We start from the raw sequence: 91,570 nt of genomic DNA on the forward strand, positions 1-91,570 counted from the left end.
ATTACTGCCGCATATGGTGTTTCTTACTGGTACATCAACCGCTTATGGCAGCTATCGCGCCACAATCTGCAGATGGCGAACTTCCTTGGCGGAACCGGCATGTGCTTTGAGACAGCCCTGCTTAAAGAAATGGGCTGGGGAGCGACAAGCCTGGTGGAGGATTTGGAATTTACCATGCGCAGTGCCTCCAAAGGCGTTTACCCGAAATTCAACTATGATGCCAAGGTATTCGATGAGAAGCCGCTCACTTTCAAGGCGTCGTCCAGACAGCGTCTGCGCTGGATGCAGGGACATTTCACAGTGGCCCGCCGTTATTTCTTCCCTCTGCTGTGGCAGAGTATTAAAGAACGCAGCCTGACGAAGTTTGACCTCGCACTGTATGGAGCGAATGTATATATCGTTCTGCTGACGTTTCTGATGACCGCGGTTATGTGGATTGACACTTCCGTGTTTGACGGCCCGCATATCGCGAACATCTATGGTCATCTGCCGATTTGGCTCAGCTATTTTGCAGTCGGTGCGAACATTCTGACCTTCCTGCTTGCGATGGCGCTCGAGAAGGTGAAGTTCAAGAAGGTATATCTGTACCTGCTGGTCTTCCCAATCTACCTGCTCTCGTGGTATCCAATCACGTTCTATGCGTTCTTCACACAGAACAACAAGCAGTGGAGCCATACCAAACATACGCGGGTCGTGCGGCTTGAGGAAGTACAGAGCAAGCAGGTCTAATCAGCCAAATGTATTTCGTACAATTCTGTTGGAAAAATGGTTGACAACAGCTTATGCTGTGGTGTATATTATTCAAGTATGCAAAACATAGGGATTGCAAGCAGAAGCACCGGCTTCTCACCTGACTGGTAATATGCCAGCTGGTTTTGATCTCAATGCTTTATGAATGTTATAATTCATGAACGTTGATCAAACACGGGGTGTCGGGAGTTACCGGCACCCCTTTTTTATGGAGAACCGCAAGTACATTGCCTAAGAAGATCCGGAGGTGGAGAGTTATCAGTAAGGAACATATGATCAATGATGAAATTCGGGCCAAAGAGGTTCGGTTGGTTGGAGCGGAAGGCGAGCAAATCGGAATTAAGCCGATCCGCGAAGCGTTGCAGATGGCGATTGATCTTAATCTGGATTTAGTCAACGTAGCACCGCAGGCGAAACCGCCGGTATGCCGCATCATGGATTACGGCAAGTTCCGTTATGAAACGCAGAAGAAAGAGAAGGAAGCACGCAAAAACCAGAAGATCGTGGACATCAAGGAAGTCTGGTTCCGTGCTAACATTGAGGAACATGATTATCAAACCAAGTTCCGTAATGTCATCAAGTTCCTGGGCGAAGGCGACAAAGTGAAGTGCTCTGTCCGTTTCCGCGGACGTGAGATTACCCACGCTAGCATCGGCCAGAAGATCCTGGAACGTGTTAAGACCGAAGTGGAAGATATATCTGTTGTTGAGCGCCAGCCTAAGCTGGAAGGCCGCAGCATGATTATGATTTTGGCTCCTAAAGCCCAATAATTTGGAGTCACTTGCACAGCAATTTGGCGCCGCATAATATTCAAGGAGGAAACACCATGCCTAAAATGAAAACACACAGCAGCCTGAAAGGCCGCTTCAAAATTACCGGATCTGGTAAAGTACTGCGTTATAAAGCTCACAAGAACCACTTGCTGTCCCACAAATCGAAACGCGCAAAACGCGTATTGAACGGCAATCCAGTAATGGCCCCTGGGGATGTAAGACGTTTGAAACAAGGACTAGCTAACTTGAAATAGTTTATCACACATTTTTGGGAGGTTTATTAATATGGCAAGAGTTAAAGGCGGATTTGTAGTTCGTCGTAGACATAAGAAAGTATTGAAATTGGCAAAAGGTTACTTCGGTTCCAAGCACCGCATTTTCAAAACAGCTAACGAGCAAGTAATGAAATCGATGGTTTACGCTTACCGTGACCGTCGTCAGACTAAACGTAACTTCCGCAGACTGTGGATCGTTCGTATTAACGCAGCAGCTCGTTTGAACGGCCTGTCCTACAGCAAGCTTGTATTCGGCCTGAAATTGGCTGGAGTAGAAGTGAACCGTAAAATGCTGGCTGATCTGGCAGTAAACGATCTTAACGCATTCAACTCCCTGGCTGTTGTAGCCAAAGAGAAGATCAACGCGTAAGTGTTATAATTAACCGAAAAGCACCGCCTGCGGGGGAACCCGTGTGACGGTGCTTTTTTTGTGCGGCTTTGTCCGGCAGCTTCTGTCTGGTCTATTCCCAGTATTTGCTGGTATTCAGCAGTGAGGCGAGTTTTTTGCTGCTGGCCCGTCTGATCTTGCGTAATTCAGAACGTTCATTGGCGGATTCGCTGATGAGCTTCTCTTCGTCGGTTTCCGGAATGATGGCCGGGACAGGGGCTGGAGTACCGTCTTCCTCGACGGCTACAAAGGTGAGGAAGGAAGTAGCGGCAACGATTCGCTCACCGGTATATAGGTTCTCAGAGATGACCTTGACGAATACCTCTATGCTTGTGCGGCCTGTCCAAGAGACGAAGGATTCGAAGCAGACGGAGTCTGTAGGACGTATAGGCTGTAGGAAGTCGACGGAGTCCGTGGATGCCGTGACGACATTTTTACGGCAATGGCGCATTGCGGAGATGGAGGCAACTTCATCAATGGTGCTCATCAGCTTGCCGCCGAACAGAGTCTTATGATTATTGACATCATTCGGGAAAACACGGCCGGTTTTGAAGACGCGGGATTCCCGGCTATATTTGAAGGACGGCGTTTCTTGAAGAGAATTTTGTTCATTCATGGTTTCAGTACTCCCTTTTCTTACAATATGTAAGCATTTATGATAATAGAATTTCTATCTGTGTGCAATAATATTATAGTCTACAGTGCGCTTCTTCAACCAATTCGGAACTTTTCTAACATATTATGACCGTAAAGGTTACGTACAGTGTTAGAGGAAGCGTTTTCTTGTGAAAAAATGCAAATTATTATTGACCTGAGGTCATTTATAGACTGGATTTTAGGTTTTTTTACAGTTATAATTTGATCTAATGGTATGTCCAAGCAGAAGACAGAAGACATCCAATTTCATAAGGGGGATCACAATCGATGAAAAAGTTTTTGAAATCGTCGCTCGTTTTGTTGACGGCTTGCACTGTCGTTCTGGCAGGATGCGGAAACAACAATAACGCAAATTCAGGAAATGCAGCAAATGGAGACAAAGGCACTAACGCTGGAACGGCAACTAATGCACCAGCTGAAGCTCCTAAGTCCGATGTAAAGATCGGCCTCGTTACAGACGTAGGCGGAGTAAATGACAAATCGTTTAACCAATCCGCTTGGGAAGCACTGCAGGCTCTTGAAAAAGAATCCGGTGCTCAAATTAAATATCTGCAAAGTAAATCCAATGCCGATTATGAGCCTAACCTTAACCAATTCGTAAAAGGCGGCTACAACCTGACTTGGGGTATCGGTTTTGACCTTGGTGACGCACTGCTTAAAGTAGCTAAAGAAAATCCGGATGCCAACCTGGCCATCATCGACAGTGTAGTTGATGCTCCTAACGTTGAATCCGTAACTTTCGCTGAAAATGAAGGTTCCTTCCTGGTTGGTGTAGTTGCTGGTCTGACTACTAAAACTAACAAAGTAGGCTTCATCGGCGGTATGGAAAGCCCGGTTATCAAACGTTTCGAAGTTGGCTTCAAAGCCGGCGTAGAAGCTGTTAACCCTAACGCAACAGTAACTATTACTTATGCAGGTGCATATGACAAGCCTGATACTGGTAAATCCCTGGCTGCAACTTTGTATGATGCTGGCAACGACATCATCTTCCCTGCTGCCGGTGCAACTGGTAACGGCGTATTTAACGAAGCCAAATCCCGCAACGATGCAGGCGGTACTAAAGTATGGGTTATCGGCGTAGACAAAGACCAATCCCTGGAATTTGGCGATGACGTAACTCTGACTTCCATGATCAAACGTGTTGATGAAGCAGTTAAGAAAGTTTCTCAGCAAGTGGTTGACGGAACATTCAAAGGCGGCACTACAACCGTGCTGAGCCTGAAAGACAACGGTGTAGGCCTTCCAGAAACATCTAAGGCTAACGTTTCTGCTGAAATCCTGGCTAAAGTTGACGAGTACAAACAACAAATCATTGACGGAAAGATTACTGTTCCATCCGAGTAAACTGATTTGATTTAATGTCATTCACGTCACCATATTACAAGAAACAAGGCCGGTTCTTAAGCTGGCCTTGTTCCCTGTTACAAAAGCGGTTAATCTAAACACAGCTTGCCGCCCTGCGAGGGGTGGCATGGCCGTGTCTATAAGGCAATGATATATATTCTGTGATGAGGGTGATTCCATGAGTGCTGCGGCTCCTGTCGTAGAGTTGAAGCAAATCACAAAACGCTTTCCCGGTATTGTCGCGAACGACGCTATTAGTCTGACGCTGGAAAAAGGGGAGATTCACGCACTGCTTGGGGAGAATGGGGCAGGCAAATCAACCTTAATGAATATCGTATTCGGACTATACCAGCCCGATGAAGGCAGCATCGAAATCGACGGGAAACCGGTTATTATCGATAACCCCAATAAAGCTATTGAGCTTGGCATTGGTATGGTTCATCAGCATTTCAAGCTTGTTGATCCTTTTACGGTAACTGAGAACATTGTTCTTGGCATGGAACCCAAAAAAGGACTTAAAATCGACTATAAATCCGCCGCGGAGCAGGTTCGTAAGCTATCTGAACAGTACGGACTCCAAGTAAATCCGAACGCAAAAATTCATGATATTTCGGTCGGTATGCAGCAACGGGTAGAAATTATGAAGACCCTGTACCGCGGAGCGGATATACTTATATTCGACGAGCCTACCGCTGTACTGACGCCGCAGGAAATTACGGAACTGATGGCGATAATGAAGCGGCTCGTTGCAGAGGGCAAGTCCATCATACTTATTACACATAAGTTGAAAGAAATCATGCAAATTTCTGACCGCGTTACCATTATCCGCCGGGGTAAGGTGATTGATACCGTAAAAACTGCGAATACTAATCCGAACGAACTGGCTGAAAAAATGGTCGGACGTGATGTAACATTCAAGGTGGACAAGCGTCCTGCGCAGGTGGGAACCAGCGTATTGAAAATGACGAATGTCCACAGCAAGAACAAAGATGGTGTTTCTGTGCTTAACGGACTCAACTTTGAAGTGAAAGCCGGTGAGATTCTCGGTATTGCGGGAGTCGACGGCAACGGACAAAGCGAGCTGATTCAGGCGATTACAGGACTCCGCAAGATTGATTCCGGTTCAATCACTGTTTCAGGCAAAGAGATTGCCAATCTTTCTCCGCGTAAAATTTCTGAGATGAATGTGTCCCATATTCCGGAGGACCGCCATAAACACGGGCTGGTGCTTGATTTTACCGTCAGTGAGAACATGGTTCTGGAGACGTATTATAAGAGTCCCTATAACCAGAGCGGATTCCTGAAGCAGGATGTCATTGATAAGCACGCTGAAGATTTGATTAAGCAATTTGACGTGCGTACGCCATCCATTGAGAATAAAGCCCGTTCGTTATCAGGCGGTAATCAGCAAAAAGCGATTATTGCGCGGGAAATAGACAAAAATCCGACACTCCTGATTGCGGCTCAGCCTACGCGTGGTCTTGATGTGGGAGCGATTGAATTCGTGCAGAAACAATTGATTGCCCAGCGTGATCAAGGCAAGGCTGTACTGCTGATATCTTTTGAGCTCGATGAAATTATGAACGTATCCGACAGAATTGCCGTTATTTATGAGGGCCAGATTGTCGGCGAAGTATTCCCGCAGGATACGAATGACCAGGAACTGGGTCTGATGATGGCGGGCAGCTTGAAACAGGGAGGAAAAGCGGGTGCATAGACTTAAAAAAATCTTCGCGACAGACAGCTATATTGTGCCTATTGTCGCGATCATTATGGGCTTCCTGGTTGGAGCTGTCGTAATGCTGATCGGCGGGTATGATCCTATCGCCGCCTACTCCGCACTGTTCAAACGCGTATTTGGCAGCCCTTATGACTTCGGTGAAGCGGTACGCGAGATGACACCGCTGATGTTTACTGGTCTTGCCGTAGCCTTTGCCTTCCGCTCAGGGATGTTTAACATCGGTGCGGACGGACAGGTGCTGATCGGAATGACAGCAGCTTCGGTTGTCGGCATTAAGCTTGCAGGAACACCTTCATTCCTGCTGGTGCCGCTTGCTGTTATTGCCGCCGGTCTTTGCGGCGGAATTTGGGCAGGGATTGCCGGATATCTAAAGGCAAAGCGCGGCATTAATGAAGTTATCACCACCATCATGCTTAACTGGATCGCACTGTATTTGTCCAATTATATTGTTAAACATTTTCTGCTGCTTAAAGGGCAGAACCGTTCGGTGGACAATCCGGCTTCGCTATCCATGACATTCTTGAATTCGCTGTTCGATAATGCCCGTGTACACTGGGGCACGGCTCTTGCGCTTTGTGCCGCGTTGTTCTTCTATGTTTTCTTGTGGAAGACCAAGCAAGGGTATGAGATGCGTGCGGTTGGACTTAACCCGCATGCGGCAGAATATGCAGGCATGAACGTCGGACGCAACGTAGTGAAGGCCATGTTTATCAGTGGTGCTTTTGCGGGTCTGGCAGGGGCAGGAGAGGTGCTTGGTGTATTCCATTACCAGTCCATCTTTGCGGCGTCACCTGGCTACGGCTTTGACGGCATTGCAGTAGCACTGCTGGGTCTGACGCATCCGCTGGGTGTAATTCTGGCTGCAATTCTGTACGGCATGCTGACTTACGGTTCAGCGGGTATGAGCTTTGGTGCCGATGTTCCGCCGGAACTGATTCGTATCGTTATTGGCTCCATCATATTCTTTATTGCAGCACAAGGAATTGTACGCTGGGTGCTTAAACCGTTCTACTTCAAGCGCAAGAAAGAGAAGGTGTTATAGATGGATTTGCAGACGTTAGGACAGCTGCTCAATACAACGCTTGTGTTTTCCACAGCGCTCATTTTTGCCGCACTTGGCGGCATCTTCTCTGAACGCTCCGGTGTAGTTAACATCGGTCTTGAAGGGTTAATGATGTTTGGTGCGTTTGCCGCTGCAGTGGGAGGGTATTATGCCCAGGATGCAGGTATGGGAGCATGGGCTCCATGGGTTGGAGTGGTTTGCGCGATGGCCGTTGGTGTTATTGGCTCACTGATTCATGCGGTAGCTTCAATAACGTTCAAGGCGGACCAGACTATCAGTGGTACGGTCATCAACTTCCTGGCTGCGGGCAGCACGCTTTATATGGTTAAACTGTTTTTTGAGGGAGCCGGAGAAACTCCATTGCTGGAAGGGTTCAAAAAAGTTCCTGTTCCAGGGCTGTCCAAGATTCCGGTTATCGGCGAGGGGATTTTTAATTCCTATCCGACTACGTATTTAGCAATTGTGCTCGTTATCGTTATTTACTTTGTATTGTTTAAGACTCCGTTCGGACTTCGTCTGCGGGCTGTCGGCGAACATCCGAGTGCTGCCGACACTTTAGGCGTCAATGTCAACAAGATGAGATACATCGGTGTAATGCTCAGCGGTCTGCTTGCCGGAATTGGGGGCGCAACGATCACCTTGACGACTACGGGGACCTTTGCGCACAATACGATTTCCGGTCAAGGTTTTATCGCGATTGCTGCCATGATCTTCGGGAAATGGAATCCGCTCGGTGCCTTCGGGGCTGCAGTATTCTTCGGATTCTCCCAAGCGATCCGCAACTATGTACAGCTGTTTGAATGGTCTAAGAGCATTCCGCAGGAATTCATTTTCATGATTCCTTATGTTCTGACGATTATTGTTCTAGTGAGTGCTGTAGGACGGTCTGCAGCGCCAAAAGCACTAGGTGAGCCATACGATCCTGGTAAGCGGTAATCTGAATCTCAGCTGGTATCAAAATAAGTACAGAAGCGCATGTCCAATTGGACATGCGCTTTTTTTATGTTTTTGAGCGGATATGGATATGTTAACCTGCTACACCCTTGAAGCAGGGACAGGTGTACAGGCGAACTGCTGCTTCGCCGAATAGACTGAGTTGAACCTTAAGCGAATACGCAGGAATTCAAAACTGAGTATATGCTTCTGAAGCCAGTTTTGCACGATAGGAATCAGGAAAGCTCAGCTCACAAAACTAAGTTTATGCTTCCGAAGTCAGTTTTGTACGAAGTGAATTAAGGAAGCTCAGCTCACAAAACTTTTAGGAGGGATTTTATGGCACATCCGGTTACTAAGAAACAGGTTATGAAGCTGGTCGGCAAAAATATTGTTGCAGTAAAAAAAGACGGCTCCAAGGTAATGGGTAAGCTACTGCGCGTTTCGGGAAACCGTCTTATTCTCCAACGTGTCAGCGGTAAAAAAGTGCAAACCAAAGCATTGATTCCGCTGGTGCTGTTTGATTTGCTTGCTGTCGGTACAGCTCCGTATGCCTACAGTCCTTATGGCTATGGCGGGGGCGGGCCTTACGGAGGCTATGGACCAGGACCCGGCTATGGCGGTTATGGACCAGGCCCGGGTTACGGCGGAGTTCCGTATCCTCCGATCGGATTCTTTTAAAGAAATCGGTTAAACTGCTTTTCGAACTCATAACAATAGTTCTGGGGCTGATAACGGGCTACGCTGTAGCCCATTTTTTCATAAAAAGAAATTCCTGCCGCATTTCCTGTATCCACAGCTACCTTTGCCCGTTTACAGCCGCGTGATAATGCAAATCGCTCTGCCCGGTCCATCAGCATATTCCCCCAGCGTTTGCGGCGCGCTGACGGGGCTATGGCAAGCATATCAATATAGAGCAAATCACCATGCAGCATGAAATGGACAAACCCCAGCGGATCGCTCTCATAGTCGGGACAAGCTACAAGAGTAACTCCTTGGCCTAAGCGCCGGGGCAGATCTTTTCTGACCTGGCTGATTACGGTTTGCGGCAGATGCGACAACGGAACTAGCTGCTTTTCAATTAAGTCCATAATGACGCTGTCGTCCTGCTTGGGTCTGCGGTAACGAATCATAGAGCGCCCCCTTTCCACGCATTGTCGTACATCATATGCCTGAGTCGGTGTGGGCGTTACGGAAACCGTAGAACAACGTTTTGTGACAGTTTATGAAATAAGGGTATTGACTAACCGTGTGAGGAATCATATAATGTGTCTAAACATTTTAACGAATATACTTACATCGGCAATGATGAGGACGAAGTTTTAGGGGCTCTTTTGCTCAGAGAGTGAGAGGATATGCTGCAACCTCCACCAGAATCCCTTATATACGAGCTCACCTCGGAGCTGTTTCCCTGAAAGGTTCACCGGCAAGAGTGGTGAAATTATTAGGGGGAATCGTTTAGTCCGCGTTACGGACTTCAGGTTACAGAGATTTGGGCCCTGCCTACATCGATGGATTTTTGTATCCTGATAAGGCGTTACATCGTGAGATGTAATGCAAACATGGGTGGTACCACGGAAGATCAACCTTTCGTCCCTCACGCGCTTCTTCTTTGGCGCGTGGGAGGCGGGAGGTTTTTTTGTTGTCAGCCCCTTACTGTTGTATAAAAGACGGTCCGTCATTTGCATAATGAATGTTAACTATTGAAGGGAGGAATACTGATGAGCGCGCAAACACCGGAAGTGCGGTCTACAGAAGAATTACGTGAGAAGTGGAAGAATCCTGAGGTGATTACGGGTTCCGAAGTCCTGCTGCGCAGTCTGGTTTTGGAAGGTGTAGACACTGTATTCGGATACCCGGGCGGAGCGGTACTGTATATTTACGATGCGCTTCACGGATTCGATGATTTCAAACATATTCTGACCCGTCATGAGCAGGGTGCGATTCATGCAGCAGACGGTTATGCCAGAGCAAGCGGTAAAGCGGGCGTATGTATCGCAACCTCCGGTCCCGGAGCAACCAATCTTGTTACAGGAATCGCTACAGCTTTTATGGACTCGGTTCCGCTTGTGGTGATTACCGGGAATGTCTTTTCCAGCCTGATTGGAACGGACGCATTCCAGGAAGCGGATATCACCGGTATAACGATGCCAATAACGAAACATAGCTATCTGGTGCGGGATGTTGAAGATCTTCCGCGTATTATCCACGAAGCGTTCCATATTGCGAATACCGGACGCAAGGGTCCGGTGCTGATCGACATTCCGAAGGATGTATCGGCTGCAAAAACGTTATTTACACCAGTGCAGCATCAGGGAGTGAACCTCCGCGGTTATAACCCGCGAACCACGCCTAACAAGCTTCAGCTGGATAAGCTGATTCGTGCGATTTCTGCAGCTGAACGTCCAATTATTATTGCAGGCGGAGGAGTTATCTACTCCGGGGCGCATGAAGCGATGTATGAATTTGTTAAAAGGACAGAAATCCCGATTACAACCACCTTGCTCGGCCTTGGCTGCTTCCCGAGTGCAGATGACCTCTGGATGGGAATGCCTGGTATGCACGGTACCTATACCGCCAATAATGCCATACAGCAATGTGATTTGCTGATAAATATCGGCGCACGGTTTGATGACCGCGTGACAGGCAAGCTGGACGGCTTTGCACCAAAAGCGAAGATTGTCCACATCGACATTGATCCTGCGGAAATCGGCAAAAACGTTACACCTGATATTCCGATCGTCGGTGATGTAAAGACGGTTCTTGAAATGCTCATTCCAGATGTGACGCGTGCAGCAAATGCGGATGCCTGGAGAACACAGATTGCCCAGTGGAAGCTGGACCAGCCGCTTCGCTACAATGATTCTGATACGGAGCTCAAACCGCAATGGGTAATTGAAATGATCAATGACACCACAAAAGGCGAGGCTATCGTAACTACAGATGTAGGACAGCATCAGATGTGGGCAGCACAGTACTACAAATTTAACCATCCGCGCTCATGGATTACTTCCGGCGGTCTTGGAACAATGGGCTTCGGCTTCCCGTCAGCCATCGGAGCGCAAATGGCGCATCCGGAACGTCTGGTAGTATCCATTAACGGAGACGGCGGCATGCAGATGTGTTCCCAGGAACTGGCCATTTGTGCAATCAATAATATACCGGTCAAGATTGTAGTTATTAACAATCAGGTTCTGGGTATGGTACGGCAATGGCAGAATCTTATTTATGAGAAACGTTACAGCTATACCGATCTTGGCGGCAGCCCGGATTTCGTAAAACTGGCTGAAGCTTATGGTGTTAAAGGACTGCGGGCAACGAACAAAGAAGAAGCAGGCGCAGCGTGGAAGGAAGCACTGGAAACGCCGGGACCCGTTCTGGTAGAATTCGTTGTTCCCAAAGACGAAAATGTCTACCCGATGGTAACTCAAGGGTCAACCATTGATCAAATGCTGATGGGGGATGAATGACAGTGATGAAACACACGATTTCTGTGCTTGTGAATGACCAGCCGGGTGTGCTCCAGCGGGTGTCTGGCTTGTTCGGACGCAGGGGCTTTAATATTGAGAGTATTACCGTTGGACAGTCTGAAGAGATTGGGCTGTCCCGGATGGTCATCGTTACACTCGGTGACCAGCATACGCTAGAGCAGATTGAGAAGCAGCTTTACAAGCTGATTGATGTTATCAAGGTCGTGGATCTTGGCTCTAAGCCGATGGTTGCCCGTGAGCTGGCACTGATTAAAGTCAAAGCCGAACCGGCTGAGCGTCCGGAAATTATGGGAGTAGTTGAAACCTTCCGCGCTTCTGTTGTTGATATTGGAGCAACAAGCCTGCTCGTTCAGGTCGTTGGTGATACGCAAAAGATTGATGCAATGATTGAACTAATGAAGCCTTACGGCATTAAGGAACTGTCCCGCACAGGAGTGACCGCCATGATTCGCGGGAATGCCTAGTCGGTATAATTTACGGCTTTAACGAATTACTGCTTGTTTGCATTAATTTGATAAGATCATAATGAACTTCCCGCGAAAGAGCGGGAACTTGAGGAGCGCAGAGGCTGAAAGCCTGGTCTCCAGCGCTCTTGAAGTACCCGCTCTTTACGATGGGTCCCAATTTAAAGGAGGATATTGACAATGGCAGTGACAACGTACTATGAACAGGATGCAGAACTCAGCGTTTTAAAAGGGAAGACAATTGCAGTAATCGGGTACGGCAGCCAAGGGCATGCCCAAGCGCAGAACCTGCGCGACAGTGGTCTTCAGGTTGTCATCGGCCTGCGTGAAGGTAAATCTTTCGAAACCGCCAAGAATGACGGATTTGAAGTATTGCCAGTAGCAGAAGCAGTATCCCGTGCAGATGTAGTACAAATTCTGATGCCGGACGAAACACAGGCATCCGTATATAAAAATGAAATTGAGCCAAACCTCAAAAACGGCGCGGCACTGATGTTCTCCCACGGCTTTAACGTGCACTTCGGCCAAATCGTTGCTCCTAAGGATGCAGACGTGCTGCTGGTAGCACCTAAATCCCCGGGCCACATGGTTCGCCGTACTTATGTTGAAGGCTTCGGGGTTCCAGGATTGATTGCCATCGAACAGGATGCAACCGGAAATGCCAAAGCAATCGGACTTGCCTATGCCAAAGGTATCGGCTGTACTCGTGCAGGAGTTATCGAAACTTCCTTCCGTGAAGAAACCGAAACGGACTTGTTCGGTGAGCAGGCAGTGCTTTGCGGCGGTGTATCCGCACTGATCAAAGCTGGTTTCGAAACTCTGACAGAAGCAGGATATGCTCCTGAAATGGCTTACTTCGAGTGTCTGCATGAGCTGAAGCTGATCGTTGACCTGGTGTATGAAGGAGGACTTGCCACTATGCGCGATTCCATCTCCAACACTGCCGAATACGGTGATTATGTAACTGGACCACGCATTGTTACAGATGAAACCAAAAAAGCAATGAAAGCTGTTCTGACTGATATTCAACAAGGTAAGTTTGCCCGCGACTTTATCCTTGAGAACCAGTCCGGCCGTGCCTTCCTGACAGCAACCCGCCGCAATGAAGCTGCTCATCCGGTTGAAGTTGTCGGCAGCCAGCTGCGTGAAATGATGCACTGGATTAATAAATAGGCTCATATACTTAATTTAGTAAGATAAACAATAGTGTAATCCTCAGATGCGGCCGTATTTTTTGCGGGCCGCATTTGAGGGTTTTAGCACAATCTTCAGGAGGTGCTCAGCTTGCGGAAAATCTATGTGTTCGACACGACACTGCGTGACGGAGAGCAGTCTCCGGGTGTGAACCTGAATACGCGTGAGAAGGTGGAAATCGCCTACCAGTTAGAGAAGCTTGGAATTGACCGGATGGAAGCGGGTTTCCCCGCAGCATCACCGGGTGATTTGGCAGCGGTAAACGCGGTAGCCCGGGCGGTGAAGAATGTTACACTGATTGGATTGTCACGCTCCAGAGAGTCTGATATTGACGCGGTAAGAGAAGCACTGCAGGGAGCACAAGACCCTTGTATTCATATTTTCCTGGCTACTTCACCGATTCACCGGCAGCATAAGCTTCGGATGGATAAAGCCCAGGTGCTCGAAACCGCGCAATCGGCAATCCGTTATGCAAAGAAATATTTCTCCAAGCTGGAATTTTCTTTGGAGGATGCAGGACGTACCGAGCGTGATTTCATGGCTGAGATGGTAGCCATGGCCGTTCGCGAAGGAGCAAATGTGGTAAACATTCCTGATACAGTGGGCTACCTGAATCCTTCAGAATATGGTGCGATTTTCAAATTCCTGAAGGACACGGTGCCGGATATTGAGAAGGTTCAGCTTAGTGCCCATTGTCATAATGACCTGGGCATGGCTACCGCCAATACCCTGGCTGCAATCCAGAATGGTGCGGATCAGATTGAGGGTACCATCAACGGCATCGGGGAGCGCGCCGGCAACACGGCGATTGAAGAAGTGGCTCTGGCGCTGGAGACACGCAGCGAATTTTTCGGCGCCAAGACTTCGCTTGTACTGTCGGAGATCTCCCGTACCAGCCGTCTGGTCAGTAAGCTGACCGGGATGGCTGTGCCGGGCAACAAAGCTATTGTTGGAGCCAATGCCTTTGCGCATGAGTCAGGTATCCATCAGGATGGAATGCTTAAGGAGAAGACAACCTACGAAATCATGACGCCGGAAACCATCGGGCTGAAAGAAAGCAAGCTGGTGCTGGGCAAGCATTCCGGCCGTCATGCTTTCCGCGATAAGCTCAGCGATCTGGGCTACGATGTGCCGGAAGAAGCATTGAACACCGCCTTTGCGAAGTTCAAGGATCTGGCAGATAAGAAGAAAGAGGTTTCCGATGAGGATATCCTGGCACTGCTGGAGGAAAAGCTTGGGGATACGCCGGAGATTTTCAGCCTGAAGACTATTTATGTAACTTACGGCAATGAAGCTGTTCCTACGGCAAAAGTTGTCATCAAAGGCCAGGAAGCCGAACCGATTGTCGCAACGGCAGAAGGCAACGGTTCTGTAGACGCAATTTATAATGCCATTGACCAGGCTACCGGCGAGGAAGTTACACTGGGTGACTATTCCATTAAGGCCGTCAGTAGAGGCAAGGACGCTCAGGGGGAAGTTCATGTTATGCTGTCGCAGGGTGAAGTTGCCGCACAGGGACGCGGACTAAGTACTGATATTCTCGAGGCCAGTGCCCGAGCTTACCTTGATGCGCTCAACAAGCTCCTGGAGAAACGTAAGACATATACACGGCGTGATCATGCGCAGTTGTAAACCCGTATAATTTTATGCATAACTAAATTTAGTGAAGCCATCCCTTCAGAGGAGTCCCCTCTGCTGAAGGGATGGCTTTTTTTGTGCATCGTATTTGGAATTATTTATAAATTTGCGTATCTTCGCTATTGGTTCATCAAATGCTGTTCCCTGTCTTATCAGTGACTTTGGTTACCATGAAGAAAGTTAACTATTATAAAATCCCTCGAGACTTTGACTTTTTTGTGAAAAAAACAAGAAATCTAACCAATTATACATAGGCTGTTCAGAAATTGTTCATGCGCGAAGAGTACAGTTAAGCCTGACAGATTATTCGGAGAAAAAGGAGATAACCGGAAATGTATAAAAAAAGAATGGCGGTCATACTTAGCTTACTTCTCATTTTCATACAAGGGGCTTACAGCTATGGTTTCAGCACCCAGGTCAATGCTGCGGAAATATCCGACAATATCATCACCAGTGTAACCATGGCGGTGTATGATAACGGCGTCCCTGTAACAGAAGTTGTATATAAGCAGGGGGCTGAAGTGAAACTTACCTATAATTGGGAGCTTCCGGATTCAACCTATAAGGGTGGTGATACATACAGCTTTGAGCTGCCCGACAAGTTTGTGCTTGCAAGTGACATAAATGGAACTCCTCTGATATTCGACGGCGTTCCGCTGGGTCATTTTGATGTCCTGAAGGGAAGTCCGAATAAAGTTGTGATGACCTTTAACGATGATATTGAGCACTATTTTGGTGTGCACGGGTCTTTTACTATCAGTACGAAGTTCGATAAAACCAAATTTACGGAAACGACCGTCCAGCAAATTGTGTTCCCGATCAACGGAGGCAATCAGACGGTGACGCTTACGTTTATTCCGGAGGTCACCTCTACCATTGCCAAGAACGGAGTTCCAACCGGCTCCAACAAGGATAACCTGAACGCCAAACAGATTATTTGGACTGTAGACGTGAACAAAGTGCTGTCGAGTGTCCAAGGGGCAACGGTTAGCGATACCATTCCTGCCGGCCTGTCGCTGGTGAACCCGCTGGACGTTAAGGTGTATAACCTGAATGTGAAGCTGGATGGTTCCGTAACGCAGGGAGCGGAGCTTGATATTTCACGATATGTTGTAACGACACCTGCCGGTAAGCTGAATGTGGCTTTTAATGATTCATCGATTACGGGGGCATACCGTATCCAATTCACTACGGACATCACGGATGCTGCCAAGACGAGCTTTACAAATAGTGCAGCCTTTAGTGGTTCTAATCAGGCGGCGGTTACAGCTACAGCCACGGTGAACGTATCACAGGGCAACTTTTTAAAGAAGACGTCCACCAGTTATAATTCGGCGACACAGGTTACTTACTGGGAGATTGATTACAACTACAATGAGCTGCAGATTGCCCAGGCAGATGCTGTTCTGAAGGATTACTTCAATAACACACAAGAGCTGGTGCCCGGCTCCCTGCAAGTGTTCCCGGTTAATTTCCTGACCAGCTCCAGTGGCACGGTAGGAACAACAGAAGCTACTAATTATGCAGTGAATGCGCCTTCGGTCCCGGTCAGCGGGCAGAATGGATTCGAGCTTGCGTTTACCAGCGATATCAGCGGCGCTTACAAAATTAAATATCAGACTAAAGCCGTGAACCGTGTGGAAGATAATGCGACAATCACGAATTCGGCTACTTCCGGGGCCACAACCGTAACAGGTACCCGGGACATCGGTCAGGTTATCATCAGCAAAAAAGTAGCGGATTACAACTACCTTACCAAAACCGTCTCATGGTCAGTAACCTTAAATGCTGACAGCTATCCGATGAATGATGTGGTGGTTAAGGATGTATTTACGTACAAAGGACTTAAAATAGTGCCCGAGTCGATTGTAGTCAGGAAAGGTTCCGCTACGATCAACACAGGCTTTGCTATTCAAAATCTGGATGAAACTGCCGGCTTTGACGTGGTGTTCAGCTCACAGATTACAGGGCCGTATACCATTACTTATGATACGTATTTTGATAACAACTGGCTTAGCTACAACTGGTTGAGCACAGCAGCTAAGTTCGAGAACAAGGCTACAGTGAACTGGAAAGATCCAGGTACTACAACAGTGAAGACTAAGACAGTAACCGCAGCCTTCGATCCGAATACTTCGGAAAAAGCGAACGGCTTCAAGAGCGGCGATTACAACGCGGTGAATAAGGAGATCACTTGGACCTTAGGCGTTAACTATAACCGTCAACCACTGGCTGATGCCAATGTAACGGATGTGCTGCAGAGCAATCAGCAGTATGTGCCAGGCTCTGTGGAGGTCTACAATCTGACTGTTGCCAAAAGCGGCTCTCCCTCCCAAGGCACAAAGCTTACGCTGGGCACAGATTATACCGTGACCTATACAGAGAGCAGTAAGCTGCTGCAGGTGGATTTTAAGCATAATATTAATTCAGCCTACTACATCATTTTCAAAACAAACCTGCTGGGGCAGCTCGTTGAGTCACCGACCCTTGTCAATACCGCCAATCTGTACAGCGGCACAACCCCTGAATCCAAGGATTTGACCGCTTCGCTGACGATTCCTAAAGCTGGAGAATTCGTGACTAAGAGCGGAGTACAGAGCAACACCCGAATAAAGTGGGCAATTCATATCAACTACAGCCAGTCTTTCATTGAAGATGCAAAAGTGACAGATGATCCTAGTGACAATCAGATTCTGCTATCCGATTCATTTAAGCTGTATCCGACAACTGTTAATGCTGGGGGTGATATCACTAAGGTGACAACACCGCTGGTGAAAGGAACAGATTATGATCTGGTCATCAGTACGGATGAGAATACCGGAAAACAGCAGTTCGTGCTTATTTTTAAAACGGATATCGAGAAGGCCTACATTCTTGAATATGAGTCACTGATTGTGGCCAACAACAATGATAAAATATCCAACAGTGTGCGGCTCACCGGCAATAATTCGACCACTATTACCAAACAAAGCAGCAAAGAGATAACGGTGGCTCTATCGAGTGCTGACGGAGTGGGGACAGGAACCCGCAAGACATTAAATGTGATGAAAAAAGATGCGGCGGATCAGGCGCTGCTGAGCGGGGCTACCTTTGCACTGTACCGTAAATCGGGTTCGGCGGAAGTACTCTTTAATCAGCTGACAACGGATGCCAGCGGAACTGTATCCTTCAAAAATCTCTGGCCCGGAAACTATGTGCTTCAGGAAGTCACTGCACCAGCCGGGTATGATCTCAATCCGACTAAGTTTGCTGTAAACTTCAACTCAACAACAGAAACAACAATGACGGTGACGGATAATAAGACAGCAACACCAACGCCGGTAACGACACCGACACCGACAGTAACACCAACCTCAACAGCAACAGCAACAGCAACAGCAACAGCAACAGCAACAGCGACAGTAACACCAACGTCGACAGCAACGCCGACAGCGACGGCAACGCCTGCAGCGACAGAACCACCGGCAGAGACGGAACCACCGGCAGAGACGGACCCGCCGGCAGCAACAGCAACGCCGACATCGACAACAACGGCAGCACCGACGCCTGCGGTAACACCACCCTCACTGCCGGGTTCGCTGCCTACGCCTTCAGCCTCTGCGACACCGGTAGTCATTAGTACAGCAACGCCTACGGCTTCAGTTACACCTGTGCCGGCATCAGCAACACCCACAGCAACACCTGCAGCCACACCGGGCCAGCCTGCGGTTAGCAGCACTCCTGCTGCCCCGCAGGCCACACAGGCAACTACAATTGTTGATATTCCTATTGAAGGCGAGATCCCGCTGGGCGGCATTCCGAGCCTAGGAGACGAGCCGGATCACGGGACGGTTACGATTACTCCAGACGGAAAATGGACGTATACACCGGATTCCGGCTACATTGGAAAAGATGAATTCACGATTGTTGTAACGGATGAAGACGGGAATGAAGAAGAGGTTGTTATTGAGGTAGCGATTGATGATGTACCGAAAGGTACGGTTACCGATACAGCCGATAACCCAGACGGTACACTACCCGGAAAGCTTCCGCAGACCGGGGAGAGCAGTCCGCTACCGCTTTATCTGACAGGCGGAGGTCTAATTGCCCTGGGTCTTGTTCTCGCCAGAAGATTCAAGACACGCACAAAATAGGTAGTAGTAATCGGCATTAGTGCCGGATTACACCAAAGACACCCGGAGCTTCCGGGTGTCTTTGGTGTTATATGCTGAGATTAATATGCTTCCAGTTCTCGTACCAGTCTATGATATGGGACGGCAGCTCGATGTTCAGCTCACGGTTCAGCAGATTGCACAGCGTATTATATTGCTGTTCTACCGCTATACGATCCCCCATGCTGTCATAGACCTTCATCAGGTCCAGATGGGCCTGCTCGAAATAAGGCTGGAGCAGAACGATGCGCTGATAGGTTGTAACAGCTGCAGGAAGCTTACCGCTGCTGACAAAAAATTCAGCCAGACCGGTAGCTCGTTGCAGCCAGATGGCACGCAGACGCTGACGCTCGCTTTCTGCCCATATGTAGCCATAATCCCCTAAATAATCGCCGGAATAGAAATCTAATAGCTGCACATGCGCTGTATAATTTTTTTCGTTAACTTCAGGCAGTGCAAGAATCCCCTTTTCCCATTCGACAGTATCAATCAGCAAGCCTCCCGTTTCGAGTACATAGCCTTCATTTGCACTGTTGATCTGGAGCTCAATTCCCGCCTGCTTCAGGCATTGCCGCACTTGATAAATCGTAGTGTAGAGAAGGGTGGAGGCTTTTTTAACATCCAATTCAGGCCATAGCCATTCAATCAGATAATCCTTGCTGATCAAGCGGTTCCGGTTATGGAGCAAATAGGCGAATACTTCCTGGGCCTTTAAGGTGCGCCAGCGGATGCTCTGTAACGGCTGGCCATCGAGCTCAAAGCGAATGGATTGCATACAGCGGAGCATCAGCTTGGAGGGGTTCCCCAGCGTTACTTGGGCTTTGGCTGATTCCAGGCGCTGCAACGTCTTTTGCAAACGGTCACGGCGCACAGGCTTCAGCACGTAATCTAGGGCATTCAGCTCAAAAGCGTCCACAGCATAATCATTATAGGCGGTTACAAACACTATACTTGCCCCGGGACAAAGATTCTGCATAAGCTCGGCCGCCTGCATACCGTTAATTTCAGGCATTTCAATATCCAGAAAGATTACATCAGGGTCTAGGCTTGGTGCTGCACTTAGGGCTTCGCTCGGGTCTGTAAAAGCACCGGTAACCGTAACTGTGCCCAGTTCTTCCAGCATCAGCTGCAATTTCATAAGCGCCAGCCGTTCGTCATCGACTAGCAGGGCTTGAATCATAACTGATTCCACCACCTCAATAAATATTCTTTGCTCCCGGAGAAGCCTGCGACTTGCTGAATGGAATAATGAAGCTGATTATAGTCCCTTTAAGAACTGTGCTTTCGATAGTTAGTCCACGGCCATACATTCGCATCAGCCGTTTATGAGTGTTCTGCAGTCCGATCCCCCGCCCGGGTTCCAGTGGTCCGGTTAGCAATTGGGACAGAACCTCTGCACGGATGCCAATGCCATTGTCGGCAATGGTGACTTTATAACCCTCGCTGTGCTTCCTGACGGAGATTTCTACCCGGCCGCCTTTGGCGCGGTTCAAAATTCCGTGTCTGACCGCATTCTCAACAAGAGGCTGAATCGTTAGCGGAGGAAGCAGGAAATGCAGATCCGGCTCGATAGACCAGGTGGTTTCCAGACGGTCATCAAAACGTTCCTTTTCGATATACAGATATGCCCTAACCAGCTCCAGCTCACGTTCTAACGGCACTAGAGGCTCAGCATTAAGGAAATTAAAGCTTAACCGCAAGTAGGAGCTAAAGGCATCAATTAAATCACTCATTCTTTCTGAATCAAAGGAGGCCAGCGCGGAAATGGAATTTAAGGTGTTGAATAGAAAATGCGGCTGAATTTGTGCCTGCAGATAAGCGGCCTCCACTCGGAGCTGACGGGAGACGGATTGTTTCAAATCGGTTAAAAAACGAACCCGCATCTGCAATTCCATCGCATTTACCGGCTTGCTTACATAGTCATTGGCCCCGGAGACGAACCCGGTATAGATATCCTGCGGCTGGTTGCGGGCCGTAAGAAGCAGAACCGGAAGTTCTGTGACCGAGTAACGTTCACGGATCCGCCGGGTAAGCTCATACCCGGACATACCCGGCATCATTACGTCGGAGATGACCAGATCCCATGATTCATCATCCAGCAGCAGCAATGCTCCATGCCCACTGGTAACGGTCATAATTTCGTAATCATCGGCGAGAAGAGCAGTGAGTATCTTTAGATTAACCGGATCATCATCCACCGCGAGAACTCTGGACTTGGACTGTGAATCAGAATCAACTATGTTATGATCCTGAACCAGCGCATAAGGGACCAGCGGTGCTTCTCCAGATTCGTGCAGGATGACATCGTTTTTAAGAACGCTCTCTTGCGGCTCACCGGCCAACTGGAGAGTAAATGTGAAGACAGAGCCTTCTTGTGGGCTTGAGACTACACTTAAGCTTCCGCCGTGCAGCTGAACCAGCTCTTTGCAGATGCTGAGTCCAAGACCGATACCGCCCCCCATGGCAGTCATACTGGAATCACCCTGCTCATAAGGCTCAAACACTCTTCGCTGTGTTTCCTGATCCATACCGATGCCAGTGTCCATGATATGAATACGGGCCGTTTGCTGGTGAATATCCGCATACACACTGACAGTGCCCTTCTCTGTATATTTAACGGCATTTTGCAAAAGATTGAACAGAATTTGGATAACTCTTTTCTCATCTCCTATTACATTCGGAAAGTTGTCTGGAATATCCATCTTTAGCTCGAGGGGTTTATCCCCAGTCATAAAGCGCAGCATGTCCATCACTCCGGAAGCCGCAGATTGAATACGGAGGCTTTCCAGCTTCAATTGGATATTGTGCTCGCGAAGCTGTGACAGATCCAGCAGATCGTTGAGCAGGAGGGACATGCGGCGGCCGACGGTAATAAGCAGTCTAAGATCCTCGGCATTCTGCTCGTGCAGCGTGCTCTTTTCGCTGGACAGTACCGCTTCGGCAATATTTATAATGCCGTGAAGCGGATTTTGCAGCTCATGTGAGGTATTGGCCAGAAAGTCATCCTTTTGCTTGATTGACCGCTGTAGGCTTACGGCCAGCTTGGCTGTCTGCTCCGCATTCCAGAAGAAGCGGCGGAACCAGAAAGTGGCAAAGGCTAAAAAGGCAAAAATCAGATCAAAGGGATAGAAGCTGAGCCCAAGTGTGCTATTGTTCTTGATAGATCCCCATATGGTGCTGCTGATGATACTGGTTATAGCCAGCAGCAGAAAGATCGTCCCTTCCTCATTTCGTATGAAGGACTTGTAGATGATGATAAAAATACCCACAGCCAAAGACAGTAGCAGATGTCCGTATTGATGGCTCAGTACCGAAAAGAGAGTACTGCTGCTGGGAACGGAAATCAGCAAACCTCCAAATAATAAGGTAATAATGGCCAATATCCGCATCCACTTAAAGCGCTCATTCGGAAACAACAGCTGTTTGGCAAGAAGCAGCATGAAAAAAAACGTTCCCAAAAAAGCCAGCCGCAAGAGTTTGAGCGACCAGCCGTTGCTGATTGGCAGCCAGAGCATTAACAATCTGTCGTCATCCGACAAAATGCTGAATGTGGCAAAGACCACCATCAGCGTGAAATACAGTAATACCTTATGACGCGGGATGATTAGGTATAGAATGACGGCATAAGCGGCATGAAGCAGCAGCACGATGCAGACGGCAAGCTCCATTCCGATGGTAAGCAAGCGCTCCTTATGTATGGTCTGACTATTTCCGAACAAAACCGGCCGCAGAATCCCACCTGAGTCGGTGTCAAAGTCGGCCACCTGCAGTACCAGTTCAGTTTCACCTTCGACAGCGTTGAAATATACTGGATAAGGGACAGCCCGGGCGGTGTATTCTTGCGCTGTTTCAGCAGGGATGCCTGAGTGACCTTCTATTTTGCCGTTTACATAAAGGGCTGAGGAAGAATTTATTTTGGGAAGAATGATTCCAATCCGCTGATCCGGCTGCTTCGTCAGAATTCGTAGACGATAGGATGCATACCTGTAAGTTTCCTGTTCCTGCTTCATCGCTCCTTTCCAGCTGCCCGGGACTTGAATATAGCTCGGATTCGTCCCCGGAGAGGGGGCAGAACGGGCACGGCTGCCGGAAGGAAGCAGCTTACCGGGATAGATTTCCCACTCGCCTCTCAGACTGTAAATTTTGTCGTCTGAAAACGGGGTATCACGCAAATCAAGAACACCTTGAACGGCCTTAAGGGGAAGCGGGAGCGGATGAATGCTGATCCACAAAAAGCGCAGACCTGTAATTCCCATTAGAAAAAGTACGATTACCGCAATAAGTTTTTTCTTTGTCATAGTGTTAATTTAGTTCGACAAACTCAGGGAGCATCCCTTCTACAACCGTATATTCTTGATGTAGGATAGAGAATAGAGGGTTTGAAATTACCTGGAACAAAAAAATATGAATTAATTGCAGGGGGATATGAATCACCGGCGTCTAACGTTATGAAGAAGGAGGGGAGAACTACTTGGAAGAGGCAGAATGGATTTCAGCTGCGCTTAGCGGCCAAAGCCAAGCCTTTGGGCATTTGGTAACCCGTTATCAGGGCATGGTATACAGAGTATGCATCAAAATTACGGGAGAAGCCGAGTCGGCCAAGGATATGGCCCAGGAAGTCTTCATAAAAGCCTACAAGGCGCTCCCCTCCTTCAGGGGACAATCCTCATTCTCCACCTGGCTGTACCGGATTGCTTACAGGACCTGTCTGGACTGGAAACGGGCGAATGACAGAGAGTGGCGGCACCGCAGTACAGCAGATTATACGGAAAATGACTGGGTCACCTCACAGACACCGGAGCATGTTGCGCTCCGCAAGGAAGCCTCGGAGGAGCTGGACCAGAATTTAAACAGTCTCACAGAACCGTACCGGTCGGTCGTGCAGCTGTATTATTTTCAGCGTCACTCCTATCAGGAGATCGCCGAGCAGAAAGGTGTCTCGGTCAAAACAGTTGAATCACAGCTCTATAGAGCCAGACAGATGATGCGCAAAAGCGGGGAGGAATGGCGATGAATTGTGCTACAGTCAAAGAATGGATGCCACATTATATCGAAGGCATGCTGTCTCCAGAAGTGGAGCTGAATATCCGCCTGCACATTGAAGCTTGTCCCGACTGCTCATCATGGCTGGAGGAAGCTAGAGGGCTTGCTGCACTTTGGAGCGATATGGAACATGGAGTAGACACACTGGAACCTCTGGATTTTCCTGATCTTACCGGAGATGTGATGGCACATATTGAAAAGCTTGAAACGGGACGCCGGGAACGCGCCACAAAAGCGACCATGGCCAGACGCCGTACTGCACCGGGAACCTCGTGGATGCATTATGGAGTTGCTGTGGGCTTGACCTTCCTGCTGCTGCAGTTTGGTGTTTTTGAAAATTTGGCCTATGGAATCAACGAGATCAACGGACAGATGTCCACTTCGGTGACGGCGTGGTTTAATCCCAAGTGAGCTATAAATAGTAATACTTACAAAACTTGGTGAATGCTTCCGAAGCCAGTTTTGTACGAAGCGTAGTCACAGAAGGAATGCTCACAAAACTTTTAGGAGGATATAGGATGATTAAGAAAAAACGCTGGCTTACCTTTTTCCTGGCACTGGTTCCGGGACTTGGGCATTTATATTTGGGGTTCAAAAAGCTGGGTCTGCAATACATGATCGGAGCCTCGATGTGTATTATGTTCATCCCGTCCATGCCAATGGTATTCCCGTTCGCACTGGCTGCCCTATGGTTCTACCAGCTGTTTGATGCGCTGCAGAAGGCGGCCTGGATGAAGTTGGCGGCTGCCGAGCATGAACGGATGATGTTCCACCCCGACAGCTTCGGAGCTCCTTGGAGTATGGGAATGCCTCCTCATATACCAGATTATCCGCATGATGATGTGAATCCGGTTTGGGTAGGCATCGGCTGTGTAGCTGCAGGCTGCATGCTGCTGCTGATTACAGCGTTTCCGTGGCTCTGGCGCATCCTCTCCGATATGAATATCGGGTCGATCCTGCTGTCACTGGCTCTGATCGGATACGGCTTTAGAATGCTCAAAAATAACTCAAAAGTATAGAGAAATGGGGATTAAAAGCCATGGGGAGATGGAAAATCGGTAGCTTTACTGCCGCACTAGGCTGCATCGCAGTAGGAGTAATCATAGTTCTGGCCCAGATTGATGTGGTTTCATACGACACTTTGGGTTATCTGTGGCCGGCACTGCTTATTCTGTTCGGTATGGAGATGCTGATCCGGCTGTTCTTCCGTTCGGATGTGAAGACCCGTGTCAGCGGATGGGCCATTGTCCTGATTATCGTCCTGGTGGCTGCAAGCGGGGGACAGACCGTACTGGCCGGGGGAACACTGGGCGGAATCTTTGGCAAAACACAATTGACGCCGCTTAGCGGAACCGTGGAAGTGAAGCCGGAGATTAAACAGGTAAAGATTGATTTGCCAAGCGGAAAAGTGAAGATACAGGGAGTAGAAGGAGCTACCCTCAATTACGAGGGCAAGCTCGAATTGCCGGGCAGCTCGGAAAGCGAAGCGGCAAGTGCGATGGAGAAGAAATGGAAGGTGTCAACGGAAGGTGACACGCTGATTCTGAAGCTGGACCTGGAAACGAATTGGCTATCCGGTATTCATTTTGGGATCTATACCAAAGAGCCGTACTTGAACGTCAGTCTTCCGCAGAATCTGGCCTTGGAAGTTGAGACTAGCGACGGATCCATTGAAGCGGTCAGCCTGCAGGCAGGGCTCGAAGTGGACACCAGCAACGGGACTCTCGATATCCATGATATCAACGGAGGAGTCGATGCTCATACCAGCAATGGGACCATTAGCGTGCAGAATGTGCAGGGGGAAACCAAGCTTGTAAGCTCGAATGGCGCAATAACACTTACTAATATTGATGGTTCATTATCAGCGAAGAGCAGCAACGGCAAGATCAGTATTAATTCTGCTGTTACTGGCGACTGGGATTTCTCCTCGAGTAACGGTAAAGTAACGGTTAATCTGCCGGCAGCAACGGATGCCAAAATTAAGGCGGATACGAGCAACGGATCGCTAAAGGGCAACGTTAATTGGGAACGCGATGGAGATAATAATGGAACAGCGGTGTTAGGAAAAGGAACTCATCAGGTATCCTTATCTACCAGCAATGGCTCAATAACAGTCGATACAGCCGAATAATAAAAAGCAGGAGCATTCCTCCCACAGCATTATCGGGGGAATGCTCCTTTTTTGTAGTCAATGAGTGTTAGATTATGCCAGGTTACTTTGTCTGTACTGCTTACCAGGCATAAGCATTCGGAGCGGCACCGCCCGGACCCGGGAAGATTTCATCCAGACGCTTCAGTACGCTTTCATCCAGTACAACCTCAAGACAACGCAGTGCACTTTCCAATTGCTCCAATGTGCGCGGTCCGATAATCGGTGCCGTTACCGCCGGATTAGCAAGCAGCCAGGCAAGGGCGATGTTATCCTGCGGTTCGCCGAGATCGCGGCTTAAATCCGCAAATTGTTCCAGCTGATGTTTATATTGTTCTACACGCTCCGGATTACCTCCGCTGCGGCTGCCCTCAATTTTCTTAAGTGCATTTCGGCCGAGTAGTCCACCGTCAAGCGGGCTCCAAGGAATAACGCCAAGGCCGAGATTCTGAGATGCAGGCAGCACTTCTAATTCAGGCAGACGGCAGGTCAGGCTGTACTTATGCTGCTCCGATACCAGCCCCAGGAACCCGCGTGCTTTTGCCTCCTGCTGGGCGACTGCAATATCCCATCCGGCAAAATTGCTGGAACCGACATAACCGATCTTACCTTGGTTTACGGCCAGCTCAAAGGCACCCCACAGCTCGTCCCAGGACACTGTACGGTCCACATGGTGCATCTGGTACAGTTCAATGTGATCGGTCTGCAGACGTTGCAGGGATCCTTCCAGATGGCGGCGGATAATGTAGGAAGAGAGACCGCTCTCGTCATTGGGTCCGTCAAGCTTATCACTCATAGCACCATAGACCTTAGTAGCCAGCACGACCTTTTCCCGCCGTCCCCCGCCAAGCTTGAACCAGCGTCCGATAATTGTCTCTGTGAGCCCGGAGTTTTCGCCCCAGCCGTAAATGTTAGCGGTATCAAAAAAATTGACTCCGGCATCCAGTGCGGCGTCCATAATCCGGAAAGCTTCCTTCTCGTCCGTAATCGGACCGAAATTCATCGTGCCCAGGCAGAGGCGGCTAACCTTAAGCCCTGACTTACCCAGCTTCGTATACTGCACTTCACCATCACTCCCTTACGATATTGAGTAGCGTCCAAAGATTAATAACAACATACTAATTGTAAACAACTTAAGAAATAAGAGCAAATTCCGGCCCGGTGTATTAAAGGTCCGCAGCTTATGGAGAATTGATCTTATCTTATAGGCAATACCTATCACTTTCATAGAATCTATATCTTTGTCCTTTGGCCCCCGTTATGATACAACAATAGACAGAAGAACTATGTCTGCGTGCAGCAGAACATCTAAGGAGTGACGGAAATGAGCGAGGTTAAAAAAATCGCCGTAATCGCCGGGGACGGAATCGGACCTGAAGTTGTGGCTGAAGCGGAAAAAATATTGAAAAAAGCAGAGGAGCTGTTCGGCTACACCTTTGAAACCGAGCATGCGCTGTTTGGCGGAATTGCCATTGATGAGCGGGGAACTCCGCTGCCGGAAGATACGCTGGAAATTTGCCGCAGTGCGGATGCTGTACTGCTGGGAGCAGTCGGCGGACCGAAATGGGACAACAACCCGAAGGAGCTGCGTCCGGAAACCGGCCTTCTGGGTATCCGCAAAGCGCTTGGCCTGTTCTCCAATCTGCGTCCGGCAGTAGTGTTCGATTGCCTGAAGGATGCTTCTACCTTGAAACCGGAAGTACTGGAAGGTACGGACCTGATGGTGGTTCGTGAGCTGACCGGTGGCATCTACTTCGGTGAGAAGCTTCGCCGTCAGGGCGAGCACGGTGAAGAAGCTGTTGATACCTGCGTGTACAATGTAACGGAAGTGGAGCGCATCGTGCGCCAGGCTTTTGAGATCGCCGGTAAACGCCGCAATAAGCTGGCTAGCGTAGACAAAGCGAATGTACTGGAGACTTCCCGCCTGTGGCGTGAAGTAGTCAACAGAATCGCTCCGGAATATCCGCAGGTGGAGCTGGAGCATGTGCTGGTTGACAACTGTGCGATGCAGCTGCTGCGCCGTCCGTCGAGCTTCGACGTCATTGTTACTGAGAACATGTTCGGAGACATCCTGAGCGACGAGGCGGCAATGCTGACTGGCTCGATCGGCATGCTGGCTTCAGCATCGCTGGGTGAAGGCAGCTACGGCTTGTATGAGCCGGTACACGGCTCAGCGCCTGACATTGCCGGCCAGGGCCTGGCTAACCCGATTGCGACCATCCTGTCGCTGGCGCTCATGTTCCGCATGACCTTTGGCTACGAGGACGCCGCTGCGGCAATTGAGGCCGCTGTAGCAGAAGTACTGGATGCCGGACACCGCACCAGTGACATTGCTGTGGATAAGAGTAAAGCCATCAGCACGACTGAAATGGGCGATCTGATCGTTGCCGCAATCCGTAAAGCGTAAATCTACCACTGCAGTCCTCCTTTGACGCAGAAAAACAAAAAACTTCACAAAATGTTGCTTATTTATAATAATTATAAAAAAGTAATGAGTGTAATATTGACTTTGATTTGGTGCGATGATACCATTTGGTCTATAGCAATAAGTAAGTGACCAACACATTTAATCAAGAAAAGCACATTGCCTCAGCTCCCTTAAGGGCTGTTATGAGTGGTTGTTTTTCTTACATAATCAAAGGAGGATTTAAGCAATGGCAGAACGTTTGGTAGGTAAACAAGCCCCGGACTTCACAATGGAAACAGTTACGGGCGACGGTAAAGATTTTGGTAAGGTAAGCTTGTCCGACTATCGCGGCAAATGGCTTGTATTCTTCTTTTATCCGCTCGACTTCACCTTTGTATGTCCTACAGAAATTACAGCACTTAGTGATGCAGCAGCTGACTTCGCGGCACTCGATACTGAGATTCTCGGCGTGAGCATTGACTCCATCCACAGCCACAAAGCATGGATCACTACACCAAGAGACATGAACGGCCTGGGCCCAGTAAACTTCCCGCTGGCTTCGGACATCACGAAGAAGGTTGCAAGTGATTACGGCGTTCTGATCGAAGAAGAAGGTGTAGCCCTTCGCGGATTGTTCATCATCGATCCTGAAGGCGAACTGAAATATGAAGTGGTTAACCATAATGATGTAGGCCGCAGCGTTGAAGAAACACTCCGTGTGCTTCAGGCTCTGCAATCAGGCGGTCTGTGCGCTATGAACTGGAAACCGGGCGACAAGAACCTGTAAGGGCTGTCTGCTCTTTGAGAGAATGATGAAAACCTCCTTGCGGGAAGATTTCCCAGCGAGGGGGTTTTTTGCAACAAAACACCAGTTTCTGGCAGTAATGTCGTTTAAAAATAGGCGGAGCGGTTAATATATAGCCTAAAAGGAGAGGAATCTCCAGCAGGTTATTGTAATACAATAATACGAAATCAATGGAACATACCCAAGGAGGGTGAACAAAAATGAGCTTTTGCTGTGGAGCGAGTATGGTCGGAACGAAGGGAACCCTTAAACATTATCGCACGCAAGTCCATAATGTTCCCCTGCTTTTTTGCCCGGTCTGCCACCGGGTAGAGGTACATTACAAAGTCGAGAACGAGTATGAGATTCTGGCGGAATATGCTCATGGCGATGGAGTTAGCGACGTTGATTTTCAGGATTATGTAATGGAAGACGAAGAGGCAATCTTCGAGAATGTCATTAATATGGAGAGCGAAGATCCGCTGGCGATTGTTCGCAGTCAGATTGATATGGCTCTTGACCTGCTGGGCGTAGCCAAGCAGATTGGGGACAGCAAATGGGAGCGCGAGCTTAAGAAGCGCCTCGCAGTAATGAGTCAGCGGCGCCATCGCCTCCAGCAAAAAGCGTAAGGTCATTATTTTAATGCAAAATAAGTTCCGGATATAGTCTGTTACCAAAGCCTTCGCAACTGCTGCGAAGGCTTTTTTGACATATCAGATAGTATATATTCGGGATCCCCGACAAGGATCTGGATATACTTCCATGGAAATCCCACTGTGTCGGGAATTTTGCAGGGAAATGCAACCTAAGGCAGCGCTATAGGAGGCTTATTCCATTAGTAATAATATTTAGTATGCCTTAAGAATCATTTTAGTAAGTTTTTTGTCATTCGACAGTTTCTCTGATTGCGTTGTCTTCTTCTCTTGGATATGATTGGAATATAGTTGAAACGGTTGGATAATATAATACGATTTCCGAATGTTCTGGCGGCTTCGTCATATACTCATTTACATAGTAATTTGATGTCGCTTAAGCGTCTACGCCAAATGCAGTAAAAGGGGGAACTTCGTATCGTGATAAGCCAATATCAGGAAAGCTTGCTTTTGCCGGCAAGAATGTTTCAATCTGTATCAATGAACACCACATATGAAGATGTGCTAGAGCACATTGAGAGCGGAATTATGCTTTTTGACGAAGAAGGGGTTCTGGTTTTTGTAAATAAACAGATGTATGCTTTCCTTGAATTAGCTCGTCATTCACTCCTAGGCTGCACAATGACTCATCTGCTGGCGAATATTCAGTTAAGCCGGTTAAAAAGAAAGCAGGTGCTGCGAGCTTACCGGGAAATGGTGAGAAAAAACAAACCTACTTATGAATTCATAGATGAATATGGCCGTTATTGGCGGGCTACCCTGCGCTCAGGCGAGCAAATGAAGGGAAGCTATTTATTTATCCTTAAAGAGATTTCCGATTATAAGCTGATTGAGCAGACCGCTTATCAGAACGATAGCCTGGCCATGCTGGGCAAATTATCCGCTTCAATCGCCCATGAGATTCGTAATCCTCTGACAGCTATTCGCGGATTTATCCAATTACTGCATCCGCATCTGCATCAGCTGGGTAAAGAGGAATACGCCAAGATCATTCTGGCCGAGATTGACCGCGCTAATGACATTATTCACGAATTTCTGACGTCATCTAAACCTTCTGTTCCCCAAGTCAGCATGATTCCTGTGTCGGCATTACTGAAAGAGGTTGTATTGCTTACGGAGAGTGAAGCCTTAATGAAGGGCTGCCAAATTAATCTCCATCCGCTTCAAGGCGATATGATCATTTCCGGTGATGCCAAGCAAATGAAACAGGTAGTGCTGAATATGATAAGAAATGCTATGGAAGCGATTACAGAGCGCTCGGATGATTATATAGGCAAGATTGAAGTTGGGGCCCGCAGAGAAGGTGCAGAGGTCCGCATCTTTATTTCTGATAACGGAAAAGGGATGGATCTCTGCACACTCGACAGATTGTTTAATCCATTCTTTACAACGAAGGAAAACGGGACGGGGCTCGGGCTGTCCGTTAGTGACCGGATTATCAAGAATCATGGTGGCTGCATTTCTGTCAGCAGCAGAGTTAACGAAGGGACCCGTTTTGTCATTTCCCTGCCGCTAATTCAATAGCGGGAGCTGCAAGCTGATTTTTCAGAACCCATGCGTTATAATAAAAAATGCTAAAAGGCTGATTCCTGTGATGCACGGCTTAGTGCGGGAAGTCAGCCTTATCTGCGTTCTCATGGCGGATAGTGGTTATAGGAAGAACGGCTGGAGGGAAATATATGATCATTGAATGGAACAGCGGCGGTTCATCTGCTGCCATAACAGGCGATGCCTTATGTGTTATTGTATCCGAAGCCGAGCTGGAGCACGGCAGTCTTCCAGTATCGTGGAAGTCGAGAATAGAGCCGCTTGCCCAAGCCGGACTTTTTGCAGGGAAGCTAAACCAGACTTATCTATTGGCAGCCGGAGATTTGGTTAATCACCCTATTGTCATTTTGGCCGGAAGCGGGAAAAGAATGCCGGATGCAGAAGAAATAAGGGAACTGGCTGCCCAGATTTCCCGCGCTGCAATCCGCCACAAAATCTCGGGGCTTATCATTGAAATACCGGAGCTGCTCATGTCTCAGGAGGCTGTAACAGTAGCTCAGATGCTTACCGAAGGTCTTGTACTTGGGGGCTACCGCAGAAAGCATTACAAGCAGGACCAGCCCCCTTATAGAGGACTAACCTCTGTAGTGTTTCGTACGGAGCAGCAGACGGGGGAAGCGGTCAACGATAGCTGGAATCAGGGGATACAGCGGGGATTGGCCTTTGCGGAAGCGACGAATCTGGCCCGCGATTTGACCAACCTTCCCGGCAATTTGCTGACACCATCCACTCTAGCGGCGGCAGCCATTGAAGTGGCTGAGCGTCACGGACTCCCGGCTGAAGTGCTGGATGAACGTGAAATTGAACAAAAAGGCATGGGCGGTCTGCTTGCTGTCGGAAAGGGCAGTGTGCATCCGCCGCGGATGATAGCTATTCGTTACCAGGGAACCGGTGACTGGGAGAATGTAATAGGGATTGTCGGCAAAGGAATTACCTTTGACACAGGCGGAATCTCACTGAAAAGAGCGCCAGGGATGGAAGATATGATCAGTGACATGGGCGGGGCGGCGGCTGTACTGGGAGTCATTGAAGCACTGGGCAGACTGCGACCGCGGGTCAATGTGGTTATGGTCATCCCTGCTGCAGAAAATATGCCCTCAGCTGCTGCCTTTAAGCCAGGGGATGTAATAACCTCTCTTAGCGGAAGAACGGTTGAGGTGCTTAATACCGATGCCGAGGGCAGAATAGTACTCGGGGATGCATTGACCTATGCCATGGAATGGGGGGCAGAACGCATCATTGATGTAGCCACGCTTACAGGTGCGGTGCTGTCTATTCTGGGGGATATTGCTACCGGTGCTGTCACTAATGACGAGTCGTTTTTACAGGAGTTGCTGGCTGCTTCCAGGTTGTCTGGGGAGAAAATCTGGCCGCTGCCTGTGTATCCCGAGTTTCGTGAGATGCTGAGAAGTGAAGTGGCGGATATCCGCAACGCAGCCGGAAGATTCGGGGGTGCCACAACGGCGGGGTTATTCATCGGGGAGTTTGCTGAAGGGCGACCGTGGATACACCTGGATATCGCCGGAACAGCCTTCCTGTCCAAAGAGCGGGGCGTGAACCCTAAAGGGGCGACAGGAGTTATGGTGCGCACGCTGCTGGAATATTTACTGAATCTTACTAGCGGAACAGGATCAGAACAGGCTATTGCTTCAGCCGGTAGCTAAGAGGATATCAGACGAAAAGCCGCAAGGCTCCAGGGTTCAGGAGCTTTACGGCTTTTTGTAATCAAAATGAAATCGGTAAGGTATGAAGGGCTGACTTACAGTGTTCAGCCGTTCCGTTTAGCCTTCACTTGCGAGGTAAAGGATTGGATGCCCTCCATAATCTTATCGCGTGCGTTCTTGTTTTTCAGCAAATAAGCGGCTCCCAATGCTGCGGTAGTAAATAACGTTTTTTTAGTATTCATGGTTATTCCTCCTTAGGTTGTGGTCTGGCTGCAATTGCTTATAACAAACATACCCGATTGCCAAGGAGTTTAAACCTGCTGTATGAAGTTGGCAGCTGAAATACCGCTGATTTAGAGCTTGCTGTCAGCCGTGCCTGAAGAGCAGGAGAAGGGTGAATCCATCGATGCAGCCGGGCAGCTTTTGCTTTTATCACAGCCAGCGCAAGCACCTTGTTTGCCTTTTTGAACATGCCGGTAAATCATCCAGCCGGAATAACCGAACACTGCAGCTACAATCACAATATTGACTATCATTGTTTGTCCCCGCTTTCTGCAAGAAAGTCTGCCAATCCAGGCTTTACGACCATCCCAATAAACTTCCGCCTTGGAAAATAATAAATGATACCATATACGCCAGTACCAGGGAGTAGCCCATGGAGAAGAAGGTCCACTTCCAGGAAGCTGTTTCTTTTTTAATAACCCCTACAGTGGCCAGACAAGGAATGTAGAGCAGGATAAAGGCCATGAAGCTGATGGAGCTCAGCGGTGTAAATACCTGTGAGATCTGACTTTCCAGTCCGGCAGTATCCGGAGTGTGATAGATAATGTTCATGGTGGAGACGACAACCTCTTTCGCAAGGAAGCCGGGAACCAGCGTAGAGCCTGCCTGCCAGGTTCCGAAGCCGAGCGGGTGCAGCAGCGGTGCAATCAGCCCGCCGAATTTAGCTAAAAAGCTGTTATCCATGTCCACATTGAATCCGGTTGGCCCGGCATAGGACATCAGCCAGATAATTACGGAACCGGCAAGGATAATGGTACCTGCTTTGCGCAGGAAGCCTTTGCCTTTCTCCCAAGTGCTGCGGCCAAGCGTCTTGAGCTGCGGCATGCGGTAAGGAGGCAGTTCAATGATGAAAACGGACGATTCATTCTTGAATAGGTGTTTGGAGAACAGCTTGCACAGGATCAGTGCGAATACAACTCCGAGCACATACATGGACATAACAGCCGTTGCCTGCTGGGCCGGGAAAAACACTGCGGCAAATAATAGATAAACCGGCAGCCGGGCAGAGCAGGACATGAGCGGCAACAGGAGAGTTGTGAGCATCCGTTCTTTAGGCTGTTCAATGCTGCGTGCAGCCATGATAGCCGGTACATTACAGCCGAAGCCGATAATAAATGGGATAAATGCTTTGCCGTTTAACCCCATTCGTTCCATTGTGCTGTCCATGAGCAGACAGACACGAGCCATATATCCGGAATCCTCCAGGAAAGAAATCATCAGGAACAGAATGAAAATCTGCGGAACGAAGACAACCACGCCTCCTACCCCGCCGATAATACCGTCTACAATCAGCGCATGCGTAAATCCTGATGCCCCGATAGTCTGGAGCAGCGAACTAGCACCGTCACTGATAGGGCCGGAAATCCAGCCGTCCACGATATCAGATAAAGGTCCGCCGACCCAGTCGAATGTTGTTTTGAACATTGCATACATAAAAACAAGGAATAGAGGAAGTCCCAAAAATCGGTGGGTCAAAATGGAATCCAGTCTTTCCGTCAGATTATGCGGCTTCTGGGCTGTTGTATCCACTGCCTCAAGACATATGGAATGGATATATTCCTTACGGGTTGAACGAATCCATTGCGGCAGCGTCAGAGCAAGCCTCTTATTTTGCAGCTTGGTCTGACAAGCATCGCAGATTTCCATCAGGTGGCTGGTATTCATGCGTTTGCTCAGCAGCTCGAGCACTACAGGATTCTGTTCCAGCAATTGAAGAGCAACCCAGCGGTGGTTCGGTAAACCTGCAGTTTGCTGCAATTCATGCTGAATGGCCTCAATGGCCTGCTCCACGAGCTCGCCATAATGGAGCTTAAAGGTTACTGCAGGGATGCTTGATGTCTTTTCCAGGACACTTAGTACTTGTCCGCTGCCTTTGCCGGTTCTGGCAACCAGCGGCAGTACAGTAATGCCTAAATGCTTCTGCAGGATCTCGGGATTAACATAAATGCCGCGGGCTTTAGCGACATCGATCATATTGAGGCCGAGTACGGTCGGCTTACCATATTCCAGCAATTGCAGGGTCAGCAGCAGATTCCGTTCCAGCTGTGATGCATCCACAATATTAACCAGCGCTTCCGGCGATTCATCGATCAGATACTGCGCGGCAACACCCTCATCACGGGAAAGGGGGTGCAGAGAGTAGATTCCAGGTAGATCGATCAGCTTGCCGGCGCCATTCTTCAGGCTGCCCACCTTTTTCTCAACGGTTACGCCTGCCCAGTTCCCCACATATTCATAGGAAGAGGTTAATGTATTAAAAAGTGAGGTTTTCCCGGTGTTGGGATTACCTACGAGTGCTATTGAACTCATGAAACATTCACCTCAATCATGGAAGCTTCCTTCCGGCGAATCGCGAACAATTGCCCGTTACACTCCAGTGTAATCGGACCTAAGAAAGGGCCTTTTCCTTTTAAACGGATCATAACGCCTTCGGACACCCCGAGATCTGCAAGACGGCGTCGCAGGATAGGGTTCATACCTTCAATTCTATGAATGGAGCCTATTGAGCCCGGTTGTAGGCGCAGTAAAGAGCAGGATGTAGAGGCCATTTTGATCCCTCCAATAGAGACTGATAATCAATCTCATTTACTTTCTTGTACTGTAGCAAATTTTAATAAATTTTGCAGTGATTTATATCATAGCTTAAGTATGCTGAAAACAGTTATGGAACAGAACAGAAATAATCTTTACATTTTATTCTTCACTACAGTATGATTGTACGATAATGATTGCATAGTAATCTTATGCTGGCGGAAATAATGTAGGAAATGTTGAAGGGAGAACAAAATGGTGAAGAATAATCAAAGCAAAATTGTCGATTGCACGATTCGTGATGGAGGACTCGTCAACAACTGGGATTTTAGCGTAGAATTTGTGCAGAATCTGTATGCCGGTCTGAATGAAGCCGGTGTTGATTATATGGAAATCGGTTATAAAAATTCTCCTAAGCTGCTAAAAGGAGCAGAAGATGCAGGCCCATGGCGTTTCCTGAATGATGATTTCCTGCGCAAAGTTATCCCCCAAAAGGGAAACACCAAACTGTCGGCGCTGGTAGATATCGGGCGGGTGGACGAAAATGATATTCTTCCGCGCAGCGAGAGTATGCTGGACCTGATCCGTGTTGCCTGCTACAGCAAGGATGTCGACAAAGCGCTGCAGCTGGTGCAGACTTTCCATGACCGCGGGTATGAAACAACCATTAATATTATGGCTCTGTCCAATGTGATGGAGAATGAACTGCTGGAAGCCTTTGAAATGATTCGCGAAAGTGTCGTTGATGTTGTCTATATTGTAGATTCTTATGGCAGTCTCGATCATAACGACATGAAATACCTGGTGGACAAGTTCAAAACCCATCTACCTAACAAACGTCTGGGCGTACATACGCACAACAATCTGCAGCTGGCCTTCTCCAATACTCTTATTGCGGCTGAGCTGGGAGTAGAACTGCTGGATGCCTCCTGCTACGGAATGGGACGTGCCGCCGGGAACTGCCCGACTGAGTTGCTGGTTACCCACTTGAAGAATACTAAGTATACGCTGCGTCCGGTTCTTGATATTATCGAGCGTCTGATGATTCCGCTCCGTGAGAAAGAAGAGTGGGGATATATCATTCCATATATGATCACCGGCACTTTAGATGAGCACCCGCGCTCAGCGATGGCGCTCCGTTCATCAGAGGATAAAGATAAGGCTGTCGACTTCTATGACAAGCTGACAACGCCTGAGGTTAGTTTCGGAGATAAATAATCGTCTTCATACAAAAGTGCCGACCTCTGCCTCAGGGGAAGGTGCTTTTTCTTTTAAATATAAGTGGTGAGTGTAACTTTACAGGGCCGTACAGCCGATATTTAAATGTAGGGTTTAAATCATTCATTCATCTATATAGTAGATATCATTTTTTTAGACGCGAGGGACTTATGAGACAAGAAGAGAGAAAGACAATCCAAGCGGCGATTATAGGGGCCGCACTGTTCCTTCTAATTCAGATTTTCCGCACACCGCTTAGTCACATCGAGAATCAGGATGTACTGCTAGCGTTCTATCTTATTATCGGCTGCTGCAATATAGCTTTTGGTTTTGCGATTTTTGCCCAAGGATGGCTGTTTTTCTCCGACAAATTATCCAGAGCAAGACTTTATACCTCCGCTTTATTTTTAGGAGTATGCATCTTTGATTTTTTACACACCTTAAGTTTTGTAGGCATTCCTGCAATATCTTCTATTATCAGCGCAGATCAATCCCTTTGGCTGCTTACCTTCTCGCGTCTGGCCAGCGCATTTGGCATACTGTTTATTTTCAGCAAGGAAGACAAGCCTGTATCTGTAACGAGTAAAAAAAAGGTGTTCGGTGTATCGCTCGTATTGATAGCCCTTTCGCTGTCGGTTCTGATCTTCGGCCATTCCATAGCGCAGGGATTTCCGGACTATTCGTGGGTAAACACGGTGAAGCATCTGGTGGATATGGCGGTGCTGTTTGTCTATCTGCTTAGTGTCGGAATTATTGTATACCCGGGCAGGGTTGAGAAATCAGCCTCTTTGCTCATTATTATCCGCGCCCTGATCTTTTTCGCCTTGAGTCAGGTATTCTTCATGAACCTGTTAAGTGTCGGGGAGATGGACTATCTCTTTGGAATGCTCAGCAGCGGAATATCTTATTATCTGATGCTCACCGGGGTCTACCGGCTGACGATCGATGAACCTTACCATGAGAATCAGCAGGCGGAAGCACGGATTAACTATTTGGCGTATCACGATGATTTGACAGGTCTTCCGAATAGAAGGCGTCTGATGCAGCGTGTGGAAGAAATGATCCAGCAGAGTGAAAAAGATAAAAGCCATGGATTCTCGGCGCTGGTCATTATGAATATTAATCATTTTAAAAATATCAATGACTCTTTGGGGCATTACGCCGGCGATCTGCTGCTGCAGCTTGTTTCGGAGCGGTTTCAAAATGAGGTTCAGGTGAACGAAGAACTGTTCAGTATGGGGGCAGATGAGTTTGCCTTCTTGATGACGGAGCGGACCGGTGTAGAGAGCTGCCTGGTGCGTGCATCTGAGCTTTTGCGGCTGTTCGAGACTCCGGTGCAGCTGGAATCCGGTGAATATCATATCTCTCTGAGCCTGGGGATGAGTATCCACCCTGGTGATGGGGATACAGCAGAACAGTTGATCCAGAATGCGGATACAGCTGTCCATAATGCCAAAGAGCAAAATGTGGAGATCCGCCGCTATATACCAGCCATGCAGATGAAGGCCAAAGAACGCCTCAAGCTGGAAAATGATCTGCGCCGGGCACTGGAGCGGGATGAATTCTATCTTGTCTATCAGCCGCAGGTACGGCTTGAGACCGAAGAGATTGTCGGGATGGAGGCACTGCTGCGATGGAATCATCCAAAACGGGGGATGGTATCGCCTGTGGAGTTCATTCCGATTGCAGAAGAGAGCGGACTCATCGTTCCCATCGGTGAGTGGGTCCTGAGAACGGCTTGCCGGCAAAATAAAGAGTGGCAGGCAGCGGGATACCGCCCGATCTGTGTATCTATTAACCTGTCCATGCGCCAGTTTCTCCAGCCTAATCTGGCCGGTAAAATTGATGCCATCCTGCAGGAGATCGGTCTAGATCCTTGTTATGTGGATTTGGAAATTACGGAAAGCATGACCTTGGACAAGGAAACCGCTTTTGACCAGCTTAACCGCTTGAAGCGGCTTGGCGTATTCATCAGTATTGATGATTTCGGCACAGGCTATAGTTCCTTGCATTATTTGAAGAATATGCCGATTGACCGGCTGAAGATTGACCGTTCCTTCGTCTCTGAAGTGATGGAAGACAGCAATAATGCCGCAATTGTTTCTACGATTACATCCATGGCTCACCACTTGAAGCTGAAGGTTACCGCTGAAGGCGTGGAGAATAAAGATCAGCTAAACTTCTTGCGCCAGCAGCATTGCCATGAAGCACAAGGTTATCTGTTCAGCAAACCGGTAATAGCCGCAGAATTTGAAACGGAATTCCTAAAGCCATTAATGGGAGTATCTTTGTAAGCGGAGCGGGTAAGTCATTAGGGTTGCATTTTATTCATCGGAATGATACAATATCTTTTGTCTTCACTTTACGCTCGCGGGTGTAGTTCAATGGTAGAACTTTAGCCTTCCAAGCTAATAGCGTGGGTTCGATTCCCATCACCCGCTCCAATAATTAACTTCCGAAATCCTTGTTATGCAAGGGTTTTTTTTATTTGTTTATTTATTGAGAAAAATTTGCAAAAATGTATAAAAATATCTATTTCCAGTATACCCAAGCAGGACAGCGTTAACTGCATATTCTAAGGCTGTATCCACTAGCAAAGGAGGAAGGAATTCATGAGCGAGAACGTTGCCGGTTACGGCGGAGGATTGGGCGGTATGACATCAACAGCTGCAATTCTGGTGTTGTTTATTTTGTTGGTTATCATCTCTAAGGCATTTCTTGTTTAATCAGGTACCATGTATAAATAAGCCAGGGTTCCCGTAGTATCTGCGGGAACCCTGGCTTTATTGTTGTGAATGGCTTGCCTGAATTATACCGTCTTCAGGAACTCGACAATCGTAAGCAAGCCCTTATCAAAGTTCTCCAGGTTGAAGTGCTCATCCGGAGCGTGCAGGTTCTCGTCATCAAGACCAAAGCCCATTAGGACAACCGGTGCCTTCAGAATGCGGGAGAAGCTCTCCATAATCGGGATCGATCCGCCGTCTTTGGTGAAGAGGGCGCGGGTGCCGTATACTTTGCCAAAAGCATCTGCAGCCGTCTGCAGAATCGGGTTCGACGGATCAATGTTGAAGGCGCGCGCTTTTTCCATCTGCTTCACCTGTACCTTTGCCCCTGCCTGGATGTTGGCATTCAGATGAGCTTCAACAGCATCCAGAATATGCTGCGGATCCTGGTCACCGACCAGTCGGCAGGTAATCTTGGCATGAGCTTCCTTAGGAATGACGGTTTTGCTGCCTTCCCCCTGGAAGCCGCCGTAGACACCGTTAAGTTCAAGCGTCGGACGGGCGCCGACCCGCTCAACAAAGCTGTAGCCTTCTTCACCGTACAGCTGGTCGAGGCCCAGGGATTCTCTGATCTTCTCTTCATTCACACCCTGTTTGGCGAACTCTTCACGCAGGAGCGGGGAAAGCTCAGGTACGCCTTGGTAGAAGCCTTCAACGGCTACGCGGCCTTTATCATCGTGAAGCGAGCTGAGCAAGGAAACCAGTGCGTGCAGTGCATTGGGCACCCCGCCGCCGTAAGAGCCGGAGTGTAAATCTGTAGAAGCCGTATGGACGCTGACTTCAAGGGAGCAGAGGCCGCGGAGTCCTGTGCAGATCGCCGGGCGTCCGCGTTCCAGAAGTGCGGTGTCAGAGACGAGTACCGCATCCGCTGCAAGCTTATCCTTGCTTGCTTCCAGGAACGGCGGCAGATTTACGCTGCCGATCTCTTCTTCACCTTCGATACACAGCTTGATATTGACCGGCAGCGTACCTTCCTGCTTAAGGATAGCTTCGATGGCTTTGATGTGCATGAATACCTGGCCTTTATCGTCAGTAGCTCCGCGTGCATACAGCTTGCCGTCGCGGATTTCCGGTTCGAACGGAGGCGTTGTCCACAGGTGTAACGGATCTACCGGCTGAACATCATAGTGGCCGTAGACGAGAATAGTCGGCTTCCCTGGAGCATGCAGATAATCGGCATAAATCACTGGATGACCTGCAGTAGGATGGATTTCTATATTCTCCAGTCCGGCGCGTTTGAGGGTGTCAGTCAGCCAATGGGCTGCCGAGTTCACATCCTCTTTATGTACGGAAAGGGCAGAAATACTGGGAATGGCCAGCCATTCCTTCAGTTCAGCGAGCTGAGCTTCGCGTTCAGCCTGGAAATATTGTTCATAAGTCATAGTGAATATGTACCTCCTTGGAGTTTCGCTGCGCAAAACCGTCCAGATAAGCTAAAATCCTGAACCGGGCCGTTAATTGACCGCCGGCTAGTTTGGCAGTGTAATGCATCCATTATACTGGAGAACTCCCTATGGATCAAAACAGATTACAAATCGGCTTACCAGCCGATCCCGGGCCGGTGTTTATAATAGCGAGTATTTACAAATTAGACAGTTCTTTTACGGTTGTTGATTACGTTCAGTAACCATGCTAGACTTAACTGACCTATGGCGCAGAAAGGCACTATTCGTTGCTTAGGTTACATGGAGGTAACTATTATGGACCAATCATTGCCTGCACAAGGCCGGCTGCAGCCGCTGCTGGAGGATTGCACCATTACCCGGCAGATTCTGGACCGGGTTGGCGATAAATGGAGTGTGCTGATCATCGTTAATCTCGGTAACGGGCCCTTGCGGTTCAAGGAACTGCAGCGGCGCTCTGCTGGCATCTCACAGCGGATGCTGTCCCAGACCCTCCGCTTTCTGGAGCGGGATGGCATGGTCTGGCGTAAAGCTACACCCACGGTCCCCTTAACGGTTGAATACGGTCTAACTGCGCTGGGGGATTCCCTGCTGCAGCCGCTGACATCTCTGGTCGGTTGGGTAAACAGTAATCGTGAAGAAGTTACCAGCGCACGTATAAACTATGACAGCAGGCTGGAGAATGCCATAACGGCAGACGGCCTGGAAGAAACAACAGCGCCGCCAGCGGCGGAAGCGATAGGAGCGGAATAATAGTGTCAGCGAATTCACAATCAGGTTTGGAGCATGAAATGAAACAAGTTCAGACGGGAGAGATTCCCGCTTATATTTATACATATGCCTGTTCGGGGGACGAGCTGGATTTATGCGGGATGGAGCTTCGCTGTTTGTTTGGCCAAGCAATTCCTCCGGGTATCTTCGCCAGCAGTATTAATGTAGAAGTCAGCCGCAGCCCGTTTATCAAGGAACGGATTGATGTAATGTACGCCGGAGACAGCCTGCCGGAAATTTATAAGCAGACAGAGCAGGTAGAGGTGGACGGAAAGACCTTTAAGGTGATTTTTGTGAAGACCAATGATTTGTCCCCGGAGGAAAAAATAGAGTACGATGAACGCAGAGTGATTGAGCGGGAAATCGGCTTGCGCATCGAGGGAGAGGCGGATGTAAACCGTCCGGAGCTAGTGTATGGTATTGTAACACTGGGCGGCCGCTGGTACTTCGGTGCCTATCATAAGAACCAAGCGACCTGGTTCCGCCAGATGAAGAAACCGCGCAGTTACTCCATTGCGCTCAGTACGCGCGTGGCCCGGGCAGCGGTCAACATGGCTGTGCCGCAGCCGGCCGGTATCAGAGCTATTGATCCTTGCTGCGGCATCGGAACGGTAATGGTCGAAGCGTTGTCTATGGGGATTGATATTGTCGGGCGTGACATTAATCCCTTCATCGCGGCGGGAGCACGGACGAATATTGCCCATTTCGGCTTTGAAAGTGAGGTCACCCTGGGGGATATCGCTGACATAACTGAGCATTACGATGCAGCGGTTGTGGACATGCCTTATAATTTGTACTCCAGCATCACGCCGGAAGAACAATTTGATATCCTGGTCAATGCCCGCAGAATTGCTGACAGGGTTGTTATTGTAGCCATTGAAGCGATGGACGAAATGATCGCAGCTGCCGGGTTTGAAATTATAGACCGCTGTGTGGCCAAAAAAGGTCTGTTCTCCCGTCACTTGATGCTTTGCATATAACTTTATCCGCAGAAACATAAAAACTGGAGTGGAGGCGCTGCTGTGATGGAAGCGAAATGGTTAACCTGGGCCAAGGAAATTCAGGCCATTGCCCAGACGGGTCTTACATACGCCAAGGATGTTTATGATATTGAGCGGTATCAGGCGCTGCGTGAGCTTAGCGTAGATATTCTGGCGAATTATACATTTGAGAGCAAGGAGAAGATCCGGCTCGCTTTTGCAGAGGATGAAGGATACTGTACACCTAAGGTGGATATCCGCGGCGTTATTTTTCAGGACGGTAAAATTTTGCTGGTCCGCGAGAAGCTCGACGGTAACTGGGCGCTTCCCGGGGGCTGGGGGGATATAGGACTTTCACCAAGTGAGGTGGCTGTCAAAGAAATCGCTGAAGAGTCCGGTTATCATGCTGAAGCTATACGTCTGCTGGCTGTGCTGGACAAAAAGTTCCATAACCACCCGCCGGAGCCTTATCATGTATACAAATTTTTTATTCTGTGCCGGATTACAGGAGGAGAAGCATCGGAAGGTGTAGAAACTAACGGAGTCGGCTTTTTTGGTGAAGATGAACTGCCTGAGCTGTCGCAGGAACGGAATACAGAAAAGCAGATCAAGATGCTGTTCGAATTCTTAAAAAATCCAGAAAAGGCAGTCATTTTGGACTAGTAAACTGCATATAATGTATGACAAAGTGAAATATAAGTTTTATTTAGGCAAAAACTGGTTAATAATAATTATGAAAGCCTTTTCAAAAAAATCCGCTGAGCCTTTATATCTAAAAAATTATCCGGAAACATAACTTTTTGGGCCGGGCGGTCTACATTTTTTCCTCTACTGTGACGATAAGATATTTTAGGAGGGGATCGCATGGAACAAGAAGAGTTGAGACTTCCGCTTACACAGGAGAGTGTAACACGTCCTGCCGAAGGCAATATTGCTACCGGACTGGTATGGGGTATTCTGATCAGCATTCCCTTATGGATCTCAGTATTCGGCTGGATCACAGGAATCTGGCGGTAAACAGCGTCCGCAGAATTATATCCTACATGAATTGCAACTATACAATGAAGGCTGCCTCTCCGTCCCGGAAGAAGCGGCCTTTTTAATTCTCTGCACATATTGCTTCCACCAAAAAAAAAAGGCTGTGCCCCTGTTTAAGGATGGCACAGCTTTTTTGCTTCAGGTTATGGTCATTGGCTTCACATGCACCACACGGAAGTTCTCACACACTACTTTCATAGTAGGATCGAAAGGCATGCCGTAGCGATTAAATTCTCTTGTGAAATATACCTCGTGCTCATGACGCCACGAACCCAGCGAACGGTCATCTTCGCCCTCGGAATAAGCGAATTCCGCAGTCACTTCATTAAAAGGGACAGTCTCGATATGCGTTGTTTCGATGATTGCCCTCGGCACGCCGTCTCCATCCAGCAGGATGGAATGGCCGCCGATAAAAGGCAGACTCAATCCCTGCTTTTCGAACAGTACCTTATTGGAGGCAGTCCCTGTCTTAATTCCTTGCAGCACCAGTTCCAGGAGCTCGTTTGCCAGCCGGGGGCTGTCACCGAAGGCCCATGCACTGTCGTATTTATCCTTTACCTTCGGGTGCTCCTCTACATATGCGTTCCAATAGTCTGCTATAGCTGTGTTTTCTGTCATTCCACTCACCTTCGCCCCTCAAATTAATTCCGCTTCGTTCATCCAGGTGGTATATAAGTCATCCAGCTTGGCCTGCGCGGCATCCCGAGAGTGCTGAAGCTCAGCCAGCTTCAGTGCATCACTGGCGATGGAGGGCTCCAGCATCTCGGCATCTATCCGGCTCACCCGTTCTTCGGCTGCCGCGATCTCCTCCTCCCAGCGGACCGCGGTAAGCGGTTTACGTGAGGAAGCGGGAGGAGTGGAGCTGTTGCTTCGTGCGGAAGCGCTTTTTGGCGGACCGCCGGCTTTTGAACCGCCTGCCTCTGTTTCTGAAGAACGTGCAGCGGCTTTCTCGGCCTGCTTCTCTTTGTAATATTCATAATTCCCGGAGAATGCATGGAACCGGCCGTCTTCGATCGACCACAGCTTGCCGAAGCAGCGGTTAATGAAATAGCGGTCATGGGAAACCGCCAGCACAGTGCCGGGGAATTCCTCCAGCGCTTCTTCCAGCGCCTCGCGGGAATCAATATCGAGATGATTGGTCGGCTCATCAAGGATGAGCAGGTTCGGACGGCGGTGCATCAGCACCGCGAAGCGCAGCCGCGTCCACTCTCCGCCGGAAAGATTGGTGATGTCCTTAAACACATCACTGCCGAAGAAGAGGAAGCGGGCAAGCTGACCACGGGCTTCGCCTTCCTCCAGTCCGGCCTCTTCGCGGAAATAACGCAGTACAGACAGCTTGCCGTCCTCAGGAACGGCTTCCTGGGCGAGATAGCCTACAGCCGCCCGTGAGCCCAGTGCACAGCTTCCGCTGTCCGGGGCCTCCTGGCCGAGAATCATCCGCAGCAGGGTGCTTTTGCCGGCGCCGTTGCCTCCGATGAGTGCGGTGGTTTCGCCGTATCTCAGGATGTCGCTGGCTCCTGTGAAGAGGACGCGGCTGCCATAACTTTTGCTGATCTGGTCCAGGATAACGACCTGATTGCCGGTCCGGTCATCCTGCTGCAGCTGCAGATCCATCGCTTTGCGCTCCAGGACCGGACGTTTGACCTTGACCATACGGTCCAGCGCCTTTTGCATCGAGGCGGCCCGGCGGTGGAAGGAGGGGTTCGGCGGATTGGAGCGGTTGCCCCATTCGATCAGCCGCTTGATGCTTTCCTGCATCTGTTTGATTTTCTTTTGCTGCTCCTGATAATCGGCGAACTGCTGAAGCAGACGGGCTTCCTTCTCTATCTGATAACCACTGTAATTAGTGTGGTAGGTAATGGCTTCACCGTCTTCAATTTCAACCACCTTCCGGACGACGGCATCGAGGAAATAGCGGTCATGGGAAATGGCCAGTACGGTGCCTTCGTAGGTCTGGAGGTACTGCTCCAGCCATTCGATAGCCTCCATGTCCAGATGATTGGTCGGCTCGTCAAGCAGCAGAACGTCGGGTCGGCGCAGCAGCAGCTCTGCCAGACCGACCTTTGTTTTCTCGCCGCCGGAGAGGGAAGCGAACACGCGGTCATATTGGGAGGCAGCAATGCCGAGGCCTTGTGCGACGCGCTGGATGGAGGAGTCGATCTCATAGCCTCCGGCTGCTTCGAATTTCTCCTGCAGGCTGCCGTATTCCTTGAGCAGCCTGTTCCAGGCAGCTTCCTCAGTCCCGGCGTCCAGCCCGGACATTTGCTGCTCCAGCTCCCGCAGCCGGCTCTGCCACGCGAGCGGTTCGGCAAAGCTTCGCTGCAGAACGGCATAGACAGTTTCCTGAGCGTCGGCTTCTTGGATCTGTGCGAGCAGGCCGACAATGCTGCCCCGGCGGATGGATATTTGTCCTTGATCCGGACGTTCTTCTCCGCTCAGCAGCCGGAAGAGGGTGGTTTTGCCGCAGCCGTTGCGGCCGATGAGACCGATCTTTTCGCCCTGGCGGATATCGAAGGTGATGTCACTCAGTACGAGCTGGGCACCGTGGTATTTTTGAACGTTTTGACATGAGATGATCATGTGTATTCTCCTTTTTAGAATGCCCTGAGCCGCTTGATCAGGATGGAGGCCGGAAAAGAACATAAAAAAGCCGCGAGGAAATTTCCCCGCGGCCTTGAACAGTTCTCCGGTCTGGTTTATCCGTTGAAGTGTGGCTGGAAAGGCATTTCACAATGGTTTAGTGTTATTAAATTCTTGTAAATGGACAGACTTCTCCCGTTGTCGGCATTTACATGAACGATGCCAGACATGATTGTAATCAGCCGGCTATTAACACTATTAGTCACATTGTGATCCATTCTTCCACACCTCCTTCGTAACAAATTTAAAGCTAGTTTAACCAATATCTTCAGAATATGCAAGGGGGAAAGGGATTTTTTACCGCATATAACTCCGGCGGAACAAGTAGGATGTTAGGGGGCGGTGCTGGCCGCCCAAATTTTTTTACGGGAAAGAGGAGAGACTATGGCGATTTTTAACGGGCTTCTGGGCAATGCAACCCAGGTTGAGCTAGCCGATGTACAGCGGGAGTATGCGCGGATTCTGGCCCCTCAGGAGAAGATTGAACGGGCATATAAGCTAATCAGGGATATGTTTATTTTTACGGATAAACGGCTGATTCTCGTCGATAAACAGGGTGTAACCGGCAAGAAGACACAGTACCACTCTATACCTTATAAAAGCATTTCCCATTATTCCGTGGAGACGGCGGGCCACTTTGATCTGGATGCGGAGCTATGTCTGTATGTATCCGGCAGTGCCCTGCCGCTGAAGAAGACGTTCAATAAATCGGTCAATATTTACGAGGTACAGGCGGTGCTGTCGCAGTATATTTTGAAATGAAGGCCTGAGTGTTCCGGCAGCGGCTAGACCGTATAAGGAAGCAGAAACGCTCCATAGGCAAAAGCGGCAACAATCACAAGTGCAGGATGCAGCTTCAGCCACTTCATAGCGGCAAAAGCTATTACAGCAATGATGAGTGTCTGCCAGATCCCGATGGCTTCTGCCGGACTTTTCGCCATTTGAATCGTAAGCACAGTCATCATAATAGCGATTACCGGCTGTACGAGCAGAGTCATCCCTTTTACGACAGGAGACTGCTTGTATTTCTGCATGACCTGGAGCAGGATGATCAGTGCAGCGGCAGAGGGGAGAACGGTAGCGAGTAGCGAAACAATAACCCCTATCCAGCCAAAAACATCATAGCCGACGTAAGCGGCGATTTTCGTGGCAATCGGACCGGGCAGGGCATTGCCAAGCGCCAGCATATTGGAGAATTGCTCGTCGGTGAGCCAGCCGTAATGCGGAACTATTTCCTCATACATCAGCGGAATGGAGGAAGGGCCGCCGCCATAGCCGAGCAGATTAGCCATGAAAAATCCGAAGATCAGTTCTAGCCATTCCATTAGGCGGTCCCTCCCTTCTTATTCTTCCCCGCAAGTATCCGGTAATGAACCGTTCCGTAACTGAGATAGAGCACAATGACGATGGCCGGGTGCAGATGCAGCACTTCCAGCAGCACCAGCGCCAGTACGAGAAAAGCTGTTCCAATCCACTTTCCAAGCCCTTTGAAAGCTTTTTGTGCGAATTCGTACGCCATCATTCCGAGCATCACCGCGATGACGGGCGAAACGGCGGCGATCATTCCCGCTACGGTTTTGGAGCCGCTTAAATAATTGACGGCAGAGAGCAGGGCGATCATTGCGATACAGCTGGGCAGGATATGCGCCAGCACGGAAAGTATGGCCCCGCGGACTCCTTTTAGCTTATAGCCGAGATAGGCGGCCATTTTGGTGGCGATCGGTCCCGGCAAGGCGTTTGCGATAGCCAGCGTCTCGCCGAACTCGTCATCTGTCAGCCAGCCGTACCTGCTTACGGCATCATGCCGGATCAGCGGGATGACCGAAGGGCCTCCGCCGTAGCCGAGAATTCCCGTTCTGCACATCGCCACCGCAAGCTGCACATATTCTTTATTGGTCGATTTCACGGGACTCCCCCTAAAAGTTTAGAAACGTAGTCTGAGTTTGACTCATTCTATAACAACTGGTATGAGGGCAACTACTGCTCATGCCGTATTTGTGTAAATCTTTGTGCATGGCTCACAAAAACAGGCCGGCTGAATTTGAGTTTGCCCTTAACACATTGACAGGGGAATTTGCTGTACGGTTAAATGACACTAACCTTAAGCGTTTTGGGAAATGGAGATGGGTGCATGACGACAGGGCCAGTAATCGGCACAAAAACAATGGTGGTCAGCCCCCATTACCTGGCTTCCGCAGCCGGGGCGGGAATTCTGCAAAAAGGGGGCAATGCCTTTGATGCGGCGGTAGCGGTAAGTGCAACGCTCGCCGTAGTCTATCCGCATATGACCGGGCTTGGCGGCGATGCCTTTTGGCTCACCTACAGCGCCGGTGAAGGGCACGTCCGGGCTTACAACGGCAGCGGACGATCCGGCTACGGCGTCCGCAGGGACCGTTACGCCGGGGAAGCAGCGATTCCCCGGCGGGGGATCCGCAGCGCCATTACGGTGCCCGGAATGGCGGACAGCTGGGCGGCGGTCCAGCGCCAGTATGGCCGCCTGACCTTCGGGGAGGTGCTGGAGCCGGCGATCGGCTACGCCTCCGCAGGGTTTCCGCTGTCGCCGGATCAGCACGGGGGCAGCATCTTAGCCGGAGCCGCGCTGACGCCCGAGGCGGCGGCGATCTATCTTCCCGGCGGACGGCCTCCGGCTGTCCACGGGAAGTTCGTGCAGACGCAGCTTGCCGGGACGCTGCGTCTGCTTGCGGCAGGCGGACGCGACGCCTTCTATAAGGGGGCAATTGCGCAGGATATAGCCAATTATATGCATGCCGCCGGCGGGTATCTCACCCGTGATGATTTTGCCGATCATCACGGGGAATGGGTGGACCCCGTCTCCACTGATTATCACGGGCATACCGTTTATCAGGCGCCGCCCAACTCACAGGGCTTTGCAGCACTGATGGCGCTGAATATACTGGAGCACTTTGATTTTGGGAATATCGAACAGGGTTCCTACGAGTATTATCATCTGCTGGCCGAGGCTTTGAAGCTGAGCTTCCGCGACCGGGATCAGGTGCTTACCGATCCGGCCTTCCGCCCGGTCCCGCTGGACCAGCTGCTGGATAAGCAGTATGGCGGGCAGCTCGCGGCATCCATCTCCATGCAGCGGGCTGCAGTGCTGGGCAGCGAGCCGATTGGCCGGGATACGGCCTATGCTGCTGTTGTGGACGGCGAGGGCAATGCGGTGTCGTTCATTCAAAGTCTTTATTTTGAATTCGGATCAGGCGCTGTGGCTGGAGAGACGGGAATTCTGCTGCAAAACCGCGGCTCCTTCTTCTCGCTCGACCCTGCACATATCAATACGCTGGAGCCGCATAAGCGTACGTTCCACACGCTTATGCCGGCTATGGCCTGTAAGGACGGCAAGCCCGCCTTTCTCTATGGCACGCAAGGCGGAGAGGGGCAGCCGCAAACCCAGACAATGCTGTTGACACGTATGCTGCATTACGGCATGAATCCACAGGAGGCGGTGAATGCACCGCGGTTCGTGTGGGGCAGAACCTGGGGAGAACCGACGCAGGAGCTGAAAGTGGAAAAGCGCGCGGGGCAGCTTGTGCTTGATGAACTGGCCGCAGCCGGCCATATTGTCCGCCAGGCCGGAGAATATGACGGCATTATGGGCCATGCGCATGCCATCGCCATTGACGGCAATGGCTACCGCAGCGGAGGGACTGATCCGCGCTGCGATGGTGCAGCCATTGGCTGGTAGGGAATAGCTGCGGCATAGGAATTAGTTGCCCGTTCGGTCCGGGAGGAAAGGAGAGGAAGAGATGGTCACTAATAATCAACATGGCGCTTTCATTGTCCCGGAGCTTGAAGTAACCGGCCGGAAACAGGGCGTGCTAGAAGGTCTTAGTTTTGCTGTAAAGGATGTGTTCGCCGTAGCGGGGCACAGCTCTTCCGCCGGGAATCCCGGCTGGCTTCGCAGCCACGAAGCGTCTGCAGCCCATGCGGCGGCGGTGCTTAAACTGCTGGAGGCCGGAGCTTCTTTACGCGGAGCTGCTCATACGGATGAGCTGATGTATAGTCTGGGCGGCGAGAATTACCACTACGGGACACCGCTTAACCCGCGCGGGCCTGGCCGGATACCGGGCGGTTCCTCGAGCGGCTCGGCGGTGGCGGTAGCCTCCGGCGTAGCGGACTTCGCGCTCGGCACGGACACGGGCGGTTCGATCCGTGTTCCCGCATCCTATTGCGGGGTGTATGGCTTTCGGCCTACGCATGGGGCGGTAGAGATGGACGGGGTGATTCCGCTGGCCCCGGGGTTTGACACGGTGGGCTGGATGGCGGACAGTCCGGAATTGCTGCGTCGGATAGGCGAGGTACTGCTTCGTAAGGACCAGCTGCCATTACAGCAGAATAGTGACAGAATGAGCAAACTGTACATCCCTGCGGATTGCTGGGCATTGGCAGAAGCGGCAAGCTCCGAATTCCTTCAGGAAGGCCTCCACCGGCTGCAGGCGGGAGCAGATGAATCGCTGGAAACGGTTATTTCAGCGGAAGGCTTGAAAACCTGGATGGATGTATTCAGGGAGCTGCAGGGTACAGAAATCTGGGCCACCCATGGAGCGTGGATTGAGCAGGAACAGCCGGTCTTTGGCCCGGACATTGCTGCACGCTTCACTTGGGCGGCAACCATTGCCGGGGAAGATCACAGCCGGTCCATGTCGCTGCGCCAGGAGATCACGGCCAGGCTGCGGGATCTGCTTGGGGAAGACGGATGTCTGGTCATCCCGACCGTTCCCGGACCGGCGCCGCTGCGCGGCGGTGATCTGCAGCAGCTGGAACTGAACCGCAGCGGAGCCATGATGCTCTGCTGTATTGCGGGGCTGGCGGGACTGCCGCAGATCACGCTGCCGGTTCCTGGCCCAGGCGGACTGCCGCTGGGATTGTCTGTTATCGGCGGTCACGGCCAGGATCTCCGCCTGCTCTCCTGGGTCCGGCAAAATTGGAAATAGAAGCAAATAAACGTTGGCATACCCGGCTTCCGTCACTGCGTAATCACGCGGGAACGGAAGTTTTTTTTATTCATCCCCCGCACTCCGCGCTATTCCGGCTCCCCTCCATTATCCGTTCATAAGCCAAGAGCAGCGCCAGAATCTGGACTCGTCAGCAAATAGCAGTACAATCGTTAATTTTTCGTGACATACGTAATGTTATCTAACATAATGCACGGAATAATTAAAGTTTCTCTTTCAATAAGGGGTCATTTTATCTATAATGTTACATAAAGTAACATAAAGACCGAATGATAATCAATGAACCTATTTGAGGAGGGGTGGCATGCATCTTACCGTTGAAGAAGCGTTGTCCATTTATCCTTTATCCGAAGCAAAACTTATAGCCGGAGCTAAGGGGAAACACAGAATTGTGAAGTCGATTAATGTGATGGATGCGCCGGATATTTCGGACTGGATTAAAGAAGGGGAAATGCTGCTGACAACAGCCTATTTGATCAAAGACAGTCTGGAGGATGCGTCTGCCCTGCTGCACACCCTGAACCGCCGCGGTTCTTCTGCCTTGGGCATCAAGTTAGGCCGCTTCTGGGATACGGTCCCGGAGGAGTTGATTGCTGAAGCGGAGACGCTGAATTTTCCGCTGATTGAGCTGCCGTTCCAGTTTACGTTCTCCGATCAGATGAACGGGCTGTTTCGCGCAGAACTGTCGCGCAGCACCAGCATGCTGCAGAGCATTATGGATAAGCAGCGCAAGCTGATGCGCTTCGCGCTACGCTCCGGACGGAGCCGTCCGCTGTTCGAGTCGGTATCTGAGGTGATTGGCTACCCGCTTGCGGTTATCAGCGCCAGGGGAGATGCGGTGTACAATAATTCGGAGTATGAAGAACGACAGCTGCTGGAAGGCTGGCCTTGGCAGAACCGCAATCAGCGTTTTCGCATCGGTGACAGAACAGGCCTGCGGATACCGTTAATGCAAGGGGGGAAATGCTCCGGCTATCTATTGTATTGTCCGATTGACCCGCTATTGCTGCCCGTGGAAGAGAGCTTATTTGTCCAGGGAGCTGAACTTATTTCCTTTCATATTCATTCCGGTTATGAAGATTATTTTGAGCATGCCGAGCACCGTGAATTCAGCAGTCTCCTGCGCCGGTGCCTGAAGGGCGGATTATCCTGCAGCGAGTTGTCCCAGGCCGCAGTCAAGCTGGAAGTGACACTTATGCAATCCCCTTTTCAACTGGTGCTTACCGATACAGCTGCTATTGAAGATGACCGGCAGGGGGAGCTACTCCGGCTAAAGGAAGAATATGCGGAGCATCCTGCCCTGCGCGAACTGAATGCCATTCATGTCATCATGGATGAGGGGTTGGTATCACTGCTGCCGGTTAGCCAGCACAGCCCTGAGCAGTTTCGTGCTCTGATAAATGAATGTTTTCACAATTTGAAGCTTGATAAGGCGTACTATCCCCGGGCGGCAGTCAGCAGTATTAAGGTGAAGCCGGAAGGACTGAAGGAGGCTTTTGCCGAGGTAAGGGAATGCATGTCGATGGTCCGGCAGTGGGGGGCGTACGGGAATGTGGTGCATTACCGCCAGCTTGAGCTGCATCTCCTGCTGGGCCAGATTCCGGCGGATACGATGGAAAAGTATATTAACGGCAATCTGCGCGGGCTGCTCAGCCGTGAGCCGGAATATGTCAAGGAGATGCTCCATACGCTGGAGGTTTATCTGGACAATGACGGACATGTGAACGAAACCGCCAAAAAACTGTTCATTCACCGCAACACTGCCACTTACCGGATTGAGAAGCTAAGTGAGCTTCTGGATGTTGACTTCAAAAAAATTAATGACCTGATGAGGCTAAAGCTGGTATTCGTATTCCGCAAAATGCTGGAACGCGAATAAGTCCTCGGTATTGCTGAGGCGTTAATCTCAATTGCAACAGGCGCTGCCGAAAGGAGTGGAGAGCATTGAAAATAGCCGGTATTTATCTGGCAGCAGGACAGAACAGACGAACGGGCGTGCCGAAATCATCGCTGAAGCTGTCCCCGGAGGTCTCGCTTAGGAGTGTTGTGCTCAGTGAGCTTGACCGCTGCGCCCTTGAACCGCTGGTGGTTGTCGTTCGGGCAGATGATCATTTGGAATGGCTGCCTCCTGCCGGTGAACAGCGCATAAGGCGTACCGAAACCTGCCTGACTGCTCATTTGGGGCTTTCCTTTTCCCTGCGCTGCGGTCTGAATGCGATTCTGCCGATGCAGCCTGATGCTGTAGTTGTGGCTCTTGCTGATCAGCCGTTTATTACAGCGTCACTTGTGAACCGGCTGATCGGTACTTTTGAGCGGAACCCGGGACTCGATTATGTGACCAGCACCAATGAGGGAATGGTGATGCCGCCTGCTCTTTTCTCCAGAGGAATGTTTACGGTACTGCAAGGGCTGGACGGTGATAAGGGGGCGGAAGAAATTTTGTGTTCGGCTGAATATAAAGGGGTAGTTCTGGAACCGGATGCCGTCCGCCTTTTCATGGATAACGGTACGCCGTTTGATTCAGGGCAAATCCGGAACGTATGGAGTGTTCATGGGGAAAGCTGACATCAAGAGATGGGTTTCAGATAAATGTTATAAAATATCACATATTTTAAGTATAATTTATCTCGTTTTAGTGCATTAGGCACAAAAAAAATCGGTCTTCTTATTACAAGGCACAAACGTATGTTATATAAATTTACGTAAACGTCCGGTCTCAGTATAGTAGAGATACATTAATGGTTACAGCCATTATGAGAGATTTCCTGGAGGAGGAGAATTATGAAAAGAAGGGGTCAGGGATTTACGCTAAGCTTTGTACTTGTGTTCCTGCTCGCGGTGGTACTGGCGGGCTGCGGAAGCAATAACAACGCGGCTACGAACACAGCTGCTACGGAGGCGCCGGCGGCAACGAATGCGGGAACGGCAACAGAGGCGGCAGCAACAACTGAGCCGGCTGCAAAGAAGCCGACGGTTGCTTTTGTCTACATCGGGCCTCCGGGTGACGGCGGTTATACGTATCAGCATGATCAAGGCCGTCTGTACATGGAGAAAGAGCTGGGTATTAAGGCAGACACCGTGGAGAACGTTCCAGAAAGCGCGGATGCTGAACGGATCATCACAGAGCTTGCTCAGAACCACGATATCGTATTTACAACAAGCTTCGGATATATGGATTTTACGCTTAACGTAGCTAATAAATTTCCAAATGTAAAGTTTATGCATGCTTCCGGCTACAAAACAGCAGCGAACATGGGAACTTACTTCGGAAAGAATTATCAAGGCAGCTATTTGGCAGGGATTGCAGCCGGCAAAATGACTAAGAACAACCAGCTTGGTTATGTCGGAGCTTTCCCGATCAGCGAAGTTATTTATAACCTTAATGCCTTTACTCTGGGCGCCCAAAGCGTAAACCCTGATGTGAAGGTCAGCGTAGTGTGGACCAACACATGGTATGACCCTGCAACGGAACGTCAAGCCGCAATCAGCCTTTTGGATAAAGGTGCAGATGTGCTTATGGCTTATCAAGATTCTCCTGCAACACTCCAGGCAGCACAGGAACGCGGCGCATTTGCCGGAGGCAATGACTCCGATATGGGCAAATACGCTCCAGACAACTATTTGACCAACCCGGTATGGAACTGGGGTCCTTATTACACCAAGGTGGTTCAGTCCGTAATGGATGGAACCTGGACCAATGAACAATATTCCGGCGGCATGGACGATAAGATGGTCGATATTGCACCATTCGGCAACAAGGTTCCGGATGATGTGAAGGCCCTGGTAGAAGAGGCTAAGGCCAAGATTATCAGCGGCGAGCTGGATGTATTTACGGGTCCGATCTCCGATAATCAAGGCAAAGAACAGGTTAAGGCAGGCCAGAAACTGACCCTTGAGGAAGTACTGGGTATGAACTGGCTGGCAAAAGGCGTAGAGGGCACAATCCCGCAATAATGTCTTAATCGTAATTTCATAATGCATGTCCTTATGGGTGGGGCGGGTTCCGTTAAGAGGGAACCTTCCCCACCCGTACTACAACTATAAGGAAAGGAGCATCCCAAAATGCAGGACCATTCGGTTGAAATGCGCGGGATTGTGAAGAAATTCGGTTCTGTAACGGCAAGCGATCAAGTCGATTTTTCGGCAAACGCGGGTGAGGTTCACGCGCTGCTTGGTGAGAACGGAGCAGGTAAGAGCACAGTCATGAGCATGCTGTCAGGTGTATACCGGGCGGATGAAGGCGAAATTCTGATCCATGGCCAGACTGCCAGAATCCGTTCCCCTAAGGATGCAGCACTCCTGGGTGTCGGTATGGTATTTCAAAACTTCAGACTGGTGCAAAGTCTCACGGCAGCGGAAAATATCGTGCTTGGCGAAAAGTCGTCTTTCTGGCGGGGAAGTAAGTGGATCAAGCATAAGCATGAAGAAATTGAGGCGCTGGGAGAACGGTTTGGATTGAAATTTCCGGTTGACCGTCCTATCTGGCAATTGTCCGTGGGCGAACAGCAGCGTGTGGAGATCGTCAAGACACTGTACCGGGGGGCAGACATTATCATTTTGGATGAACCCACCTCTGTACTTACTCCAGGAGAAGCGGAGCAGCTGTTTGAAACACTGCGGGTGATGAAGCAGGCGGGCAAGACGGTGATTATGACTACGCATAAAATGAAAGAAGTGATGGCTTCTTCCGACCGGATTTCCGTTATGCGCAAAGGAAAGATGATTGCTACGCTGGCTACGGCGGATACGGATGAGCTGGAACTGGCCCGGCTGATGGTAGGCAGAGAGGTAACGATCAGCCGCCAGGAGCGTGAGGTCACGCAAGGTGAGCCTTTGCTGATCGTTAACCGGCTGGATGTCTCAGCCGATCATGGCCGTAAGGCACTCGACAACCTGTCGCTAAAAGTATGTGAAGGTGAGATTGTCGGGGTTGCGGGGGTGGCCGGCAACGGGCAGAAGGAGCTGGCAGAAGTGCTTACAGGGCTTAGAACCTGGAAGAACGGTGAGATTATTTTTGATGGCAGCAAGGTGACAACGGCTTCGGTCAGAGGAGCCATCGATTCAGGGATATCCCATGTGCCTGAGAACCGGATGAAGAGCGGTCTGGCCGGACGGCTGGGCTCGGTGGATAACTTGCTGTTCAAGTCCTACCGCAGTGAAGAGCATTCCAAATTCGGCTTTTTGAAAGCAGCAAAGAACCGCCTATGGTCCCAGGAGCTGGTCCAGCGCTTCAATGTGAAGACGCCTGAGCTTGATACACCGGTCCAGCAATTGTCCGGCGGTAATCAGCAGAAGCTGCTGTTTGCCCGTGAGGTCAGCCATAAGCCGAAGCTGATGGTCGCAGTTCACCCTACACAGGGTCTGGATGTGGGAGCGACGGCCGGGGTGCATGAGCTGCTGATGGAGCTGCGCAGTTCAGGGAGCGGAGTGCTGCTGATCTCTGAGGATCTGGATGAGCTGCTGCAGCTGTCTGACCGGATTCTGGTTATATACAACGGTACCATCATCGGTGAAAGCGATCATGAGCACGCGGACAGAGAACAAATCGGTCTGATGATGGCCGGAATCAGGCACAGGGAGGGGAGTGCGGTATGAGTCCGAAAAATGGAAGCAATTCTGCAGCAGTGGTGCTGGAGCCGGCTCCGGCTAAGACCGGTAAACGGTTCTCGCTGCGGCTGGAATACGATTCAAGCCGTACCCGCTCTCCGTGGTGGTCGCCGATTCTGTCCGTTATACTGGCGCTTCTGCTGTGTGCGATATTCATTGCTGCTAACGGGATGAGTCCGGTTACCGTATATGAAAAGATGTTCAAGGGGGCCTTCGGTACCTCCTATGGCTTCACAGAAACTATGGTAAAAGCGATCCCGCTGCTGCTGTGCGGCCTGGGAATCGCTGTTGCTTACCGGATTTCCGTCTGGAACATCGGGGCCGAAGGACAGCTGACCGTCGGGGCGATGGCGGCTACGGCGGTTACGATTTATTTTCCGGATCTCCCGTCCTTCTGGTCGATAACGCTGATGCTGTTATTCGGTACAGCGGCAGGGGCGCTATGGGGATTGATGACGGCTATTCCCCGGACGCACTTCGGTGTCAACGAGCTGATTACTTCATTGATGTTAAACTATGTGGCGCTGCTGGCCCTGGATTATGTGGTATTCGGCCCCTGGAAGGATCCGAAGGGCTTCAATTTCCCGGGATCACCGATGTTTACAGCTGCCCAGTCTTTACCTGTCCTTGGAACAACAAGACTGCATATCGGGCTGATTTTTGGGCTTGTCGCGGTAGTCATCTATTATTTGATGGTTAAGTTTACCCGCTGGGGTTATGAGCTGCGGCTGATTGGGGCCAATCCGACAGCTGCGCGTTATGCGGGCATTCATATTAAACGGCATATTATTATCGTTATGCTGATCAGCGGCGGGCTGGCCGGAATTGCCGGTATGGCTGAGGTTTCGGGAGTGACGCACAAGCTGATGCAGGGGATTTCACCCGGCTACGGCTACACTGCAATTATCGTCGCCTGGCTTGCCAAGCTGAACCCGCTCGGTCTGATCATCACCTCTGTTCTATTCGGAGGACTGATCGTCGGCGGCTATAGTGTACAGACCATTGGACTGCCTTCGTCAATTTCTGAAATGCTGCAGGGCTCGATCCTGTTCTTCCTGATAGCCGGCGATATGATTCACCGTTTCCGCATCCGCCGGAGCGCATAAGCAGCGCCTTTCAACTATCAGAACGTATATTATCGCGGGGATTTTGAGAAGGGAGTTTACCTATGGATTTCACTACACAGTTATTAATAGCCGCAATCTCTGCCGGAACCCCGCTGCTGCTGGCTACGCTGGGAGGTATTCTGAACGAACGTGCGGGCATAATCCAGCTTGGCGCAGAGGGACTGATGCTGATGGGGGCAGTGACCACCTGTATCGTCTATATCCGCAGCGGCAATCTCCTGCTGGCGCTCCTTGCGGCTATAGCGGTCACCGCAGTGCTCGGAATGGTGCATTCGTTCCTCTGTGTGACGCTGCGGGCGAACCAGACGATGTCCGGGCTTGCCATGACCCTGTTCGGCAGCGGCCTCAGCGCTTATCTGGGCAAGTCGATCAGCGGCCTGCCGCTGCCGGGGACTTCGCCCAAGCTGAACCTCAGCTGGCTGAACGGGATACCGGTCATCGGGGATATTTTCGGCCGGATGGATTATTTGACCTGGTTCAGCCTGCTGCTGGTACTGGTGCTGCATCTGCTGATCCATCACACCTCCTGGGGGCTGCATCTGCGGGCCGTAGGGGATAGCCCGGCGACTGCTGATGTTATGGGCATCCGTGTCCAGCTGATCCGCTACAGCTATGTAACGGCCGGTGCTGCACTGATTGGCTTAGCGGGGGCGGATATGGTGCTGGCTTACGCGCCGACCTGGAATGAAGGCCTTACGGCCGGACGCGGCTGGATTGCCGTCGGGCTGGTTATCTTCGCCAGATGGAATCCGCTGCGCGCGCTCTTCTGCGCTTATTTCTTCGGTGCACTCGATTCGCTCGGCTTCCGCATCCAACTGCTGGGCAGCGTGGTTCCGTCTTATTTCCTAAAGATGATCCCTTATATCGTAACGATTCTGGTGCTGATGTATCTCGGCTACCGCAATCGTAACAAGCCTTCAGGTACCCCGGAATCGCTGGGCACACCTTATGTCCGTGAGCAGCGGCTCTAAGAGAAAGAAAGCAGGCAGGTAATAGAGACTTCACTTATCGTTTGGTGCTATAATCATTCCAATCTTCCATTTCTTGTAGTTCGAACATCTAACCAGCAGAGAAATCGGCATTTCCGGCGCAGAGTAAAAGTAGATGACTTGAATACAGCAAATGGACTTTTTTTACCCTTTTACAGAGAATAATATTGAATTAGTAGAAAAATATGTATAAATGGGCGAAAGCGGGGCGGGAATATGAGCGCAGAAACAGATTCATTAACAATAGACAAAATTAACGGAATGGATAAAGAACAGTTTGTGGCGGCACTGGGCGGAATCTTCGAACGTTCACCATGGGTGGCAGAGGGGGCTCACCAGCATGTCCCATTTCATTCGGTGGAAGAGCTGCACAGAGTGATGCTGGAGACGGCACGAAGTGCGCCGCACAGCCAAATTGAAGCCTTGCTTAGATCCCATCCCGATCTGGCTACGAGACTTCAGGTTACCCCGCTGTCCGCGGCGGAGCAGCAGGGAGCGGGCCTGGACCGGCTGACGCCTGAGGAGTTCAAACGGCTCACGGAACTAAATGCGGCATATACGGAGAAATTCCGGTTTCCATTTATTCTGGCCGTACGCGGTAAAAACAAGGATGACATCATAAAGGCGATCGGGGAACGGGTTAACCGTCCATTGGAGGAGGAATGGGAGCAGGCGCTTCATGAAATCGGCAAAATCACCGGTTTCCGGCTGCGTGATCTGCTGCCTGAGCCTGAGGGCGCACAGTCATGAGCGGCCGGCTCACCACCCATGTGCTGAACCTGGCTCGGGGAGTACCGGCGGTCGGGATGGCACTGGAGCTCTGGAAGCTTGACGGTGCTGCACGTGAGCTGTTGCGTGAAACGGTGACGAACAGCGACGGCAGACTGGATATCCCGCTGCTGGAGGGTAGCGAGCTTGTTCCTGGCAGCTATGAGCTGCTATTTATGGCCGGAAACTATTTCCGCGGCAGTAATCCGGCAGACGAGTGCGCTGAAGGATCCAAAGGGGGTTCTAGTATCTTCTTTCTCGAACAGATTCCGATCCGCTTCAATATAATCAATCCCGCAGAGCATTGTCATGTTCCGCTGCTAGTGGCTCCAGGAGGGTACAGCACGTACCGGGGAAGCTGACGATACAACAAAAAATTCGATCTGATGGCCGGAGGTGACCGATTCATGAAGGAAACGTATGAGCTTATCATCAGGAATGGGGACGTAGTGCTGCCGGGAGAAGTGCGCAAGCTGGACATCGCTGTGAAGAACGGAAAGATTGCCGCGCTGGGCGAGAAGCTGCCGGTTGATCCGGACACCCGGGTCATCGATGCGGAGGGACAGTATGTGCTGCCCGGCATGATCGATATGCATGTTCATTTTAATGAGCCGGCGCTGGGCCATTGGGAGGGCTTCCGCAGCGGTTCGGCGGCGCTTGCTGCGGGAGGCTGCACCTGTTATGCGGATATGCCCCTGAACGGTAATCCGCCTACAGTGAATAAAGCCGCACTGCAGCTCAAAACGGAGGCGGCGGCCGGCAACTCCGCCGTGGATTATGTGCTGTGGGGCGGGCTGGTTCCCGGCAATCTGGAGGACCTGGAGGAGCTGGCGGCGGCTGGTGTTACCGGCTTTAAGGCATTCATCTCTAATCCTGGAGGCGAAGGAGAAGGACGGTTCCGCGAGGTGGATGACGACACCCTGTTTCAGGGGATGAAAAAAATCGCCGGGTTCGGCGGCATTCTTGCCCTGCATGCGGAGAGCGAGGAGATCACCGCTGTGCTGTCAGCTGATGCTGTACGCAGCGGAAGGACCACTGCGCGTGATTTTGCCGCCTCCCGTCCGGCGGAAGCTGAGCTGGAGGCCGTGGCAAGAGCGCTGCTGTACAGTGAACGCACCGGCTGCAGGCTGCACTTTGTCCATATTAGCACCGCAGCTGCGATTAACATGATTCATGAAGCCAAGCTCCGCGGGCTTGATGTGTCTGCGGAAACCTGCCCCCACTACCTGGTTCTGAATGAGAATAGCCTGGAAGAGCTGGGAGCACTGGCTAAATGTGCGCCGCCGCTGCGCAGCCCGGAGGAGCAGGAGAAGCTGTGGAAGGTGCTGGCTGACGGCCGGATCGACCTGATTGCCTCGGATCATTCTCCTTGTCCTCCTGAGCTTAAGCTTGATCCCGGGCTGAACTTCTTCGAAGCCTGGGGCGGTATTTCCGGAGCGCAAAGCAGCCTGGAGCTGATGTTCCACGAAGGAGTTAACGTGCGCGGTCTGCCGGTTACGCAGATTGCGGCACTGCTGGCAGAGCAGCCGGCCCGCCGTTTCGGGCTGGACCACCGCAAAGGCTCGATCAAGCTTGGATTGGACGCTGATCTGGTGCTGCTGAACCCGGATCATTCCTATATATTGGGCGCAGAGGATCTCTATTACCGCCATAAACACAGTCCCTATGCCGGTATGACCTTATCCTGCAAGGTTACGGCTACGATCAGCCGCGGAGCGGTGGTATACACCTCCGCAGACGGGTTGCTGATTGATGACGGCGGCCAGTGGCTGCGGGTGAATGAAGGGCAGCCTTCATTATGACTACTCCGACGATTAAAGCGCCGGCGCTTGAGATGATGGAATTGCTGGAGGAGCTTGCGGCCTTCAGCGCTCCAGGACCCGGAATCTCCCGGCTTCTATATACTCCCGAATGGCTCCGGGCGCAGCAGTTCCTGCAGGAGAGGATGGCTGCACTGGGGATGGAAGTAAGGCTTGATGAGGTCGGGAATGTCTATGGAAGATTTACAGGCTCTCAGACCGCCGGTAAAGTCATATTAACCGGCTCGCATATTGACACCGTTCTGAACGGCGGGAAATATGACGGTGCATACGGGATTGCTGCTGCCATTACTGCACTGCATTATTTGCAGCAGACCTTCGGGCAGCCGCTGCGGACCGTGGAGGCAGTAGCCTTTTGCGAAGAAGAGGGCAGCCGGTTTCCCCTCACCTTCTGGGGCTCAGGCAATGTAACAGGGATGTATAACGGAAGCGAAGCGGATAGCTGCGCAGATTCCCGGGGGATAACCATCTCTTCGGCCATGGAAGCTTGCGGATTAATACATAAGCCCGGGAAGGGTCCCCGCAGAGAGGATATCGGCGCATATGTTGAGCTGCATATCGAACAGGGGATCGTCCTAGAGCAAGCGGCCTTGGAGATTGGAATCGTTGACGCTATCGCCGGGCAGCGGCGATTTCAGGTGAAAGTTGGCGGCACCGCGAACCATGCCGGCACAACCCCGATGGGGCTGCGGCGGGATGCGCTAGCGGGTGCTGCAGAGATGCTGCTGGCGCTGGAGCAGGCAGCGGTCCAGACGGGTGATCCGCTGGTAGCAACCTGCGGAAAGCTGGAAGCGTCCCCGGGTACGCCGAATGTAATACCGGGTGAGGTGCAGTTTACGCTGGATATCCGCCATAGCGAAGCTGAGCAGCTGGAGCGCTTTTGTAGCGGTATTCAGGCACATTTCGAAAGGATCGCCGAAAGCCGCGGACTGACTTTGGAGCTCACAGCAACCTTAGCTACCACTCCTGCGCCTATGGATGAGGGGCTGAAGGGGCTGCTGGAGGAGATCAGCCAACAGCAGGGGAGAAGCTTCCGCACGATGGTTAGCGGAGCGGGCCATGATGCCCAGCTCTTCGCACCCCTTTGTCCTACAGCAATGATTTTTGTACCAAGCCGGGCTGGAATCAGCCATTCTCCGGATGAATATTCTTCGCCGGAAGAGCTGGCTGCCGGATTGAATTTGTTAACGGCCATATTATATGAGCTGGCTTATAAAGAAAGCTGAACATCAGAGGGAGAGGTTCTCATGAAGCGGTACGAAGATTTGTCGCCGTCCTTGCGGTGTATAATGACCCCGGGACCGGTGGAGGTCGATCCGCGCGTGCTGCGGGCGATGTCTTTTCCGGTGCTGGGCCAGTTTGATCCTGAATTCACGGATATTATGAATGAAACCATGGGGATGCTGCGTGAGCTGTTCGCTACGAACAATAAATGGGCATTTCCGGTCGATGGCACTTCGCGTTCCGGTATTGAAGCGGTGATGGTCAGTTTAATCGCGCCCGGCGACCGGGTGCTCATTCCGATCTATGGCCGGTTCGGCCATTTGCTGCATGAAATCGCCGAACGCTGCGGGGCAGAGGTCTATACCATTGAGAAAGCCTGGGGCAGTGTGTTTGCTCCGGAGGAAGTGATCTCCGCGATCCAAAGCTTTAAGCCGGATGTAGTGGCCATTGTTCACGGGGAAACCTCCACAGGCCGGGTGCAGCCGCTGGCTGAGATCGGGCGGGCCTGCCGTGAGCAGGGTGCCCTGCTCATTGTGGATGCCGTTGCAACAATCGGCGGTGTGCCGGTGGAGACGGATGCCTGGATGCTGGATGCTGTCATCGGGGGCACACAGAAATGCCTGTCGATTCCCTCCGGAATGGCGCCGGTTACGTATAATGAGCGGGCGGAAGCTAAGCTCCTGAAGCGCAAGCAGGTTGAACGCGGGCTCAGAACAGGCGAGTTCGAAGCGGGGGAGCTGCCTCCTGTGCGTAGCAATTATTTTGACTTAAGCATGCTGCAGGATTACTGGAGTCCGCAGCGGCTGAATCATCATACGGAGATGACTTCGATGCTCTATGCACTGCGTGAAGGGCTGCGGCTGGTGCTCGAGGAAGGCATTCAGGCACGGCATGCCAGACATGCGCTGCATGAAGAGGCGCTTACAGCCGGACTAACGGCGATGGGCCTTGAGCTGTATGGCGATCCGCAGAGCAAGCTGACTGTGGTTACCTGTGTGCAGATTCCGGAAGGGATTGACGGGGAGTCTGTGCGCAGCATGCTGCTTAACCGGTTTGGCATCGAGATTGCCAGCTCCTTCGGGCCGCTCAAAGGACAAATCTGGCGCATTGGCACGATGGGCTTCAGCTGCCGTGAAAATAATGTGCTGCGGGTACTCGGAGCTCTTGAGGCAACACTTTTGCGGCATGGGCATCCTCTTCCCGCAGGCCTTGGTGTCCAGGCGGCACTTGACGTATATGAGGCAAACGTTAGATAATCGTCTGAATAGGCAACTGGAGAAACGCGAATGCAGTAAGGCTGTCCGGCTGTGCCGGACGGTTCAGGCATTACCCAGGAAACGGCTTGCGTCCCGCAAAGGGGCGGCATAGCCGTTTTTATTAAAATATAAGCTCTATAAATTGAACGTGGATTATAACATTAGGGAAAAGTGGCGGAGGGGAATTTTGGAACTGTAGGAGCATAGCGTCCGCCTGAAAGCTTTTCGCAGAAAAGCTCGCTACGAAAGCATGGACAGTCTGCGGATTTCTACCGCGAACAGCGGTTTAGATAAAAGAAATCTGTAGACAACAGCGGCCGGAAGTCCAAATATTCTCTGTAGTCACGGCCAATCCCAAAAAAGAAGCCACAAATTCAATTTATATAGCAATAAATCGGAGGGAGTGGAAGTCATGTCGTTTAAAAGAAAACCGCTTGCGGATTGTGTGCCTGAGCTCGTAGCTACAGCCCGCGGCGATCAGCCGGCATCTCTGGTCATCACTGGAGGAAAGCTGGTCAATGTGGTCTCAGGGGAGATTTTGGAGGGGATGTCTGTAGCGGTACAAGGGGGGCGCATCGCCTATGTCGGCAAGGACGTCTCTCATACGATTGGTGAAGGTACAAAGATTATAGATGCAGCCGGCAAATATATCGCTCCCGGCCTGCTTGATGGGCATTGCCATATCGAAAGCACACAGCTGACCGTTACCGAATTTGCCCGTGCGGTGCTGCCGATGGGAACAACGGGCGGATTCTTTGATGCGCATGAAATCGCCAATGTGTTCGGGCTGAAGGGGATTAAGCTGATGCTGGATGAAATGCGCGGCACGCCGCTTGCCGCGTATATGCAGGTAGCTTCCTGTGTACCCTCGGCAGGGGCGGAGTTCGAAACAACCGGCGCCTCACTCGGACCGGCCGAGATTGCAGAAGCCTATACCTGGGGCGAGGATGTCATCGCTCTCGGTGAAGTCATGAACTTCCCGGGCGTGGTGTATGGCGATGATAAAATGATCGGAGAAATCCAGGCGACACTCCGTGCCGGCAGATACGTGGATGGGCATTTCACCTGGCCGTCCAGCGACTGGAGACTTCCGGTTTATGCTGCCGCCGGCGTAACCGGCGACCATGAATGTGTAACGGCTGAGGATGTCATCGAACGTGTCCGTCTGGGGATGTATGCCAAAATGCGCCGCGGCTCCGCCTGGCATGATGTAGCGAAGACGATCACTGCGCATACGGAGCACGGGCTGGACCCGCGCCGGATGATGCTGGTCACGGATGACCGCAGCTCGGAATCGCTGCGCGACGAAGGACATATGGATTTTGTCGTACGCCATGCGATCTCCCAAGGGGTAAAGCCGGTTATTGCCTTCCAGATGGCAACCATTAACACCGCTGAGCGCTTCGGCGTTGCCCGTGATATCGGCTCGATTACGCCGGGCTCCTGTGCGGATATTATTTTGCTGGACGGCAATCTGGCCGATGTCCATGTAGTAACGACAATAGCTGCCGGTGTAGTGGTGGCTGAGAACGGCATGATGACAGCTGAGCTTCCGGCTTATACCTATCCTGAGGAGGTACGGTCTTCGGTTCATCTGCAGCAGCTTCCGGTGTCGGAAGACTTTGTGATCCATGCTCCGGTGGAGTCAGGCAACCTCGCTACCCGGGTAATCAAGGTCATCGAGAATCATGTGGAGACAGAAGAACTGATCGTGCAGCTGCCGGTAGAGAATGGGGTGCTGCAGATCGGAAACGGCCTCTGCAAAATCGCTGTATTTGAACGGCACAAAGGAACCGGCAACAAATCGGTTGGCATAGTAGAGGGGATCGGCTTCCATGAGCCGGCGGCTATCGCCATGACGGTTGCCCATGACAGCCACAATGTGCTGGTGATCGGCAATGATGATGTCCTGATGGCAAAAGCAGCAGCTGCGGTAGCGGAAGCTCAAGGCGGTGTAGCTGTAATTACAGGGACGGGTACCACGCTATTCCCGCTGGCCATCGCCGGACTGATGTCCGCAGAGCCGTTTGAGGTAGCAGCCGCCCAGTCCGCCGCAATCAGTACAGCGCTGTATGATGCAGGCTGCACGCTGAATTATGCTTTTATGACCCTGTCTCTGCTGGCGCTAGCCGTCATTCCAACCTTGCGGATTTCCGATAAGGGTCTGGTGCGGATCTCACCGGAAGAGGGCATTCAGCTCGTATCTTTATTCTGCTAGACGGCAATTCGCCGGATTGCCGTATACTAACAAAAGTGCCTTCAGCCGTTTACCGGTCCGGAGGCACTTTTTTCTATGTGAATGACTCTATAAAACTCTAATTAAACTCCTTCTCTTTCATTCCAAAGCAATCGGATTGCAGAGCCTTCCCTTCCAAAAATAACCGGAATGGTTACAGTTCTGTCATAAGGGGCATAATATTAACCAATTCATCACATTTCGAAACATTTATTTTAAGAATTTTAATAAAAAATATTAACAAACCGCCAAGATTCGACGATAATACATTTAAATTAATTAAAATTAGTGCCAATTCGCAGGTTTGAAGAACAGTTACTGAAAGTTCAAATATAAGGAACGGGGTGTATGAGATGATCAGATTAGATACACAGGACATTGTGAATATCACAATGAAGCAAATTGCCGGTATTTTTAAGATGGAGCCGCTTGAGCTCAGATTTGTTAATGATTTTCGGGGGGAGCAATATCTGCTAACCAATGATAAGCTGCATCTCAGCAACCAGCAATATTGGGCAAAGGTTATGGATTGTGTGTTCGATAACCATGTCAGACCGGTTTTGATGTGTGAAGTGCTGTATTTCCTCCGCAATGAATTTATGGAGAGTGACATCAAGCTTAAGTTTTCTTACGATTTTGCTGAAGGTGCGAACGGCTTGGCAACGGCAACAGCTGAAGTTTGCTTCAATGATTCTCCGGAGCTGCAGCCGGCTGAAATTGCTGAATTGATCGATTTTGCCTTGGCCTTGCAGGATAAGAATTGGTTTGAGGAACTGACGGCTAAATACAAACAATTAACCGCATAAGCTTCATGCGCAAGCCATAGAGTACATTTAAATATAAGAGCCGCTAAATCTGCCAGTTTACAGCTGAGATTAGCGGCTTTATTTGAAATATAATGAGGGTTATGCCTCATCTTCCTGTTTAGAAGAAGGGGGTTTAATGTTCGCCAGCAGGTTTAGGAATGAACCGGGGGGCTTTCTGCTGCCAGCCAACCCTGAGCATTGTCAGTAACCATTTGTGCGAGAAAGAGAAGCCACTCTTCACTGTCGTTCAAGCAAGGCGCAGTTAATAGTTCCCTGGGTTCTCCTCCGCCGGAGGCGAAATGCTCCCGTCCTTCCACCGCAAGCTCATGCAGGGTTTCCAGACAGTCTGTCACAAGGCCCGGTGAGAAAATTAACGGCCTGCGGATGCCGCGTGCGGCCAAGCCCTTTAGCACTTCTTCAGTCGAGGGCCCCAGCCACTCCTCGCGGCCAAAGCGTGATTGAAAGCTGACCTGCCAGCGCCCGGGCTCCCAATGCATAGCTTTCGCCAGCAGGCGTGCCGTTTCCATGCACTGCTTAGGGTAGGGATCACCCGTTTCGGCATATCTGCGGGGAATTCCGTGAAAAGACAGGAGTACATAATCAGGTTCTGCTTTCATCCGGCTTAACTGGCGGAGCAGATGGTTTTTCATAGCTGAGATATAACCAGGTTCATCATAGTAGGAGTCAATAAACCGCAGAGCCGGGACGAACCGCTTGGACACGGATCCTGTTGCGCTGCTTCTTCCGAGAGCGGCGAAGCTCGCAGCATCATAGACGGAAGCGGTAGTAGTAGAAGAGTATTGCGGGAATAAGGGAACGACGACAATCCGCCTTACGCCTGCAGCTTCAAGTACAGACATGGCCTGTTCCATACCGGGTTCGCTGTAAGCGAGGCCGAGCTCAACCTGATATTGGCTGCCAAGACGTTTTTGCAGGCCTTCGCGCTGGGCCAGTGAATGCAGGAGCAGAGGCGAGCCATCCTTATGCCAGATGCTGCTGTACAGCTTGGCGGAACGGCGCGGCCTTACACGTAAAATAACCCCCCGCAGCAGAGGCTGCCACAGTAAAGGGGGATAGTCGATAATCCGGCGGTCCGACAAAAACCTGTGCAAATAGGTGCGGACTGCATTGGCGGTTGGCGCTTCGGGTGTTCCGATTTGGGCAAGAATTACTCCGACAGGGGATGGATTCATTTTAGCGGTCGCTCACTTTCAGGGACTTGACATCGTTATAAAATATCACAATCGTTATTGGAAGCACAATACATAAAATCATAGGTTTCTCATAAGACGGAGTAAATGGGAGAATTTGAGAGTTAAATAAAATATATTTTTTATGTTAATCGCAAATAGTGATTTTTCTTATAGGGTGTGTGATTTTATATACAGAGAAAAGAAGCTTAAATTTGATACCATCAAGCCAGAAATTACCTCTGAGAGGTTAATAGTTTTTATGTGAATTAATTCACCCTTTTATGTGAATTGTTTCACCTTATGCAGTATTAGTAAATAAGTGAACGCATCTTCTGAAGTACACAACTGGGTCATGCAGGATCGGGAAAGGGGGGATGATTTCTTATGAAGAGACATGTTGTTCTTCGTAAGAAAGGACGGGAGAGGACCAGCAGGGGGATTTTTTCGAAGAGCTATATACTACTGGGGATTTGGTAAAGGAGAATATGCATTGAAAAAACTAATTACTTTGTCAATCAGCGCAGCTTTACTGCTTGCGCCATTCGCTTACACAATTAACGCACCCGCTCTGAAATTGTCGGTGGATGCAGTTTCGGCAGCTTCTGAAGAAGCTCCGGCAGCGACTGCAAAGCCAGCTGCTAAGCCAACCGCTAAGCCAACACCAAAAGCAACAGCAAAACCAACTGCAAAGCCTACACCAAAGGCAACAGCAAAACCAACTGCGAAACCAACGCCAAAAGCGACAGCTAAACCAGCTGCTAAACCGGCTGCAACACCAAAAGCAACAGCTAAACCGGCAGCAACAGCAAAAGCAACGGCAAAACCAGCCGCAACAGCAAAACCAGTTGCAACAGCAAAACCGGCTGCAACGGCTAAACCTGTGACGGTTAAACAAAACGTGTATCAAGACGGTGTATATGTTGCCTACGGCAATGCTTACTCCAAGGGTACTGAAGGCGTAAAGGTTACGATCAAAGACGGAAAGATCGCTGATATCGTACTGATGAGAACCAACCCGAAAATCATCGACAACACGGTAAGCAACAACTATAGCGGCGTGTGGGTAGCTTACGGTCTGATGAAAGAAAGACTGCTTGGCAAAACCAGAGACGAAGCAGCAGCAGTTGACGCTGTATCCGGCGCAACCCGCACCAGCACTGGCTGGAAACTGTCCGTAGACAGAGCGTTTGAAAGAGCGCTGAAAGTTAAACCGGCAGATGCTACTTACTTCGCAGGGGACCACATGGGTGTTGACCCTGAAGGTAAATACGCTGTATTCGCAAGCTATGATGCTAACAGCCTTACAGCAGTGAAGCTGTATCCGATGACCAGCACTGGTAGCTTCGTTGACGAAAAAGCATACACAGCTGAACAAACTGCAGCAATTGCAGCTATTACACCTGTACTGCTCGCCAAAGGATCTTCCGCACAGCCGGTTGCTGGCTTTGAAGCTGAATCCAAAGCTGCTATCAACGCTTTCTGGGATGCAGAACAAAATGCCAAAATCAACAACACCTCTGCTTATGTTGACGGTTTCTATTCTTCTTACGGTACTGCAAGAAGCGTAGGCGTTGAAAGAGCCGATGTTGTTATCCGTAACGGCAAACTGGTAGACGTGAAACTGTACAGACTGGGAACCAACCTGATTGACAGAGGCACAACAGCTTATGCCGAAGTGGTAAAAGCTAACGCTCCAATGACTGCAAAATTGCTTGCTAACGGTTCTTATATCGCTAATTATGATGAAAAGGTAGACGGTATTTCCGGCGCTACTGAAAGCAGCCACGGCTGGAACCAGGCTGTACAAAGAGCATTCGAGAAAGCCCTGAAGGTTCCTACAGCTGGCCAATACTTCGACGGCAAGTTCGCAGGTGTGGATAACCAATCCAAAATCCTGCTGCTGGTTGATGTTGCAGCTGATCAAGTAACTGGAATTAAACTCAGCCTGTTCGGAACAGACGGCAAGCTTATTGCCGATGACAAACTGACTGCTGACCAAAAAACACTGGTTGAACAACTGACTGCAGGTCTGCTTGATAAAGGCGTGCAATTGGCTGATATTGCTGGCCAAGAAGCACTGTCCGCAGCAGCAAGAGCAGCACTGACTGACGCTTTGACTAATGCTTCCAAGGTTCAAGGCACTTATAAAGACGGTACTTTCACCTCTTACGGTAATGCTTATGATAAAGGCACGAACAAAGCTGATGTTACCCTGCGTAACGGCAAGATCGTAAATGTTGTTCTGACCCGCGTAGGTATGAACCTTGTAGACCTGGGCAAAGCAGCTTATGCTGAAGTGCAAAAGGCTATTCCTCAGCTCACTACAAGCTTCATGTCAGCTGGCACCAAAGAAGGCGTACAACAGGTTGATGCGGTGTCCGGCGCAACTTCAAGCAGTAACGGATTTAAGACTGCAGTAGACAGAGCTTACGAAAAAGCAGAACTTGTAAAAGTAGATAAAGCAGCTTACTTCGACGGTATCTTCATCGGTACCAGCACTGACAAATCCGTAAATGTAATGGTTACTGTGAAGAACAATGTTCCTGTAGCAATGACCGTATACTACTTGGATAAAGCCGGAAAAGTAAAAATTCCGGAAATGCTGACAGCAGCTGAAATTTCTGTGAAGTTTGAAATTGAGTCCACTTCGAACGGCAAATCCCTGCACAAATACGGCTACCATGCAGCAGTATTCGGTGCTAACGATGCTGAAAAGGCAGTCTCTGCCAAAGTCATTGAAGCGATCACTTCCGCTCTGGCAACAGCAAGTAAATAACTTGATTTATAACAAATGAAGGGGTTGTCCTTAGCCATGTAAGTGGCGGGGGACGACCCCTTTTTTTTGAATACATAGAAACGAACACCACCCTTTAAGGACGGTGAAGTCGTTTTTTCTTCGTATTATCGTGTATAATAGTAGATTCATAAAGAACAGCGACATAATTAGCAATGACAATCGTATAGTATTTAAAGGGATTTACGAGATGAATGTCTAAAGTTTACTATATACAACAGGTGAAAGCCTGTAAGTAACAGGAGGCTCCAACATGACACTTATTAAACAGCTATCACCACAGGATGAATTCGTCGGCTTCTATCTGCTCAGAGAGCTGACGCTGAAACAAACAAACGGTACTCCTCCAAAGGATTATTTTGATATTGTACTCGGTGATTCCAGCGGCCAGTTATCGGCCAAGTATTGGGATGTCAGCACGACTGATAAAGAAACCTTTTTTCCGATGGCACTGGTAAAAGTTCGTGGCATTGCCCATACCTACCGTGAAAAGCTGCAGATCAAGGTCACCAAGATACGGCTGGCTAATGAGTCCGACGGTGTATCATTGACCGATTTCATCCGTTCGGCGCCGATCCGTCCGGTGGATCTGATCCATACGATCAAAGGTGCTATGGCCAGTATCGCGGATCAGGAAATTTCGACGCTTGTCTCGTTTTGTGTTGGTAAAGTGGAAGAGAAGCTGATGCATTATCCGGCGGCTAAAACCCACCACCATGCGTATTTCGCCGGGCTTGCTTATCATATGGTACGGATGCTGGAAATCGGAGATTTCCTGTGCAAACAGCGCCCGTTCCTGAATCCCGATTTGATGAAAGCGGGGATTATTTTACATGATATCGCCAAACCGGAGGAAATGATCTCCCAGTTTGGAATTGTCTCGGATTACAGTGTACAAGGCAAGCTTATCGGGCATATCTCGATGGCCTCGAACTGGATTACAGAAGCGGCGATCCGCTCTAACATTGATTTGGAATCTGAAAAAGTGCTGGCGCTGCAGCATCTGGTGTTGTCGCATCATAATTTGGGGGAATGGGGCAGCCCTGTTCAGCCGCAGACGGCGGAGGCGGTAGCCCTGCATCACATTGATGCTATGGATGCCAAGCTGCAGATGGTGGAGGATGCGCTGGATACAACGCCTGAGACCGAAGAATGGACACCTTTTATCCGTGGACTGGAAAATAAGGCGGTATACCGCCTGAAGCTATAAAGCCATTCTCTGCAGTAAGTGACTATAAAAATGTACAAGAGCAGGTTCTTCCCGGCTGGGGAAGACCTGCTCTTTGTTGTGTTGCATAGCCGTCTTTTGGAGGAATATCCGCTTTGTTGGTGGAACCGCCGATAATAACGCTGATATGAGGCGAACGGGCTGAAACAGAGGTAAAACTACCGTTGAATTCGCTCATATGAGGCGGAACGGTCGAATCAAAGGTAAAACTACCGTTGAATTCGCTCATATAAGGCGGACCGGTCGAATCAAAGGTAAAACTACCGTTGAATTCGCTCATATAAGGCGGACGGGTCGAATCAAAGGTAAAACTACCGTTGAATTCGCTCATATAAGGCGGACGGGTCGAATCAATGGTAAAACTACCGTTGATTTACCTCATGTGCCGCGCTCTATCTGCAAGTGTTAACACGTTTGGACATTCATCTTAGCAGCACAGCTTCGCTCAGAAGTGCGGCTTAACAGACGAAGCCGTCTGCAACGAAGTAAGAGCCTTGGTAGGCTGCTTCTTTCGGGGTGCTTTTTTAGGCGGTGATTTAAAAGGAGTATACCCGCCTGTGAACATCTTGCCGGCTGTATAACCCTGATTGTCTGCCAGCAGGATCGGTTCAAACTTTTGGTCCTGCTCCATCAGCTTGAGCAGAATGAGTGCTGCCGCACGTGCATCGTCGAGCGCATCATGATGCTTCAGACTGATGCCGAAATGCTGTGATACTACGTTCAATTTATGGGACGGCAGCTCCTGGAGCATTTTTTTGCCGAGCAGATATGTGCACAAATATTGAAAATCAGGGTAGTGGTTCCCCGAGGCATCCAGACAATAACGCAGTACGCTCATATCAAAGGCCGCATTATGCGCCACCACGATCTCGCCCTGCAGCAGCGGCTCTACACTGCTCCACAGCTCCTCAAACGTAGGCTGTCCCTGAACCATTGAGGGTGTAATACCGTGAATAGCGATGTTCATTCCGTCAAACCGCTGGCGCGGATCAATCAGCCACACATGCTCGGCGGTGATAACGCCTTCTCTTACCTGGACAAGGCCTAGAGAACAGGCGCTTGAGCGGCTGGAGTTCGCGGTCTCAAAGTCAATTGCAGTAAAATTCATTGGTAAAGCCCCTTATCTATCATATGTACTATTCATATTAGAGTAGTGAGAGGGGAAATACAATCTACTGAATTTACAATAAAGTGGAACTCGGAGTAGAAGTGCTGTAGAGGCCGATTCAAAAGCAGAAAGGCTGGCCCGGAGGGGCTAGCCTATTTTTGTGCGCAATGGCTGCTCTTCGCCTAGTGTGGGGGAGGATAGCAGGTCCAGCTGATAGCCCTTGACCAGGGTTTCGCCGTTCATAATATCAGTGTCATAGGCCCGCTTGAAGCCTAGGCGCTCGTAGAGCTTGATGGCTGAGGCCATCATATCGGAGGTGTGGAGGTTCAGGGTAGAGGCACCCCATTCGAGGGATCTTCGCGCGGCATCCTGGATCAGGAGTGTAGCAATTCCGCGGCCGCGGGCATCAGGGGATACAGCGAGCAGGCGCAGGACAGGGGAGTGGATGCCAAGCTCAGGCTTGCCATAGGCAGTTTCCGAGGAAGTGAACAACAGTGCGCTGCCCACAATTTGCTTATCGGCTTCTGCAATGATACGGGCAGCAGGGGCATTTCCGTGTATAGAATCGAGAATGGAATCCCGGTATTCAAACCAGTAGGCCACAGGCAGGAAAGCTGAATATTGGCTGTATGCGTCAAGCAGCACTCCGGCGATGGCCTCACGATCGCTATCTACAGCTTCACGGATAATAATCTCTTTTGACATGTTCTCGTTATGCCCCCCTAAGTCAAATTGATAAGCTCATGTGAATGCTGTCATTATAATTGACAATTCCTATTGATATAAGAGGAATTTAAATATTCTGATAACTGGATAGAAAACTTCTATCTGTTTTTGTGATTATTTTAATGGGAAACGGGCCGAAAAGCATTGCAGATGTGTTGACAAAAAAATAGGCCGTGACTAAGATATATACAAAATCTATAAGGTAAACATCGCCATAATTCATTGTTAATTCATCGGAATAGTAAAATATTATAAAGCGATAAAGGAGGCCTTGGAGTGAATATCGATAATATTGAGGCATTTGTGTACATCAACCACTATGGAAGCTTCAATAAAGCCGCCGAAGTCCTGTATATCTCACAGCCGACTGTAACGGCCCGCATTCAGTCGCTAGAACGGGAGCTGGATTGCCGGGTGTTTGACCGGATGGGCAAACAGATTCATCTTACGGATAAAGGCAAGCAGTTTCTTCCGTATGCCCAGCAGATTCTCCAGGTCTACCAAAACGGCAAACATCAGCTCCAGGCGAAGGGGCATATTCCGAATGAGCTGAGAATCGGCAGTACAGTATCGGTGTCCAATTATCTGATGCCGCATCTGCTGCTTCATTTGAAACGGAAATATCCGCATATCAACATTAAGCTGACGACTTCATCCACAGATCTGCTGATTGATAAGCTGAAAGCGAAGGAGATTGATGTGGCTTTTATCCGTAAAGTTGTTAATCCGGCGATTCAGGCTTTCCCGTTCTGCGAGGATCCTATTTCGCTGTATGTGTATGCAGGGCACCGGCTGGCTCTAAGCGGTCGTGCTTCCCTGCAGGATATCCGCAAGGAGACGCTGGTCTTTTTTGAATGCGGCTCTTTGGACTGGATGCGGCTGCACCGCGTATTTGAGAGCATGGAACAGCCGCCGAATATTGAATATCAAGTAGATAATCTGGAAACGGCCAAGAAGCTTGTATTGAAAAAAGCGGGCATTTGCTTTCTTCCGGCACTAAGCGTACAGGAGGAGGTAGCGGCAGGAACGCTGATCCGGGTCGATATCGCGGAGACAGAGGGGATCTCCCTGCGGACCAGCCTGATTTCACTGAACGGGGAGAACGGAGAATTCATAGAGACCCTGCTTGAACTGGGTGACCTCAAAGCCGGAGATCGACAAATTGTATAGATGTATTAAAAAACTCTATTAGCGCATGGTTACATGCAGTGATAAAGTTAATTGCATATAATCACGACTAATTCGATAGGGATTATGAAGTTAATTTTTAAAAAGTTTGGAGGGAAGGTCATGAGTGAGATTTACCGGCTGGCAGAACAGAAGGATGCGGAACAATTGCTGGATGTTACATACCGCGCCTATCAGCTGATTCGTGAACTCGGGCTGCATTGGCCGGCAGCTACAGCCGACTTGGCGCTTATTGAAGACAACATAGCCACGAATGAGTGTTATGTGCTTGAAGTCGGCGGGACAATAGTTGCGACTATTACACTCTCCAAGGAAGAAGAGGTCAAGAAGCTTAGTCCGCTGCCTTTTATTAAGTGGTTCGCTGCTCACCCGGATTACAGCAACAGGGGATATGGCGGCAAGCTGCTGGACTGGGTGGAAGAGAATATTATTCTTGGACAATTGGGTTCACCTGAAGTCACTCTGGCAACGGCGAAGAAGCATCCGTGGCTGGTTCAAATGTATGAACGGCGGGGTTACAAAAGGTTCCTGGAGCTGGACCCGCAGAATGGCGACGGCATCATGTATCTGCTGAAAAAAACACTTGCAGACAAACCACAATTTATTCAAAGGGGATAGAAACATGAAAAAGTCCATTTCACTTGTATTTGCATCCATACTGACGCTGGCGATTGCCGGCTGCGGGAATAACAGCAACAACACTGAAAGCAGCAGCCAGGCCGGAAATACGGCTGAAGCCGCAGCCGCGAATGCAACAGCTGAGCCGGCAAAAGTTACGAAAATCATTGTGGGCACCGGCACAGGTTTTCCTCAAGTTTGCTTCCTTGATGAGAACGGCAAGCTTACAGGCTTCGATGTAGAGCTGCTCAAAGAAATCGATAACCGGCTGCCGGAATATGAATTTGATTTTCAGACGATGGATTTCAGCAACCTGCTGCTCAGTCTAGAAACTAAAAAGATCGATCTCGTAGCCCATGTCATGGAAAAAAATCCCGAGCGGGAGTTGAAGTACTCTTTTAACAAAGAAGCCTACGCCCACTGGAGAAACCGCATTGTCGTGGCTAAGGATAATAATTCGATCCAGACACTGGACGATCTGAAAGGCAAGAAAGCATTGGTTGGCGCGACCAGCGCACAGGCGCAAATTCTTGAGAACTACAATAAAGAGCATGACAATGCGATTAACATCGTGTACCAGAGCGGTACGGCCAACGATGCAGCCGCCCAGATCAGCAGCGGACGTGTGGACGCTACGCTGGCAGCAGATTTTGTCCTGCCGATTATTGATCCGCAGAGCCAGCTCAAGGCTACCGGTCCCGAACTTTCTTCCGCAGATATTCTCTATGTCTTCCGCAAGGATGATGCAGATTCACAGAAGCTGTCGGATGCCATTGACGGTGCCATCAAAGAGCTGAAGACGGACGGTACACTGGGTAAGCTGAGTTCAGAATGGCTGGGTGCGGATGTTACCGCAGATTCGGCGCAATGAGTAAGCCGGTGAGCACGGGAAGGGAGGGAGTTTATGGGCGCACCGTTTGATATCAGCTATGTATTCACTTTTTTGCCTAAGCTGCTGGGGACTTTGGGAACCACTCTGCTGATTGTCGGGTGCTCCCTGCTGGCAGGGATTATTGTCGGCTTTCTCGTAGCGCTGCCAAGACTGTACAAAGTGCCGGTGCTGAAGACCTGCTCCGAAATCTATATCTCCTTTTTCCGGGGCACGCCGATTCTTATCCAGCTTTTCCTGTTCTATTACGGGCTGCCGGAGATCCTGAAGCTGATTCAAGTCGATATGACCCGGACGCCAGTGCTGGTGTTTGTGATTCTGACCTACGGTCTGCACACAGGGGCATACATGTCCGAGATGATCCGCGCTGCTGTGCAGGCGGTGGATAAGGGACAGGTCGAGGCGGCTTATGCGACGGGAATGACGGGGGTCCAGGCTTTTACGCGGATCGTGCTGCCGCAGGCGCTTGGAATCGCTATTCCGGTATTCTCTAATCTGGTGATTGCCCTGCTCAAGGATACGTCACTGGCGTTCACGCTTGGTGTGATGGAGATGACAGGAAAGGCGCAGACACTGGGCAGCTTAACGCAGCATTTTATTGAAACCTATATCGCGCTTGCGCTGATCTATCTGGTGATCAGCTTTGCGATTGAGAAGCTGCTGCTGCTGGCAGAACGCCGGCTTTTGCGGCATGAGAAGCGGAGCACTGCCGAGATAAGATCATTCAAAATCCACAAAAACTGGTCCTACCGCCGCATCATTGCAGAACTGGGACCGGGTAAAGGAGGCGCCGGATTATGAAGCTGGACCCGTCGTTTATCTGGACCGCCTTCGTGCAGATTCTGAGTGCGATTCCTACGACCTTATATATTACCGTTGTCTCTGTACTGATCGGGTTTGTGATTGGAGTGGCAGTGGCCCTGATCCGGATCTACCGAATTCCGCTGCTCTATCCGCTGGCTGTCGGGTATGTCACCTTTATCCGCGGAACGCCGATGCTGACGCATCTGCTGCTGATTTATTTCGGGCTTCCCGTACTGATTGACGGTCTGGCGGCGCAGTTCGGCTGGAGCTTCAGATCGGTGTCGATTCCGATGATCGGGTTTGCTTATATTTCGTTCTCCATTACAGCGGGGGCTTATATGTCAGAGGTTGTCCGCTCCGGCCTGCTCGCAGTGGACCGCGGCCAGCTGGAAGCGGCTCATTCCATCGGCATGACCACGCCCCAGGCGCTGCGGCGGATTGTGTTTCCACAGGCACTGGCAGCGAGTCTGCCCAATCTGTCAAATTCGGTAATCGGTATGCTGCACGGATCTACGCTGGCTTTTACCGTATCCGTAGTAGATATCAACGCTAAGGCGCAGATTGTGGCTTCGACGAACTGGAAGTTTTTTGAGGCATATCTGGCGGCAGCTCTGATCTTCTGGGGGCTTACATTCCTGATAGAGCGCGCGACATCGGTGATTGAGAAACGAATTAATCTGTACAACCGGGGGGGAGTGGCATGATCAGCTTAACGCAAATATCGAAGTCATTCGGCCGGCATCAGGTGCTGAACAATATTGATTTAACGGTGACCAAAGGCGAGGTTGTCGTCATTCTCGGGCCAAGCGGATCAGGCAAAACAACCCTGCTGCGCTGCGTGAATTACTTGGAGAAGCCAAGTGACGGAGAGATTTCCATCGGGGATTTCAAGGTGAACTGCAAGCATGCCCGCAAAAAGGAAATTCATCAGCTCCGACAAAAAACGGCGATGGTGTTCCAGCAGTACAATCTGTTCCGGCACAAAACCGCACTGGAGAACGTGATGGAAGGACTGTTGATCGTCAAAAAGCTTCCGAAGGAGGAAGCGAGAAAACGCAGCATTGCGCTGCTGGAAAAGGTTGGCCTCGGCAGCAAGCTGGATGCTTATCCGAGCCAGCTCTCCGGAGGCCAGCAGCAGCGGGTCGGCATTGCCCGTGCCCTGGCGCTGGAGCCGGAGGTTATTCTGTTCGACGAGCCAACATCGGCGCTGGACCCGGAGCTGGTGGGTGAAGTGCTGGCCGTTATCCGCAAGATTGCCAAGGAAGGCATCACCATGATTGTGGTGACCCATGAAATGGGCTTTGCCCGCGACGTGGCGAACCATGTGGTCTTCATGGACGGCGGCGTCATTGTAGAAGAAGGCACACCCACAGAGGTATTCAACCATCCGCGTGAAGAACGAACGAAGCAGTTCCTGAAGCGGATCACACCTGAATTGAACTATTCCATATAGGGGGCAAAATCATGGCCATTACAATCAGCGTACTCGATCAAAGTCCGATCTATCCGGGAGAAACAGCGGAGGAAGCCTTCCGGCATACGATCAGGCTGGCACAGCTGTCCGAACAGCTGGGGTTCCGCCGTTTCTGGGTTTCCGAGCATCATGACTCCGAACAGGTGGCCGGCTCCTCTCCGGAAGTGCTGATCTCGCATCTGCTCGCGAAGACGGAGCGAATCCGTATCGGCTCCGGCGGAATTATGCTGCAGCATTACAGCCCGTACAAAGTGGCAGAGAATTTCAATGTGCTGGCTTCCCTGGCTCCGGGACGGGTGGACCTCGGCGTAGGACGTGCTCCGGGCGGGCTGCCGCGCAGCACGCAGGCACTGCAGCAGGGACGGGGCGAAGCCCCCAGCCTGACGGATAAAATTATCGAGCTGGAGAAGTACGTACATAGCCGGCTCGAAGAGGACCATCCGCTGGCCGGGCTGAAGGCAGGCCCCATTCCCAGTACTGCTCCCGAGCTGTATGTGCTTGGTGCGAGTGTAAGCAGCGCGGAAATTGCAGCTGAACTGGGCCTGCCGTACGTGTTCTCTTTATTCATTAACGGGGACCGGGCGGTGGCGCTGGAAGCCATCCATGCTTACCGCAACGGCTTTGTATCGGCCGAAGGCAGACAGCCGCAAGCAATTATTGCTTTGGCGCTGATCGCTGCCGACACCGAGGAAGAAGCGAAAGAGCTTGCGGGGGAGCATAAGCTGATCCGGATTACGCTTGCGGGCGGCAAGAAGCTGACGGTGGCTACCCGGGAGCAGGCGGAGGAGTTCACCCGCCAGACGAAGGAAGCCTACACAATTGAAGAACGGGAGCCGGAGATTACCAAAGGCACAAAGGAAGCTGTGCGTGAACAGCTGCTGGCACTGTCTGAGGCATCCGGTGTGGAGGAGTTTATTGTGACAACCAATGTGCAGCCATTTGATAAAAGACTCCGCTCGTTTGAACTGCTGAGCGAGGCGCTGGCTGAAGTGCCGGCGGAGGCCTAGGGCACAAGGTAAAGGGCGAAGGAATTCGGAATCAGACCGGAGATCGTATAAGGAAGGGGGCCAGTATATGACTAGTAAAACTGCCGAGCTGAGCGCAGAAGCGCTCGGCGAACAATTAACCGGAATCCGCCGTCATCTGCACCGGCACCCGGAGCTGTCCAATGAAGAGTATGAAACGACAAAATATATTACTTCACAGCTGGAACAGGGCGGAATCCGGATTCTGGATTACGGCCTGGCAACCGGAGTGATTGCCGAGATCGGAGGCTTGAAGCCTGGTCCGGTCATCGCGCTGCGCGCCGATATAGATGCCTTGCCGATTCAGGAGGAAACCGGCGCAGATTATGCCTCGCTGGTTCCCGGCAAAATGCATGCCTGCGGGCATGACTTTCATACGGCGGCGCTGATTGGCGCTGCTTATCAATTGAAGCAGCAGGAGGAACGGCTTCCGGGTACGGTGCGCCTCTTGTTCCAGCCCGCTGAGGAGAAGGCGCAAGGCGCGCAGCGGATCATCAGCAGCGGAGCATTGCAAGAGGTGCGCGCGGTAATCGGGCTGCATAACAAGCCCGACCTGCCGGTCGGAACGATCGGCATTACCGGCGGCCCTTTGATGGCGGCCGCAGACGGGTTTGTAGTGGAGGTGCAGGGAGGCAGTTCGCATGCAGCGGTGCCGGAAGCGGGGACCGATCCTATCGTAGCTGCTTCGCATATTGTGACTGCCCTGCAGTCCATCATCAGCCGCAATGTCAGTCCACTTGAGAGCGCGGTGGTCAGTGTGACGCAGATTCACAGCGGCAATTCATGGAACATCATTCCGGACAAAGCGGTGCTCGAAGGCACAATCCGCACCTTCGATGAAGCCGTACGTATCAAGGTGCTGGAACGCTTCGAGCAGGTAGCGTCGGGAGTAGCCGCCGCTCTGGGAGCATCCGCTACGGTCCGCTGGATCGGCGGACCGCCGCCGGTCATTAACGACGATGCCCTTGCCGCGCTTGGGATTAAGGCGGCCGAAGCACTCGGTTACCAAGCGGTGAAGCCAGTGCCCTCTCCGGCTGGAGAGGACTTTGCCTTCTACCAGCGTGTAGTGCCGGGGCTGTTCGTCTTCGCCGGCACGGACGGAAGCCGGGAATGGCATCATCCGGCCTTCAATCTGGATGAGCAGGCGCTTCCGGTAGCTGCCCGTTTCCTCGCGGATATCGCTGTACGTTCCTTGGAGTACTACGCTTCTGAGGGAGGTGCAGAATCATAGCGGAGCATTCCAATTATGACGTCATTATCGTTGGCGCAGGCTCAATGGGTATGAGTGCCGGGTATGAGCTGGCCCGGCGCGGGGTTAAGACGCTGCTCATTGATGCCTTTGATCCGCCGCATACAGAAGGAAGCCATCACGGTGATACCCGGCTGATCCGCCATGCGTACAGCGGAGATCCTGCCTATATTGATCTGGCGCTGCGGGCTGATGTGTTATGGAAGGAAGCCGAGGAGCTTACTGGAACAGAGCTGCTGGTACGCTCGGGCGTACTCAATCTCGCGGACAGTGCCGTCTATTCCTTCGCCGGCCGTCTGGCGGAAGCAGAGAAACGGAAGGTGCGGGTAGAGCACCTGGACGCAGGGGAAATCCGGCGGCGCTGGCCGGCACTGAACATTCCGGAATCATTCGCAGCGATGTATGAGCCGGATGCCGGATATTTGTACAGTGAACGGTGTATTGCCGCCTGCCGCCAGCTTGCTCTTGCACATGGCGCGGAGCTGCTGACGAATACCCCGGTAGAGAACATCACCGCCCGCGAAGGCAGTGTCACGGTTCACACGGCTAACAGGGATTATCACGGAGAGGTAGCGATTCTTAGCGCGGGGGCCTGGTTCAGTGCGTTGGCGCCATTTGTGCATCTGCCGATCAAAGCGGTACGCAAGGTTGTCGGCTGGTTTGAGAGCGCTGCGGCTTTTGAAGCCGGGGATTTTCCCGGCTTCACGCTGGGAGCGGAGGAAGGCGGCTATTATGGCTTTCCCGGCATCGGCGGGTCCGGCCTGAAGATCGGCCGGCATGATAGGGGCCGGGAATGGACGCCGGGTGAACCGCTGGCGCCGTTCGGCAGTGAAGCCGCCGACGAGGAAGACCTCCGCCGGGTGCTGGAGGCTTACATGCCGGGTGCCGCCGGACGGCTGCTTAAAGGTTCTGTATGCAAATATGAGCATACACCCGACGAAGATTTCATCATTGACCGGCATCCGCTCCACTCTAACGTGCTGTTAGCCGGAGGATTCTCGGGACATGGCTTTAAGTTTTCCAGTGTCGTAGGAGAAATACTGGCTGACCTCACGATCCGCGGGGCTACAAGCCATAATATCCGGCCTTTTTCGTTATCTCGCTTTACACCGCCTGATCATCCGCAGGCAGGTCTTATATTGGAGGGGATGTAATGAGCAGTGCTCAAATCAGTGAGTATCTAAATACTCATCAGCAATTAGTACAGGCGACAGAAGGATTAACGGAAGAACAGCTGAAATGGAAGGCGGAACCGGCCAGCTGGAGTATTACCGAGGTGCTGGCTCATCTGGCTGATCACAGCATTGTCGTTTCGTTCCGCATCCGTGACATCCTTGCAGGTACTACAGCGCAGCTGCCGGCCTTTAACCAGGATGCCTGGGTCAGCGGGCAGTATGCCAATCACGGAAACGCCGCCGACAGTCTGAAGCTGTTCCGCAGCCTGCTGCATTATAACAGCCTGCTGCTTGGCCGGCTGAGTGCAGAGGATTGGGAGAAAAGCGGAATCAACTTCAAAGGCGAGACCGTGAGAATAACCGACATCGTCCGCAGCTTCACTGCACATGTGCAGAACCATCTTGCCCAGATTGGACGGATTAAGTAGGGTGCAGCAACTTCTGCGATTGTCTAGTAAGAATTAGCGTAGCTTGCAAAGCAGGTATGCGGCTAAAGCAATGAAGGAGAGGTATGCGGATTGAACTTTTTTTAACCTCCCTTTGGAACTGGAACACTGATGGCTTGATAAAAGCTTGGTTGATTTTCTCCACTTAATTCCATCATTAATCAACATATATGATAACTAGTTGGAAAAACTCCATCTATTTCGGATCAAACTAACCTCCGGGGGTAAATTCAGTGCATTTAAGTGGAGTTTTTCCCGCTAACCCTCTGATCCCGCTGTTGGTTAGAGAAATACATGGAGAAATTCCACTTAATAGGATCAGCACTATCAAGTTTTGCGAAGTTAATCAAATGAAGCGGATGCTATCAAAACTAAGCATATGCTCCCGAAGCAAGTTTTGCGAAGAAGATCAGTGAAGCGGATGCTATCAAAACTTTAAGGAGGAACGAACATGACCAAACCAAAACAACTGAAGCTGGGCGCACTGCTGCACGGGGTGGGAGGCAGCACGTCGATGTGGCGCCATCCGGACGCCAAGCCTGATGCCAGTGTGAACTTTGAATTATACAAACAATGGGTACAGAAGGCAGAGGAGGGCAAGCTGGATCTGATCTTCATCGCGGACGGCTTGTACATTAACGAAAAGTCCATTCCACATTTCCTGAACCGGTTTGAGCCGCTGACGATTCTCAGCGCACTTGCTGCTGTCAGTACTAATATTGGTCTCGTTGGCACCTTGTCTACCTCCTATAGTGAGCCATTTACGGTGGCGCGCCAGTTCGGCTCTCTGGATGTCATCAGTGGCGGCCGGGCCGGCTGGAATGTGGTTACTTCCCCGCTGGAAGGCTCCGCTTCGAATTACAGCAAAAAAGAGCATCCGGACCACAGCAAACGCTATCGCATTGCTGAGGAGTATTTGCAGGTGGCACGCGGGTTATGGGATTCCTGGGAGGATGATGCGTTTGTCCGCGACAAGGAGTCGGGCGTCTTTTTTGATCCGCAAAAAATGCATGCGCTGAACCATGAAGGGGAGTTCTTCTCGGTGAAAGGGCCGCTGAATATTGCCCGTTCGAAGCAGGGACAGCCGGTGGTGTTCCAGGCAGGCTCCTCGGAGGTAGGCAAAAATTACGCCTCGAAGGAAGCGGATGCGATCTTCACCGGTCATGAAACGCTGGAGGAAGCGCAGGCCTTCTATAATGATGTTAAGTCACGGATCGCCTCATTTGGCCGGAACCCGGATGAGGTACTGATCTTCCCGGGAATTGCCCCAATTATTGGCGACACGCCGGAGGAAGCGGAGCGCAAATACCAGGAGGTTGCTGGACTCGTCACGATCGAGAACGCTCTGAATTATCTCGGCAGATTCTTCGAGCATCATGATTTCTCGCAGTATCCGCTGGATGAGCCGTTCCCTGATGTTGGCGAGCTGGGACGTAACAGCTTCCAGAGCGGCACGGATAAGATCAAAAAAGATGCGAAGGAGCGGGGCTTGACGCTGCGTCAGGTCGCTATTCAGTCTGCTACCCCGCGCAGCAGCTTCATCGGGACACCGGAGCAGGTGGCTGATCAGGTCCAGCTGTGGTTTGAATCGGGCGGGGCAGACGGATTCATGATTGCTGCGGCAGTACCTAACGGCTTGGAGGAATTCGTGGACCGGGTAGTGCCGATTCTGCAGGAGCGGGGGTTATTCCGCACGGAATACGAAAGCGGCACCCTGCGCGGAAACCTTGGCATTCCGGTGCCGGAGAACCGTTACTCGAAGACTTCAGAGCCAGCAGGGCAAATTTGAGGGCAGATGGAAAAATTGCGGTGAGCCGGAACGCGGATATCGCGGAAATGATGAAGTACGCTGGTCAGCTGGAGGAAGAAATCATCTCGATCCGCCGTGACTTGCACGCCCATCCGGAGCTGCTGTATGATGTCGCCCGCACCTCCGGTAAAGTTGCCGGACTACTGGAAGAATGGGGAATTACGGTGCGGCGGAATGTAGGCAGTCATTTCGGAATGGGCGTCGTCGGTACGCTGCAAGGGCTTGCGGGCAGCGGTCCGGTCATTCTGCTGCGGGCCGATATGGATGCTCTGCCAATTCGGGAATTGAATGAGCTGCCTTATAAATCGGTGAATCCTGGAGTCATGCATGCCTGCGGTCATGATGCCCATACCGCGATGCTACTGGGGGCGGCCAGAACATTGGCCGCCTTCAGAGAGCAGCTTGCAGGTACGGTCCTGTTCGTCTTTCAGCCGGCGGAAGAAGGTGCAGCCCGGAGTCCGAAAGACGGAAGGCTGCTCTCCGGGGGACGCGATATGATCGAGGATGGAATTCTGGAAGGAGTAGACTATGCTTATGCGCTCCATGTCATGCCTGAGCTTCCGGCAGGACAGCTGGGCGTTCATCCGCATTATGCCATGGCGGCCTCCAGTCATTTCAAGGTGGAATTTCAGGGGACAGCCGGACATCACAGCGCCCCGCACAAGGCAGTGGATGCCATCCAGATGGCGGCACAGTTCATAGCCGGCATCAACGGACTGATGGCGAATCAGACCGATCCGCAGGAGGCAGCAGTGCTGGCTTTCGGCACGGTGAATGCGGGTACAGCCGTGAACGTTATCGCTGAGCGCAGTGAACTGACAGGAACGTTCAGAGCTTTTTCGAAGACAACAGTAACTTCGATCACAGAGGGACTAAGGCGGCATGCTTCGGCGTCTGCGGAGGCATACGGCGGAAGATACCGGATGGAGCTGCGCGAGGGAATTACAGTGGCCAACGACCGGGAAGCCGTGCAGCGGATGCTTAGCGCAGCCCGTGAGGTGCTGGGAGAAGATCAGGCAGTATTGCTGGATCAGCCCAGTCTTGCCGGTGAAGATTTCGGCTGGTATCTTGACCGTGTTCCCGGTGCATTTGCCTTCATCGGCTGTGGTAATTCGGAGAAGGGAATTACTCATGCCATCCATCAGCCGCAGTTTAATATCGATGAAGATATGCTGGTCCACGGCACGAGGATATGGGTCAGACTTGTCATGCAGCACCATTGAAGGAGCTATAACAGCATCGGGCCAACAACAAAGAGCAGCGATCCCCCGGATATCGGAGGATCGCTGCTCTGCTCTGTTTCATAGTATGCAACTTATCAACGGCTGGCCTTACTTCACGCTGCCATCTTCCGGCTTCTGCGTGCGCAGACGCGCCAGCTCAGCTTCCACAGCATTTTGCAGGGCTGGATCAATAGCGGGAGCTTGGGCTTGTTGTCCTGCCTGTGCTTCCCATTCACTAATCTTGTCCTCCATCCGTTCGAAGCCGCGTGATGCGGTGCCGGCATTGAGGATCGGCCCGTATCCGGGAGCTCCCGGGTATGTGCCATAACCGTTCTGCGCCGGGCGTTTGCTCAGCTCTGCCGCTTTGCGGGCGCGTTCCGCCAGCTCTGCCCGTTTCGCTTTCAGCCGTTCATGCTCAGCTTTGGCATTGTGCAGGTTGACCTCCAAGGCGGCAAGGGTCTGAAGTGTGTCTTCCAGAATACCTTCTGTTTCCTGAATGCTTTCCTGGTACCGCAGCTTAGCCATTACCGCTGCTCTGGCGGCCGGCTCATTCCCTTCACTCATAGCCTTGACAGCAGCGGCTTCACTGCTCTCCGCCTGCACCTGATATTCGGCTTTACGGCGTTCCAGCACGCTTGCTGTTACTTTGAGCTCGCGCTGCTTGCTTTCGGCTATGCCGATCTTTTCATCCAGGTCCCGCAGATATTGTCCGGTCAGCAGTACCGGGTCTTCCAGTTTGTTCAATCCTTCGTGAATTGCTGCTTTGGTTAGGGTAGTAATACGTTCGAATATGCTGCTCATGTTCATTTCTCCTTTGAATTTGAGTTTTAGTTTTTATAATTGAAATGGGGCTTCATTCCGATTAATAATGATCGAAGCTATCGGTAAAACCTGAGAATGATTCTTTAGGGACGATAATGCTGGCAACGATATAGATAAATACGACTGTACCGAAGCTGAAAATTGCAGCGGCTGCTACGAGCAATCTGACGAGCGTGGTATCAAGATTGAAGTAACGGGCCAGCCCTCCACATAAACCAGTAACCTTCTTGTCTGTCTCAGAACGAAATAACTTTTTCATCATTTTCTCTTCCTCTCTTGTAATGTCCGTTGTCTATGTGTTTATTCTACGGCTATCTGCAGTCTTGCAAAACGGCCTTGGGACTGTTTTTCGGTCCAGACTTAAGGCGGGGATGGTTCCCGCAATAAGACGGGGCAAGTCCAGGCAGTCCTGATTCACCGCAGCACTCTTTTTAACATAAGAAACCACCCTATGTAATCCCCGCTTAACACTCCGGATCTATACTGTAGGAAGCTTCTCCCTCCAACCCTTTTAAGAGAATGAGTTACTTTCGGATAAGACGATGGACAATAAGGAGGACTGGCCTATGGGAATTCATAAGTATTTCCGCTCGCTGAACGAGTTGGAACGGATCATCCGCTGCCCGGGTAAGTTCAAATTCGAGGAGCATAGTGTAGCAGCCCATTCCTGGAAGGTTGTACAGTATGCCAAAACCTTGGCTGATATCGAAGAAAAGCACGGTGCGGTCATTGACTGGAAGAAGCTGTACGAGATCACGAGCAGCCATGATTACGGGGAGATTTTTATCGGGGACATCAAAACGCCGGTGAAGCATTCCTCGCTGCAGCTGCGGTCACTGATCCAGCAGGTGGAGGAAGGCATGGTTCATAACTTTATTGAGGAGCATATCCCGGAGGAGTTCAAAAGCATTTTCTTCCATCAGCTGCGTGAAGGCAAGGATGAGTCGCTGGAGGGGCTGATTCTGGAAGTTGCGGATAAAATGGATCAGGTCTATGAAGCATTTGCCGAAATACAGCGGGGCAACACGGAGAAGGAATTTGTGGTAATGTACCGCAATGCGCTGATTAAGATTAAGAATATTGACCTGAGATGCGTGGAGTACTTCCTGACTGAGATTTTACCGGATATGGTCAATGAAGAAACGTTGTCACCGGTAGATATTAAAAGAATTACGGAAGAGGCACTGGCTCTGTAACTGATGAGCGGTACTCTTTTTTTTATGTATTGTTGTTTGTTCCGGAATGTACAATAGCGTATGCTAAACCTTATGTATCACCAAAAGTATCAAAATGCAGATCGGATTGGATAGTGCATTTGTAGCTATAATAATACTTTCCAAAAAAGTACATTGTCACTTATGATAGAATCATCTATCGATGATAATTTTTGGAAGGGGAACTGGTTGGATGAAATTTGTGAAACGATTGATTTATGTATGTATTGTGGCTTTGTTCGCTTCAATAATAGGGCCATTAGGAGGAACTACACCGACGGTTTCTGCAGAGAGCGCTACAGAACTATCAGTGGATTTGGGCTCTCATATACGTGATTTGAAGATGGATGAAGAGAGAGGATACCTCTACGCCATTACTTATAATTCCAGCGAAGTAATTGTCATAAATATGGATACACTAAAAATAGTGAAAAAAATCTTGGTAGGCTCCAACCCGTTAGACATGGATATATCGAATGGTAAGCTTTATGTCTCTGTTAACGGGGAATATTTTGTAAAAGTGATAGATTTAGATTCCAGAAACGTTACGCAAATAATTCCGACTGAAAAGCATCCTTATCACCTTGCTGTAAATGACAGCGCTCTATATTATTCCGTTGATGATCAATGGAGCGATATCCATAGAAAAGATTGGACATCCTCACAGGAAGAGCCGCTCAATGTTTCCATCTATAAGCCCATACTGAAAATGGATCACGAGCGTCAGCTTCTCTATGCTGCAGAAACAGGAAGTACAGGTTCGGAGCTAAGTGTATTTGATGCTACCTATGGTACAAAACTGTGGAGCTGGGATAGTTTCGAAGATATCGCTGTCGGCGAAAATCTGTTTATTGATGATGAAGGGAATTTGTATTCCGGCAACAGAAAAATCGATCCGGTTAACAGCAAGCTAATTTCGTCCGTCTCAAGTGGAGCTGTTTTGGCTGTAAAGGATGGCTTTATTTTTACAAGCAGCGGTGACATTTTCAGCGATGACGGGGCAAACAGAGTATACCATGCTGACAGAGCATCTGAAGATTATTCCTTTATTTACCTGGATCAAAATAATAATGTATACCAAAATCCTTACTATTCCTCTGTTATAAAGAAAACGAAATTCACGCCGCCAGCCGTTACTCCTGCACCGCTCAGTTATGCTAGCGGAGTGGATCAGATTGAGCTGGACCATCCCGTCACTGACTGGGTAGCGGGCAGGAACGAACGTTATTTGTATGCTATTTCCGAAGATGCAAACCGGCTGTTTCAGATTGATACGGAATCCTTTGAAATTGTAGCAGACCGTTATGCAGGCTCTCAGCCTCAAAATATCGTTATCCGACAAGGGGTTATATATATTTCTCTAGCTGGCAGCTCTCATCTTGTCAAAATCGATACGGCAAATGAAACTAATTTTATGGCGCCGATCCAAGAATTGGAGATTGGTACGGTTGCCGATAAGGTTGCAGCGGGAAGCGGGAAGGTGTTTTTTACTAATTTCCGAGGAAGAGTCGGAGTGTTCGATTCGGTATATGCTTATCTCCCGGGATACTATGGTTCGAATGATAATGATCTGCTGACGGATGAGACCAGTTTATATATCGGCACTGGAACAGAATTGTATCAACTGGATCAGGCTACGGGTCAAACCATTCAAACCTCTGCTTATATTAGTGATGGTTATGAGAACAGTTTGCTGAAAGATGAAGAATACGTATATTATGGCATAACTCGTTTGCCGGCTAACAATCTGAATTCAATACTTGGGACTTATAAAGATACTAAATTTTCCTCACGTATTTTAGCTGTGAGCGGTCAAACGGTACTTACTACTGCTGCAATTTTTGACCGTGATTCGTATAGTACAGTGTACAGGTTTCCCTTTGTTCCGCAGAATGCTTACGTGAAAAAGGATGGCACAATCCTGCTTGATGCTGGTGCTGTCCCGTCAGGCGCCTCCGAATATGATCCTCCGGCAGGATATAGACTACTAAAATACAACAGCCTGGAACAAATGAAAGAACAAATAAAGGAAGATCTTAAGCCCGTTGCCGTGTATGCCATTGATGAAGACCCGAGCCCCCAGCAATTCACCGGCAGTGTGGTCATTGACCCCGGTAAGGCTGCTGTCGATATCTCCAGATACCGGATACGCTACTATGATGCGAATAATCAACAGGTTAACGGAATGTCAGATGACTATACATCAATTTATGACCGCAAAGCTGGCGGTTATATACAGGATGATATAAAGAAGAATACATCAGCCTCCGTGCGGAAAATCGGTGTTACACCGATGCAGGAGCTAGGATATAACGAATATAAAACATATGAAGAATCAGAACGTATCGTACGTATCTGGGATGAAGATGCCTATTTCATCTCAAATGGTTCCCTTTTTGATACGGATAATTCAGCAAATACCATTAGCGGAAGAGTATCTTTTGCACCAGCGCCGGGCCAAATGGCCGGGGACCGGTATGCCGTGTTTTTCTACGGAGACAATGGGATCATCGCTGAACCGCTTGGTTGGCTGCCATCTAATCAGGCTACGCTCACACTAAGCATTGCTGCCGGAACACCAATTCCGGCAGATGCATATGCACTGGCAGTAGTTCTGGTAGATAACGAGGGGAATGAAGCGCCTGGATACAGTCTTATTGAGATACCTGACCGGATGAGCACTAAACCCTCTCCGGAACAAATTAAAATTCAGAACAATAGCAACTTTGATTCCGTTTCGGTAAGTGGGCTGAAAGCAGGCGATGTGATAAAGGTGTATTCTTACACCGGTCTTCTTTACGGCCAGGCAACAGTTTCTGCAGGGAGCAGTGTGGCGGCTGTCGACAACATTATCCTGGATGAGTCTATTCCTATTCTTGGAGTCAGTATTACATCACCAGGGAAAAGAGAAAGCTTTGTAGTGTACAAGCAGTATCTATACCCTGATTCTTCTGGAGGAGACAGTGGTACTGGTGGCGGTGGTGGAGGTGGCACTGGTGGCGGTGGCGGTGGCGG

At 50.5% G+C, this 91,570-nt stretch carries 82 protein-coding genes and 1 tRNA gene (1 of these 83 only partly in view); 63 read left to right on the forward strand and 20 right to left on the reverse strand.

Annotated elements, in window-relative coordinates; all coding sequences use genetic code 11:
- The 4 genes from L6H70_RS22330 to rplT form a co-directional block, all read left to right on the forward strand.
- Positions 1-729 carry the 3' portion of a glycosyltransferase family 2 protein gene (locus L6H70_RS22330; RefSeq protein WP_236336358.1) on the forward strand. 510 nt of this gene lie to the left of the window's left edge, so the window shows 729 of its 1,239 coding nt (coding positions 511-1,239); its start codon lies off the left edge, out of view; its stop codon occupies positions 727-729.
- 293 nt (positions 730-1,022) lie between these two features.
- Positions 1,023-1,520 carry a translation initiation factor IF-3 gene (infC, locus tag L6H70_RS22335; protein WP_054939340.1) on the forward strand — a complete coding sequence of 166 codons (498 nt, stop codon included), beginning with the start codon at positions 1,023-1,025 and terminating at the stop codon, positions 1,518-1,520.
- 56 nt (positions 1,521-1,576) lie between these two features.
- A complete protein-coding gene (rpmI, locus tag L6H70_RS22340) occupies positions 1,577-1,777 on the forward strand; it encodes a 50S ribosomal protein L35 (protein ID WP_019912828.1) in 201 nt (66 codons plus the stop codon).
- Positions 1,778-1,808: 31 nt separating this feature from the next.
- Entirely contained in the window at positions 1,809-2,168 is a 360-nt protein-coding gene (gene rplT / locus L6H70_RS22345) for a 50S ribosomal protein L20 (RefSeq protein WP_038587257.1), read from the forward strand.
- Between the two features lie 91 nt (positions 2,169-2,259).
- Here the strand turns inward: rplT and L6H70_RS22350 are convergent, their stop codons facing one another.
- Positions 2,260-2,802, reverse strand: a complete 543-nt coding sequence (locus L6H70_RS22350) for an acyl-CoA thioesterase (protein WP_206103603.1) — start codon at positions 2,800-2,802, stop codon at positions 2,260-2,262.
- Positions 2,803-3,110: 308 nt separating this feature from the next.
- Between L6H70_RS22350 and L6H70_RS22355 the strand changes: the two genes are divergently transcribed.
- The 5 genes from L6H70_RS22355 (at position 3,111) to L6H70_RS22375 (ending at position 8,605) form a co-directional block, all read left to right on the forward strand.
- The gene (locus tag L6H70_RS22355) at positions 3,111-4,187 is read left to right on the forward strand and encodes a BMP family lipoprotein (protein ID WP_236336359.1); all 1,077 of its coding nucleotides are present in this window, start codon (positions 3,111-3,113) and stop codon (positions 4,185-4,187) included.
- A gap of 178 nt (positions 4,188-4,365) precedes the next feature.
- Positions 4,366-5,904, forward strand: a complete 1,539-nt coding sequence (locus tag L6H70_RS22360) for an ABC transporter ATP-binding protein (RefSeq protein ID WP_236336360.1) — start codon at positions 4,366-4,368, stop codon at positions 5,902-5,904.
- Complete coding sequence (locus L6H70_RS22365; RefSeq protein ID WP_236336361.1) at positions 5,897-6,970, forward strand: ABC transporter permease; 1,074 nt, start codon at positions 5,897-5,899, stop codon at positions 6,968-6,970. Before L6H70_RS22360 ends, L6H70_RS22365 begins: the two co-directional genes overlap by 8 nt.
- Positions 6,971-7,927, forward strand: coding sequence for an ABC transporter permease (locus L6H70_RS22370; RefSeq protein ID WP_236336362.1), 957 nt, complete (start codon positions 6,971-6,973; stop codon positions 7,925-7,927).
- Positions 7,928-8,263: 336 nt separating this feature from the next.
- Positions 8,264-8,605, forward strand: a complete 342-nt coding sequence (locus L6H70_RS22375; protein WP_236336363.1) for a hypothetical protein — start codon at positions 8,264-8,266, stop codon at positions 8,603-8,605.
- Here the strand turns inward: L6H70_RS22375 and L6H70_RS22380 are convergent.
- Positions 8,602-9,057, reverse strand: a complete 456-nt coding sequence (locus tag L6H70_RS22380; protein WP_236336364.1) for a GNAT family N-acetyltransferase — start codon at positions 9,055-9,057, stop codon at positions 8,602-8,604. The two genes, L6H70_RS22375 and L6H70_RS22380, sit on opposite strands and share 4 nt — an antisense overlap.
- Before the next feature lie 588 nt (positions 9,058-9,645).
- On the opposite strand from L6H70_RS22380, the gene ilvB reads away from it, so the two are divergent.
- The 5 genes from ilvB (at position 9,646) to L6H70_RS22405 (ending at position 18,844) form a co-directional block, all read left to right on the forward strand.
- On the forward strand, positions 9,646-11,394 hold the full coding sequence (ilvB, locus tag L6H70_RS22385; protein WP_236336365.1) for a biosynthetic-type acetolactate synthase large subunit: 1,749 nt from the start codon (positions 9,646-9,648) through the stop codon (positions 11,392-11,394).
- A complete protein-coding gene (gene ilvN / locus L6H70_RS22390) occupies positions 11,391-11,879 on the forward strand; it encodes an acetolactate synthase small subunit (RefSeq protein WP_054939349.1) in 489 nt (162 codons plus the stop codon). Before ilvB ends, ilvN begins: the two co-directional genes overlap by 4 nt.
- Positions 11,880-12,059: 180 nt before the next feature.
- Positions 12,060-13,052 (forward strand): ketol-acid reductoisomerase, encoded by a 993-nt coding sequence (gene ilvC / locus L6H70_RS22395; RefSeq protein WP_236336366.1) that lies wholly within the window; start codon positions 12,060-12,062, stop codon positions 13,050-13,052.
- Between the two features lie 111 nt (positions 13,053-13,163).
- Positions 13,164-14,705, forward strand: a complete 1,542-nt coding sequence (locus L6H70_RS22400; protein WP_236336368.1) for a 2-isopropylmalate synthase — start codon at positions 13,164-13,166, stop codon at positions 14,703-14,705.
- 338 nt (positions 14,706-15,043) lie between these two features.
- Complete coding sequence (locus L6H70_RS22405; RefSeq protein ID WP_236336370.1) at positions 15,044-18,844, forward strand: collagen binding domain-containing protein; 3,801 nt, start codon at positions 15,044-15,046, stop codon at positions 18,842-18,844.
- 67 nt (positions 18,845-18,911) lie between these two features.
- Here the strand turns inward: L6H70_RS22405 and L6H70_RS22410 are convergent, their stop codons facing one another.
- Together L6H70_RS22410 and L6H70_RS22415 are read right to left on the reverse strand one after the other, a co-directional pair.
- Entirely contained in the window at positions 18,912-20,042 is a 1,131-nt protein-coding gene (locus L6H70_RS22410) for a response regulator (RefSeq protein ID WP_236336371.1), read from the reverse strand.
- 16 nt (positions 20,043-20,058) lie between these two features.
- Positions 20,059-23,160, reverse strand: coding sequence for an ATP-binding response regulator (locus tag L6H70_RS22415; RefSeq protein ID WP_236336372.1), 3,102 nt, complete (start codon positions 23,158-23,160; stop codon positions 20,059-20,061).
- A 173-nt stretch (positions 23,161-23,333) separates the two neighbouring features.
- Here L6H70_RS22415 and L6H70_RS22420 point away from each other — a divergent pair, with 173 nt between their 5' ends.
- From L6H70_RS22420 to L6H70_RS22435, 4 genes are all read left to right on the forward strand, one after another.
- Entirely contained in the window at positions 23,334-23,876 is a 543-nt protein-coding gene (locus tag L6H70_RS22420) for an RNA polymerase sigma factor (RefSeq protein WP_236336373.1), read from the forward strand.
- Positions 23,873-24,316 carry a zf-HC2 domain-containing protein gene (locus L6H70_RS22425; protein WP_236336374.1) on the forward strand — a complete coding sequence of 148 codons (444 nt, stop codon included), beginning with the start codon at positions 23,873-23,875 and terminating at the stop codon, positions 24,314-24,316. Before L6H70_RS22420 ends, L6H70_RS22425 begins: the two co-directional genes overlap by 4 nt.
- Before the next feature lie 107 nt (positions 24,317-24,423).
- On the forward strand, positions 24,424-24,924 hold the full coding sequence (locus L6H70_RS22430) for a hypothetical protein (RefSeq protein ID WP_236336375.1): 501 nt from the start codon (positions 24,424-24,426) through the stop codon (positions 24,922-24,924).
- A 20-nt stretch (positions 24,925-24,944) separates the two neighbouring features.
- Positions 24,945-26,036 (forward strand): DUF4097 family beta strand repeat-containing protein, encoded by a 1,092-nt coding sequence (locus tag L6H70_RS22435; RefSeq protein WP_236336376.1) that lies wholly within the window; start codon positions 24,945-24,947, stop codon positions 26,034-26,036.
- Between the two features lie 100 nt (positions 26,037-26,136).
- Here L6H70_RS22435 and L6H70_RS22440 read toward each other — a convergent pair whose 3' ends face one another.
- Positions 26,137-27,117: an aldo/keto reductase gene (locus L6H70_RS22440; protein WP_236336377.1), complete on the reverse strand. Its 981-nt coding sequence runs from the start codon at positions 27,115-27,117 to the stop codon at positions 26,137-26,139.
- A gap of 261 nt (positions 27,118-27,378) precedes the next feature.
- On the opposite strand from L6H70_RS22440, the gene leuB reads away from it, so the two are divergent.
- The 5 genes from leuB to L6H70_RS22465 all read left to right on the forward strand — a co-directional run bounded on the left by leuB (position 27,379) and on the right by L6H70_RS22465 (position 33,110).
- Entirely contained in the window at positions 27,379-28,461 is a 1,083-nt protein-coding gene (leuB, locus tag L6H70_RS22445; RefSeq protein WP_236336378.1) for a 3-isopropylmalate dehydrogenase, read from the forward strand.
- Between the two features lie 247 nt (positions 28,462-28,708).
- Positions 28,709-29,248 (forward strand): peroxiredoxin, encoded by a 540-nt coding sequence (locus L6H70_RS22450; protein WP_236336380.1) that lies wholly within the window; start codon positions 28,709-28,711, stop codon positions 29,246-29,248.
- Positions 29,249-29,466: 218 nt separating this feature from the next.
- Complete coding sequence (locus L6H70_RS22455) at positions 29,467-29,874, forward strand: hypothetical protein (RefSeq protein ID WP_054939362.1); 408 nt, start codon at positions 29,467-29,469, stop codon at positions 29,872-29,874.
- Positions 29,875-30,318: 444 nt separating this feature from the next.
- Positions 30,319-31,422: an ATP-binding protein gene (locus L6H70_RS22460; protein WP_236336381.1), complete on the forward strand. Its 1,104-nt coding sequence runs from the start codon at positions 30,319-30,321 to the stop codon at positions 31,420-31,422.
- 155 nt (positions 31,423-31,577) lie between these two features.
- Positions 31,578-33,110: a leucyl aminopeptidase gene (locus L6H70_RS22465; protein WP_236336382.1), complete on the forward strand. Its 1,533-nt coding sequence runs from the start codon at positions 31,578-31,580 to the stop codon at positions 33,108-33,110.
- A gap of 104 nt (positions 33,111-33,214) precedes the next feature.
- Here the strand turns inward: L6H70_RS22465 and L6H70_RS22470 are convergent, their stop codons facing one another.
- From L6H70_RS22470 to L6H70_RS22485, 4 genes are all read right to left on the reverse strand, one after another.
- Positions 33,215-33,352 (reverse strand): hypothetical protein, encoded by a 138-nt coding sequence (locus L6H70_RS22470; RefSeq protein WP_236336383.1) that lies wholly within the window; start codon positions 33,350-33,352, stop codon positions 33,215-33,217.
- 111 nt (positions 33,353-33,463) lie between these two features.
- The gene (locus L6H70_RS22475; protein ID WP_341482756.1) at positions 33,464-33,646 is read right to left on the reverse strand and encodes a FeoB-associated Cys-rich membrane protein; all 183 of its coding nucleotides are present in this window, start codon (positions 33,644-33,646) and stop codon (positions 33,464-33,466) included.
- A gap of 43 nt (positions 33,647-33,689) precedes the next feature.
- The gene (gene feoB, locus L6H70_RS22480; RefSeq protein WP_236336384.1) at positions 33,690-35,702 is read right to left on the reverse strand and encodes a ferrous iron transport protein B; all 2,013 of its coding nucleotides are present in this window, start codon (positions 35,700-35,702) and stop codon (positions 33,690-33,692) included.
- The gene (locus tag L6H70_RS22485; RefSeq protein ID WP_054939366.1) at positions 35,699-35,941 is read right to left on the reverse strand and encodes a FeoA family protein; all 243 of its coding nucleotides are present in this window, start codon (positions 35,939-35,941) and stop codon (positions 35,699-35,701) included. Before L6H70_RS22485 ends, feoB begins: the two co-directional genes overlap by 4 nt.
- Positions 35,942-36,179: 238 nt before the next feature.
- Here L6H70_RS22485 and L6H70_RS22490 point away from each other — a divergent pair, with 238 nt between their 5' ends.
- The 4 genes from L6H70_RS22490 (at position 36,180) to yjcZ (ending at position 39,868) form a co-directional block, all read left to right on the forward strand.
- Positions 36,180-37,142 (forward strand): aldolase catalytic domain-containing protein, encoded by a 963-nt coding sequence (locus L6H70_RS22490; RefSeq protein ID WP_054939367.1) that lies wholly within the window; start codon positions 36,180-36,182, stop codon positions 37,140-37,142.
- Positions 37,143-37,312: 170 nt separating this feature from the next.
- Complete coding sequence (locus L6H70_RS22495; protein WP_236336385.1) at positions 37,313-39,436, forward strand: bifunctional diguanylate cyclase/phosphodiesterase; 2,124 nt, start codon at positions 37,313-37,315, stop codon at positions 39,434-39,436.
- A 76-nt stretch (positions 39,437-39,512) separates the two neighbouring features.
- Positions 39,513-39,586 (forward strand) — tRNA-Gly (locus L6H70_RS22500).
- A 168-nt stretch (positions 39,587-39,754) separates the two neighbouring features.
- Positions 39,755-39,868: a sporulation protein YjcZ gene (gene yjcZ / locus L6H70_RS22505; protein WP_236336386.1), complete on the forward strand. Its 114-nt coding sequence runs from the start codon at positions 39,755-39,757 to the stop codon at positions 39,866-39,868.
- Between the two features lie 83 nt (positions 39,869-39,951).
- Here the strand turns inward: yjcZ and L6H70_RS22510 are convergent, their stop codons facing one another.
- Positions 39,952-41,307 carry a dipeptidase gene (locus tag L6H70_RS22510; RefSeq protein WP_236336387.1) on the reverse strand — a complete coding sequence of 452 codons (1,356 nt, stop codon included), beginning with the start codon at positions 41,305-41,307 and terminating at the stop codon, positions 39,952-39,954.
- A 318-nt stretch (positions 41,308-41,625) separates the two neighbouring features.
- On the opposite strand from L6H70_RS22510, the gene L6H70_RS22515 reads away from it, so the two are divergent.
- From L6H70_RS22515 to L6H70_RS22530, 4 genes are all read left to right on the forward strand, one after another.
- Complete coding sequence (locus tag L6H70_RS22515) at positions 41,626-42,081, forward strand: winged helix-turn-helix transcriptional regulator (protein ID WP_236336389.1); 456 nt, start codon at positions 41,626-41,628, stop codon at positions 42,079-42,081.
- A 38-nt stretch (positions 42,082-42,119) separates the two neighbouring features.
- Positions 42,120-43,079 (forward strand): TRM11 family SAM-dependent methyltransferase, encoded by a 960-nt coding sequence (locus L6H70_RS22520; protein WP_236336391.1) that lies wholly within the window; start codon positions 42,120-42,122, stop codon positions 43,077-43,079.
- A 45-nt stretch (positions 43,080-43,124) separates the two neighbouring features.
- Entirely contained in the window at positions 43,125-43,742 is a 618-nt protein-coding gene (locus tag L6H70_RS22525) for an NUDIX hydrolase (protein WP_236336392.1), read from the forward strand.
- Between the two features lie 201 nt (positions 43,743-43,943).
- On the forward strand, positions 43,944-44,096 hold the full coding sequence (locus L6H70_RS22530; RefSeq protein WP_236336393.1) for a hypothetical protein: 153 nt from the start codon (positions 43,944-43,946) through the stop codon (positions 44,094-44,096).
- A 159-nt stretch (positions 44,097-44,255) separates the two neighbouring features.
- Here the strand turns inward: L6H70_RS22530 and L6H70_RS22535 are convergent, their stop codons facing one another.
- Positions 44,256-44,735: an ASCH domain-containing protein gene (locus L6H70_RS22535; RefSeq protein ID WP_236336394.1), complete on the reverse strand. Its 480-nt coding sequence runs from the start codon at positions 44,733-44,735 to the stop codon at positions 44,256-44,258.
- Positions 44,736-44,753: 18 nt separating this feature from the next.
- Positions 44,754-46,697 carry a ribosomal protection-like ABC-F family protein gene (abc-f, locus tag L6H70_RS22540; protein ID WP_236336395.1) on the reverse strand — a complete coding sequence of 648 codons (1,944 nt, stop codon included), beginning with the start codon at positions 46,695-46,697 and terminating at the stop codon, positions 44,754-44,756.
- A 444-nt stretch (positions 46,698-47,141) separates the two neighbouring features.
- Here abc-f and L6H70_RS22545 point away from each other — a divergent pair, with 444 nt between their 5' ends.
- Positions 47,142-47,519 carry a PH domain-containing protein gene (locus L6H70_RS22545; protein ID WP_054939376.1) on the forward strand — a complete coding sequence of 126 codons (378 nt, stop codon included), beginning with the start codon at positions 47,142-47,144 and terminating at the stop codon, positions 47,517-47,519.
- Positions 47,520-47,542: 23 nt separating this feature from the next.
- Here the strand turns inward: L6H70_RS22545 and chrA are convergent, their stop codons facing one another.
- Positions 47,543-48,082, reverse strand: coding sequence for a chromate efflux transporter ChrA (gene chrA, locus L6H70_RS22550; protein WP_236336396.1), 540 nt, complete (start codon positions 48,080-48,082; stop codon positions 47,543-47,545).
- Positions 48,082-48,663, reverse strand: a complete 582-nt coding sequence (gene chrB / locus L6H70_RS22555) for a chromate efflux transporter ChrB (RefSeq protein ID WP_279306787.1) — start codon at positions 48,661-48,663, stop codon at positions 48,082-48,084. Before chrB ends, chrA begins: the two co-directional genes overlap by 1 nt.
- A 225-nt stretch (positions 48,664-48,888) precedes the next feature.
- On the opposite strand from chrB, the gene ggt reads away from it, so the two are divergent.
- From ggt to L6H70_RS22630, 15 genes are all read left to right on the forward strand, one after another.
- Entirely contained in the window at positions 48,889-50,466 is a 1,578-nt protein-coding gene (gene ggt / locus L6H70_RS22560; protein ID WP_236336397.1) for a gamma-glutamyltransferase, read from the forward strand.
- Between the two features lie 61 nt (positions 50,467-50,527).
- A complete protein-coding gene (locus L6H70_RS22565; protein ID WP_236336398.1) occupies positions 50,528-51,715 on the forward strand; it encodes an amidase in 1,188 nt (395 codons plus the stop codon).
- Positions 51,716-52,040: 325 nt separating this feature from the next.
- A complete protein-coding gene (locus tag L6H70_RS22570) occupies positions 52,041-53,615 on the forward strand; it encodes a PucR family transcriptional regulator (RefSeq protein WP_236336399.1) in 1,575 nt (524 codons plus the stop codon).
- 65 nt (positions 53,616-53,680) lie between these two features.
- On the forward strand, positions 53,681-54,301 hold the full coding sequence (locus tag L6H70_RS22575; protein ID WP_236336400.1) for an NTP transferase domain-containing protein: 621 nt from the start codon (positions 53,681-53,683) through the stop codon (positions 54,299-54,301).
- A 216-nt stretch (positions 54,302-54,517) separates the two neighbouring features.
- A complete protein-coding gene (locus tag L6H70_RS22580; protein ID WP_236336402.1) occupies positions 54,518-55,690 on the forward strand; it encodes a BMP family ABC transporter substrate-binding protein in 1,173 nt (390 codons plus the stop codon).
- 108 nt (positions 55,691-55,798) lie between these two features.
- Complete coding sequence (locus L6H70_RS22585) at positions 55,799-57,331, forward strand: ABC transporter ATP-binding protein (RefSeq protein ID WP_236336403.1); 1,533 nt, start codon at positions 55,799-55,801, stop codon at positions 57,329-57,331.
- Positions 57,328-58,449, forward strand: a complete 1,122-nt coding sequence (locus tag L6H70_RS22590; protein WP_236336404.1) for an ABC transporter permease — start codon at positions 57,328-57,330, stop codon at positions 58,447-58,449. The genes L6H70_RS22585 and L6H70_RS22590 overlap by 4 nt, the downstream gene beginning before the upstream one ends.
- A 62-nt stretch (positions 58,450-58,511) precedes the next feature.
- Complete coding sequence (locus L6H70_RS22595) at positions 58,512-59,441, forward strand: ABC transporter permease (protein ID WP_236336406.1); 930 nt, start codon at positions 58,512-58,514, stop codon at positions 59,439-59,441.
- A gap of 234 nt (positions 59,442-59,675) precedes the next feature.
- Positions 59,676-60,209, forward strand: a complete 534-nt coding sequence (uraD, locus tag L6H70_RS22600; RefSeq protein WP_236336407.1) for a 2-oxo-4-hydroxy-4-carboxy-5-ureidoimidazoline decarboxylase — start codon at positions 59,676-59,678, stop codon at positions 60,207-60,209.
- Positions 60,206-60,589: a hydroxyisourate hydrolase gene (uraH, locus tag L6H70_RS22605; protein WP_236336408.1), complete on the forward strand. Its 384-nt coding sequence runs from the start codon at positions 60,206-60,208 to the stop codon at positions 60,587-60,589. The genes uraD and uraH overlap by 4 nt, the downstream gene beginning before the upstream one ends.
- 45 nt (positions 60,590-60,634) lie before the next feature.
- Positions 60,635-62,029, forward strand: coding sequence for an allantoinase (locus L6H70_RS22610; protein ID WP_236336410.1), 1,395 nt, complete (start codon positions 60,635-60,637; stop codon positions 62,027-62,029).
- Entirely contained in the window at positions 62,026-63,273 is a 1,248-nt protein-coding gene (gene allC, locus L6H70_RS22615; protein ID WP_236336412.1) for an allantoate deiminase, read from the forward strand. Before L6H70_RS22610 ends, allC begins: the two co-directional genes overlap by 4 nt.
- Before the next feature lie 21 nt (positions 63,274-63,294).
- Positions 63,295-64,527, forward strand: coding sequence for a pyridoxal-phosphate-dependent aminotransferase family protein (locus L6H70_RS22620; protein WP_236336413.1), 1,233 nt, complete (start codon positions 63,295-63,297; stop codon positions 64,525-64,527).
- Positions 64,528-64,939: 412 nt separating this feature from the next.
- Positions 64,940-66,745 carry an adenine deaminase gene (locus L6H70_RS22625; RefSeq protein WP_423802872.1) on the forward strand — a complete coding sequence of 602 codons (1,806 nt, stop codon included), beginning with the start codon at positions 64,940-64,942 and terminating at the stop codon, positions 66,743-66,745.
- 371 nt (positions 66,746-67,116) lie between these two features.
- The gene (locus tag L6H70_RS22630) at positions 67,117-67,569 is read left to right on the forward strand and encodes an IDEAL domain-containing protein (protein ID WP_236336415.1); all 453 of its coding nucleotides are present in this window, start codon (positions 67,117-67,119) and stop codon (positions 67,567-67,569) included.
- Between the two features lie 152 nt (positions 67,570-67,721).
- Here L6H70_RS22630 and hemH read toward each other — a convergent pair whose 3' ends face one another.
- Positions 67,722-68,762 carry a ferrochelatase gene (gene hemH / locus L6H70_RS22635; protein WP_236336416.1) on the reverse strand — a complete coding sequence of 347 codons (1,041 nt, stop codon included), beginning with the start codon at positions 68,760-68,762 and terminating at the stop codon, positions 67,722-67,724.
- Between the two features lie 490 nt (positions 68,763-69,252).
- Here hemH and L6H70_RS22640 point away from each other — a divergent pair, with 490 nt between their 5' ends.
- On the forward strand, positions 69,253-71,538 hold the full coding sequence (locus tag L6H70_RS22640) for an FMN-binding protein (RefSeq protein WP_236336417.1): 2,286 nt from the start codon (positions 69,253-69,255) through the stop codon (positions 71,536-71,538).
- A 271-nt stretch (positions 71,539-71,809) separates the two neighbouring features.
- Positions 71,810-72,766: a 3'-5' exoribonuclease YhaM family protein gene (locus L6H70_RS22645; protein WP_236336418.1), complete on the forward strand. Its 957-nt coding sequence runs from the start codon at positions 71,810-71,812 to the stop codon at positions 72,764-72,766.
- A 22-nt stretch (positions 72,767-72,788) separates the two neighbouring features.
- On the opposite strand, the gene L6H70_RS22650 is transcribed toward L6H70_RS22645, so the two are convergent.
- From L6H70_RS22650 to L6H70_RS22660, 3 genes are all read right to left on the reverse strand, one after another.
- Positions 72,789-73,115 (reverse strand): hypothetical protein, encoded by a 327-nt coding sequence (locus L6H70_RS22650; RefSeq protein ID WP_236336419.1) that lies wholly within the window; start codon positions 73,113-73,115, stop codon positions 72,789-72,791.
- Positions 73,116-73,229: 114 nt separating this feature from the next.
- Positions 73,230-73,892, reverse strand: coding sequence for a 3'-5' exonuclease (locus L6H70_RS22655; protein ID WP_236336420.1), 663 nt, complete (start codon positions 73,890-73,892; stop codon positions 73,230-73,232).
- Positions 73,893-74,039: 147 nt separating this feature from the next.
- A complete protein-coding gene (locus L6H70_RS22660) occupies positions 74,040-74,597 on the reverse strand; it encodes a GNAT family N-acetyltransferase (protein ID WP_236336421.1) in 558 nt (185 codons plus the stop codon).
- Positions 74,598-74,894: 297 nt separating this feature from the next.
- On the opposite strand from L6H70_RS22660, the gene L6H70_RS22665 reads away from it, so the two are divergent.
- The 12 genes from L6H70_RS22665 to L6H70_RS22720 all read left to right on the forward strand — a co-directional run bounded on the left by L6H70_RS22665 (position 74,895) and on the right by L6H70_RS22720 (position 86,519).
- Complete coding sequence (locus tag L6H70_RS22665; RefSeq protein ID WP_236336422.1) at positions 74,895-75,788, forward strand: LysR family transcriptional regulator; 894 nt, start codon at positions 74,895-74,897, stop codon at positions 75,786-75,788.
- A 120-nt stretch (positions 75,789-75,908) separates the two neighbouring features.
- Positions 75,909-76,424, forward strand: a complete 516-nt coding sequence (locus L6H70_RS22670; protein WP_236336423.1) for a GNAT family N-acetyltransferase — start codon at positions 75,909-75,911, stop codon at positions 76,422-76,424.
- 4 nt (positions 76,425-76,428) lie between these two features.
- The gene (locus L6H70_RS22675; RefSeq protein WP_236336424.1) at positions 76,429-77,295 is read left to right on the forward strand and encodes a transporter substrate-binding domain-containing protein; all 867 of its coding nucleotides are present in this window, start codon (positions 76,429-76,431) and stop codon (positions 77,293-77,295) included.
- 33 nt (positions 77,296-77,328) lie between these two features.
- Positions 77,329-78,114 (forward strand): amino acid ABC transporter permease, encoded by a 786-nt coding sequence (locus tag L6H70_RS22680; RefSeq protein ID WP_236336425.1) that lies wholly within the window; start codon positions 77,329-77,331, stop codon positions 78,112-78,114.
- Entirely contained in the window at positions 78,111-78,821 is a 711-nt protein-coding gene (locus L6H70_RS22685) for an amino acid ABC transporter permease (RefSeq protein ID WP_236336426.1), read from the forward strand. Before L6H70_RS22680 ends, L6H70_RS22685 begins: the two co-directional genes overlap by 4 nt.
- A complete protein-coding gene (locus L6H70_RS22690) occupies positions 78,818-79,570 on the forward strand; it encodes an amino acid ABC transporter ATP-binding protein (RefSeq protein ID WP_236336428.1) in 753 nt (250 codons plus the stop codon). The genes L6H70_RS22685 and L6H70_RS22690 overlap by 4 nt, the downstream gene beginning before the upstream one ends.
- 11 nt (positions 79,571-79,581) lie before the next feature.
- Positions 79,582-80,598 carry an LLM class flavin-dependent oxidoreductase gene (locus L6H70_RS22695; protein ID WP_236336429.1) on the forward strand — a complete coding sequence of 339 codons (1,017 nt, stop codon included), beginning with the start codon at positions 79,582-79,584 and terminating at the stop codon, positions 80,596-80,598.
- Between the two features lie 67 nt (positions 80,599-80,665).
- Positions 80,666-81,847, forward strand: coding sequence for an amidohydrolase (locus L6H70_RS22700; protein WP_279306788.1), 1,182 nt, complete (start codon positions 80,666-80,668; stop codon positions 81,845-81,847).
- Complete coding sequence (solA, locus tag L6H70_RS22705) at positions 81,844-83,019, forward strand: N-methyl-L-tryptophan oxidase (protein ID WP_279306789.1); 1,176 nt, start codon at positions 81,844-81,846, stop codon at positions 83,017-83,019. Before L6H70_RS22700 ends, solA begins: the two co-directional genes overlap by 4 nt.
- On the forward strand, positions 83,019-83,468 hold the full coding sequence (locus tag L6H70_RS22710; RefSeq protein ID WP_236336432.1) for a DinB family protein: 450 nt from the start codon (positions 83,019-83,021) through the stop codon (positions 83,466-83,468). The genes solA and L6H70_RS22710 overlap by 1 nt, the downstream gene beginning before the upstream one ends.
- Positions 83,469-83,937: 469 nt before the next feature.
- Positions 83,938-85,275 (forward strand): LLM class flavin-dependent oxidoreductase, encoded by a 1,338-nt coding sequence (locus L6H70_RS22715; protein ID WP_236336433.1) that lies wholly within the window; start codon positions 83,938-83,940, stop codon positions 85,273-85,275.
- A 20-nt stretch (positions 85,276-85,295) separates the two neighbouring features.
- A complete protein-coding gene (locus L6H70_RS22720) occupies positions 85,296-86,519 on the forward strand; it encodes a M20 metallopeptidase family protein (protein ID WP_236336434.1) in 1,224 nt (407 codons plus the stop codon).
- A 108-nt stretch (positions 86,520-86,627) separates the two neighbouring features.
- Here the strand turns inward: L6H70_RS22720 and L6H70_RS22725 are convergent, their stop codons facing one another.
- Positions 86,628-87,320: a PspA/IM30 family protein gene (locus tag L6H70_RS22725; RefSeq protein ID WP_236336435.1), complete on the reverse strand. Its 693-nt coding sequence runs from the start codon at positions 87,318-87,320 to the stop codon at positions 86,628-86,630.
- Positions 87,321-87,381: 61 nt separating this feature from the next.
- Complete coding sequence (locus tag L6H70_RS22730) at positions 87,382-87,600, reverse strand: PspC domain-containing protein (protein ID WP_206103658.1); 219 nt, start codon at positions 87,598-87,600, stop codon at positions 87,382-87,384.
- A gap of 307 nt (positions 87,601-87,907) precedes the next feature.
- On the opposite strand from L6H70_RS22730, the gene L6H70_RS22735 reads away from it, so the two are divergent.
- Together L6H70_RS22735 and L6H70_RS22740 are read left to right on the forward strand one after the other, a co-directional pair.
- Positions 87,908-88,537: a YfbR-like 5'-deoxynucleotidase gene (locus L6H70_RS22735; RefSeq protein WP_054939412.1), complete on the forward strand. Its 630-nt coding sequence runs from the start codon at positions 87,908-87,910 to the stop codon at positions 88,535-88,537.
- A 211-nt stretch (positions 88,538-88,748) separates the two neighbouring features.
- Positions 88,749-91,570: hypothetical protein (locus L6H70_RS22740; protein WP_423802874.1), on the forward strand; the 2,822-nt coding region annotated here is incomplete at its 3' end.

The organism is Paenibacillus auburnensis (assembly GCF_927798115.1).
Taxonomy (GTDB): domain Bacteria; phylum Bacillota; class Bacilli; order Paenibacillales; family Paenibacillaceae; genus Paenibacillus_AQ; species Paenibacillus_AQ auburnensis.

Coding starts and splice junctions, on each gene's coding strand:
- infC (WP_054939340.1), top strand. CDS start 1,023: ATGATCAATGATGAAATTCGGGCCAAAGAGGTTCGGTTGGTTGGAGCG.
- rpmI (WP_019912828.1), top strand. CDS start 1,577: ATGCCTAAAATGAAAACACACAGCAGCCTGAAAGGCCGCTTCAAAATT.
- rplT (WP_038587257.1), top strand. CDS start 1,809: ATGGCAAGAGTTAAAGGCGGATTTGTAGTTCGTCGTAGACATAAGAAA.
- L6H70_RS22350 (WP_206103603.1), bottom strand. CDS start 2,802: ATGAATGAACAAAATTCTCTTCAAGAAACGCCGTCCTTCAAATATAGC.
- L6H70_RS22355 (WP_236336359.1), top strand. CDS start 3,111: ATGAAAAAGTTTTTGAAATCGTCGCTCGTTTTGTTGACGGCTTGCACT.
- L6H70_RS22360 (WP_236336360.1), top strand. CDS start 4,366: ATGAGTGCTGCGGCTCCTGTCGTAGAGTTGAAGCAAATCACAAAACGC.
- L6H70_RS22370 (WP_236336362.1), top strand. CDS start 6,971: ATGGATTTGCAGACGTTAGGACAGCTGCTCAATACAACGCTTGTGTTT.
- L6H70_RS22375 (WP_236336363.1), top strand. CDS start 8,264: ATGGCACATCCGGTTACTAAGAAACAGGTTATGAAGCTGGTCGGCAAA.
- L6H70_RS22380 (WP_236336364.1), bottom strand. CDS start 9,057: ATGATTCGTTACCGCAGACCCAAGCAGGACGACAGCGTCATTATGGAC.
- ilvB (WP_236336365.1), top strand. CDS start 9,646: ATGAGCGCGCAAACACCGGAAGTGCGGTCTACAGAAGAATTACGTGAG.
- ilvN (WP_054939349.1), top strand. CDS start 11,391: ATGACAGTGATGAAACACACGATTTCTGTGCTTGTGAATGACCAGCCG.
- ilvC (WP_236336366.1), top strand. CDS start 12,060: ATGGCAGTGACAACGTACTATGAACAGGATGCAGAACTCAGCGTTTTA.
- L6H70_RS22405 (WP_236336370.1), top strand. CDS start 15,044: ATGTATAAAAAAAGAATGGCGGTCATACTTAGCTTACTTCTCATTTTC.
- L6H70_RS22410 (WP_236336371.1), bottom strand. CDS start 20,042: ATGATTCAAGCCCTGCTAGTCGATGACGAACGGCTGGCGCTTATGAAA.
- L6H70_RS22415 (WP_236336372.1), bottom strand. CDS start 23,160: ATGACAAAGAAAAAACTTATTGCGGTAATCGTACTTTTTCTAATGGGA.
- L6H70_RS22425 (WP_236336374.1), top strand. CDS start 23,873: ATGAATTGTGCTACAGTCAAAGAATGGATGCCACATTATATCGAAGGC.
- L6H70_RS22430 (WP_236336375.1), top strand. CDS start 24,424: ATGATTAAGAAAAAACGCTGGCTTACCTTTTTCCTGGCACTGGTTCCG.
- L6H70_RS22435 (WP_236336376.1), top strand. CDS start 24,945: ATGGGGAGATGGAAAATCGGTAGCTTTACTGCCGCACTAGGCTGCATC.
- leuB (WP_236336378.1), top strand. CDS start 27,379: ATGAGCGAGGTTAAAAAAATCGCCGTAATCGCCGGGGACGGAATCGGA.
- L6H70_RS22450 (WP_236336380.1), top strand. CDS start 28,709: ATGGCAGAACGTTTGGTAGGTAAACAAGCCCCGGACTTCACAATGGAA.
- L6H70_RS22455 (WP_054939362.1), top strand. CDS start 29,467: ATGAGCTTTTGCTGTGGAGCGAGTATGGTCGGAACGAAGGGAACCCTT.
- L6H70_RS22465 (WP_236336382.1), top strand. CDS start 31,578: ATGATCATTGAATGGAACAGCGGCGGTTCATCTGCTGCCATAACAGGC.
- L6H70_RS22470 (WP_236336383.1), bottom strand. CDS start 33,352: ATGAATACTAAAAAAACGTTATTTACTACCGCAGCATTGGGAGCCGCT.
- L6H70_RS22475 (WP_341482756.1), bottom strand. CDS start 33,646: ATGATAGTCAATATTGTGATTGTAGCTGCAGTGTTCGGTTATTCCGGC.
- feoB (WP_236336384.1), bottom strand. CDS start 35,702: ATGAGTTCAATAGCACTCGTAGGTAATCCCAACACCGGGAAAACCTCA.
- L6H70_RS22485 (WP_054939366.1), bottom strand. CDS start 35,941: ATGGCCTCTACATCCTGCTCTTTACTGCGCCTACAACCGGGCTCAATA.
- L6H70_RS22490 (WP_054939367.1), top strand. CDS start 36,180: ATGGTGAAGAATAATCAAAGCAAAATTGTCGATTGCACGATTCGTGAT.
- L6H70_RS22495 (WP_236336385.1), top strand. CDS start 37,313: ATGAGACAAGAAGAGAGAAAGACAATCCAAGCGGCGATTATAGGGGCC.
- yjcZ (WP_236336386.1), top strand. CDS start 39,755: ATGAGCGAGAACGTTGCCGGTTACGGCGGAGGATTGGGCGGTATGACA.
- L6H70_RS22510 (WP_236336387.1), bottom strand. CDS start 41,307: ATGACTTATGAACAATATTTCCAGGCTGAACGCGAAGCTCAGCTCGCT.
- L6H70_RS22515 (WP_236336389.1), top strand. CDS start 41,626: ATGGACCAATCATTGCCTGCACAAGGCCGGCTGCAGCCGCTGCTGGAG.
- L6H70_RS22520 (WP_236336391.1), top strand. CDS start 42,120: ATGAAACAAGTTCAGACGGGAGAGATTCCCGCTTATATTTATACATAT.
- L6H70_RS22525 (WP_236336392.1), top strand. CDS start 43,125: ATGGAAGCGAAATGGTTAACCTGGGCCAAGGAAATTCAGGCCATTGCC.
- L6H70_RS22530 (WP_236336393.1), top strand. CDS start 43,944: ATGGAACAAGAAGAGTTGAGACTTCCGCTTACACAGGAGAGTGTAACA.
- L6H70_RS22535 (WP_236336394.1), bottom strand. CDS start 44,735: ATGACAGAAAACACAGCTATAGCAGACTATTGGAACGCATATGTAGAG.
- abc-f (WP_236336395.1), bottom strand. CDS start 46,697: ATGATCATCTCATGTCAAAACGTTCAAAAATACCACGGTGCCCAGCTC.
- L6H70_RS22545 (WP_054939376.1), top strand. CDS start 47,142: ATGGCGATTTTTAACGGGCTTCTGGGCAATGCAACCCAGGTTGAGCTA.
- chrA (WP_236336396.1), bottom strand. CDS start 48,082: ATGGAATGGCTAGAACTGATCTTCGGATTTTTCATGGCTAATCTGCTC.
- ggt (WP_236336397.1), top strand. CDS start 48,889: ATGACGACAGGGCCAGTAATCGGCACAAAAACAATGGTGGTCAGCCCC.
- L6H70_RS22565 (WP_236336398.1), top strand. CDS start 50,528: ATGGTCACTAATAATCAACATGGCGCTTTCATTGTCCCGGAGCTTGAA.
- L6H70_RS22570 (WP_236336399.1), top strand. CDS start 52,041: ATGCATCTTACCGTTGAAGAAGCGTTGTCCATTTATCCTTTATCCGAA.
- L6H70_RS22580 (WP_236336402.1), top strand. CDS start 54,518: ATGAAAAGAAGGGGTCAGGGATTTACGCTAAGCTTTGTACTTGTGTTC.
- L6H70_RS22585 (WP_236336403.1), top strand. CDS start 55,799: ATGCAGGACCATTCGGTTGAAATGCGCGGGATTGTGAAGAAATTCGGT.
- L6H70_RS22590 (WP_236336404.1), top strand. CDS start 57,328: ATGAGTCCGAAAAATGGAAGCAATTCTGCAGCAGTGGTGCTGGAGCCG.
- L6H70_RS22595 (WP_236336406.1), top strand. CDS start 58,512: ATGGATTTCACTACACAGTTATTAATAGCCGCAATCTCTGCCGGAACC.
- uraD (WP_236336407.1), top strand. CDS start 59,676: ATGAGCGCAGAAACAGATTCATTAACAATAGACAAAATTAACGGAATG.
- uraH (WP_236336408.1), top strand. CDS start 60,206: ATGAGCGGCCGGCTCACCACCCATGTGCTGAACCTGGCTCGGGGAGTA.
- L6H70_RS22610 (WP_236336410.1), top strand. CDS start 60,635: ATGAAGGAAACGTATGAGCTTATCATCAGGAATGGGGACGTAGTGCTG.
- allC (WP_236336412.1), top strand. CDS start 62,026: ATGACTACTCCGACGATTAAAGCGCCGGCGCTTGAGATGATGGAATTG.
- L6H70_RS22620 (WP_236336413.1), top strand. CDS start 63,295: ATGAAGCGGTACGAAGATTTGTCGCCGTCCTTGCGGTGTATAATGACC.
- L6H70_RS22625 (WP_423802872.1), top strand. CDS start 64,940: ATGTCGTTTAAAAGAAAACCGCTTGCGGATTGTGTGCCTGAGCTCGTA.
- L6H70_RS22630 (WP_236336415.1), top strand. CDS start 67,117: ATGATCAGATTAGATACACAGGACATTGTGAATATCACAATGAAGCAA.
- hemH (WP_236336416.1), bottom strand. CDS start 68,762: ATGAATCCATCCCCTGTCGGAGTAATTCTTGCCCAAATCGGAACACCC.
- L6H70_RS22645 (WP_236336418.1), top strand. CDS start 71,810: ATGACACTTATTAAACAGCTATCACCACAGGATGAATTCGTCGGCTTC.
- L6H70_RS22650 (WP_236336419.1), bottom strand. CDS start 73,115: ATGAGCGAATTCAACGGTAGTTTTACCTTTGATTCGACCCGTCCGCCT.
- L6H70_RS22655 (WP_236336420.1), bottom strand. CDS start 73,892: ATGAATTTTACTGCAATTGACTTTGAGACCGCGAACTCCAGCCGCTCA.
- L6H70_RS22660 (WP_236336421.1), bottom strand. CDS start 74,597: ATGTCAAAAGAGATTATTATCCGTGAAGCTGTAGATAGCGATCGTGAG.
- L6H70_RS22670 (WP_236336423.1), top strand. CDS start 75,909: ATGAGTGAGATTTACCGGCTGGCAGAACAGAAGGATGCGGAACAATTG.
- L6H70_RS22675 (WP_236336424.1), top strand. CDS start 76,429: ATGAAAAAGTCCATTTCACTTGTATTTGCATCCATACTGACGCTGGCG.
- L6H70_RS22680 (WP_236336425.1), top strand. CDS start 77,329: ATGGGCGCACCGTTTGATATCAGCTATGTATTCACTTTTTTGCCTAAG.
- L6H70_RS22685 (WP_236336426.1), top strand. CDS start 78,111: ATGAAGCTGGACCCGTCGTTTATCTGGACCGCCTTCGTGCAGATTCTG.
- L6H70_RS22690 (WP_236336428.1), top strand. CDS start 78,818: ATGATCAGCTTAACGCAAATATCGAAGTCATTCGGCCGGCATCAGGTG.
- L6H70_RS22695 (WP_236336429.1), top strand. CDS start 79,582: ATGGCCATTACAATCAGCGTACTCGATCAAAGTCCGATCTATCCGGGA.
- L6H70_RS22700 (WP_279306788.1), top strand. CDS start 80,666: ATGACTAGTAAAACTGCCGAGCTGAGCGCAGAAGCGCTCGGCGAACAA.
- L6H70_RS22710 (WP_236336432.1), top strand. CDS start 83,019: ATGAGCAGTGCTCAAATCAGTGAGTATCTAAATACTCATCAGCAATTA.
- L6H70_RS22715 (WP_236336433.1), top strand. CDS start 83,938: ATGACCAAACCAAAACAACTGAAGCTGGGCGCACTGCTGCACGGGGTG.
- L6H70_RS22725 (WP_236336435.1), bottom strand. CDS start 87,320: ATGAGCAGCATATTCGAACGTATTACTACCCTAACCAAAGCAGCAATT.
- L6H70_RS22730 (WP_206103658.1), bottom strand. CDS start 87,600: ATGAAAAAGTTATTTCGTTCTGAGACAGACAAGAAGGTTACTGGTTTA.
- L6H70_RS22735 (WP_054939412.1), top strand. CDS start 87,908: ATGGGAATTCATAAGTATTTCCGCTCGCTGAACGAGTTGGAACGGATC.